Here is a 115,343-nt window from a genome sequence, read left to right as displayed (position 1 = left end):
TGATTCAAATTTATTGTAACATTCTTCCACAAATGTAGCTTTGCTTTTATCACTTTGCTATTATTAAAGACTAATAAATCCCCTTCTTTTAAGTAATCTATTATGTTATAGAATTTAGTTTTAATAGGCGGCATAGCCGCAATTAGTAAATCTGAGTTATCACGTTCACTAGATGGATACTGTGCTATAAGCTCGCTTGGTAAATTAAAGTCAAAATCAGATAGTTTCATTATAGAATATTAGCAGTTAAAGAAGTGATTATAACAGTATATTACAATATTTAATATAAGATTCTAGTTTATTAAGTATTTTTTAATAAATCAATTATTTATTAACTAAATGATTTTTTTCTGTATGACACAAAAACATTATTAATTGATTAACAAAGGGGAAATGATGAAGAAACAAGCAGAAAAAATAGCAATAACCGATGATATAATTAGGAATAAATTTGATGAGATATTCAGCGGTAAAGATATAGAAGAACAACAAATTATGGGATTTAATAATATAGATGATTATTTTAAAGCTAAAGTTGTAATAAATGATAGTTTAATATCTGAAGAAGAAAAAAGTGTATTAAGTGCTAAAATAAAAAGACATGAATTTTTGAGAGAAGACTTTATCAAAGAATCCAAAACTTTTATTGAAGATCCAAATATAAATATTCGTTACGCGTATAAGGAGGCATACACCAATACATGTAGTATAGCAGTAATGTCTGGCGAGTTTATAGTTAAAGCAATTAGTCAAGGTAATTATGATTTAGTTGATAATATATTAACAGCTCTAAAAAATGTTGATCCGAATACTTATGCAAGTACACTAGAACATGATTTTGGCAGTCTTTTATATTTTGCGTGTAAGAATAATCAGAAAAAGATAGCCAAGCTTTTACTTGAAAAAGGAGCGGATATAAACTTTAGTAAGCAGCATTATTACCCGCCTTTATATAGTGTATCTATCTATAGAAGCCGGACATTTGGATATGGTAGCATTTCTACTTGAAAATGGGGCTGATCCTAATTTACAGGGAAGAGAAAATTTTCTCTTGTTTAGAAACAGCTGTTTTAAACAGAAATGTAGCCATGGTAGCTAAATTGCTTGCTTATGGTGCTAATATGGAAGATACCGTATTTGAAAGGTTAACGTATTTAAGTAAAGATCATTGGATTCAGACTCTGCAGGATAAGCAACATAAAATAGATATGATAAAAGTATTTTTACAATACGGTGCTAATCCAGATGTGGTGTATTCTAACAGTCAAATGATCAAGGATATGGAAGCAGTTTATGAACCTCTGAGAGCGCTTTTAATGTTTGAATCTGCATTTCGTCGGAATGATTACAAGGGAATTAAGGCTATTGACAAGAAAGATTTAGCAGCATTTATTCAATGGAAATCAGAAATATGGCCGGTTATAAAAGATGTTTCTAAGGATGAGTATATTAAAAGTTTATTAGAGATGACTACATTTTCAAAACAAGTGAAATTGGATTTGGATGATTCTATAGAACAACCGCTAATAAAATTAAGAGAAAAGATAGCTAAATTGGCACTGTCTTTGAAGTTTCAATGCCTTGTAAAAATTGCAAATATTATTAAAGGTAATGTTGAATGTTAGATAACATTTGATGATGAGTGAACGTATAATACTGTACTGGATTTACTGAAAAAACGGGTTTCAAGTTCAAGTAACAGGAGAAGCAGAGGAACTACTTACTTAGTTTAAAGGTTGAGGCCAGTATTATGTCACGTAAGGTTTGCTTGCGTGTATACTAAAGGTCGTCATTGCGAGGAAAAATTGTAAGTTTTGGCACAGCAATCTCAGGATGTTTGACAAGATTGCCACGTCGCTTCGCTCCTCGCAATGACGATTTGGCGTCTATGCCACAACGCTGGCGGGGCCACGGTATGACAATAATTGTTTCACACTATCAACCCTTTAACTTGGGAGTTCCATAATTTTTGATATAGCTTACTATTTTTTAGTAATTCTGCGTGACTACCGTCATCGATTATGCTACCTTTTTCAAACACTAGAATTCTATCCATATTGAGTAAAGTAGACAATCTGTGAGCAATGACTATTACGGTTTTATTTTGCATCAAATAATCCATTGACTCTTGAATCAGGCTTTCCGTCTCGCTATCTAAGCTACTTGTTGCTTCATCAAGAATTAGAATAGGAGCATTTTTTAAGATGGCTCTTGCTATGATCATTCTTTGACGCTGACCGCCTGATAAGTTATTCCCCCGCTCGCCGCACATAGTATCGTAACCGTCCTGTAGATTATCGATAACATCATGAATATGCGCAGCTTTTGCAGCAATTATAACCTCCTCAAGAGTAGCTTCTTTTTTTCCGTATCTGATATTTTCCAAAATGGTACGATGAAAAAGTACTGGTTCTTGAGGTATAAGGCTAATGGCTTGTCTTAAAGACTCTTGAGTTACGTTTTTAATATTTTGATTATCTATTAAAATCATTCCTTCTTCTATATCATGTAACCTGGTCAGCAAACTAATAAAAGTGGTTTTCCCTGAACCGGAAAATCCGACTAGCCCTACTTTTTGTTTACTCGGTATTAATACCGATTTATTATAAAATAGATTGTTATTATGATGATAATTAAATGTAACATTTCTAAATTCGATCATCCCTTCTTTGATATCTAAAGGAGTAGCGTTTTCAATATCCGTTATAATATGCGGTGCCATTAAAGATAAGCCTTGATTAAATGCCCCGACCTGCTCGAACATATCACCGATTTCTTGCGTTAAATCCCAAATATCGTCTGCTACATTTATACATAATGTTAGCACTAATACGCAATCACCTATGCTTATAGATAATTCGCTACGAAGTTTAGATAAATAATAAATCATTATAAAAATCATTATTGAACAAGAAGTTCCAAGAGCATAACGCAATTTGAACATAAAGAATTGCATAGTCTGCTCATCAGCCACGGCATTTTCTACCCTTGTTTCTAGATGTTGACGTTCAAATTTATGGGCTGTAAACATTCTAACAGCATTAATATTGCTAATTGCATCTACGATACTACCGGCCACAAAAGATTGACTTCTAGCATAATTTAATGAGTATTTATTAATTCTATCCGAGAAAAGAACACTAAGCCCTAAAAAAACCGTAATCCATAAAATAAATATCGTAGCAAAAACGTAATGTACGGAATATAAAGCAATTAATGCAAATACGATAATAGCAAGTTTATGCAGAATTTTTTCACCGAATATTGAAATAATCATCTCAAATGATCTTGCGGTTTCGGTAATACGATTGCTAATATGTCCGGCTAAATTATCCTGAAAGAATTTATGGCTATGATATTGAGTATAATTATAAAGCTCATTTAGTATTTTGCCTTTTATTACGGGCATAGTCTTGAGATACAAATAATCATATGAACGATATGCTATATTAATACTTTCCCACCAAAGAGCATAAAATACTGCCCAGTAAATCATGGAAGATAAAAGGTTATTAGCATTCTCATCGCTGAAAGATTCTATTAAATCAATGATTTTCTGAAGTAGGATACTATCAATTGCCGGAATCATACCGAGTAAAATACAAATTACAGTCAATAAAGTAATTTTAACGTTATCGAATTTTAAAAAATAAATACCTAAGCTAAATGTTGATTTAGATAAAGTAGGGTATTTTATCACGATAATGTACCTCAATTTTAAAATAATATATTAATTCGTGTTATTGCAGAGCATATTTTAATTTAATTATTTTGCAAAAATATACCTAAAAATATTAAATCTATGGAAAAATAATAAACAAGCCTTGCTTCTTACCTTAAATAATGCTACAAAATTCAGAAAATAACTTTAAAATCATTAGAAATGCAAGAAAAAGAAGTCTCTAATAATTTTTTAGAAGAACGAGAAAAGTCTAAGGAAGATGATTCTCCGTTCTTTGATGTAAAATATATTTGTCAAGCAAGTTTATTAATTACGGATTCTGTCCGAAAAGGGTATGATGTAACTCAATTGCCCAATGGTGATATTAATGTTACAGAAGTAAGAATAGTAAATGTTCATTATAATTGGAACTCCAAAAAAGGAAAATTTGTTAAAACTAATCAGATAGAATTTAATAATAGCAAAGGTGGATGATTAAATCAAATACTGTATAATGTTATTGTGTACTTCGGTTTTTTTGTCATTGCAAGCGGGCATTGCCCGTGTGATACCAAATCGTCGTTGCGAGCATCCGTAGGCCGCGTGGCAATCTCATGAATAATAAGAAACTCCTGAGATTGCTTCGTCAAAATTTTCAATTTCTTCTCGCAATGACGTTGAATCTTAAAACAGCAGCTTAAATATGGAATTTGATCAAGTATTATTATCGAGGATTCAGTTTGCTTTTACCATAAGTTTTCATATAATATTTCCTGCTTTTACTATAGGGCTTGCAAGCTTTTTAGCGGTAATTGAAGGGTTATGGTTAAAAACAAAAAAGCTGGTTTATCAAGAAATATACAAATTTTGGGTGAAGATTTTTGCCGTTACTTTCGGTATGGGAGTAGTTTCGGGTGTTGTAATGTCTTATCAATTCGGTACTAATTGGTCGAGTTTTTCAGATAAGGTTGGAAATGTCCTTGGTCCACTTCTCGGTTTTGAAGTATTTACTGCCTTTTTCCTCGAATCTTCTTTTTTAGGTATAATGTTATTCGGCTTTAATAAAGTCAGTAAAAAAGTACATTTTATTTCTACGTTAATAGTTGCCGTTGGTACTGTAATCTCAGCTTTTTGGATACTTGCAGCTAGTAGTTGGATGCATACGCCTGCTGGTTTTGAACTGCGAGGTGATGGTTTTTTTTTTCCTTTAAATTGGCTAGAAATTATCTTTAACCCTTCTTTCCCATATCGTTTTTTCCATATGATTACGGCGGCTTATTTAACTACTTCTTTTGTTATCGGTGGCGTAGCTAGCTTTTATTTACTAAATAATCGTTATAAAGAGCATGCTAAAATTATGCTTTTTATGGCGGTGTTAATGGCGTTAATCGTTGCACCTATTCAAATATTGATCGGTGATTTGCATGGTTTAAATACTCTTAAATATCAGCCGGTTAAAGTTTCGGCTATGGAAGGGATTTGGAATACGGAAAAAGGAGCAGCTTTTAATCTTATCGGTTTTCCTGACGGGGCAGAAGAAAAAACAAAATATGCTGTAGAAATACCTTATGCTAGTAGTTTAATTTTAACGCATAGCTTAGACGGTGAAGTGAAAGGATTAAAAGAATGGACAAAAGAAGAGCGTCCGCCAGTTGCAGTAGTATTTTTGAGCTTCCGTATTATGATAGGAATCGGTTTCTTAATGGTATTTACAGGTATTGCAGGGTTATGTCTTTACTTGAAGAAAAGATTATATACTACGCATTGGTTTCAATATTGGTATATATTAATGTCGCCTTCAGGTTTTATTGCAGTACTTGCTGGTTGGTTTGTAACCGAGGTAGGTAGACAACCTTATATAGTATATAATATTTTAAAAACTGTGGATACGGTATCACCGGTACTCGGCAAATATGTGTTTATTTCTCTAATTGCTTTTGTAGTGGTGTATGTGATTATTTTCGGAGCGGGTATATATTATATAATGCATTTAATAAAGCAAGGTATAGAAGCGATAGATAATAAAGAAACGTACGGAGGTATGGATAATCGGTTGTGATTTATGTCATACCGCGGCTTGATCGCGGTATCTACCAAAAATGTAATTCAAAAGATACCGCGATCAAGTCGCGGTATGACAATGTAGGCAATTTATGTTAAACTTTACACCTTATATAGATTTACCGCTTGTTTGGGGTGGTCTTATAGCTACCGCTATTTGTTTATATATTTTATTAGACGGTTTTGATTTAGGAGTAGGAATCTTATTTCCGTTTGCACCTACCGATGATTGCCGTCATAAAATGATCAATTCTATTGCTCCTTTTTGGGACGGTAATGAAACTTGGTTAGTACTTGGCGGCGGTGGTTTATTTGCAGCTTTCCCGTTGGCATATTCGCTATTAATGCCGGCTTTATATATTCCTATTACATTAATGTTACTTGGTCTAATATTTCGTGGTGTAGCGTTTGAATTCCGTTTTAAGGCTCATATAGGTCATCGTTATATTTGGGATTATGCTTTTCATTTTGGTTCTATGCTTGCTGTTTTTTGTCAAGGCTTAATGCTTGGTACGTTTGTCCAAGGAATAAAGATAGAAGGACGAGAATTTGCAGGAGGGAGCTTTGATTTTCTTACTCCCTTTTCTGTTATGACGGGGATAGCATTAATATTCGGTTATGCACTCTTGGGTGCTACTTGGCTTATTTTGAAAACAGAAAAGAAAACACAAGATTGGGCTTATAAATCTGCTTTATATATTTTATTTTACGTTGCACTTTTTATGGGGCTTGTAAGCTTATGGGTTCCTTTCTTAAATAACCACATAAATCATCGTTGGTTTAGTGTACCTAATATTTACTATTTATCGATTGTACCTATTGTAACGGCTTTAATATTTATCAAGTTCATTAAAGCCGTTAAACAAAAAAAAGAAGTAAAGCCGTTTATTTATACGATCTTGTTATTCTTATTAGGATATTTAGGCCTTGCAATAAGTATATGGCCATATATCGTGCCTTATAAAGTTACGCTCGAAACCGCAGCAGCAGCACCGGAATCACAGTCTTTACTGTTGGTAGGGGCGGGGATATTCCTACCTGTCATACTTGGCTATACTTTCTATTGTTATTATATATTCCGTGGCAAATCATCTTATCATCCGATATATTAGGCTCTGTGAACATTTCTAAAAAATTTAAAAAAATAACTGCTTGTCTAAAAGGGTGGCAATGGTTTATTATCCTATGGCTTAGCGGATTATTATCCACGCTACTTTTAACTTATATAGTTAAGTTGGTGTTTAGGGTGATAGGGTAAAATTATTGTTATTACAAGCGTAATAATGTCATGTCTAGCTAAAAGAGGTCTTGTTGCATGGTTTGAGAAAAGTGTTCAATGTGTCATTCCTGCGAAAGCAGGAATCCATCATAAAGCGAGATAGAACGAGCTTTTAATTTCAAAAAATTGCTGTATTTATATTTTGTTTGGATTCCTGCTTTCGCAGGAATGACATTGAATATATGCAATGACATTTAAAGTATAGATATATGGAAAAAATCTCAGCATTTATTATTACCAAAAATGAAGCAGCAAGGATAGCACGAGCTATAAACAGCGTAAAAAATATTACTGATGAGGTGATAGTAGTCGATAATGAAAGTACTGATGATACGGTTAATATAGCTAAAAAATTAGGAGCAAAGGTAATAGTAAAGCTGTGGCTTGGCTATGTAGGGCAGAAATCTTTTGCTGAAAGCCTTTGCGTAAATGATTGGGTGCTTAATATTGATGCCGATGAGGAGTTGTCTAAAGAGTTACAAGACGAAATAGAGTATATTTTTGCCTCTCATAATCAAGATCGTTATTTGGCTTATCAACTAAAGCTGTTAATAATGCATCGTAATGACCAAAAGCCACGAATGTTTGCTCCATTTAATAAATGTACTCGGTTGTATCATAAAAAATTTGCAAGCTTTGCAAATACCATAAATAGTACTACTCATGATTCGGTGGTATTTAACAAAGATGTTGATTTTGTAGGTAAAATTTATCTATTAAATGAAGCTGCTTATCATTATTCTGGTACTTCAATTGAGCAGTTGGTAACTAAAGCAAATTTTTATTCTAGTGAGCAAGCAAAAGATTTAGTTAAGCAAGGAAAAAAGCTTTCAAATTTTCGTTTAACAACTGAAATGATATGGTGGTTTTTTAAAGCGTTTTTTATCAGACGCTATTTTGTATTCGGTTTTGACGGTTTTGTAGATTCAATAATTTTTGCTTTTGCAAGATTTCTAAGGCTTGCTAAGTTAAGAGAGTCATCGCTTAAATCAAACAACATCATTGCAAGCGACTATAGGCATGATTGCATGGATACCAAGTCGTCATTGCGAGGAGCGAAGCGACGCGGTAATCCAAAAAAATAATTAAAAAAATTTTGATTTACAGAATTTTTTACTAGATTGCTTCGTCGCATTACTACGTAATGCTTCTCCCAATGACGGAAAACCGATCCACGTAATAACGCCTACTCGCAATGATGATTTAGAAAATAAAAGTAACTTATGAAAGAAAATTTTAACGTTAGTAAATTAAAAAATGGTTTAACAATTTTAACCTATAATATGCCTTATGTTAATTCGGTAGCAATAAATTTAATTGCTAAAGTTGGAGCACGTTATGAGAATGCAGAAGAGGAAGGCATATCTCACTTTCTTGAGCATATGGCTTTTAAAGGTACAAAAACTAGAACGGCAAAACAGATAGCAGAAGAGTTTGACTCTATAGGCGGACATTTTAATGCCTATACCGGTCATGAGAATACGGTATATTATGCACGAGTCTTGTCTGAAAATTGTGATAAAGCACTTAATATACTTGCTGATATAATTCAAAATTCTATTTTTGCTGACGAAGAAATAGCTAAGGAGTATCAGGTGATAATGCAGGAAATTGCTCATCATCAGGATAATCCGGATGACCTAGTATATGAAAAATTTTATAATAAAGTTTATAGAGATCAACCGTTAGGTAAGTTGATCTTAGGTACTGCTAAAACCCTTGCAACTTTTACGAAAGAGCATTTTTTTAACTTTATAGGTAAACATTATAATGCTGAAAATCTTTATTTATCAATTGCCGGTAATATTGATCATGATAAAATAGTAATTATAGCGGAACAGTTATTTTCTTCTTTGAAGCAAGGAGTAAAGAGTAGCTTTATCCCGGCAAAATATATAGGCGGCAACGGCTTTATTAATAAGGAGTTAGAGCAAACTAGTTTAGTGCTAGGGTTTGAAGGTACATCATATATTAATTTAGAAAAGCTTTACCAAACCCATCTACTTTCTATAATATTCGGCGGCGGTATGTCATCGCGTTTATTTCAAACTATTCGTGAGAAATTAGGTTTAGCATATGCAGTAGGTAGTTATAATAGTGCTTACTTTGATAGTGGATTGTTTACAATTTATGCGTCTACTGCACATGATAAATTAGAATTATTATATAGAGAGATTAAAAACGAAATAATAAAAATGACTGAAAAAGTAAGTGCAGAAGAGATTATTAGAGCTAAAACACAACTTCGTAGTAATTTACAAATGGCTCAAGAGAAAAATGCTTATCAGTCAGAAGAAATAGGTAAAAATTATTCTGTTTTCGGTAAATATATTTCTCCTGAGGAGATTATGGAAATTATTACAAATATAAAAGCCGATGACATTATTAATACTGCAAATAAAATATTTAGCGGTACTACTACGTCGGCAATTATTGGTCCGAATGGTTTGAGAGAGGTTTAATGTCATTCCTGCTTTCGCAGGAATGACATAGGCATTCACGCAGGCAATGACGTGGAAAATGAATTTTGAGAAAATAACAAATGAAAACACAAATTTACAAAGGTTCAAGTAAAATTTTATATTCCGCCGAAGAAGATTTTTTACTTATAATGGCCTTTTCTGATAATGTGACCTTAGAAAGTGGTAAAATTATTGAGGTCTCAGGCAAGGGGGTACTTAATAATAATATTTCTTCCTTTCTAATGGAGAAACTGGAAATGATCGGCATTGAAAATCATTTTATCGAAAAAATAAATATGAGGGAGCAATTAATTCAATATGTTGAGGTTTTTCCGGTACAAGTAATAATATCATCAGTAGCGTGTGATAGATTTGTAAAAGAATTTGGAATGGACGAAGGGTATGTATTTGATAAACCTATAATCGATTTTAAGGTCCGAAGCCGTGAATTTAAATATCCGATAGTTAATGAGTATCAAATATTAAATTTCGGCTGGTTAACTAGGGATGAAATTAAAGCAGTAAAAGAGCAGGCTTTGCGTATATATGATTTTCTAAGCGGCTTATTTATCGGTGTCGGGATTCGGCTTGTTGAGTGTAAATTAGAATTTGGGCGTGTGTTGAACGGTGAAGAATCTATAATTATGTTAACTGATGAAATTAGTCCGGATAATTGTAGATTATGGCATATTAACAGTAATGAAAAATTAGGGTTTGAATTGCTTGAAAACGAGCCGAATAAAGCTTTTGAATCATATCAGCTAATAGCTGATCGTTTAAAAGAAAAATAAATATATTTTTAAAGCGGTATATGCTATTTTAGACTTGAAAAACACTCCGATGTCATACCGGTTTTGTTGTATGGTTAGTTTCCATCGTTATTGCGAGCAGGCTTTGCCCGCATGGGTCAATTTCACCGCTGTCATCCCGTGGCTTGACCACGGGATCCAGTTAAAAATACTAAAATTATTAGTATTTTTTATTGTTTTTATGTACCTAGTTAGCAAGCCACGAGGTGACAGTGTGGTTTAATTATCCACGCGGGAATGACATAAGAGCATTCTTGATTTTTAATAATTTTTTACAGTAAAAAAGATGAAAATACGATTTATTATAATAAGTTTTATAGCTCTAATCTTAGTGGGATGGGGATATGCTACCTATAAATTTGAACATCAAAGTAAAGAGAATATTATCGCTATTCTTGATGAATACAGGGAATATATAGCCTATGATTCAATAAAAGTTAATAAATATAGATTTAGCGTTACTTTAAATAAGGTAATGTTAAACCCTATAGATTTTTATTTTGATGAAATAGTTATTAGGCATATACCATTTTTAAATATTACAAAAATTGATTCTTACGGTAATAATGTAAAAATTACCACCGCTCAAGATGAAAAAAATATTTTTTACTCACCTGATCATCATACAACAATTTGGTTTAAAAAATCTTTATTTAATAGAGAACCGGGTTATTGGAAATTAAGCTTGAGTGATAATAAATCAGCTCTTTATAGTTCTTTAGATGCAGAAAAATTAGCAGAAAGTGATATTAGCAATTCTGTAATTACTAATACTATAAAACATCGAATAACCTGAATTTGTTAATTTTGGATGGAAAAAATACTGTTGCTTTTATTTCTGAAAATTACAGAAGAAGTTTATATGATAAAATTTTTGAGAGATAAAAATAGCTAATGACTCTGATACTGCTTCCTTTGAGTATGGTTTGACAAAGTTAGATATATTGAATTTACCTATTTCTTATAATTCCAAATTAAAACTAAAATATAGTGATGAGTTAGTAGCTCTTGGGAAATTATTAATTCAAAACTTTTTTCTAAATCAAAAGCAAGATGACAATATGCATGCTGTTATTTTTATGTAGATGTTAGGAGAATTAGTAAAAGGTAAACCGTTTTTATTCTCTTGCGACATTGAAAGAAAAGGAAAAGTAGAAAGTAATTCATATAAATTAAATATAGAAAAAAATAAAGTTTTTGATTTTGCTTTAAATATTAAATATACTATAGAACCTTCTGAAACATACCAAAAAACGGCAGTTGAAGTTTTAGGAAGCTACTTTAGTAATGGTTTAAACAAAAGAGCTGAGTTAGATAAAATTTTTAACCTGACTAGCCATATTACTCAAGAAGACGGGGAAAAAGGAATGGGTGTTTTTGCAAAAATAAATAATTCCGAATTTAATTTAAAAGGTGAGTTTGATCCTGAAGCAAAAAAATTATCCGGTAAAACTAATCTTGTAATGGATGATTTTAATTTTGCTATTGATATTGATATGCCTAATTTAGATAATCCTCTGAATCTAGTAAAGTGTAATAAAATTATCGGATCCAAATGTGTTTATAAATAATTTTGTGAATTATACCGATAATGCCGTAATACCTGTGCTTAATAAAATAGAAGATTCTAAGGAATTTGCTTTAAATCTAGGAAAACAATCTTCAGTAATAAAGCAATACGGTTTTAGAGCTATAGAAGCTTTTAGTAAAAATTCTGAATTAAAAGACGGTGAATCTTTAGTAGTTGATGTAAAAAGTAAAGACGCCGTGCTAACCTTTAACGATAAAGCTATTGATCAGATCCTTAGTGATGCAAGAGTATTAGAATTTATGAATGCCATGGCTATGATAGATCAAGAAAGAAAACAAGTGGTCGGTAAATAATTTAAAGTATTGTTCAGTTAAAGAAATTGTCATCCCGTGGTCAAGACACGGGATGACAGCAGATTTTTCAAGAATCATATCGACAACGTCTAAAAGAGAAACCTAGAAAAAATCAGTGAGAATAAAAATGATAAATATTTCTTTCCCCGACGGTAGTGTAAGACAATTTGAAAAAGATATTACAGCCTATGAAGTAGCAAATGCAATTTCAATGTCGCTTGCTAAAGCAGCAATGGTTGCTGAAATAAATGGTGAGCTTAAAGATTTAAGTACCGTAATTGAAAATGATTGCAAGCTTCGTATTTTAACTGCAAAAGATTCTGAATGTCTTGAGCTCATAAGGCACGATGCGGCTCATATTATAGCTGAAGCTGCTAAAGAATTATTTCCTGATATTCAGGTAACTATCGGTCCTGCAATTGAAAACGGTTTCTTTTACGATTTTGCTAAGGATAAGCCATTTACACCGGATGATGTGGCAATGATAGAAGCAAGAATGCATGAAATAGTCAAGCGAAACGAACAAATTACTAGAGAATTATGGGATCGTGATAAAGCCGTTGAGTTTTTTAAATCGATAGGGGAGCACTATAAAGCTGAAATTATTGCTTCAATTCCGGCAGGTGAGCAGATTACTTTATACAGGCAAGGTAATTTTATTGATTTATGTCGAGGCCCGCATGCCCCTTCCACAGGTTTCGTTAAGCATTTTAAGTTGATGAAAGTTGCAGGAGCTTATTGGCGAGGCGATAGTCGTAATGAGATGTTGCAGCGTATATACGGTACGGCGTGGGCTACGAAAGAGCAGCTCGATAATTACCTCTTTATGCTTGAAGAAGCCGAGAAACGTGATCATAGAAAGCTAGGGAAAGAGCTTGATTTATTCCACTTCCAAGAAGAAGCTCAAGGGATGGTGTTTTGGCATGATAAAGGTTGGAGTATATATAATACCATTGAGCAGTATATTAGGAAAAAGATTCGTAAAAACGGTTATACTGAGGTTAAAACACCTGTTTTAGTCGATAAAAGTCTTTGGGAAGCTTCAGGACACTGGGACAAGTTTCGTGACGATATGTTTGCGTTAGAAACAGATGACAAGACGCTTGCTTTAAAGCCGATGAATTGCCCTTGCCACGTGCAGATATTTAAACAAGGTATCAAGAGCTATCGTGATTTACCGCTACGTATGTCGGAGTTTGGTTTATGTCATCGTAATGAGGCGTCCGGTGCATTGCACGGTTTAATGAGAGTGCGAAGTTTAGTGCAAGATGATGCACATATATTTTGTGCAGAGGAACAAATTACCGATGAAACGGTTAGTTTTTGTAAATTACTGACGGAAGTTTATAAAGATTTTGGTTTTACCAATATAAGGGTAAAATTCTCTGATCGTCCTGAGGTTAGAGCTGGTAGCAATGAGACGTGGGATAAGGCAGAGAATGCTTTAAAAGAAGCAGTGGCAAAAGCAGGGTTTACTTATACGCTCAACCCGGGCGAAGGTGCATTTTACGGTCCGAAGCTTGAGTTTGTTTTAACCGATGCGATAGGACGGCAGTGGCAATGCGGTACACTTCAGATGGATTTTGTTTTGCCGGAGCGACTCGATGCTAGCTATATTGCAGCAAGCGGTGAGAAAAAAAGACCGATAATGCTCCATAGGGCAATACTAGGCTCACTTGAGCGTTTTATTGGTATATTGATTGAAGAATATGCCGGGCGTTTCCCTCTTTGGCTTGCTCCTATACAAGTCGCTATTGCAACAATCACAAGCGATTTAAACGATTACGCTTTAGAAGTGCAAAAAGCTTTAATTGATAATGGTGTAAGAACGGATATTAATATCTCACCTGATAAAATTAACTATAAGATTCGTGAGTTTTCTAATCAAAAAATACCGATGATTGCTGTCATCGGTAAACAAGAGCAAGAAAATAAACAAGTAACGATAAGAAGACTCAGAACTACCGAGCAGGAAGTATTATCGCTCGAACAGTTGATAACATTAATTAAGGAAGAGAATGAGAAGTATTTGTAGTATATATGAAATTTAGAATTGTTTAAGACAACCTAATGTTGCGATGTCATTCCTGCGCAAGCAGGAATCCAGTTACCATTAATGTCATACCGCGACTTGATCGCGGTATCTTAGGACTCAGCCTGTAATAACAAGATCCCATGGTCAAGCCACGGGATAACATTTTTGTTTTTTTTGATTACCGCTTTCGCGAGAATGACATAAAACGCGCCATGCAGCAATGCCTTTCTACTTTTAGCTAAGAATAACATATATTTCTCAACGTATGAAAATCAAAACTCATCCTGTTTCTTTTTTATGGTCGGTTATAAAGCCGTATAAATATTTCTATCTTGTTATGATGATTGCACTGTTTGCGAGTGCTCTGTGTATCCTATTTTATATAACGATGCCATAAAGCTTTTGCTTGATTTGTTTACCCAAAACGAAAAGATTACATTTACACAAAGTTATAAACCGGTAATGGTTTTTATAGCGGCGCAAGCTATTCTTGATGTAGCTTGACGTGCTCACGATTTTGTACAGCTTAAAGCCATAATCTGTGAGCCGTCGCATAATCATTTTGCCAAGAAGTAATTGTTTCTCCGAGATATCGGTCTTTATCATTTATTATATATAAAGGTGGATATCTCCCCTAATCTGTACGTAATACAAGCTGCTCTTCATAAGATTTTGACCATGAAATAGGATATAAATAGAGAAATTTTGCATTCTCAATATTTTCTTCAATATAAATAAGGGATTTCGCTAATATAGTCTGCTGTTATTTTATAACTAATTATTACGCCCAATTGCTCTAATTCATCTTTATCTTTCAATGCATGATAGCTTAAATGTGAAGCATACAAAGCATCTTTATTAGGAATTACTGCATAAAAAACCAGTTTATTTTTTGTGGGACTAAAAAATTCTCCATTATTTAATATATTACCGTTTTGATATAAAGAACCGATAAAACTACAAAGTAAATGCCAAGTCTTGCCATAATCCTTTAGTAAGAATTGCTTACTTTTAGTAAACGATATAGTAACAAGATATATGTTAGACATAGTTTAAATACAATTTACCTATTTAGCTAAGAATACTGCCTTTGATAATCTAACTTAATCGAAGTTTATTCCTAAAAAAGCTTCCTATTTAGGAATAAGTTCCTAAATAGCTATATTAGTATATAAGTATTGATTTTAAACCTGCTTTAAAAAGAAGTATAAAATACTATTTTTCAAAGAAAAAAGTTATACCCCTAAGGTTTTTTTACCTTTAGATTGTTCTTGTTCAACTGCTTGAGTATGAGATTTAACTTGAGGAATTACAAGATCGACTACATGTTCATATCTAACGCCGTTTTCAAATAAAACTTGACCGCATTTATTCACTTGAATAACATCTTCTTTAGAGAACTTATTTAAAATAACTTCCGTAATGTCGTAAAGGAATTTCCAAGATAATTCTATTCTTTCTTGTAATGTCAGCTTTTTATTTTCTGGTTTTTGACTATTAAGGGCAACGTTTGGTGAATCATCAATATTACCTCCTTCAGCAGGTAATATATTTTTTTTACGTGCTGCTATTTTCTGATACATTAAAAATAATAATAATAATACTAAGCAACCTATGGCAATTAAAATATGAGTATTAGAATTAGACACTATTTTGCTCTTCCTTGTTGTTGAGTGAAGTTTTGTGTTTTAGAAAGCATCGTAACCGCTGCTTTACCTATATTAACTAAGTTAGCTATATCAGGAGCTAGCCTTGCAACTGCTAAGACCGGAGGCGGTAATAAGTTAGTTTTTATTGCTAGACTTATAACATTTCCGAGTTCTTTACTTCCAGGTATTACTCCTACTATTTTTTTTATGTTGCTTGCAATTTCCGTAGCTTTTGCTGCTGCTTTACATAAGGATTCTATTTTTTTTTTACCAAAAGAAGCTTCTGGATTTAATACTTTTAATAATTCTGTTTTAGTTTCATTTAGATTATCCGAAATAGTATTCTTTACAGAGTTTAATTTGTCAATATTTATATCTTGTGAAATTGCAATTTCAATATTACTTTTTAGTTCTGCTATTTTTTCTTCTACTTCATCTTTGCTTTTTGGTATAGCTTTAGCAGCTTTTGCAACATTCTCTAGTAAAGCTCTGTTATTAGGGTTTTGATGTGCTATTTCAATAATTTTTCGAGGCGATTCCTTTGAGATTTCTGAAATTGCGGCCCCACTTTCTTAGCTTTTTCATAAAGGCTTTCAATCTGGTCATTAGATTTAACCTATCCCCTTATTTCTTTTATATCATTAATGCAATTTTATTATTTTTAGCAATAATTTTTGCGAATCCATGAGGTTATTTACTTTTTCAAGTATACCGCTTGTTTGTATAAATATTCCAAGCATCGGCATTTGAGTCGATATAACCCCCGACTAATATATTTTCTAATAATTCTATAATTTTTTTAGAAGCTCCAGGATAGAGTTTATCTAATTCTTGCTGAAATTTTAAAACTTGTTCTAAAACGTTTAAACATTTTTCTACAATAATTCCGTCAAATAAAAAGATATCTTTTGTTTTTAACTGTTCTTGATATGCTTTCTCAAGTGCTTCAGATAAAGTAGTTAGAGATTCTTGGATTGTCTTATTAAAAAGTTTTTCTATTTTCTCTACATCGATATTTTTAGTGTGAGATAATTCATTGAAAGAATTTTGTAAAATATAAAATAAATGATCTTCTAAATCTTTGACATTCATTTTCAAAGATTTTGTAAAACCGTTTAATTTTATTAAAAGTCTTTGTAGTTCTTCTTGTTATTCTTTATTTAATCCACTAAAACTAGAAAAATCAATTTATAGACATAAAATTTATTATTTTGTTACCAAATATTAATTAATCTTAAAGCTTTATAACCGTAAAATAAAATGTAAAATAGTTATCATTGCCCTTGAGATTAATTTTTGTTATATTACGTGCTAACATTGCTACAATAGATTTATATATTGTTTTATTGGGATATAGGTATATTCTTGAAAGATTAAACTAATCTAACTAACATATTATCAATTATTCAAAAAGTTTATGCGTAAATTAACTACATTTATTATCACATTATTACTAACCGTTTCGGCTGCTGCTGTTGATTTGCAGGAAGCTTTAACTGAAGGATATAAGAATAATGAGGAGCTGAAAGCTGCTAGAATTAAGTTTTTGAATGCGATTGAGCAATTTCCTCAAGCTTTCTCAGGATTTATGCCTAGTGCCGGATTGCAGATTAATAGACAAAATAGTAAGACTAAATATAATAAAAAATATACTGATAGGCTTGGTTTTACTCCAAGAGCGACCGATAGCAATCAAGGTGCATTAACAATAGAGCAATCATTATTTAGCGGTGGTTCTAGTGTTGCAGCTCTTAAAGCTGCTCAATCAGGGTTTAGAGCATCACGAGGCGAATATTATGCTGGCGAACAAAAAATATTATTAAATTTAATAACTGCTTATCTTGATTGTTTTGAGAGCAAAGAGAAATATGATATTTCTGAAAGTAGGGTTCGTACTAACATACAACAAGTTAACACTGTTGAAGAGAAATTAAGACTAGGGGAAGCAACAGCAATAGATATAGCAACTGCAAGAGCAGGGCTTGCAGCGGCAGAAACGAATAAACTAGCTGCCTATGCCGATTTTCAAGGCAAAAAAGCAAATTTTATTAGAGTATTTGGAATAGAGGCTACTGATCTAACTATGCCTAATTTACCTGATAGATTACCTGCTTCATTGGATGAGTTAACAAGAAAAGCTGCTAAGTTAAATCCTGATATTGATTCGGCAAGGCATAATGTAACTTCGGCGAAAGCTTTGGAAATGGTGCAGAAAGGAAAATTATTGCCGCAAGTAAGTGTAAAGTTGCAATCAGGTAGAATTAACTATAATCCACAAGATCCAGCTGTGCAAAATATAAACAATAAAAGCTATACTACTATTCTTTCGGTCAATATACCTATTTATCCAGATGGAGGAGCTCAATATTCAAGAATCAGATCGGCTAAAAACCAAACAAGAAGTAGTGCAGTTCAGCTTGATAGTGTGATAAAGCAGACACAAGCGGGTGTTGTAAGCGTGTGGGAAGGATTTGAAGCAGCAAAATCTCGTATTGTTGCAGCTAGTCAAGGTGTGGAAGCTGCACAAATATCATACGACGGTACAGTGCAAGAGGAAATAGTCGGCTCCAAAACTATACTCGATGTTTTAGATGCTGAGCAAAAATTGTATGAAGCAAAAATAACTCGTGTGGATGCGTATAAGAATTCAGTACTTGCGGCATATCAAATGAAATTGTTAACCGGCGAGCTAACGGCTCAAAGTTTAAAACTTAAAGTAAAATATTTTAGTCCTGAAGAAGAGTTTAAGACTATTAAAAAGAAAATGTTTATAGGTTTCTAACGTGAGTAAGGAAAATAAAAAGAACCAAGATATGTCTGTAGAAGACATATTAAAATCGATTAAAGGAGTAATTAACAAGCGTAAAAATCCTATTTATGAAAATGATAGTGAAGATGAAGATATATTAGAGCTAACGGAAATAGTAAATCAAGATGAAGAAGAAAAGTTAATATCAACTAAATCTGCTGAAGCGGTAGGTGATATTTTTAAAAATTTTACCGATACTATTAAAGATAAAAATCTGGATAATAATGTCTCATCTAAAAATGCACTTGAAGAATTAGTCACCCAGATGTTAAAACCAGAACTTAAAGCTTGGCTTGATAAAAATCTACCTGTACTTGTTAAAGAGTTAGTAGAAATTGAAATAAAGAAATTGGTGCAGAATAGTAAGAGATAGAGGAGTGAATTATTGTCACCCCGTGGCTTGACCACGGAGTCCATGCAAACAACTTGTAGTAGTCAATTTTACTGGATACCGTGGTCAAGCCACGGGGTGACAGGATAAATAAGGAATTATATGTTAAATAAATTATGTAAGATATTGTTTTTTATCAATCTGTTATTGGTTGTAGTGCAAAGTTATGCTTCCCCTCCGCCCTTACCGCCATCATTACCGGCTGCCGAAGTAGATACTAAAGACAAGGATGTTAGCTCTAATTCTGATATTTCTTTTTTTGATAAATTTAAGCAATTTTTTAGTAAATCAAAAAAGAAAAATATCCCCCCTAAACAGCCAAATGAACAAACTAAAGCAGCTCCTCAAGAAGAGCCAAAGCTAGCTTCACAAGAGCATACTGAAGCTGATGCATCTGAACCTTTTATAGATGTTGGTAATACAGCATTGCCTAGTGCCACCGCAAGTAATGATGTTCATACAAATATCGAGCATGAAAATAGTACAAATTTAGCTTCTAATATTATCACTCCTAACGTACCGAGACCGATAGTATCTATGCCTCCGGCTCAAGCAGGAAGTTATGTAGTGCCTCCGCAGCGACCGGTGCAAATATATAAACCGACCAATTTGCTGCCTGTGCATAAGCCTATTCCACTTAATCCCCCTCCTGATGCTAATAAAGAGGAAGAAAGCGTAGCACCGCAATCTATACCTCATATGCCTGCGGTTTCTCCACCTGTGGTTCCACCGGTGACCCAAGATATTACTACCCCTAGTACTATGCCGACAACGGTACCTCCTGCAGAAACTCCGGCAGTACCTAGTAATGTACCTGCACCTCCAGTAATGCCTACAAATCAACCTTCTACACAGCCTATAACACCGACTGGCCCAAATACACCCGTTACTACTCCGTCTAAAGTAGTTCCTACAACTGATTCTTCGGCGGAAATAAATAACTCGCAAGAGACATTTGTTGCTGTTTCAGATGTCCCAAAAACACAAGATTGGAATACTCCGCTTATACCAGTTGTTGTAGTGAAGCCGAATCAACCTCAGACTTTAGAGAAGCAAGTCAATAATCAAACTACACATAATCAAGAGAAATCACCTCCGGTAAGCTCTCCAAATGTCACGATTCAAAAACAAGATAATAAGGTGAATCATGAAACCTCGGAATCGACAACAAAATTCGTTAAAGATGAAACACAAATGTTATTTTTACCTGATGATGATATAGTTCTTGGTAAACTAACAGAGCAAGCGACTTTAGAGCAGATGGATATGTATGCATATATAGAGCTGTTCCAAAAGAAAGCAGAATGGATAGCAAGTGCCAAAAGAAGAAAAGTTGTAGAGAGTTTTATTAAATATGATAGTGATATAAATAAAAAGAAAGATATTTATGCCAATCTATCTTATTGTAAGGCAGTAGATAATGCTTTTAGAGCAGTTGATAGAAATAATCTTTTTGGGCTGCGTGCATTACTTGACGTTTATCCAATATTGCAAGAAAAAAGTAGAAGCGGTGAAACATTACTAACTGCTGCTATTTATAACGATAATTACTATTTAGCAAAATTTTTAGTCATACGAGGTGTTAAAATTTCTACTCTAAATGATGAATGCCAATATCCGTTAGATATTGCATTAGCTCAAGGAAACGCTAACATAGCTTGCATGTTAATCAAAGCTAAGGGATATAATTAATTATGTCATTCCCGCCTACGCGAGAATGATTTAGAAGTATTAGGCTATCCCAAGTGATTCTTTTTAGGTAATGCCAAACAATTTCTTTAAAGCTTCATTGCCTTCTTGAGTTAAATAGTTTATATTTAGGAAAGCAAACAATTAATTCCTCCCCTATATATATGAATGATTTATTCAGCTTTAACAAAGAAAAGAAAAATCAGCTAGTCGATAATAACTATAGTGCAAAAGATATTGAAGTATTAGAAGGGCTTGAGCCTGTTCGTAAAAGACCGGGGATGTATATCGGTGGTACTGATTCAAATGCTATGCATCATTTAGTATCTGAGGTGCTGGATAATGCTATGGATGAAGCAGTCGCCGGCTTTGCAAGTATCATCACGATAAAAATGCATCAAGATCATAGTATTACTATATTTGATAACGGTCGTGGTATTCCTATTGATAATCATCCTAAATTTCCTGACAAATCAGCTTTAGAAGTAATTTTAACTACTCTTCATTCAGGCGGTAAATTCTCAAATAATGTTTATCATACTGCAGGCGGATTGCATGGCGTTGGAATATCGGTAGTAAATGCTTTATCTAAACATTTAGAAATAAAGGTTTATAAACAAGGTAAATTATATAGCCAAAGTTATTCTAAAGGAGAAAAATTAACTGATTTAATATGTGAAGAAGCATATAAAAGGCTAAGAGGTACATCAATACATTTCACTCCAGATCCGGAAATTTTTAGTGAAAAATTACATTTTAATCCTAAAAAGATTTATGAGCTTGCAAGGTCAAAAGCTTATTTATATCGCGGTGTTACTATAGAATGGGAATGCGAAGTAGAAGTACTGTCAGATATACCTAAAAAGGCATTAATAAATTTCCCGAATGGTTTAAAAGATTATTTAAGTTCAAAAATAACTTTAGATAATTTAATTATTCCGGAAATTTTTTCAGGTAATATAGAGTCTACGCCGGACGGGATAAAACTTGAATGGGCGATTTGTTGGCAAAATAATGATAATGCGGCATTTATTCAATCATATTGTAATACTGTTCCGACTCCTCAAGGAGGAACACATGAGCAAGGACTTAAGTCGGCTATTTTACGTGGGCTTAAAGCGTATGGTGAAATGATAGGGAATAAAAAAGCTGCTAATCTAACTATCGAGGATATTTTAGAAACCGCAAGTGTCGTACTTTCTATTTTTATAGCTGAGCCGTCTTTTCAAGGACAAACTAAGGAAAAATTAGTGTCAAACGGTGTAAGTAAACCGGTTGAGAATATAATAAAAGATCATTTTGATCACTTCCTTAGTAGCGATAAAGCTTTAGCTACTAATTTACTTGAGAATGTAATTGCTATTGCCGAGTTTAGAATAAGTAAGAAAAACGAAAAAAATATTTCCCGTAAAAATGCTACTCAAAAATTACGTTTACCCGGTAAACTTGCCGATTGTACACGAACTTCACCTGCAGGGACGGAATTATTTATTGTAGAAGGTGATTCGGCAGGAGGCTCTGCAAAACAAGCACGTAATAGAGAAACGCAAGCAGTATTACCGCTATGGGGTAAAGTGCTAAATGTTGCGAGTTCTACGCTTGAGAAAATCGTTAATAATCAAGCAATACAAGATTTAGAAATAGCACTTGCCTGCGGTAGTTTAAAGAATTATAGAAAAGAAAATTTGCGTTACGAAAAAATAATTATTATGACTGATGCAGATGTTGACGGTGCTCATATAGCTTCGTTGTTAATGACTTTCTTTTTTTTACGAATGCCGAAATTGGTAGAAGAGGGGCATTTATACCTAGCTAAGCCTCCGCTTTATCGTTTAACGCAGTCTAATAAAACTTATTATGCAGGCGATGAAGAGGAAAAAGCTAAATTAACGGATAAATTATCGAAAGCTAGTAAAGCTAAAATTGAAATAGGTAGGTTTAAAGGTCTCGGTGAAATGATGCCTGCACAATTAAAGGAAACTACTATGAATCCGGAAAAAAGATCGCTTTTAAAGGTAACTTTAGAAGATTTCCAAAATGTCGATAAAATAGTAGATGATTTAATGGGTAAAAAGCCGGAAAAAAGATTTCAATTTATTTATGAACAGGCGTTAGTTAAAATGGATAAAATTATTAACGAGTTGGATATTTAAGACAAGGCGTCATTGCGAGGCATTGTCAACGTTGCCCGCATAACATCTTAACTTTTATTGGAGTATTATGTTATTACGTTTAATTATAACACTATTTTTTATTATAAATTCTATTTGTACATTTGCAGAAGAAGAAAAAGAAACTGAAAATAAAATATCAAATCAGGAAGCTTATAAGCAATTTCAAGACGTATTTGAACGTATCGAAAAGGATTATGTACAGGTACCCGATAGGCAAAAAATGATAGATGAAGCAATTAACGGTATGTTAAGCTCTCTTGATCCTCATTCAAGCTATTATACCGATGAGGATTTAGAGGATATTTTTACTTTTACAAAAGGTGAATTCGGTGGAATCGGTGTTGAAATAATGTATGATAGCGGAGCAATTAAGATAATATCGCCTATTGACGATTTACCGGCTTTTAAAGCAGGGCTTAAAGGCGGGGATTATATAGTAGGCGTGAATGACGAGTTAGTCTCTACGCTTGGTCCTAATAAAGCTATAAAAGAGATGCGTGGGACGCCTGGTACTAAGGTTAAATTGTTGATAATTAAGGAAGAAGAGACAAAACCACAAGAGCTAGAGCTTACTCGCGAAATAGTAAAAATCAAGCCGATAAAAGCACATTTAGAAAAAAATAATATTGCATATATACGTATAACTACTTTTAATGAGTCAACAATTTCTGAGCTGAAAGCAGTAGTAAAGAAGTTAAAAACTGAAAGTAAAGATGATCTTAAAGGTATAATTCTAGATTTACGTAATAATGCCGGTGGTATACTCGATCAAGCTATTGCCGTTAGTGATTACTTTATTGATTCCGGTGTAATTGTAACAACAAAAGGTAGAACTACATCAAGTAATAGCGAGACTAAAGCAAATGAGTTTTCGTTAAAAGCTCCCAAAGTACCTATGATAGTTTTAATAAATGGTCATTCTGCCTCTGCCTCGGAAATAGTTGCTGGAGCTTTGCAAGATCATAAAAGAGCAATAATACTTGGCACTAAGTCTTTTGGTAAAGGATCAGTTCAGGCTTTAACGCAAATCAATTCTAGGGCTGCTGTAAAACTCACTATATCTAAATATTACACCCCAAGCGGTCGTTCTATTCAGGCAGAAGGAATAGAGCCTGATATTTTAATTGAGCCGGCAAAAGTTGAATATCCTGAGGTAAAAAAAATAAATCAGCGTTTTTCAGAAAGTTCTTTAAAAAATTACTTAAAGAATGATAATGAAAAAAATAAAGATAGAAAAAAAGAAACAAAAGCTAAAAATAATAAACAAGAAGAGAATGAATTATCGGAATTATACAAAAAAGATTATCAATTTGCTCGTGCTTATGATGTAATTACAGGGTTGATTATTAATAAGAAGCTTGCAACAAAAGAGACAGTTAAACAAGAAGATAAGTAGAGAGAATAATGTCATTCCTAGCTACAAGCGGCCTTGTTGCATAGTGCGTTTATGTCATTCCCGCGTAGGCGAGAATCTAGGGTAAAGCGAGATAAATCAAGCTTTTCAAATAAACTTTTTAAAAAATTTTAAAGTACTGGCTTTCCGCATACGCGGGAATGACATCATGAGCATTCGTACAGTAAGGAGGCAAGCTATAGGGTGACTTGAGCTAAAATAACTACTAGGTCTCGTAATGAACCATAATAAGTATATAGTAAGATTGTCATTTATTATATTATTTCTTAATATTGTCATAAATATGATGTTTTATCGTTATTTTATGATAAAAGAAATGATAGTAAAACAAGTGGCTTTGGAACATACTAAAATTGTAGAACTTTACACTGATAATATTTGGAATACTCATCAAAACGTAATAAGTAAATTACATGAATTCGATTATTTAAAATTATTACAAGATCAAGATTTTATTAATTTTGCAAAGATTACTGCTCAATGGTTCACCAATCTTAATATTAATATTTCTCTATACGATCTCAAAGGTAATAAATTCATCACTAGTAATATGTTACATATGTATAGTGTAGACAATTATAAAGATGATAGTTTGGTTGAGATATTTACCGCAAAAATCGATAAATTTTTTTTGAAATCCTTTACTTCAAAAGCTCCGCTTCGAGATGCTTTTGAGGGTATTACAAGTCATATATTATTACCAAGGGTAGTAATAGAAAATGAAAGTGATTTAACAGTGGAAGAAGCTGCTTTTGTTACTAGCTATATCCCTGTTATAGATAATAATTTAGATTTTCCCGTAGATGCAGTATTTGAGATTAACACTAATATTACCAGCCAGTGGCAAAATATAACCTCTCTTGAGCAAAAGGTTTTTATAACTTTTATCATTATTTTTATAATATTCTGCACTATAATTATTAGTAATACTAATTATGCTAGACAAATTATTGAGGAACAGCTTGAAACAAATAGAAATTTAAAAGCTCAAATAGTAAAAGTAGAAAAAACCAGCTCTTCAAATACAAGGTTTTTTGCTAATATTAGTCATGAATTGCGTACACCGCTTAATGCTATAATAGGCTTTTCGGAAATTCTTATGTCGGAAAGAGATGCAGAAAAAAGTAAAAATTATATTAAAGATATAAATGATGCCGGTAAACATTTGCTGAGTATGATTAATGATATTTTAGATCTTTCTAAAGCTTCTGCCGATAAATTAAAAGTAGATAGTATAGATCTCGATTTAAATAAATTAATTAGTTCTTCGCTGATACTTGTTAAGCCTCGTGCCAATCAAGCCGCAGTGGCTTTAATTAGTAGATTACCGAAAGAGCATGTGGTTATAAAGGCTGATCCAAAAAGGCTAAAACAAGTATTCTTAAATCTTTTATCAAATGCCGTGAAATTTACAAATTCCGGAGGAAGTGTTACTATTGCACTTGAAAAAGATGAGTTAGCAAAATTAGTATATATAAAAGTTATAGATACCGGTATCGGTATTGAGGAAAAAGATATTCCAAAAACTTTATCGGCGTTTGGTCAAATTGATAGTGAGCTTAGTCGAAAATATGAAGGTACTGGTCTTGGGTTGCCGCTTACTAAAAAGCTGGTTGAACTTATGAACGGTAAATTTGATTTGCAAAGTAAGATAAATGAAGGTACCACCATAACAATAACTTTTACATATGATGGTAGTATTGAAATATGATATTGTTGCGTGGTTCGGTTCTTTCCATTGTTACCCCGTGACTTGATCCTGGGTCCAGCCACGGTATGACATCGAGTGTGTTTTTTAAGCTATGCAACAACACCTACGGCTGCGTAGCTCATGACGATTTATTCTACATTATGGCAATATAAAAAAATTGTGTGGAATATTAAAAAATTTTCGGTATTATGAAAAATTATAAATTTTTAAAAAATATATGAAGCTTATTGTCTTATTATTTACTTTTTTATTTTCTATGTTTTCTTTCGGAGAAAGCGAAACTATTAAAGGAAAACCTTTAAAATATGTAGCAAATAATGATTTTGAAAATAGACTCGATGAACAGGAACAAGAAATCAGAAGGCTAATCGGTAAAGTTGAGGTTTTACAGCATAAAATTGATCTGCTAACGCAAAACTCAAATATTCCAAATCAAGAAGAAAATACTGGAGTTTTAGAAGCCGGTGATTCAAAAAAACAAGATGTTTTTGATATAGCTTTGCTTAAAGATATACCGGATAATGCTCCTAAAAAACCTATTGCGGTTAATAAGGATATAGCTCCTGATAAGCAAGCTTACGATTTGGCTCTTGCTGCCTATAAAGATAATAAACTTACTGAAGCAAAAGATAAGTTTAAAAATTTTATCCAAAAATATCCTAACAGTTTGCTAATTAGTAATGCTTATTTTTGGTATGGGGAATGCTTTTTTAAACAAAAAGACTATAACGGAGCAGCGGTTAACTATTTAAAAGGTTATAAAGAGTCGCCGAAAGGGGCAAAATCTTCCGATGGGTTATTGAAGTTAGCACTTTCCTTAGGCGAACTAACAAAAACTCAGGAAGCATGTAATATGCTTACTAAGCTTGATAAGGAATTTCCAACTAATAGAACTGCCGCATCCAAGAAAATGGCAGAAGATGCTAAGATCAAATTTGGTTGTAAAAATAAATAAGAATAATAAAATATGACTGATATTTTGGATGAAGTACTGAGTGATCACAATGAAGAAAAAAGGTTAATTTTTTTCAAAAAGCTTTTACCTATAATAATAATCATTTCTATAATAGCTATTACTATAATGGTTGTTATTAATAATAATAAAGATAAAAGAATTAAAAATAACCAAAAAAACGGAGATATTCTTGTTAAGACTGTTGGTTTGGAAACAACAAAAGATAATGAAGAATTAGCTTTTAATACTTTAGAGAATTTAGTGACTACTAGTAATACTAAAATAAAAGAAATAGCTGCATTAGAACAAGTAGCTATAAAGATTTCGGAAAAAAAATATTCAGAAGCGAAAGACCTGCTTAATAAAATTATTGAAAATAAAGAATATTCTGAAATTTCTACTGCTTATGCACGTATTTCATGGTGTGGTCTTGTTATTGATGATCAGAATCTAGATATTCAAGATAAAGAAAAATTAACAAAATATTTAAATTATTTTGATGACGAGAAAAAACCTTTTTGGGCTACGGCAACTATCATAAAAGCTATGTGGGATATTAAGAATAATATGAAACCACAAGCAGTAAAAAATCTAAAAAATTTATTAATTTCAAATAATGTATCTGATCTAATAAAAGATCAGGCTAAAGCATTGCTTGTAAATTTAAATAAATAATAATTTGTACTTAAGGAAAAATATGACAAAAAAAATAGCACTTCTGTTATTACCTTTTATTTTAATTGCATGTAACGGGCTTGGACCAAAAAGGGTAAAAAATATTGTTGAGTTGACTCCTAAATTAGCAATTCAGACTAATGAGACTATATATTTAGATTCTAATGCAAATATATATACATTTAATGCAAATATGCTTAAGAATAAACAGTATAGTTTTGCTAGAAGCAAAACAATTACTGAGCCTATTTTTATAGGCGATATGATTTATGCATTAGATATTAGATCGAATGTTTCTGCATTTTCTATAGAGAAAAATAAGATTATTTGGTCTTATAATTTAAGTAGATATAAAAAAGATAATTATATAGGCGGCGGAATTTTACACTATAACAGAAAATTATACGTAACATACGGTTCAAGGATGTTAGTAGTACTAGATGCAAAATCAGGTTATGAAATAATTAGAAAAGAACTTCCGGATATTATTAGAATTAAGCCTATTGTGCTTGATGATAATACTATCTTAGTGCAAACTATCAGTAACCAAACTATTGCTTTAAATGCAGAAACTTTAAAAACTGTATGGGAACATGAAAGCCTAGCGGAAGTTTTATCGGCTAGTTATTTTATGACGCCGATAGTACAGCATGATAATGTAATAGTAACTTATAATTCCGGTCAAGTACTTGCCTTAAGTATAAAAAATGGTGAAGTAAGATGGAATTTTGAGTTTGCAAATCTTAATGATCATACAGCTATACCGAATTTTGACGAATCAAGTATTTTATGTACCCCCGTTCATGATAATATGAATCTGTATATAGCGACCGGTCTTGGTAAGCTTATTAAGCTTAATATAGCAACTGGTAGCGTGATTTGGCAGGTCAATGCTGAGGATATTCAATCAATGTCTTTAATTGGTAATAGCCTGTTTGTAACAAATAATGCTAGACAAATAGCAGCATTTAATCCTGAAACAGGGAAAGTAAAGTTTGTAGCTGATTTAAATGATGGAAAAGATCCTAAGAAACTAAAATCTGCTACTTTTTTAGTACCTTTTGTTGGAGTTGATAATAACAATAAACGAAGTTTAAATGTTATTTCTGTTAACGGTGTATTATATAGTTTTGATGTTGGTAATAATGGATTAAATATGATACCTCATATTGTCAAAATTATAAAAAATATTCGTTATTATGGGCTAATGGCAGATAATAATTTATATTTTTCTACCGATAGAAAAATAATATTCTGAAGTAAATAGATTATATTTAGCTTGACAGATAGCGGGTATTAATGCTATTAAATATGTTGCTTGATTCTTTAATTTTAAATTCTAATTAAAATAGATACTATTGTGAAAACTTACTCGGCAAAGCCATCGGAAATTGAAAAGAAATGGTGGGTCGTAGACGCAAAAAATATTGTACTAGGACGACTCGCTAGCAGAGTTGCTAATATGCTACGCGGTAAGCATAAGCCTAGCTTTACGCCTCATTTAGATTGTGGTGATAATATAATCATAATAAATGCAGAGCATGTAAAATTGACAGGTAAAAAAGCGAATCCCAAAGACGGAAAAATATATTACAGACATACAGGATTTCCAGGTGGGATAAAAGATACTACGGCAGGTAAAATCTTAAGAGGTAAACACCCTGAGAGAGTGATTAAAATGGCTGTAAAAAGAATGATTACAAGAAATGCTTTAGGTACTAAGCAAATGAGTAATTTGTATGTTTATGCAAATGGTGATCATCCTCATATGGCACAGCAACCTACTGTTTATGATTTTGCAAGCCAAAATCCAAAAAATAAAAAGTAATAGAATATGACTGAGTTAAAAATTAAAACAGCAAAAGTAGAAAAGCAGTTAACTAAAGAGCCTTTAAAACCGGTATTAAAAGCTCCTAAAGAAAAAAAAATAGATAGTGCAGGTAAGTTTTATGCTACAGGTAAAAGAAAAAATGCTGTAGCACGAGTATGGCTTAAAGTAGGAAAAGGAAAAATAGTTGTTAATAAAAAAACAATAGACCAGTATTTTTCTTCTGAAACTTATGTGAAAACTATCTTACAGCCGCTTGTCTTAACAAACACTATTGATCAGTATGATGTAATTTGTACTGTTAGAGGTGGAGGCATTTCAGGACAAAAAGGTGCTATTTTACATGGAATTTCTAAAGCTTTAGATCAATCTGTACCGGATTTTCATGCTATTTTGCGTAAATGCGGTCTTTTAACACGTGATTCTAGGGTAGTAGAGCGTAAGAAATACGGACGACGTAAAGCACGTAAGAAAACACAATTCTCTAAACGTTAAGATTTGGCTATTGTCATTGTTGCATGGTTTGAGAGATCTATTCAATGTCATTCCCGCGTAGGCGGGGAGCCAGAAAAAAACTAAACAAAGACTGGATCCTGCGATCAAGTTGTGGGATGACATAAACAAGCCTATACGACAATGCCTACGATCTTAACAAATTATATAAACACTTCTCCCCTGGCGGGGTAGCTCAGCTGGTTAGAGCAACGGAATCATAATCCGTGTGTCGTGGGTTCAAATCCCTCCCTCGCTACCATTCATTCATCTTTTTGAAAATTCTATATTAAACTGATTTGAACTTTGTGCTTTGTTGTTCATCATCTAGTCTATTAATATATGAGTTCTACCTTCATGTCTGTCACAAAATTAATAAGATTTTTGAAGGAATAGTTATTCATATTTCAAAAAAATCTGATAATTTGCAGCTAAAAATATCTCATAATTATGATCATTAATCAAAAGTGCACAGAACCTAGTATTTTATGAAATTGACTTTAACAAGTTTGATTTTTATATTTATGAGCTTTTTCCAATATATGCTAAATCCTTACCTAAAGGATTCGTGTATCTGAAAGATATCGACCCTACAATTATTCAAAATATGCGTTATTATTTAGATAAAAATTTTGTTGGTAAAAAGGTAGATGGTTATAAAGCACCAGAAGCAATTTTAACCATAGAAGCTGCTAAGGCTCTTAAAGCAGTACAAGCTGAGATAAAAAAAGATGGTTATTCACTTATTATATATGATGCATCTAGACCGCAAAAGCTGTGCAACATTTTTTAAGATGGAGCAAATGGATAATATTGATCAAAAAAAATAAGGAAAGCTTTTACCCATATATAGATAAGTCTAAATGTTTTACACTAGGTTATATAGCTGAAAGATCCAGTCATAGTAGAGGTAGTACTGTAGATTTATCAATAATAAAGCTTCAGAAGGAAGTTAATAATAATCCTGAAGTCATTAAGAGAAAATTGAAAGATGAACGTGTTATATCCTATTTAGATGATCATACGGTAGATATGTATACTTCTTTTGACTTATTTGATGAAGCTTCATATCATGACAGTAAATTAATTGATAAGCAATATTTAGAAAAACGTAATTATTTACGTTCTAAGATGCAAAAACATAATTTTAAAGCATGTCAGATTGAGTGGTGGCATTGTACACTTGAAGCTGAGTCTTGTAAAGATCAATATTTTAATTTTGATATAGAATAGACTTCCTGCATAAGTAACTTCTAAAGGTAATTTGTACGTCGATCCGGTACTCGAATCCTCACGTACGCTGCGGTTCTACGTTCCGTATCTCCTTCAAAGTCCTCTTTATAATAAGTTACTAGTGCAGTTACAAAGCAATTGGCAAGTGAATGGAGTAGGGCATCTTTATAAAAAATATAAATTACCTAATCTTGTAAAAGCTATGGAATTTGCAAATAAGATAACTGAAATTGCAGAGCAGGAAGCACATCATCCCGATTTCACTATATCTTGGGGAGCATGTAATGTTGAAATATGGACTCATGAAATCGACGGCCTTACTGCAAACGACTTTATATTGGCTGCAAAGATAGCAAGTATTAATTTACTTAGGCGGAACGAATAATAGCAAAAATCATACAAGTATCAATGGCTAAATGATGGTTTCTTATTAAATTAATTGAATTATAACAATAATCTTAATAATAAGGCATGTTTATAGTAAACATAAGGTAACGTTATGCCAAATTATCATATTAAATTTTACCAAATATAGTTAATTTAATCGGTTATTTTTGTAGACTTATTTTATTACCAAATTTAATACCAGCTGATTCTAGTGAAAATATTTATGACCAAAGCCTTGATAGAAATAAGGTATATTCTGTACATTGAAAACCTTTTTCTAATAGTTCTACATATTTTTTAGATGAGTATCCTGTGATCATACCTTTGTACATATTGCTAATAAAAAATATATTTTATGTGGATTGGTTAGAGAGCTAAAATTTGCGTTTGAAGATATAAAATCATGGTTTTTAATGCCGGAAGCTCAAATTGATACGGTTAATTGGGAAACTGTAACAACAAATCACTGTCTAAGTAATTTTATTATAAACTGATTGCATATAAGAGAAGTAAAAGATTTTATTGCTAATATAACTATATCTAACCTAGCAAATGCATTTATTGCACATATAATCGGTGATAATAATTATAACTTAATAAAGAATTATAGTATATATTATATGATTGAATCTAGTTGCGATATATTAGTTTATTGTCTAGCGGAACAAATGAATGTGCTGTATTTACTTTAGGCCATGATACGGATACTTCATTATTTAGTGCTATAAATGAATTAATTGAAGGCGATAGAGAGGTAAATAGTGCTGCTACAAGTACTATTTATCTGTATTACAACAGCAGTAACATTAAGTTATATTAGGTATAAGATACATAGCTAATAAAATTAAGATACATATAAATTCTGATTACTATGATGATAGCGATCAACATAATATATGTTTAGGTCAAATAGAGGATCAAGAGGGTCTAAATAGTTAAGTATACTTGTTTAATTTGAAAAATTGGCTACGTTATCTTGTGCTGATAGTCCTCACATACTAATATGTACTCTGCGTTTATCAGTTTCAAGATGCCTCTCTCTTTTCCAAATTCAACTTCGTCTACCAACTCTTCATTTATGAGAGGTAAAATTTTACTGAATTAATAATTCAAATTCTTTTACGACGGCTTGATAAAGTTTCCGTTTGAAAGGAATTATAATGGATAATAGTTCGTCAAGTGATGCCCAACGCCATTGGTCAAATTCCGGATTAGAGGTATTTATATTAATATCTTCGTTATTTCCGGTAAACCTAATTAAAAACCAGCGTTGTTTTTGTCCACGAAAATTACCGTTCCACAATTTAGGTATTAAAAAGCTTGGTACATCATAACTATACCAGCATTTGCTTTCGGCAATAATATATCCTTTATCGCTTCCTATTTCTTCTAACATCTCACGCATTGCTGCAATACTTGGAGTTTCACCCGGGACTATCCCACCTTGAGGCATTTGCCATGCAGATATTTTTGTATCTATTCTTTTACCGACGAATATATGGTTATCGGCATTTAATATCATCATGCCGACTCCTAGTCTATATGGTAAATCAAGATGTTTTTTGGAAAAATTGCTCATTATTTTTTTACTTTAAAAAATCAATTATAATTTTACTACTTTATTTTTACCCGTTGTTTTAGCTTCATACATAGCTTTGTCAGCACGTTCAATGAAAGATTCTATTGATTCTGCTTTTTTATATTCCGTAATTCCGATTGAAATAGTTTTTTGTAAAGGTTCAATTTGATCTTCAATGTGAAAATCCATATATTCTATTTTAACTCTAATTCTCTCCGCAGTTTCAATTGCTTTAGAAATATCTATATCCGTTAAAAGTATAGTAAATTCTTCACCACCGAATCTTGCTATTAAGTCTGTTACTCTGAGCGTATTCTTCAAAATACGGGATACAATCGTTAAAACCTTATCGCCTGCTTGATGACCGTAAGTATCGTTTACGTGTTTAAAATTGTCGATATCGCACATAAGTAAATATAATTTGATACTTTCGTTATTAGCTTTCTCAATCATTTGTTTGAGGTGTATATCGAAATAGCGACGATTAAATAAGCCAGTTAAGCCATCTTTAGCTGCTAAATTAACACTTTGTTCAAGATCATTACGTAAATTATCTTGATATTGCTTACGCCTTAATTGTGTTCTAATTCTGGCAAGTAGTTCGCTTTCCTCTATAGGATAAACGAAATAATCATTAATACCGAGTTCAATACCTTTCACAACTAAAGGCATACCGTCTTCATCAATTTGTAAAATTATTACCACGCCGCTTATTTCTGCTTTACCTCTTAAAATAACACTGATTCTCAAAGGATCTTCATTTTCGAGCGTACTACTGATAATTACTAAATCTGGTGTATATTCATTTATAATATCTAATTCATCGGAATTACTTATTACCTTTACGTTTTGGGTAATCTTAAGTAACATTTGTTTTATATTTTTAACTTGTACCACATCATCATTAATTAGTAATATTTTTTTATCTGCAAAAGTGTCATGCATTTCGATATTTGTTATGCCTAATAATGCATTAGTGCTATTGCGAAGCTTTAATTCATCAATTAAGCTTTTCATTCTAGATAGCGCTTTAAGTCTTACAAATAGAGCAGTATCGTTAATCGGCTTTGTTAAAAACTCATCAGCCCCTGCCTCAAGACCTTTAACTCGGTCATCAATATCAGAAAGTGCAGTTACCATTACGACCGGTATATGAGTAGTTTCCGGATCGGTTTTTATCGTTTTACATACCTCAAATCCATCCATTTCCGGCATCATAACATCAAGTAGTATAGTATCGATTTTCGCCTTTTTAAGAATTGCTAATGCTTCTTTGCCGCTATTTGCAGTAAGAACCGTATAATACTCTTTTAAAAGTTTAGCTGTCAGTAACTTAATATTGGTGTCTATATCATCTACTACTAATATTGTGGTCATAAGATTAAATTCTTGTTTTTAAAGGAAATAATTTGTATATTTATACTTTAATTTTAAGTCTTAAATGTATAATATATGAAAATTTCAGCAAATTCAATTAGAACAGGTAACATATTAGTTTGTAATAATGATTTATGGGTTGTAAGCAAAACACCGGAACATACGCAACCTGGAAAAGGTGGAGCTTATGTACAAGTTGAGATGAAAAATTTAAAAACAGGTACAAAGCGTAACGATAGATTCAGTTCTTCCGATTATTTAGAAAAAGCCGAACTTGAACAAAAAGACTATCAATTTTTATATTTTGAAGGTGATGATTTAATATTGATGGATACAAAACATTTTGATCAAATAAATGTCCCCAAGGAAATTTTAGAAGAAAAATTACCTTTCTTAACTGAAAATATGATTGTTAAAGTCGAATTTTATAATGAAAAGCCTTTAAATATTGAGCTTCCTCCAACTGTTATACTTGAAATTAGTGAAACTGATCCGGTAATAAAAGGAGCAACCGCTACCGCTTCTTATAAACCGGCAGTTTTAGAAAACGGTATTAAAGTTAAGGTACCGCAATATTTAGAAATAGGAGAAAAAATTGTGGTTAAAACTGATGATATAACATATGTCGAGCGAGCTAAATAAATTTCCATTATGCAACCTATAACTAATTTATTAATTAATGCCCTGCGTAAAGCAGTTAAGTTTTTGCATAGAGATTTTTTAGAACTTGAAATGCTGCAAAGAAATTCTGTAAGAAACGAAGAATTTTGTAAGCGATCTTATTTAAGATTAAAAACTTTATTATGTGAAGAATTGCAAAAACATACACAATATTTATTTTTTCCAGAGGATCAATTTGATTTAAATAATAATTATGAGAGTGTTTTTTTCATTAATCCTATAGATAGCCCAAATAATTTCGCTAGAAGCCTATCTTTTTTTGCGATATCTGTAACTTATTTAAAAAGGAATCAAGAAGTTTTAACTCCTACTTCTGCAGTAATATATTTTCCTGCTCTTAATGAAATTTATTATGCTGAAAAAGGCAAAGGAGCTTGGATAGAAAAAAATAATTTAAACTCTAATTATCAAGGATTAAGACTTAGAGTTTCCGATAATGCCGATTTAAAAAACTGTTTAGCAATTATTGAAGATGTAAATCATAATGATTTGGAGACGATAGAGATAGATAATATTAGATCTTTTGCTTCTCCTTGCTACGGGGTTACGCTTGTAGCTTCAGGTAAAGCGGATTTAATATGTTTGTCAGTATTAAATTTTACATTATATTATGCATTTGAGCTTCTTATTAAGGAAGCAGGCGGGATAATTATAGATTCTAGCGATAAATTTATATATTCAAATCGTTATATTGCTAAGAAACTTAAAAAATATTAGAGGTTATCTGTATCAGTTATTTTAATTGATAATTAAAGAAATTTTATAGCAAAAATTAATAAGATTTTGGAAGGAATAGTAGTTCCTATTTCAAGAAAATCTTATAATTTGTAGAAAGAAAGCATTTAATTAGCTTTAAAGTAACTGATTCAGTAACCTCTTGGAAAGAAATTATTTTCAATTTGCATTTTTATTGTTAGAATATAATAATATTAATATAATTATTAATTCATATAAGTTATGGCACATTACAAAGAGTTTGAATTTGACTGCAATTTTGGTGGACAAAACGCCAAGTTTAAGTTTTATATAGGGACACCTCAAGAAGGGCATCATCCACTACAATTTCAAGCAAAATGGTTATCTGACGAAAGAGGCGGTACTATTCCTGATGAGGTTATGAAAGCAATATCACAGCTAAATGATCTTGCTAAAAAAAACGGTGTTCCACTTCCAGATTTATGCGTATATGCTCTTGGTTCTGCTCAAGAAGCCCAGGCTACCCCTCAAGCAGAAGATGAAGATGAGAGTGAAAACCACGAAGATAAAGCAGAGCAGGCATAGTTAAAAATAATAAGAATCGCGAATAGCAAATTACTTATGTAATTCGCTATGCGCGTTAAGAAGATGCATAGGGATTAAAATGAAACAATATAATGATTTATTTAAAATTATTCATCGCGAAGGATATATATTTATTGCTAGCTTTGCATTAGTAAGTTTTTTATTAGCATCATTTAATGAAAAACTTGGCGGTATTGGATTTATCGCTACTGCTTGGTGTATTTATTTTTTCCGTAATCCTGATCGCTTTGTGCCTATAAGTGATGATCTGGTAATAAGTCCTGCAGACGGAATAATTCAAGAAATTAAGGAAGCACTGCCACCCCCAGAATTAGGTCTTGGTGATGTGGAAATGATGAGAGTTAGTATTTTTCTAAATATTTTTAATATCCATGTTAATAGAATCCCGGCAAATGGAAAAATTTTAGCACTTCATTATAATCCCGGAAAGTTTTTAAATGCTTCACTTGATAAAGCTAGTATTTATAATGAGCGTCAATCAGTATTAATGGAAACTGATAAAGGGCAGAAAATCGTTTTTGTTCAAATAGCAGGGCTTATAGCAAGGCGTATAGTTTGTGATTTAGAAGAGGGGAATGAAGTTAAAACGGGTGAGCGATACGGTATAATTCGTTTTGGTAGCAGAGTAGATGTTTATCTACCGTTGAAAACAGCTTTATTAGTGAGTAAAGGGCAGACTGCTATAGGTGGTGAAACTATCATTGCTGATTTTGGACGTAAAAAGACAGCAGAATTTAAGTTTGAGAGAAGATAGTTAAATATCATACCGTGGGCTTGACCAGCGTCGTTGTGTGGATCGATGCCACCACCTTTGTCATCCCCGGCGACTTAATCGTGGGATCCAGTAAAATACTAGTATTTTTATTGTTTTTATGGATACCGTGGTCAAGCAGTGGTATGACACTTGGGAGTAGAAAAATTGTTAAAAATTCGTAAATCTATAATAACTAAACCTGTGCCTCTAATAAAATTAATTCCCAACTTTATTACGTTGCTTGGATTAGTAACCGGTATGAGTTCTTTAAAATTTGCTTTGGATAGCAGATGGGAACTTGCGGTATATTGCATTATAGTAGCGACAATTGTTGATGGTATCGACGGTAGAATAGCAAGGATGCTAAATGCAGCTAGCCCATTTGGTGCAGAGCTTGATTCATTATGCGATTTTGCTAATTTTGGTATAGCTCCTGCGTATTTAATATATTTATGGTCTTTTCAGCAATATGAATATAAGGTATTTTCATCAGCAGTAATGCTATTATTTATAGTGTGTATGGCATTACGTTTAGCTCGCTTTAACGTTGGTATTTATCAACCGAAACAAGATAAAAAAACTGAATATTTTTTTACTGGTGTACCTGCCCCATGCGGTGCTTTACTTGCTTTAACGCCTGTAATGATAGATTTTGAAATCGGTACGTTATTAAATATTAATATCCGTACTCACACTATAACAATTAATATATATTTGGCTATTATAGCTTTTCTACTTGCTAGTAGGCTTCCTACAATCTCAACAAAAAATTTGAGTATTAAACCTGAATATTTATCGCTTGCAATGATTTTAATTGCTATTGTTATTATAAATCTTATCATATATCCATGGTATTCACTGCCGTTAATTGCAGTTATATATATTCTTTCTATACCAATTTGTTATTTTTTTAAACATAGAGGGTATTGGTAAAGTGAATTATGCCGAGTATATTACAACAAGCCATCAACAAATATAAACATCATCCATTTACTAAATATGTAATTATTATAGCCTTAATAATATTTATTTGGGATATAGAATTTATGTTTAGGCAAATACACAATCCACGGATAATGCTTACATAGATGCAGATATTTCAAATGTTAGTGCTGAAGTTAGTGGTGTTTTAACAAAGTTATTTGTTACCGATAATACTAAAGTTAATAAAGGTGATCTGATAGGTGAAATTGACGATAGAGATTATAAGGCAAAGCTTGCAGCACTTGAAGCATCTATTGAAGCTTGCATAAAAAATATAGAAATTATAGAGCAAAAAACCTCAATAGGGCAGATTAGCCTAGAACAAGCGGCTGAAAAATTAAAGCTTACTAAAATAAGCTTTGATATTGTTTCAACAGATTTTACTAGAGTGCAGGAATTAAATAAGGCAAAATTTGCTAGTTCTAAAACATTAGATGATTATAAAAACGCATATCAAAAAGCCAAAACGGATTATAAACAAGCACAGTTAGATTTAGATATATCTAAGCAAAATTTACAACTTCTTGAGCTTGAAAAAGCAGCAGAACAGGCAAAACTTAAAGAGCTAACGGACAATGGCAAAGTAACGTTAAGGAGCTTACAAAATACTAAACTTATTGCTATGGTACCCGGTATATTCGGTAATAGTAGTTTAGAAGTCGGAAATTACATAGTACCAGGTAGGGTGTTGTTTTCTATAGTTCAAGATAATACTATGTATATTCAGGCTAATTTTAAAGAAACGCAAATTAAGAAATTTAAGTCCGGCATGAAAGTCAAAATTGCATTTGATGCTTTGCCTAAAAAAATAATTTACGGGAAGATTCGTAATATTGCTCCTGCTACCGGCTCTAAATTTAGTTTAATCCCACCCGATAATGCTACAGGTAATTTTACTAAAATCGTACAACGTGTACCTGTTTTAATAGATTTTGACTCCCCAAATGCTAATCTAGTCCCTGGTATGTCAGCAATAGTATCAATCAGAAGCGATCAAAAGACATAATTTTCGTCAAAAAAATAGCAATAATTATTCTATTAAAAGTACATATTCTAGTATTATTTACTTATTACTTAAAAAGCTATATAATATCAGTAATACCAAAAGTAATAATTAATATGCAAAGATATTTAGATCCCACTAATGATAGTTTATTTAAAAAATCTTTCGTGATTTAGAAAGGTTAAAGGAATTTCTCAATGCAGTTCTTGAATTACCTGAGGGGTTTAGAATTAAAGAAATAGACTTTATACATGTAGAGCAAGTACCTATTATTGATAAAGGGCAAAAAAGCATATTTGATTTAAAGGTTAAAGATGAAGCAGGTAGCTGGTATATAATCGAAATGCAAAAAAGCAATGAAATCAATTACCTAATAAAGAGTGCAATATTATTCGGCTCATTCATACGTACAGCAACTTATCCGAGGAATAAAGCATAAAGATTTACTACCGGTAATAGTTATTTCGCTTAGTAAGACTAAAATTTTTGATGATGAAGTACCTTGTATAAGTCTTCATAAAATGCTTGAAACTAAAACAAATGAGCAATATTTATTTGATTTTTCCTATGTATTTTAGAGCTTAAAAAGTTTGATAAAGATAAGTTTGATAATACTATCGATGAATGGCTACATTGATTTAAGTGTGCAGAAAACGAAACTAGTCCGCCTGCAAATATAAAGAGCGAGAAAGTATTAGATGCGTATTCTGTAATAGAAATACATAACCTAACCCCCGAAGAGTATAATTAATAGAAGATGCCGGGGCAATAGCTTTATCTGAAAATTTTGAAAAAGGTAAAGCCGAAGGGAAAGCAGAGCTGATACAAATGATGCTAGAACAAGGTAAAACTGTTCAGCAATAATAGATCACAGGATTATCTAAAGCAGAAATAGAAGAGCTAGAAGCAAAAATAGAAAATTCTAAAGCTAGTTGATTAATTATTTACCGCTTAACTCTGTTAATTCTTTTTTTAATTTTATTACTAAAATTTGTAATTTTTCAAATTCTTCGCGAGTGACGTAATTGCCTTTAATTATTTTATCCTCAATTATGCCACAGCTTTTATCCGATATACTATTTAAGGCTTTTTGTGCTACGCTGCTAGCTCCAACGGCTACTTTTAAAATATTATTTGTTTTCATCTCACCTCTATAGATAAAGCATGTAAGCCGCTATTAAATTCATCGGCAAGTAAGTTATTAATAGTGCGGTGACTTACAATTAAGCTTTTGCCCTGTAATGTTTCTGCAGCAATTCTTATTTTTATATGGCTGTGAATTCCGTCATAATGACTAGCATGTTTATAGCTTTCATCTATTATTTCTTGAAAATGTGGTTTTAATACACTTAATTTTTCTTGTATCCTTTCTATGCGGCTCATATTTTTATTTCATTTACAGTAAAAATGTCCTAGTATCCGTAAGTATATAATTTTATGATAAAAATGGCAATGTCAGAATTAATAACGGATTATAAAGATTTACAAGCTGAGATAGATAAATTGGAAAAAGGCGTATGTTTTGCTTGTAGATTAGTTAATTATGATGAAATAGAATTGATAGAGCAGGATAAGCATTTTATAATTGAAGATTTAGATCAAATCATTGAGGATGTAAGCAAAGAACTTAATATTTTTTCAAAGTTTAAGCAAATAAAGAAAGATAGAATATTATTTATCCTAAATACTACTGATTCTGACTTAATTAAAAATTTTGCTAGAAAATTATATTTATTTTCGCAGCTTTATATTAATGAACAGAAGCCGGCAATTTATATGCATTGTTATATTGCTAGTATTAAATTGCCAAAAGTAAGTAATAATGCTAAAGAAATTGAAAAAACATTAAATATATTACTTTCACAAAATAATAATTATTATTACCGTGAATATAGCAGTACAGAATATGATTTGGAAAATATAAGACAATCTAATCTTCAGCTTAACTTATTACGACAAGCCTTAGCAAAAAATACTATGCGATTTGCTTATCAGCCTATAATAGATCGCAATACCATGAAAGTTCATTATTATGAATGTCTACTTCGTATACCTGACAAGAACGGTATTTATATTTCCGTAGGTCCTATAATCCCTATTGCTGAAAATAAAGGATTAATTTTTATAATTGATCAAATTGTTTTGGAAATGACTGTTAACGAACTTGCAAGCAACCCAAACTTAATGTTAGCCGTTAATATTTCAAATATAGGAACAGGCGATGAAGCTTTATGGGAAATAGCAGAAAACTTATTAAAAGCTCATAATGTTCGGGATCGTTTAATTATTGAAATTACAGAAACTTCTTTCAATGAGAATTATGATAAAATAACTTTATTTATTAATAAACTACATAAGTACGGATGTAAATTTGCATTAGACGATTTTGGCTCGGGTTTTACTTCTTTTAAACAACTTCAAAGCTTACCAATTGATATTGTCAAAATTGACGGTAAATATGTGCGTAGTATTACAAGTGATGTACAAAGTAGGTATTTCGTAGAAAGATTAATTAAAATTTCAGAAGATTTAGGTATTGAAACAGTAGCTGAATTTGTAGAAAACGGAGAAATAGCCAAATTTTTAATTGATCTAAAAGTCGGTGGGCTACAAGGGAACTTCTATTCCGAAGCAAAATTTGATAGGGCGGAGTAGTGTAAAGCTGTCTCGTATGTCATTCCCGCGTAGGTGGGAATGACATACGAAGTATAATACTTGACAATCTACATAAAAACCTCTATGCAGAACTCAACTTTAAATAATGAAACAATTAAACTTATATGCTGTTACTTGAATTAAAAAAAACTAATCAAACTTTAGAAACTATACATTTTCTAGGTATCGGCGGCGTTGGAATGAGCGGTATTGCCGAGGTATTACATAATCTAGGTTATAAAGTACAAGGTTCCGATTTAGTAGAAAATTATAATACTAAAAGACTTGAGTCATACGGCATTAAAATATTTTTAGGACATGCTGAGCAGCACATTACCAATGTTTCGTATGTTGTTATTTCATCGGCAATTAATTCAAATAATCCTGAAATAAAAGAGGCATTAGAGCGTAAAATTCCGATTATTAGGCGTGCGGAAATGCTCGCTGAACTTATGAGGTTAAAATGTTCTGTAGCAGTGTCGGGATCGCACGGTAAAACCACTACTACTTCTTTAATTGCTTGTTTATTTGAGGCAGCCGGTTTATGTCCTACAGTTATTAACGGCGGGATTATAAATAATAAATCGACTAATGCATATCTTGGTTCAAGTAATTATTTAATTGCGGAGGCCGATGAATCGGATGCAACGTTTATTCATATTCCATCAACTATTGCGATAATAACTAACATTGATCCTGAACATTTAGATTATTATAAAGATTTTGAAACATTAATTGGTGCGTTTAAAAGCTTTATTACTAATTTACCGTTTTACGGTTTTGCCGTTTGTTGTATCGATCATAAAATAGTTCGTAAGTTAGTAGATGATATTACTGAAAGGAAGATTGTTACTTATGGAATCGATTCAGAAGATGCTCATATTATAGCGTTTAATATTAACACTGATATTGCTTCCTCTACTTTTGACGTAAAAATTAGTCTACCAAATGTATTAGGTACAACGATTATTGAAAAAATTACTATTCCAACGCCCGGAAGACATAATATTTTAAATAGTCTTGCTGCAATTTCCGTTGGGATAGAATTAGATTTCGGTATTAAAGCTATTAAAAACGGTTTTAATAATTTTAAAGGAGTGAAGAGGAGATTTACTAAAGTAGCTGAATATAATAAGGCGGTGGTTATCGATGATTACGCTCATCATCCTGAGGAAATCAAGGCGACGCTTGCTACGGCTCGCAATATAGCCGATAAGCAAAACGGTAAAGTTATTGCTATTTTTCAGCCTCATAAATATTCAAGGATGCAGCATTTATTTGATGATTTTATGCGTTGTTTTAATGATGCGGATATGATTTATATTACCGATATATATGCTGCAGGAGAAGAGCCTATAGAAGGGATTACAGGTCAAAATTTAGTTAATAAGATTACTAAAAATAAGCATCATGACCAAGCACATTTTTTAGCTGAATTAGAGGATGTAGTTGGAGTTATTATAGATAATGCAGCTTCCGGTGATATGATAATTATGATGGGAGCAGGTAATATTTCAAGTTTTGCTAATGAATTAGATGAGAGATTGTCATCCCGCACTTGATATCCATGCAACAACGTCATACAAGAAAAAAGATGAAAGTAAAAATATGTTAATTTTACCGACAGTAAAGGGCGAGTATACAAAAGATTATAATTTAAAACATCTGACATGGTTTAAAGTAGGCGGTGATGCCGAAATTTTCTTTAAACCTTTAGATAGCGAAGATTTAGCAAGTTTCTTAATACAAAATAAACAAAAATTACCTATCACTACTTTCGGTGCAGGCTCAAATATTATTATAAGAGACGGCGGCGTAGAAGGGGTCGTTATAAAACTTGGTCAGAATTTTAGCAATATTGAGTTTATAGATAATCATTTAATAGTAGGTAGCAGCTGCCTTAATTATAATTTAGCAAAATTCTGTCAAGCAAATGCTATTTCCGGTTTTGAGTTTTTAGTAGGTATCCCTGGTACTATCGGTGGCGGTGTTGCTATGAATGCCGGAGCTTACGGCTCTGAATTTAAAGATATTATAGTTAGAATAGAAGCGATTGACTTTGCAGGAAATTTTCGAACATTTACTAATGAAGACAGCGGTTTTAAATATCGCGGCAACAATTTACCAAAGGATTTAATTATTCTCAAAGCAGTTTTTAAAGTAAATAAAGGCGATAGTGAGAATATATTATTACGGATGAATGAAATAAATAACGTAAGATCATCGACGCAGCCTATTAAGCGTACGTGCGGTAGTACTTTTGCAAATCCTGAAGGGCTTAAATCTTGGGAACTTATTGACAAAGCAGGGCTGAGGGGCTATAGAATAGGCGGTGCTTCGATGTCAGAACTTCACTGTAATTTTATGATAAATAATGGTGATGCTACCGCTAAGGATTTAGAAGATTTAGGTGATTTTGTCCGGCAGAAAGTATTTGAAGATAGCGGCGTTGAATTAAAGTGGGAAATTAAGAGAATAGGGAAGTATGTTTAAACACCGTCATTGCGAGCAGTCGTAGACTGCGTGGCAATCCAGTAAAAAATGCTAATCTATAGCATGTTTTACTGGATTGCTTCGTCAAAACTTACAGTTTTTCCTCGCAATGACGAAAAATAAGTCACAGGATGACAATATAGAATAAAAGCAAATAATATGAAATATCAAACACATTGGATAGAACATTCTGTAGTCAAGAGATTAAGTACTACCGGTAAAAAACATATAGCGTTAGTAGCTGGCGGTATGTCTGCTGAGCGTGAAGTATCCTTAGTATCAAGCGAAGGGGTTCATAAAGCCTTAATTGAATTAGGATATAAAGTTACCTTTATTGATATGGGAGCGGATATTGCGGTTAAATTACAAGAAATAAAACCTGATATTGTTTTTAATTGTTTACATGGTACATATGGTGAAGATGGTTACTTGCCTGGATTACTTAATATAATGCGGATTCCTTATACTCATAGCGGCGTGTTATCTTCAGCTTTAGCATTCGATAAAATACATTCTAGAAGTTGGTTTTTAACGAATAATCTTAATATGGCAGAAAGTATTGTTGTAAGTAAAAGCGATAATATAAAAACTGATCCTATGAAACGACCATATGTAATCAAACCTCTTACGCAAGGATCAAGTATTGGTGTTGAAGTGATATTTGAAGAAGATGACTTTAACTTTGCCGATTATGATTTTCCTTACGGTGATCAGGTAGTAATAGAGCGATATATAAAAGGACGTGAATTACAAGTAGCGGTATTAAACAGTAAAGCTTTAGGAGCTTTAGAGATTAAATTACTAAAAAATCGTTTCTATGATTATGAAACTAAATATACCGAAGGATTTGCTAAACATCTTTGTCCTGCTCCGCTACCTGCTAATTTATATGAAAAATTACTTATAGAATCAGAAAAAATTTATAAAACAATGAATTGTAAAGGTCCTGCTAGAGCAGAGTTTGTTTTAGAAGAGCAGACAAACAAATTATATGCTTTGGAGATAAATACTCACCCAGGTATGACTCCTTTATCAATAGTGCCGGAAATTGCAGCTTATGCAGGGATAAATTTTACTAACTTAATTGAAGAAATTATAAAGACGGCAAGCTTTGAATCATGAAAAAAAAACAAGTTCCAATAACAAAAACAAAAAAAAAACTAATAATATCTCATTACGCCGAAAATTAGGACTAATTTACAAAAAAGCAATATTAGGGCTTAAGATTGCTTTAATTATCTTTGTATGTCTATTTGGTTTTACAAAATATTTTGCCGGCATAAAAACCTACTTAACAACAAATATATATCAAACAACAACGAAACTTGGGTTTAAACTTGAGAATGTTATCATCGAAGGACAGCAAAATGTCGATGAGCCTACAATATTAAAGGTTTTAAATGCAAATAATGGCAGTCCTATTTTTGCTCTTAAATTAGATGAAATGAGAAATAATTTAAAGCAAAATAAATGGATCAAGGAAGTATATGTCAGTAGAAGATTACCAAATACGGTATATATAAAATTATTTGAAAGAGAACCTATTGCTATTTGGCAAATTAATAATCAGCTTTTCTTAGTCGATGAAGAAGGTTACGAAATTAGTAAAAATATTCGACCTTTTCCTCATTTATTACATGTTGTAGGGGAAGGGGCAAATATCTATGCAGGTAAATTAGTACTAGAGCTACAGCAATATCCGGCATTAATGAATAAAGCTTTAGTTGCTATAAGGGTTGGAGATAGAAGGTGGGATTTAAATCTTAAAGGTAATATAAGTATTAAGTTACCTGAAAAAGAGTTTGAAGAAGCATTAAAGTATGTCGATGCACTAAATAAAGCTAACAAGCTATTTAACCAAAATTATAAGGCTTTGGATTTAAGGGATAAGAACAAGTATTATATTGAGAAGTATTGAGAATCGTCATTGCGAGGAGAATTACGTAGTAATTAGACGAAGCAATCTAGTTAAAAATTCTGATTTACAGAATTTTTTTCTAGATTGTCACGTTGCTTCGCTCCGCGCAATGACGTTTTTGGAATAACAAACATAAAAAAATGAAAGAGAAAATATCAAATTTTGTAACGCTTGATTTCGGCAGTAGTAAGATTGCCGTAATTGCTGCCTATATTAGTAAAAAGGGTGAGATTAAAGTAGCTAGCCAAAATTTGCATCATTCTAAAGGTATTAAATCAGGAGTGATATCAGATTTAAAAAACGCTGAAACTAGCATTGTTTCGGCAATTTATGCACTTGAAAAAGATTGCGGTAAAAATATAAAAAAAGTTATATTATCGTTATCAGGTGCCGATACTAAATCTTATTATATTAATTATACCATTAAAGTTAACGGGCAAACCGTAACGCAGCAGGATATGAAAAAGTTATTACAAAAAGCATTACTTGAGTTTAAAGTTAAAAACCAAGAAATTATTCATTATTTTCCTCTTGAATTTACTCTTGATAATAATTCAGTCGAGAATCCTATAGGTATGTACGGTAGAGAGCTTAGTTGTGAATTACATATTATTGCAGCTAGTTCAAATATGTTATCAAATATTGTACAATGCTTCGCTAAATGTCATGTTGAAGTCACAAATATTACTCTAGCAATTTATGCTTCTGCTATTAGCTGTCTTACGAATGATGAAAAAAATCTAGGCTCGCTTATTATAGATATGGGCGATAAAACTACCTCTTTCGGCATTTTTTTTGTTGGTAAATTAATATATACAGGGCATGTAAATATAGGTAGTTTTCATATTAGCTCAGATATTGCTAAAGTTTTCGGTATTGATCTTGTTACGGCAGAGAAATTAAAAATTTTATACGGTAATGCAATGATACCTTTATTTGAGAAAGATAGTATTATAAATATGGATGATTTTCAGGTTGATACTCATCATAATTTAAATACTTCCATAACAATTTATAAATTAGCCGAGGTAATAAGAGCAAGAGTCGAAGAAATATTATCAATGGTAAAAGCCGAATATGATAAAGCAACAAAAGGGCAGGTTGAAGTTTTTAGAGTTGTAATTACCGGCGGCGGGTCTCAGCTTAGAGGGCTTAAAGAGCTTTCAAATAAAATTTTTGAAAAACAGAGTAGAATCGGTAAACCGGAGATTATTGCCGGTTTTACAGAAGACTATAATCCGGCTATGTATTCAGCAACTATAGGAATGCTAAAAATTCATGCTCTAAAACAGCAAAAAGAATTCGCTCATATTAGACTTGATGAAAATAGTAGCTTCTTTAAAAAAGCTTTTGATTGGTTTAAAGAGAATGTTTGAATTCGATTATTATTTTTTCTTGCTACTATTGTCAGAAAAATACCTTGAGAATCATATATAATTTCAAGGATTTGGAAGCCTGCTTTTTTAGCTGTATACGTGTTTCGGCTTCTGTACGAAAAACTTGCCATGCAGCATTAATAATATTGCTAAAAATAGCCTTTTGTTTTAAAGCACATTCACAGTATTAACATTTGTCCATGTAGATTCTTTTATAATGTTGGAGGAGGTGTTAAAAAGCTTGCAATTAGTATACCACTAGGTTTAAGCACTTTACTAAATTGTTTATATAGATCAGTAACTTTATCATCATCAAATTCATAGATATTAAGACCATTACTCGTAAGGATATTATATTCCTCGTGAATATCAAGATTCCAAACATCTTGTTACAAAAAGTTAACATGCATAAGATGATGCTTTTTAGCGTTTTCTTGTGCTAGTTCTAAAGAACCAGCATCTAGATCAATCCCTGTCAGATGAATTTCTTTTATTTTGCTGTAATCCAATGTAAGCAAATCATCCATAGTACCGCAAGGAACAGAAATAAATTTCATTCTGTCTTCTAACTTATCCTGTAAAATTTTTAAAATATTTTAAAGCGTTCTTGGGTAGCTTTAACAGAAGGAGCATGGTACAAAATCCATCTTTCTAAAGGGTGGAGCTTTTCTTTTTAAAGACCATGAATTATTATATAAGATGTCCAATAACCATTGAGTCCTTTATTTGCCAACAAAAAACGACCTAACTCAAATTTGTGTAATTGATCAAGTAAGGAAAGCTGTCCATCTAATGGTAAAGCAAGTCATATGCTTGTTTTCTAACTCTTTTTTGAGTTGTGAAGCATATCAAAAGTAGATTTTATTTAATCCATGATGTGTTATTAATATTGGCATAAATTATATAGGGTTTGATTCTATGTTTTAGGTCTATGCTTAGAACAAATTAGTACATTCCCTTTGACTGCGGTGATGAAGAGTTGCTCGCCTGTTTTTGCATCGATTTCATTTGGAGCAAGGTAAGCATTCATAATAGCACCGGACCATCTTACTTGTCCTATAGTATCAGCAGAAACGGTAGAACTATAAACCTCTACCGTTTTGCCTATCATATCTGAGTAATTTTCTGTTCTATCAGTTTTATTATAAACATATTTTTTAAGAGGATAATATAATATGCAAAACCAAATAAGCGATAATATACCAAAAAATGTTATTTGATTTGTTAAGCTAACTAGAGGACAGTTATATACCACAAGAGTGTTTGATAATGCTCCAAACCCAAAGAATAAAAATCCAATATTTGGAACTGCAAAAAATTCAACAACTACACAAATTATGCCGATTATTAACCATATTTCGGTGAGGTAATTATTTATCATGAACATAAGTTTTTAAAAATAATATGACGTCAGCTATGTCTTGTGGTCTTGAGATACCGACAAAGGACATTTTAGTTCCTGGTGCATAGCTACTTGGTTTATGTAAGAAAGCAAATAAACTATCATCATCCCATACGCCGCCGAGTTTTGATAGAGCAGGGGAATATTTATAGTTTGCTATGCTTGCTTTTGATCTGCCTGCTACATCCCAGAGATGCGGTCCTAGTTTATTTGGACCGTCTTTATCAAGAGCATGACACATGAAACATTTCTTGGCTATTTCACGACCGTTATTGGCATTCGCTGTTTTCATCAATTCTGGTATATTGATTGGTGCCTGCTCTAGTGCGGTAGTATCTTGATTTTCTGATGATTCTTGAACCGCAACGCTGTAGCCGCGATGCTGTAACTCTAGAGTGGGTTTATATAATATATTTGCAACAAATCCAACCATCATAGCAATTAAACTAGCAAATAAGATGGCTGCAACAATTTTATTTAATTCTTTTCCAGACATTTATTTTGTTTTTTTATTAGAATTTATACTATAATTTAAGTTGTAAGAGAAGTTAATTAAATAAATAAAAGAAAAATTTATAAAAATATTTATTCTTTGGAGAGCAAAATAAATGTCTGATTCAAAAAAATCAATGGTTAGAACAATATTTAATCAGTTAAAATCTTATTGGACTAGTCTTAGACAAAGTAAAATCGGTAAAATATTATTTAGCAATAGTTTAAGTTATGCAGTTTCCGTAGCTTCTATAGCAATTGCAGTTTCCGGGCTTTTTACTCCTATATCACCGATAATTATAGCTGTAGCTGTTGTTTCAGGAGTGAGCGTAGGAATTCAAGCTATAAATGAGACTTTGAAAGTGCATGGTTTGCGTAAACTTCATAAAGAGAATAATTTATTAGTACATAACAGAAATGCTAAAAGTCAGCAAGATTATATATTATCATTAGAACCAAGCTTAAAAGATATTTTGAAAAATGAATTATATACGCCGCAAACGGCAGGTAAGGATGCTACTCAAGATAAGTATGAGTTAAATGTAAATAAATTGAAAAGTACAGGACGAATATTTGGAAATAATTTGGGTGGAGCCGCAAATTTGGCTGCCTCTATTATTAAAGGTGCTAGCGGTAATGTGCTTGATATATTAAAAGCTATGGGTTACGGTGTAGTTACGACCGCATCATTAATTATCGACGGTCTTACTGAAAAGGAAAAAATAGAAATAAAAGCAATATTTAAATTAAATATAAATGAAGAATATAAAAAACAAGACACTCCTATATATGAAAATTTAGAACAATTAGAGAATTATACTAAAAATCAAGTATTGCAAACGTTGGCTTTAAAAAAATTAATAACGGATAAGCATTATTGGAGTATGAATAAAGACCAAAAAATACAAAAATTTCGAGAAATAAGAGGTAATTTTAATTTTGAAATAAAAAGAAACGGTTTAGAAGAATTTTTTAAAGAAAATAAAATAACAATGGATAATAGAAAAGAGAGTTATGTTAAAGATATTAAAAATGTAATGAATCCATTTTATGAAAATCCTAGTAAAGCCGAAGGATATAGTCCGTTAACTAAAGCTATGGATAAAGATAAAGTTAATAATTCTGAAATAAAAAGGACAAAACGTGAAAATTTAAAAAGGATGCAAAAAAGAAAGCGAAATTTAACAATATGAAATGATTATTATAACTCGTTGCTAGTTACAAATTTGTAAGAGGTAGTATCGCTAAATATTCTATGCAATAATTCATTATTAAGAGTGTGGCTGGTTTTGTAGCCTTTAATTGAACTTACAACGCTAGTGCCGCTGGTATATAAATCACCGAATAAATCTAATAATTTATGGCGAACAAATTCATCTTCATAACGTAAGCCGTTTGGGTTTAAGATTTTATCCTGCTCATCTATTCCTATAGCATTCTCAAATGAGGCACCTTGGGCAAGTCCTTTGCTTTTTAAATAATCAACATCTCTTATAAATCCAAAAGTTCTAGCATCCGCAATATTTTTAGTAAAAGATTCTTGATCTCTAAAACTTAGATTTTGTCTACCTATAGCTTTAGTGCTAAAATCAATAGTTAAATCTACAGTCATGTGATCAGAAGGAGTACAATATAATTCACAATCTTTATGAACTACTTTTATATCTTTTAAAATTTTTAGATATTTTTTAGGAGCATTTTGTAATTTTTTTCCTGTACATTCAATCATAAACACAAAAGGTTTACTACTGCCGTCCATAATTGGCACTTCAGGACCGTCAATTTTAATAATTGCATTATCAATACTGCATCCCCAAAGTGCTGCCATTAAATGTTCAATTGTTGAAATTTGAACTTTATGCTCATTACTTATAGTGGTAGATAACAAGGTATCAGAAACATTGAAATAGCTAGCTTCAATATAATTATTTTCAGAAGATATATCGGTTCTAATGAATATAATTCCGGTATTTTCTTTAGCGGGTTCTATAGTTAACTGGGTGCGTTTTCCTGAGTGAACCCCAATCCCGTAACAACTAACCGGTTTTAATAATGTACTTTGCTGCATGCGAGGCTATAAAAATATACTTCAATACTAATCTTTAATGCCAAATTATACAAGTTATATTATGTTACAAAATATTACATAATCGTCATTGCGAGCAGTCATAGGCTTTGTTGTACGGCTCATTTGATGGCATTCCTGCGAAATAAGGAATCCAAAAAAGTATAAATACAACAAAATTTTGAAATTAAAAGCTCGACTTATCTCGCTTGATGCTGGATTCCTGCGTTTGCAGGAATGACATAGAGTTAAATTTAAAATCTATACAATTTATACTTAATAAAATACCACAAATGATAGGCTACAAAACTACCGACTACGGCAAAAACGGAAAATAAGAAATCACTGCCGTTAATAGTGCCGTAAGGTACATGAGATGATAAAGCTCCGGCATATATACCTATGCTGCACATTGAAAAATACGAAAATAAAGCTGTTCTGAGTTCGTAATCTCTAAATTTATCAATTAGTATTAAAATATTACAAATATAAATGGATCCTAAACAACTACCGATTAGTATTATATATAATATATTAAGGTTTTGACTAGTTCCATGCAGCGGTAGTAAAATAAAGCAGACGAGCAGAATTATAGTTAGTGATAAATTAGCCAAATATTTATTTACTTTGCTTAATATGTAGCATATAGGAATTATAGAAAAACATATTGCTAGGAAAATATATTTTAATATGAGTCTTAAATTAATTAATGCTAATTCTTTCTTTAATGCAAAAGCTTCATAATACCATAATATATCCAAGGCGACATAAGCAACTACGAAGCCTGTCAATAATTGTAATTCGACATTTTTGATTAAGGATGAGAATTTTGAATTTAGATTTAATTTATGAGATGTAGGATTATAATGCAGAAATTCAGTTAGTATATTGATACAATATAACAATGCACAAATTACTATAGTATTATTTGTCGGTTTTATAAATGGATTTAATAAATCTACCATTAAGTTTCCACCCGCCCATAACAACATTATACAAGCTAAAAAAAAATATTTCTTTTCTTTGGTACTCTCAATCATGTCTAATGTTATAGAAGTGAAATATGAAAATGTTCCAAAATTAATTAAAATAAAATTAATTTTAATTAGAGTATAATTATTTAATACAATGAGGTTTATTGTACAAATAATTAATAAAGATAAGCTAAGTAAAATAATTTTTTTATTACTTAACTTATTAATTAACTGTGTTAAGGCAAAGCCTGCTATTATCGAACCTATAAATTTAGTTTGATTTATATGATTTATTTGTTCTCCGCCTAGATTTTTATTTATCAGTAAAAAGATTTTAAAATTATAAAAATTTATAGCATTGATACAGGAAAAAATAAATATTCCCACAAGCAAGAAAAAAATAGTTTTATAATCGTTTTTTAAAGTCATAAATTAAGTGTTTGCTAAACATCAATACATGGTATATAACTCATAATTATAATGATTAAGATTATTATCTTAAAAATTAAAGAGATTTGTAATTCCATTATTTAAGTATATATGGATAGTTATTAGATTATCAGCTTTTAATCAAGTATGGTAGTCTTATTTATAATTTGTATATAATTATTGTTTCATTTTAAAAAAAATTAATGAATTAAATAATATGAAAATATTTTAATGTAAGAAAAATAATAATATATTTTTTAGTATTTTAAAGAGGTGTTATTTGAAGTTTATCTAGAATTTACATTTTTGCTCTTTAATCATAGATAAATTATCCATTTCAATAAATTAATACAAGATAAACAATGATTGTTCTTAAGATACAGGCATTATATTAATTATTTGTTCTTCAAGTTAGTGAGCAAGATAAATGAATAAGAAGATTATAATTGATGCTAATTTTCCAAGTGAAACAAGAGTAGTTTTATTAGGACAAAGCAACAATATAGAAGATATTGAATTTCAAACAACCGTAAGACAACAAAACAAAGGTAACATTTATTTAGCAAAAGTTACAAGAATAGAACCGTCGTTACAAGCTGTTTTTATAGAGTATGGAATGGATAAAAGCGGTTTTTTACCGTTTAGTGAAATCCATCCTAACTATTACAATTTGCCTACCTCGGAGAGCAATTTTCTGGTTAATGCTTTTCCTGAAATAGCTCTTTCAAATATTACGGTTGAGGATGATAAAGAGAAACCGGCTGTTATATATGATTCTTTGGTTGATAGTGAAGAAATTGACCTAAAAACTATAGAAGATTTAGTAGAGAGTAAATTCCAGTCAGCACTTAATTTAGAAGCGGCTGATGATATTGAAATTATTCAAAGCGGTACCACTGAGTCAAATATTCCGCAATATAAACAATATAAAGTTCAAGAAGTAATAAGAAAAAACCAAATATTATTAGTACAGGTTACTAAGGAAGAACGAGGAAGTAAGTGTGCTGCTTTTACTACGTATATATCTTTAGCCGGCAAATATTGTGTTTTAATGCCTAATAAAGGGTCGCAAAACGGCATATCACGTAAAATATCACACGGGGAAGAAAGAAAAAGACTGAAAGATATTTTAAATAAAATAGTAAGTGGTGACAAAAATACTTATAGCGTAATTGTTAGAACTGCAGGTAGAGGAAGTAGTACCTTAGATTTGAAGAAAGACTATAATTATTTAGTAAGGTTATGGAATAAAATTCGTAAAAGTACTATTAAATTTCCAGCTCCGTGTTTTATCCATGAAGAAGATAGTATAATACGTAAAACCATACGTGATATGTGTGATCACAATGTTAAAGAAGTAGTGATTCAAGGACAGGAAGCCTATGAAGATGCTTCAAGATTTATGCAGGATTTATTACCTTCAGAGCTTGCAAAGCTGAAAGAGCATAAAAATAAAACTCCTATATTTACTAAGTTTCAAGTAGAAGAGCAATTAGTTAAATTATATCAGCCTGTCGTGACACTACCTTCAGGGGGATATATCGTTATTAATCCTACGGAAGCTCTTATTGCAATTGATGTAAATTCCGGTAAATCAACTTCTGAAAAAAATATCGAAGAAACGGCACTAAAAACTAATTTAGAAGCAGTAAAAGAAGTAGCAAGGCAAGTAAAGCTTAGAAATCTATCAGGTTTGATAGTTGTTGATTTTATAGACATGAGCGAAGCTAAGAATCGTAAAATTATTGAACGATCCTTTAAAGAGTTTTTAAGTCGTGATCGTGCTCGTATACAAACCGGTAATATTAGTCAGTTTGGACTCCTTGAATTCTCAAGGCAGCGATTACGTTCTTCTTTCTTAGAAACTAATGCGGCTATTTGTTCTCATTGTAACGGTAAAGGAGTCATTAGGGCGAGTGATGCTAATGCTATGTTAATTTTACGTACTATAGAGAATGAAATTTTTGAAGAAAGAATTGATGTAATAAATGTTTTTACCAATATCGTTTCAGTTATTTATCTACTTAATAATAAACGTGCTGAGATAAAATTTATTGAAGAAAAATATAATATAAAGCTTAATTTTTATTCCGATCCTAATGCTACATCAGATAGTTATTCAATTGAAAAAGTGAAGCTGTTGAAGAAAAACAACAATAATGTTAATCCTGTTAAGCCGGTAATTCAGAATCATAGTGCTGATTATACTGAAGAAGAGCCGCAAAAAGAACAGTTACGCAAAAATAAACATAAATGGAAGACAGCTAATAATAGTAATAATATTGCTAATGAAGTAAAAGATAAGAGTTTAGAGGCAAAAGAACCGGTAGAGCAAACTGTAAGTGCTGTGGAAGAGGTGAAAGTTGTAGAAAGTAATGCTGGTTTAGAAGAAGCACAAGCTGCTCCAAAAAAGACAAAACGTAGATATCATAATAAAAAACGTCCTGCTAATACCGCCGAAGATACGGAAAAGAATGTAGAGTCTTGATTAGGAAGGGCTGAATCGTCATTGCGAGGAGGTCTTGTTGCGTAGACCAGCTTTTCTTTCTTGCTTCGTCAAAACTTATAGTTTTTCCTTGCAATGCCGACTTTCAGTATCCATGCGACAAGATCTTTGCAGGAATGACGAGATAAAAAACATAAACTTAAAATAAAAGTGCAGAAAAGCTTAATTACAAAATGGTTGTTTATAAGCTGTATAATGGTCATAGCAATGATTGTTATAGGGGGTATAACAAGGCTTACAGGTGCTGGTTTATCTATAGTTGAGTGGCGTCCGGTAACCGGTATTTTGCCACCTTTTAGTTTTGAAAGCTGGCAAGCGGAATTTGCGAAATATAAAGCTTTTCCTGAATATAATTCCGTTAATTACGGAATGACTTTATCAGAGTTTAAGTTTATTTATCTGTTAGAGTTTATACATCGATTACTTGGTAGAATTACAGCTTTAATATATATTGTACCTTTAATATATTTTTATTTTAAAGATGTTATAAAAAATTGTGACATGCTACCTTATATAATTGCTTTGTTATTATTTTGTGTACAAGGTTTTATGGGGTGGTATATGGTTAAAAGCGGCTTGTTGAATAGCCCGTCTGTTAGTCATTTTCGACTTGCTTTGCATTTAATTATCGCCGTAATTATTTATCACATACTTTTTTATCAATTAATAAAAAATCGTTGTGATATTTTGTTAATCCCATCACAAACAGATTTAAAATTACCACTAATATTTTCCGGTATTGCTATTACTGTAATATATGTGCAAATTTTTTTAGGGGCGATGGTTGCAGGGCTTGATGCAGGGCTGATATATAATAGTTTTCCACTAATGGGGGATAATTTTATCCCGATGGAGATAAAAGATAATTTCTTTAATCTTGCAAATTTACATGATCCGGTTTTTATACAATTTATACATCGTTTAGGCAGCTATAGCGTAGTTTTGGTCGTTGTGATTTTAGTAATTTGCTTGTTAAAAATAGAACATCCGAAATTAAATAAGATAGTGTATTTTCTAATGATTGCATTATTGATGCAGATATCTACCGGAATAATTACTCTTTTATACTCTGTACCTATAATAATTGCCTCTATACATCAGCTTTTTGCTATAATCCTTTTATCTATAATAATTTGGTGCTATTTTTTAATAAAAAGTAGTTAAAATATTACTGTGGTTAAGTCGGCATTGTTGCGTGGATACCAAGTTGTCATTGCAAGGAGCGAAGCGACGCAGCAATCCAGAAAAAGATTAAAAAATTCTGTAAATCAGAATTTGTATAACTGGATTGTTTCGTCAAAATTTTCAATTTTTCCTTGCGCAATGACGAAAAAATTAATACATACAACAACACAATAAAAAGCTCTAAATGAACATTGATGTCAATACTCCTATTTCTTCTAGATTAGATAAATATTTAAAACGTCTATATCCGTTATTGACTCAAGGAGTAATAGAGAAAGCATTACGTCAAAAACAAATTACCGTTAATTCTCAGAAAGCAGAAGCGAGTTTAAGAGTAAAGGGCGGCGATAAAATTTTTATTAACGATAAGTTTAATTTACCTGTTAAGCAACCCAAAAAATTCGTTTTTACTGATGCTGAAATTAAACTAGCGCAGAAAATTACTATCGATTATCTGATATATGAAGATGATAATTTAATAGCTATAAATAAACCTGCAGGTCTTGCTACTCAAGGTGGCAGTAAAATAAATTTATCTATTGACTCTGCATTAAAATATTTGAATTATAAAGGTGCTGATTTTAAGCTAGTACATAGGTTAGATAAAGAAACAAGCGGTTTGCTCTTAATAGCCAAAAATTATTTAAGTAGTGTAAAACTTCATGATGCTTTTAAAAAAAAATTAATTGTAAAAACATATTTTGCTGTCACCTATGGAAAGCCAATTAAAAATGTAGGAGAAGTTAGAAGTAATATAGAGAAGAGTAAAGGAAGTACACCTAAAATTACTGATATTGATAGTGAAAATGGTAAACTTGCCATTACTGATTATAAATTACTTAAATCACTTGATAATAACTTATTTTTAATTGAGTTTACGCCGGTTACAGGTAGAATGCATCAATTAAGGTTGCATTCTAAATTATTAGGTTGTCCGATAGTTGGAGATGATAAATATGGTAATAAAGAAATAATGCCGTATAGTAAATATATGTTCTTGCATGCTAATAATATATGTTTATCTGAAAAGATTTTTGGTCAAGAGATTAAGTTAGAAGCAAAATTACCGTTTTATTTTACTAGACGTCTTACATAGCTTGCTGCTAAAGGTAATTAGTACGTCGAGCCTAGACTTCAATCCTCATGTATGCTTGTGTACGCTGCGGTTCGAAGTGCAGTGTCTCTTTCAAATTCCTCTTTATTAGCGAACGTTTGTAAGACGTCTACTGATCAGTTTGTGGAGTATTGAAGTTATGATTCGTAGATATTTTGTATTGCTGCTTTTTTTAATTACTAATAGTATTGATTGTTTTGCAGATATACAGCAAAGAATCAATGAAGCAGAAAAAGAATATATAAGTAATAGATTTTTAAATGCTGTTTTTATGTTTGCCGATGATTATAAACCTTTATTAACCGGTGCTAAAGGAATTTTTACTTTAAACGGTGAGCAATTAAAAGCAAATGAAATGATGCCTATTGCTTCTGCTACAAAACCTTTTACAGCAGCAGGAATTTTAAAATTACAAGAACAGGAATTATTAAATATTAATGATAAAATCTATAAATATCTTGATCCGGAAATGTGGGGTGGAAAAGTACCGGATTGGGCATATAAAATATCTATTCATAATTTATTAACGCATAGTAGCGGTATTGCTGAATATTTTAGTTTTGTTAAACTTGATTTAAATACGCCTAAGGAAGAGATTCACAAGAAAATATTACAATTTGTTTCTTCTAAACCTTTAGAAATATCTATAGGGAAAAAATTTAAATATAGTAATACTAATTTTGTTATACTCGGTATGATTATCGAAAAAGTAGCTAAAAAAGATTTAGGTAACTTTTTTTATGATGAATTTTTTAAACCTCTTAACATGAAATCTACTAGTTTTGCTTCATATAGTGAAGCTGCTAGAATTCAGAAAAATGTTGTTAGTTCTAATTATCCGGTAAGATATTTTTTAACGCCTAATAATAGTAATAAACCTATATTTACTCCTGTAACTGCCGATTTTTTAGCAGTGCCTTGTGCAGATGGAGGGATAATATCAACACCAAACGATCTAGTTAAATGGTATAGGGCATTAAATGAGGGGACAATTCTTTCTAAGAAGTCATATAAACTTATGACTACTAAATATTTTTTAGCAAAAGATATAGAAGGGCGTAAGTCTTATATGGGGTACGGTATTTTCCTTACGGATCTTGATTCTAAGCATTTAATGATTCATTATACGGGAAAAGCCCTTGGAATACAAAGTGAAGCAGGATATGTTTTGCCTGATAATCTTTATTTTGCTATACTTAGTAATACTATGATTAAAATTCCTGAAGAAGAAAAAGATAAAATTGACATGAAAAATCCTTTAAATCAACTTGGAATAATTTATTTCAGAGATGCAATAATAGGGGCAGCTATAAAAAAGGATTAAATAAAAAACATTAAATGAAGATAGTTACTTGGAATATTAATTCATTGCGTCTACGGATTGATTTATTAAGAAAATTAGTATATGAACATCAGCCAGATATTATTTTACTTCAAGAAACAAAGGTATCGGACTCATTATTTCCTCTTGAAGTTATTAAAAATATAGGCTATGAACATGTAATATATTCAGGGCAGAAATCATATAACGGTGTTGCTATTATTTCAAAATTTCCTTTGAATAATGTTTTTTCATTAGAGTTATATAATAGTGATAAAAGGCATATAGCAGCTATAGTTAATGATATAGAAATACATAATTTTTATGTTCCTGCTGGTGGTGATATACCTGATATAGAGGTAAACTTAAAATTTAAGCATAAGCTCGAATATGTAAGGTTAATGCAGGAATGGCTAACTACTAACCGTACTAGGAACGATAAAATTATCATTGTTGGTGACTTGAACATTGCTCCGCATGAACATGATGTGTGGTCTAGTAAGCAGTTGAGAAATGTTATCAGCCATACTGATATTGAACGCTCGTTATTGGTAGAGCTACAAAATGCGTTAAGTTTTATCGATAGTAGCAGGCATTTTGTTCCACTCGACGAAAAGTTTTATACTTGGTGGAGCTATAGAAATATAGATTGGAAAAAATCTAACAGAGGTAGAAGGCTTGATCATATTTGGGTTAGCGATAATTTAAAAGATGCATTATTTTCTATGCATTTACTATCAGAAGCACGTGATTGGTTGCCGCCTTCGGACCATGTGCCGTATTTTGTGACTTTTGATGTCATTCCCGTGGAGGCGGGAATCCAAAAACAGATGTCACCCCGTGGCTCTTGACCACGGGATGACAATATACTAGAGGAGTCATTAGTGGATATTAAGTTAGGAAAATATAAACCGGTAAAAGAGGAATATTTAAGAGCTTTTAAGGAAGTGCTATTAGTGCGTCGTTTTGAAGAAAAATGCGGGCAGTTATACGGGGTGGGAGAAATAGGCGGTTTTTGTCATTTATATATAGGTCAGGAAGCAGGGATTGCTGCCATAAATATGGTTAGGCACAAAGGTGATAGTATGATTACTAGCTATCGTGACCATGCTCATATTATTTTAGCCGGAACTGAGCCTAAATACGTTCTTGCTGAGCTTATGGGGCGCGCTACAGGCTGCTCAAAAGGCAAGGGCGGTTCGATGCATTTATTTGACGTACCGAACAAATTCTACGGTGGACATGGTATAGTTGGAGCTCAAGTACCTATAGGCACAGGGCTTGCTTTTGCCGAGAAATATAACGGTACGAATAATATCTGTTTTACTTTTTTAGGTGATGGTGCGGTTAATCAAGGTCAGGTATATGAAGCTTTGAATATGGCTGCTTTATGGGGTTTACCTGTAGTTTATATTATTGAAAATAATGAATATTCGATGGGAACGTCTGTAGCACGTTCTACCTTTATGTGTGATTTATATAAGAAAGGGGAATCGTTTGGGATTAAAGGATTTCAGTTAGACGGTATGGATTTTGAAGAAATGTATAACAGCTCTAAGCAAGCAGCCGAGTATGTTAGAGAAAATAGCTTCCCGTTGATATTAGAGGTAAAAACTTATCGTTATCGTGGGCATTCGATGTCTGACCCGGCAAAATATCGCAGTAAAGAAGAAGTTGAGCAATATAAAGAGCGTGACCCATTAGTAATAATAAGAAAAACGATACTTGACAATAAATATGCAACCGAAGCGGATTTAAAAGAGATAGAACAGTCAGTTAAGGCAATTGTGAAAGAAGCAGTAGAGTTTTCAGAAAATTCACCGTTGCCTGATGAGGGGGCATTGTATACAAATATATACGTTTAGTATTTTATATGTCATTTCTACGAAAGCAGGAATGACATAGGTATCCACGCAACAATACCATAGGCACTATAGGAATGACACAAACTTTAATCAAATAAAAAAGAAAAATGCAAATAACGGTACGTGAAGCGTTGCGTGATGCGATGCAAGAAGAGATGATAAGAGACGATAAAGTTTTTGTCATGGGTGAGGAAGTTGCAGAGTATCAAGGAGCTTACAAGGTAACTCAAGGATTACTAGAGCAATTTGGTCCTAAGAGAGTAATTGATACGCCAATAACGGAATATGGTTTTGCAGGGCTTGCAGTCGGAGCAGCTTTTGCAGGACTGCGCCCGATCGTGGAGTTTATGACCTTTAACTTTGCTATGCAAGCATTCGATCATATAGTTAATTCAGCTGCAAAAACGCATTACATGTCAGGCGGGCAGGTCAAATGTCCGATAGTATTTAGAGGACCAAACGGAGCAGCAAGTAGAGTAGCCGCACAACATAGCCAAAATTATACAGCTTGTTATTCTCATATTCCAGGGTTAAAAGTAGTAGCTCCTTATAGTGCAGAAGATCATAAAGGGCTTATGCTTACAGCTATTAGGGACAATAATCCCGTTGTTTTTTTAGAAAATGAAATTTTATACGGTCATAGTTTTGACGTACCGGAAACAATCGAGCCTATACCCTTTGGTCAGGCAAAAATTTTAAAAGAAGGTAGTAGCGTCACTATAGTAACTTTCTCGATTCAAGTAAAACTTGCCTTAGATGCCGCAAATGTTTTACATGGTGATAATATTGATTGTGAAGTTATTGATCTTCGCACTATTAAACCGCTTGATACGGATACAATAATAGAATCGGTGAAAAAAACTAATCGTTTAGTTGTAGTAGAAGAAGGGTGGTTTTTTGCCGGTGTTGGAGCAAGTATTGCTGCTATTGTTATGAAAGAAGCATTCGATTATTTAGATGCTCCGATAGAGATTGTCAGCGGTAAAGACGTGCTACTTCCTTATGCCGTTAATTTAGAAAAATTAGCTCTGCCGAGCGAGAGCGATGTAATAGAAGCAGTAAAGCAAGTTTGTTATTATAGTGTTTAGGGTTATTTAGGTTATTCCTAAGACATTGTTGTATGACCTGATGTCATTCCCGCGTAGGCGGGAATCCAGAAAAACCTATAAAAAACTAGGTTTTTAGGTTTATTTTATCAAATATATAATGTTTGTATCAATATTAAGGCTATTTTTTCTAGATGCCTGCTTTCGCAGGAATGACAGTGGGATCGCTGCAACAAGGTTACATTTTTAACTAGTAATATCTTGCTACTTCGCAGCTCTTTTACGGTCGTTAGGGTCAAGTAGAGCTTTACGTAAACGAATAGATTTCGGTGTTACTTCAACCCTTTCATCATCTTGTATATAGCTGATTGCCTGCTCTAGAGTTAAAAGTATCGGTGGCGTTAGTCTTATGGCTTCGTCTTTTCCGGAAGCTCTAACGTTGCTTAGTTGTTTTGCTTTGAGTGGGTTTACCTCTAAATCATTATCACGGTTATGTTCCCCGATAATCATACCTCTATATACTTTATCGCTAGGGTTTATAAACATTTTCCCCCTTTCTTCTAGATTCCATAGAGCATATGCTACCGCTGCCCCGTCACTGTTAGAGATCAGCACGCCGTTACGTCTTCCCTCGATAGATCCTTTATAATCAGCGTATCCGTGGAAAATACGGTTCATAATTCCCGTGCCTCGTGTTTCGGTTAAAAATTGGCTGTGATAACCGATTAACCCTCTAGACGGTCCGATAAACGTAACACGGCTTTTACCGCCGCCTGATGGTCTCATATCAGTCATTTCAGCTTTTCTAAGTGCTAAAGATTTTACGACCACTCCAACATAATCGTCATTAACGTCAACCTGGATTGCTTCCATAGGTTCTTGCTTATTACCTTTCCCATCGGTTTGGAATAATACTTCGGGTCTACTGACAGATAACTCAAACCCTTCGCGACGCATAGTTTCGATTAAGATACCAAGCTGTAATTCTCCTCGTCCTGCAACTTGGAAAGCATTTTTTTCAGCTGCTTCGGTAACTTTTAGTGCCACGTTACTCTCAAGCTCACGCATTAACCTAGCGCCAATCAAGCTTGATGTAACTTTTGTCCCTTCACTGCCTGCAAGCGGTGAGTCATTAACGCTAAAAGTCATGGATAAAGTTGGGGGGTCAATAGGTAGAGATGGTACAGCTTCGGTTACTTCAGGTGAGCAGATAGTATCGGCAACGTTGGCGTTTTCAACGCCTGCTACGGCAATAATATCACCAGCTATAGCCTCATCTATCGCGATTCTCTCTAAGCCTCTAAAGGCTAATATTTTAGTGATACGTCCGGTTTCAAGTACTTTATTCTCACGATTTAATACTTTTACGTTTTGGTTGATTTTGACAGTGCCGTTTTGTACACGACCTGTTAGAACTCTTCCAAAGAAAGAATTATATTCTCTAGTAGTAATCAGCATAGCAAACGGTGCTTTATCATCGGCTGCAGGCGTAGGTACATGTGTTACTATTAGGTCGAAAAGCGGAGCTAAATCATCTGCTAAATTATCTAAAGGATTTATTTTATCATCAAAGTTTAAAGATGCTCTGCCTGCTCTACCTGATGCATAGACTATAGGGAAATCAAGCTGATCGTTATTTGCCTCGAGTGCCACAAATAGCTCGAATACTTCTTCGATAACTTCTTTAATTCTTTGGTCGTCTCTATCAATTTTATTAATAACAACGATAGGTTTTAAGCCGAGATTTAAAGCTTTAGAAAGCACGAATTTTGTTTGCGGCATTGGTCCTTCAGAAGCGTCGACAAGTAGCACAACACCGTCAACCATGCTTAATATGCGTTCTACTTCACCGCCAAAATCAGCATGCCCAGGTGTATCAACGATATTAATACGGATATCGTTCCACATAAGAGCAGTGCATTTGGCTAGTATTGTTATTCCACGCTCACGCTCAAGATCATTAGAGTCCATAGCACGCTCAGCTACTGCTTGGTTAGCTCTAAATGTCCCGCTTTGTTTAAGCATATTATCAACAAGTGTAGTTTTTCCATGATCAACGTGGGCAATAATTGCTATATTACGAATAGGTGTCATCTTTAAAAATTCTCACAAGTTTACAATAGTTTTCCGTATTATACACTAAAATACCAAAAATTGGAATAAAGTTCTTGAACAAGACATTGGTTTAACTGCAGAATAAAAATTACTAAGAATATTTAAACTTTATAAAATAAGAGAAATTAATGAACGATAATATAGAACTATTTATATTTGATTTTGACGGTACTTTAGTTAAGGGGCATTCGCATAATTATATAGGGGAGAGGTTAGGATGCTTAATAGCACGTAATATACAAAATCGCTTTTTTAGCTCATACTCATATGAGGAACGTGCTGAAGAAATAGCTAGGCTTGAACAAAAATTCATTATAGAGCTGATGGAGAAATTTCTAGATAGTGATCATTTAGGTTGGAAAAATGAAGAGCAATTAGTACGTTTTTTTAAGAATATTATATTATCTGGTCATAAAATAGCTATAGCATCATTTAATGATTATCCTCATGCTGTAAAATATGCATTAGAAAGCTTACTGGGAAAGGAAGATGCAGCAAAAATTTATATAAAATCAGCTTGACCTTCTAATAATTTTCAAGAAATACAAATATTGTACTAAAAAGAATATATTAAGAGAAATAACTAATAATACCGGAGTAACTAATAAAAAAAACGTATTTTTCATGGATGATGATATTAAACATGTCAATGCTGCAAAAGACTATGGTATTACAGCAGTTTTGGTTGAGAACAAAGGAAAAGAGCATATTCATAAAGCTGTTAATTTTTTATATGAATTTAATGAACAGAATGAAATTTATGTTGAGTTAAATTATCTTGATACTGCATCTCTTCTTAGTGAAAAAGATTTAAAGCAAAAAATAATAGAAAGTATTGGATTTTAACCTTATTCAAGTGATTATTATGCGGAACATACACCACATGGAAATGATAAGGTACTAACGTTAGGTGACGATTAAGTTTTTAATTATAGACAAATAACCTGATGTGATTTATTCTAGGATTAATAGAGGGGGTTGCTCCAATGTTATTCCCGTGTAGACCGAAAAAACTATTCGATGTTATTCCCGCGTAGGCGGGGATCCAGAAACAAGGTATCAATGCAGCAAATTTTTGAAATTAAAAGCTCGCTTTATGCTGGATTCCCGCCTACGCGGGAATGATATCATTCAATATAACGCTTAAGTCTAAATTATAGGACCAAAGATGATATACCGAATATTATGTTTATGCATATTCATAATAAATTTCTCAATGATTACGGAGGCACAAAATGTGCCGATTAAAGAAGATAATTTTAAAGTTAGAGTAGCTGTTGCTGATGTACAATCTATATTGGAAGGTTCGATAGCTATAAAAGATTTACGTAATAAAATTGAAAAGCTGAATCATAAAATTCAAGAGGATATTGCGGCAAAAGAAGCAGAATTTAAACCGCTGGAAGAGAAGTTGCTAAATGAGCGTTCTAATTTAAGTGAAACCGAATTTGAGCATAAAGTAAACGAATTTAATGCAAAAGTTAGCCACGTTAGAAAAGAAATTCAGATTAAGAAAACAAAGCTTGAACAAGCACACGCTGAGGGTATGAGTAGAGTCCATGAAACAACTATCACAATAATTAGTGAACTTGCCGAGAAATATAACCTGAATTTGGTAATTCCAAGTGCTCAAGTCTTATATGCTAAAAATAATTTGAATATAACTTCCGAAGTAACTTTTATGTTGAATGAAAGGTTAAAAGAAGTAACGATAAACTATTGATTGTGTTGTATATGTCATTCTCGCCTATGCTGGAATGACATAGGACATAAAACGCTATTATTGACAAGAGTATTTAATATGGCAGAATTTACACTGATTACAATTGCATACGGGGACGGTATAGGTCCTGAAATAATGGAGGCAGTGCTTTATATATTACGTAAAGCTGAGGCTCGTATTCGCTTAGAAACCATTGAAGTAGGTGAAAAGCTTTACAAGAAGCATTATACTTCAGGCATAAGCGAAGAAAGTTGGGAATCAATACAACGTACCGGTATTATACTTAAAGCCCCGATTACTACCCCGCAAGGTGGAGGATATAAAAGTTTAAACGTCACGATTCGTAAAACATTACAGCTTTTTGCTAATATTCGTCCTTCTGTTTCATTTCATCCTTTTACTAGAACTCTGCATCCCAATTTAAATTTAACTATTATACGTGAGAATGAGGAAGATTTATACGCAGGTATAGAATACCACCAAACGCATAATATTTATGAATCAATAAAGTTGATAAGTCATACTGGTTGTGAAAAAATTATTAGATATGCTTTTGAATATGCAGTAAAAAATAACCGTAAAAAAGTCACGTGCTTAAGCAAAGATAATATTATGAAATTTTCCGATGGGATCTTTCATAAAGTATTTAATGAGATTGCAAAAGAATATCCGCAAATTAATAACGAGCATTATATTATCGATATCGGCACTGCAAGGCTTTCTACCAAACCGGAAATATTTGACGTTATCGTGACTTCTAATTTATACGGTGATATCATATCCGATGTAGCTGCTGAAATTTCAGGCTCGGTAGGTTTAGCCGGTTCTGCAAATATTGGGCAGCGTTATGCGATGTTTGAAGCAGTACATGGAAGTGCTCCCAATATTGCCGGTCAAGATATTGCAAATCCGTCAGGGCTGTTAAATGCTGCTATAATGATGCTAGTACATATAGGGCAGGGTGATATCGCTACATTAATCGAAAATGCTTGGAAAAAAACTATAGAGGATGGAGTTCATACAGCCGATATATATAATCAGCAGAATTCTAGTAAAAAAGTTGGTACAAAAGAATTTGCTGAAGAAGTAACGAAAAGATTAGGACAGATACCGACAAAGCTACCTCAAGCAGATTATCCGTTAATTGCCGAGAAACAAGAAAGTAATATAGACTATAAGATTGATACTAAAGAGGTTAAGAAATTGGTTGGTACGGATATATTTGTGAATATGAATGTATCTTCCGCTCACGATATAGCAGATACAGTTAATAAGCTTGAGCTTGGTAATGTTGAGTTAAAAACAATCTCGTCAAAAGGATTAAAATTGTGGCCCCGTGATACAAGGTTTGAAACTGTTTCCGATCATTGGTGTTGTCGTTTTATGAATAAAGACGGCACGGAAATAAAGCATTTAGATATAACAAGATTGCTTGAAGCTTTAAGCAAAGCAAATATCGATTTTATCAAAGTAGAGAATTTATTTGAGTTTGACGGGGTGGCAGGGTATAGCTTGGCTCAGGGTGAGTGATATCTCGATCAACTTCAAAAATTGGCTACGTCATCCTACAAGTACTGCGGTGCTCACGTATTAAGTATACGCTCTGCTCCTCGTCTTGTGGATTTCTTACTATTTTTAAAGTTGATCGAGTATATAATGCTAAATAATTAATAAGATTAACAAAAATGATATTATATTATATCGGAATTTTATTAGTAATTATTGGATTATTTGCTATATTTTCAGGGATAATCGGTTTTTTTAGATTTCCTGATTTTTATACTAAATTACATGCAGCAAGTGTTATTGAGAGTTTTGGAGTGCCTGTTTGCTTAATAGGTTTTGCGTGCATTGAATCAGATATTGTTAACTCTGGTAAATTAATTTTAGCGGCTTTATTGATTTTTTTACTAAATCCAGTAGCAACCCATGCACTCGGTAAAGCATCGCTACTTTCGATGTCATTTCTGCGAAAGCAGGAATCCAGAAAAAAATTTAAAAAGACTGGATGCCCGCTTGCACGGGAATGACATTAGACTATACAGTAAAACTAATGAAAACAGCTTTAAATTTTGATCTCGGCAATTACCTACTTAACTTAATTGCTTTTTTATTGATTTTAATATCCATAAAAATAATTTTTACTAAAGATTTACTAAACGCAGTGATTGCTACTTCTATATTTAGCTTATTAATCGGTGTATCTTATCTTATGATGGATGCTCCTGATGTCGCTATGACTGAAGCTGCACTAGGAAGCTGCTTATCAACATGCGTATATTTGAATTTGTTACGTAAATTACCTTCTGATTTAAAGAATATAGAGAGAACTAATATTATTTCCACAAGTTTAATATGTTTATTATTTGTAGTAATTCTTACTTATATGGGGTTAGAATTACCGAGTTACGGTGATGATCATGCTCCTATTCATATATATTCAAGTAAATATTATATAGAAAATACCTCTAGAGATATAGGAGTACCTTCCCTTATTGCGGCTATTCTTGCAAGCTATCGTGGATATGATACTTTAGGTGAAACTAGCGTAATTTTAATTGCAGGAATTGCTGTGCTGTTAGTATTTTCACAGGAGGGTGTCATACCGTGGCTTGACCACGGTATCTCAGGACACGGAATGAAATACAAGAACCCGCGATCAAGTCGCGTGATGACAAATCCGATAATAAAATATATAACTAGTTTTATAATACCTTATATAATTTTATATAGTATATATATTCAGCTTAACGGTGAGTCTTCGCCTGGTGGTGGGTTTCAAGCAGGTGTTATATTTGCATCTAGCCTTATTGCTTATGATTTAGTTTACGGTAATCGAAAATTAAGCAGATATTTTCCTCCTAACGTGCTAATTTGTATTGCTGTTTTAGGTATAGCAATATATGCAATTGTAGGAACAATATCGCTATTTTTTAACGATAATTATTTAAATTATTATTCACTAACAAATTTTATCAATGATAAGCTACTTGCTCAGCATATCGCTATAGTTATTGTTGAAATTGGTATAGGTTTAACTGTCGCAGCTATTATGTATTTAATTTACAACGTATTTAACTGTATACTCGATGAACTTTAAAAATTGGCTACGTCGTTTATAAGCATCATTGATGCTCTTATAAACTCCTTGCTCTTTTTACAGTTGATCTGCGTCTACTAAAATAGAGAGTAGAATATGTTTTTATTAATTAAGCGTGAATTTATAGTGCAGAATCGTATTAATAATATAATTAAATATATAGTTATATTTTTTTTATTTTGCATAATTAGTACTGTTTTAATTAACAGCGAGAAAGATATTAACAAATTCGGTTTAATTTTTTCGGTAATTTGTTTATTAATTTCATTAATCGGTTTTTCTGCGGTTATATTTAAATCTGATTTGGAAGACGGAAACTTAGAGTTATTATTATCAATTGTTAGTTATGAAAAAATTATATTAGCTAAATTTTTTGCTATATTTATCAGTAGTACGGTAGGGTTAGTTTTTGTTTTACCCATTATTTATGTTTTTTTTGATCAAACTTTGCTTGAGATAATATTTTTCTTTATTAGCGTATGGATGATGTTAGTTTTATCAAGTAGTTTAGTGGTTTTATCCGGTAGCGTGCAATGTTATTTTAAGAAGAATGCTAACTTTGTCGGTACGTTTGTCATGCCGTTATTGATGCCGAATATTATAATGACGGGCTTAATATTACAAGATAATAACTTACAATTAATTTTTATTATGATAGGAATTAATTTAGTATTTTTACCGATTTCATTCTTCTTGAGTGCCGATTTAATTAAAAATATTTATAATATTACGTGATTTTGCTTTATTTTTACTAATGTAGTGATATAAAATAAAGATGAATATTATTAATTTTGTTGAGCAAAATATATGTGGCAGGCTTTACGAAGGTTAATTGCAGCAAATCCTATGGGATTTTTGCTGTGGTCTATTATTACTAAATGGTATTTAATTATAGCAGTTGCTTCCTTAATTACTTTATATTATACAGTATTGGGATTAAAAAAAATTGGGTTTATAGATTATTTTACTGAAACTACAGTCGAGATATTAGATACAACTAAAGCAGTTGCTCAAAATTGTACTACAAAACTCGGTCCTAATTGGGATCATTTAGTTAGTTTTTGGAATTGCTTAAGTAACCCTGGAGAATATAAGCATGAAGAAGGGACAGGAGCAAAAGTGCTAGAAGATGAAATAAATAAGCTTACACCAAAACAAGCAGGTAGTGCTGCAGACGCTGAACGTCCTATAATAAATCCTTATGAAGAACTAGCAAATCCAAATAATCTTAATAATACCCAAAGCGGTAGTAATAATAATCGTTAATTTATATCACTTTAATATTATATGTCGGATACTGAAGATAAGACAAACAAACAAACAACACGTCGTGATTTTATGGTTCTAACGGCTAGTAGTGTTGCAGCAGTTGGGGCTGTGTGTACGCTTTGGCCTCTCGTTGATTCCTTAAACCCTTCTGCAGACGTGCTTGCTTCATCATCAATTGAGGTTAATCTATCAAATATTGCGGTAGGGCAAACAGTTACGGTTAAATGGCAAGGTAAACCTGTTTTTATCACTAACCGTACTCCTGATAAAATAGCTTCAGCAAGAGCTGTAAAGATGTCGGAGTTGATTGATCCTGAAACAGATGAAGCACGTGTGAAAGCAGGTCATGATAATTGGCTTGTAACGATCGGGATCTGTACTCATCTAGGTTGTGTGCCGCTTGCGGATCAAGGTGAATATGATGGATGGTTCTGTCCGTGCCATGGTTCACAATATGATTCTTCAGGTAGGGTTAGAAGAGGTCCTGCTCCTTTAAATTTAGCAGTGCCGCCTTATAGTTTTATTAGCGACAAAAAAATTAGAATCGGGTAGTTATTTATGAATGAAGATATTAACCCTAAAAAGCCTAATGCTACTAGAGTTCTTGCCAAATTAGCTTATAGAGGAGAATTTGCAGGAAACACGGAACACAGCACCGCAGCGTACAAAAGCGTACGTGAGGATGCGAGTACTGGATTGATGCACACATTACCTCTAGCATTAGAGTTTGGGAAGAACTCTATTATTGAGTGGATAGATTATCGCCTACCGATTTTCTCTTTTCTAAAGCATTTTAGTCATTATCAAACTCCAAAAAATCTTAGCTATTTGTGGAATTTAGGCTCTATTACCGGTATTGCGTTAGTAATTCAGATCATTACTGGTGTAGTGCTTGCTATGCACTATACGCCGCATGTTGATCATGCTTTCGATAGTGTTGAGAGAATCATGCGTAATGTTAATTACGGCTGGTTACTGCGTTATACTCATGCGGTAGGTGCATCGATGTTTTTTGCTGCTGTATACTTACACATAGCAAGAGGTTTGTATTACGGCTCTTATAAAGCTCCTAGGGAACTGCTTTGGCATATCGGTATTATTATTTTTCTCACCATGATGGCTACTGCCTTTATGGGTTATGTGCTTCCTTGGGGGCAGATGAGCTACTGGGGTGCTACGGTAATTACTAATTTATTCTCGGCTATTCCGCTAATAGGGGAATCCATAGTTACGTGGTTATGGGGTGGTTTTTCCGTTGATAATCCAACACTAAATAGATTCTTCTCGCTGCATTATTTATTGCCGTTTATTATTGTTGCTCTTGTGATACTGCATTTAATAGCTCTGCATCAGCATGGTTCAAATAACCCAAAAGGTATAGATGTTAAAAGCCCTAAAGATACTATTCCGTTCCACCCTTATTATACCGTAAAGGATTTTGTCGGTTTCGGAGTTTATTTCATAATATTTACCTATTTTATTTTTTACGAACCGAATTATTTAGGACATCCCGATAATTACGTTCCGGCAAATCCGTTAGTTACGCCTGCCCATATTGTCCCTGAATGGTATTTTCTACCGTTTTATGCGATCCTTAGAGCCGTACCGTCTAAGCTTGGTGGAGTGTTATTAATGTTCGGCAGTATATTCGTGTTATTCTTACTACCGTGGCTTGATACTTCAAAAGTCAGAAGTAGCAATTATAGACCGATATATAGAATTGCTTTTTGGGTCTTTATGGCAGATTGTTTATTGCTTGGTTATTTAGGCGGGCAGCCGGCAGAAGAGCCGTATATTACAATTAGCCGCTTTGCTGCTTGTTATTACTTTTTCCATTTCTTAGTAGCCTTGCCGCTGATAGGTAGATATGAGAAGCCACTGCCGCTACCGGAGGAGTTGTAATACTGTTATGCTAATTGTCATTGCGAGGAGCGAAGCGACGCGGCAATCCAGAAAAATAATAAAAAATGCTATAAATTAGCATTTTTTACTGGATTGCTTCGTCAATTATTTCGTAATTTTGCTTGCAATGACGGCTTGGATATCCACGCAGATAATGCTATGCAGTAATGACATCATCACTAAGATATAAAAAAAATTTATGAAAACAAAACTACTTATCTCTATCATCATACTACTAACTTCGTGCTTAAGTTTAGCCAACGAAGAAGCATTACATCCAAAAAAGATGAAATGGTCGTTTGACGGCGTATTTGGCACAGTTAATCGTGAAGCAGCACAAAGAGGTTTTCAGGTCTATAAAGAAGTTTGTAGTGTTTGCCACGGTTTAAACAATCTATATTACCGTAATCTTAAAGATCTCGGCTTTTCAGATGATGAAATAAAAGAGATTGCCAAGGGCTATACGATAAAAGACGGACCTAATGATGAGGGTGAGATGTTTGACCGTCCCGCTCTTCCATCTGATCGTTTTGTACCTCCTTACCCTAATGAGCAAGCAGCAAGGGCAGCTAATAACGGAGCACATCCGCCTGATTTATCGCTGATAATAAAAGCACGTCATGACGGAGCTAATTATATATATTCGCTGCTTACTGGTTATACCGAACCGCCGGCAGATTTTAAGCTAATGCAAGGGGCTCATTATAATCCGTATTTCCCTAGCGAGCAAATAGCAATGCCGCCGCCGCTTACAGATGGGCAGGTAACCTATATAGACGGTACTAACGCAAGCGTAGAGCAGATGTCGCATGATGTTGCAGTATTTCTACAATGGGCAGCTGAGCCGGAAATGGAACATCGTAAATCTATGGGTCTTAAAGTTATGATGTTTTTGGTAGTGTTTACTATCTTTTTCTATATTGCTAAAAATCGCATTTGGTCTAATCTGAAGTAGTTATTTAGTGGATCAATTTTCCTATTATTGGCGTTATTGCATGGATCATTAAAAACATGTTCGATGTCATTCCTGTGAAAGCAGGAATCCAGTAATAATGGTCATACCGCGACTTGTGAGCTAGATCCAGTCGTTGTTAGTTTTTTCTGGACCCCGTGGTCAAGCTATGGGGTGACACCTAATGTGCTTTTGTCTGGATTCCTGCTTTTAGCTAAGAATGACATAGCCCATGCTGCCCTTTTCTTTCCTCTGTCTTAGTGCGGTAATTAATTTTTGCTATACTTATACTAAAATTTATAAAGATAGGTATTTATGATTACTTTACTTGCAGTAATAACAGGATTTATTAGTTCAATAATTCCTGAAATTTTAAAAATATACAGAGATATTAACGACAAAAAACACGAGATAAATATTTTAGATCGTCAAATTGCTAACAATAAACTAATTACAGATCTTACCATATCGCAAGAAATGTCAGAGCAATATTCTCTTTATTCAACATATAGATCGGGTGTAAGTTGGGTTGATGCTTTAAACGGTTCGGTAAGACCCGTGGAGGAGTTAACTATGTTCAATATAAATCGTTAAAAATTCTGCCCTGCTAGTTGAGTATTTAGATATATTATGGAGTATTGAAGACCAAACTATTTTTGCAGGGATTATTATCTTTTATTTTGGGCAGCGTACTTTTAGTAAATTATGGAGGTATAAGACTTGAATTTTAAATAGATAATGTTATATATTGGAATATATAACTAATAAATATAGAGATAGTACTATGTTAAAATATATTCCGGCTATAGGAGCTGTTATTTTATCTAGTAATATTGCAATAGCTAATAAGAATTATGATTCCAGTAGTGCAACGCCGCTGCGTCAGGTAGCAGATTTAATAGATAATCAAATTACAAATATTGATAATTTATTTAACAATAGGTTACCGCCTTATGAGTCTAATAGCATAAAAAGCAATTTTATTACTAAAGATAAGCAGTATATTATTATTATGGAAGTACCTGGCTTTGATACAAGTCAAATTAAGGTTAAAGTGAACGGCAATAAATTATTTATTACAGGGAATATAGAAGAAAAAAATAAAGCTGATTATTCAGATAATTATATGAATAAAAATTTTAATTATGTAATATCATTATATGAAGATGTAGATCAGACAAATATCTCTTCAAACCTTAAGAATGGAATACTTACTATTATTCTACCTCGTACTGAGATTAAAGAACAAGAAGCAAGAGAGATACCGATTAATTAATTAGCATTTAATTTTTCTGAAACAAAACCTTTCTCTATATAGTTAGGTAATTTGAGCAATTCTTGTTTTAAGTCGTTATAAGTGCAGGGAGTTTCAAATTTCCGGTCAACTAAAAAGATTATAGTTTGGTGTTATGAATAAAGAAGAAGTCAAAATTCGGTTTGTTATCAAAATACCTGTTAACACGCGGAAAATGATAAGTATGGGTAACAATTGCAATTTCGGTGTTATTTAAATCGATATTACCGTTTTCATGCTCTTTATATAGAGTTTTAAATTCTCCGCCTGTATTAACCTGCCCCTCAGGTAAAGTGAATATATAAAAATTTTCTTTTAGGTAATCGGTGATAATATTTTTATCAATAGATTCTTTTAGTAAGCGATTATCATAAGCTCCGCAATTAAATAAAATTATCGGTCCGCATTTTTGTAATTTTTCATATGTTAAGTTAGATATTTGCTTATCAAGCTTTTTGGCAGCCACCGCTCTTGCAATGTCAATGCCCAGCCTCATCCTATTATATCCATCCTCTTTATCTACCGCTCCAATATTTTGAGCATCGGAATTGATAGGTAGTTTTGTATAAGAATGTCTTGCAGATAAAACCCACACATAGTTTATATTCTTATCTATTTCAGGATTTCCGGTTGCATAAATATTTTGTATTTCAGAGATAAAATTCTTACGGATTTTTTCATTAGTGGGATCAAATTCTAGATTATTACGATCGCTTACTATTTATTATACGTGTCTTTTATAATTGATCTTGCTAAATCACAGACTGTAATTCAGGTAAAGTATTAGAAAAGTTATTTATACCTTGCTCTGCCATTTCATGTAAATTACTTTTAATTTGCAAAGATAATACATTCCTTGACCAACCATTTTCAATGGTTTGTTGTGCATACTAAAATATTTTTTAGTTTTGAAAAAATAACAATATTATGCCCCTAAGGAAATTCTCCAACAGCCTGTTGGAGAATTTGTTCATCGTTATATTCTTCAGCAAATTGCCTCATATAAGAAATATTTTGATATGATAATCCTTTCATTTTAGAAAATTCTTTACACAAATCATCAGAAATATTTTGAATAACTTTTACCCCCCATTTCTCTTTATTCTGATGTTCTAAAATTAGTTTTCCTATATTCCAATAAAGAACTATTAATTCTTTATTAACTTGCTAAATGGGCTCTAATACTAGCCTTACTGATTTCTTGTTTTAAATTTTTAATTAAGTCAGTATATGATTCATTAATTGAAATATTGCTCATTGATTGTAACTACCTCTTACCACCCGCATTCATAGCGAGGTTTGCTGAGACGAATTCTTCAAGGTCACCGTCAAGCACTCCTTTAGTGTCAGAAGTTTCGTAATTGGTGCGTAAATCTTTCACCATTTGGTAAGGCTGTAGGACGTATGATCTAATTTGATATCCCCAGCTATTATCGGTTTTAGCAGCATTCTGCTCGTTAACACTGTCTGTACGTTTTTGCATTTCAAGCTCATAGAGTTTTGCTTGAAGCATCTTCATAGCTTGAGCTTTATTTTTATGTTGCGATCTATCGCTTTGACATTGTGTTACCGTACCAGTCGGTATATGGGTGATACGTACGGCAGAATCGGTAGTATTAACGTGCTGTCCGCCTGCTCCCGATGCTCTAAAAGTATCGATTCTTAAATCTTTATCCTCGATAGTAATTGCTATATTATTGTCAATTTCAGGGTATACCCAGCTACTTGCAAAGCTAGTCATTCTTTTACCTGCAGCATTAAACGGGGAAATACGTACCAGCCTATGAACGCCTGCTTCGGTTTTAAACCAGCCGTAAGCCCGCTTGCCTATTATCCTAATCGTGCATGATTTAATGCCTACTTCTTCGCCATTAATCACATTGATTATTTCGGTTTTAAAGCCGAGTCTTTCTGCAAAACGCAAATACATACGCATCATAATAGATGCCCAGTCGTGGCTTTCAGTTCCTCCTGCACCGGCATTAATCTCTAAAAAGCAGTTATTACCGTCCGCTTCACCTGAAAATAAACATTCGGTTTCAAATTTGGCAGCAATGATGCTTAAATTTTTTAAGTCCTGTTCAATTTGTGACAGTGTTTCTAAATCGTTTTCGGCTTCAGCCATTGCTTCAAGTTCTAAAGCATCTTTTAAATTGGATTTGAGTTTATTAAAAGCATTTAGCTTTTCTTCTAGATTACTTTTTTCTTGCAGTAATGTTTGTGCGTTAGCCTGATCGTTCCATAAACTTGGATCGGCTGTTAATTCTTCTAGTTCTCTTAGTCTTTCAGTTGATGCTTCAACGTCAAAGTGACCTCCAAAGTAGTGCTAAAGATTGCTCAATTTTTTTTACGTCATTTTCTATTTCGGCTCTCATTATTTTTTCCTGTTATAAATTTCGATTTTGCTATATATTATCGTGGTTTAGTGTTATACCGTGGCTTGATCACGGTATCTTGTATCACAGCTTGTGTCCTGAGATCCCGCGATCAAGTCGTGGGATGACACCGCTCCAATAAACAAACGCAAATTATATCACAATAATTATGAATAATCAAAAATATATACGGAACTTTGCAATAATTGCCCATATCGATCATGGTAAATCTACGTTAGCTGATAGGTTAATTGAGCGTTGCGGCGGGCTTCAGGCTAGAGAAATGAGCCAGCAAGTGCTAGATTCGATGGATATCGAAAAAGAGCGAGGTATAACTATTAAAGCACAAACCGTGCGGCTTATATATAAAGCTAAAGACGGTAATACCTATTATTTGAATCTAATGGACACTCCTGGGCATGTCGATTTTGCTTATGAGGTCAGTAGGTCGCTTGCTGCTTGCGAAGGCTCGTTGTTGGTAGTTGATAGTACGCAAGGAGTAGAAGCCCAAACGCTTGCTAATGTTTATCAAGCAATTGAGCATGATCATGAAATTGTACCGGTGCTTAACAAGATTGATTTGCCAGCGTCAGAACCTGAGCAGGTTAAGCAGCAAATAGAGGATATAATCGGAATTGATGCAAGTGAAGCTGTGCTAATCTCTGCCAAAAGCGGTATAGGAATTGATTTAGTTCTAGAAGCAATAGTCAATAAATTACCTCAACCAAAAGAAAGTAGCACGGATATCTTAAAAGCGTTACTTGTCGATAGTTGGTACGATCCTTATCTCGGGGTGGTTATTTTAGTACGTATTATTGATGGGACTTTACGTAAAAACATGCAGATTAAAATGATGGCGACAAATTCTGTTTATACCGTTGAGAATGTCGGCTTTTTTACTCCGAAAAAACATATTTCAGATGTTTTATATGCAGGTGAAATCGGTTTTTTTACTGCTTCTATAAAGCAAGTAGCGGATTGTAAAGTCGGGGATACTATCACTGACGAGAAGAAACCTTGTGAGCAAGCACTTCCCGGCTTTAAGCCGAACCTACCTGTAGTGTTTTGCGGGCTTTATCCGACAGATAGTTCAGAGTTTGAACATCTAAAGGATTCGCTAGCTAAATTACGTCTTAATGATGCTAGTTTTGAGTATGAAATGGAAAACTCTTCAGCTCTTGGAGTAGGTTTTAGGTGCGGTTTTTTAGGGCTATTACATTTAGAGATAATCCAAGAACGTTTAAGTAGGGAATTCGATTTAGATTTAATCACTACTGCTCCAAGCGTGGTATATAAAATTCATATGAGGTATAGTGAGAGCTTGGAGATTCATAACCCCGCAGATTTGCCTGATTTGCAAAAAATCGAATCGATGGAAGAACCATGGATTAAGGCAACTATAATGGTGCCTGATGAGTTTTTAGGTACAGTATTATCGCTTTGTACGGAAAAAAGAGGGGTGCAACTTGATCATAGCTATATAGCGAATAGAGCTAAAATAGTTTATAAATTACCGCTAAATGAGATAGTTTACGATTTTTACGATCGTTTAAAAAGCTGCTCTAAAGGTTATGCAAGTTTTGAATGGCAAATAGATGTTTATAAACCTTCTGAGCTTGTTAAGCTTGGTATCCTGGTTAACGGCGAGGTAGTTGATGCATTATCGACAATCGTACACCGCTCACGTGCCGAGCAAAGGGGTAGGATGCTATGCGTAAGGTTAAAGGATTTAATACCAAGACAGCAGATCGATATAGCCATTCAGGCAAGTATTGGTAGCCGTATTATTGCTCGTGAGACTATTAAAGCCCTACGTAAAGATGTTTTATCAAAATGTTACGGCGGTGATATAAGCCGTAAACGTAAACTACTTGAGAAGCAAAAAGCAGGTAAAAAGAGAATGAGACAGTACGGTAATATAGAAATTCCGCAATCTGCATTTATCGCCGCTTTAAAAATAGGTGATGAATAGACGAAAACTCTATTTTTATAGGTAATTTGTACGTCGCTCTGTACTCGAATGCTCATGTACATTTGAGTACTTTGCAGTTCGAGGTGACGTGTCTCTGGAGGAATTCCTCTCTAAATCCTCGTTTTTGAAGAGGTAATAAACTTTTTTATTTTGTATAAAGAAAACGCTAGACGTTATAGAAAAGATTTGTTATAAGAAGTTATCTAAAATTTTTTAGATATTTTCACTTATTCCTCGGTAGCTCAGTGGTAGAGCAAACGGCTGTTAACCGTTCGGTCGCTGGTTCGAGTCCGGCCCGGGGAGCCATTCCTCGATTTTCGACAAATTTACGAATGAATCAAACGGCAAATGCAGCATAAAGTTAAGCTTTGCGCCTGTTAATTTAATTGTCGAAAACACAGTTGGTACAGCACAATTTATTTGGGAGAGCTATAGTAAAGAGTCAGGGTCCAGCTATTTAAACGGCTACAAAGTCGGTATAACTAACCAAATGCCGGTGGATACGTTGTTATTCGGTAATTTTGCTGATTTAATTATCGGACAATGGGGCGTATTAGACGTACTAGTTGACCCTTATGCTCTTGGCACAAGTGGCGGCATAAGAATAAAACTTATGCAAGATATCGACATTGCCATCAGACACCATGAATCCTTTGCGGTTGCTAAGAAATAACTAACTTGCTATTCTAGTTACTTCCATTGTACGAATATGATTTTTAATATGAGGCCATTCGTTACGCTGGGTTAATTTTACATCATATCTTGCTTGTAAATTGATCCATAACTGAGCTGAAGTTTGAAAATATTGCCCGAGTCTCAGTGCCATATCAGCCGTAAGGGTTCGTTTGCCATGCACTATAGCGTGAATACGGCTAGGCAGTATCAATATCACGAGCTAAATTTAAATTTGTTTGTGCTTTCTCATAGCCGAGCATAAATTCTTTATAAAAAATTAAATTGTAAAGAAATATATACTGTTTAAAATAAAAGTCAATAGGAATTTTCGCTTTATACGATAAATAAGAAAGTGAAGTGCAACTTATTATTAATTTATGTTATCAATTTTATCAATATAATTGAACTAGTTTAAAGTGGTATGTCCGTGTACCTGAGCATTCATAACAAGTCCAAAGCCTATTAGCATGGATGCGATCATTGTTCCGCCGTAAGAAATAAACGGTAAAGGTACACCTACTACAGGAAGCAAGCCCATAACCATAGCTATATTAATAAATACGTGACTAAATAAAATCGAAGTAATACCTATTACAATTAATTTACTAAAAATCTCTCGGCAATTTGCGGCAATGAATAAAGAAATAGTTATAAGTGCAAAATATAATATTAATAAAAATATTCCTCCTATAAAGCCGCACTCTTCGGCAAAGGTAGCAAAGATAAAGTCTGTTTGATGTGCGGGAAGAAAATCTAAATGACTTTGACTGCCCTGATTTAAACCTCGTCCAAATAGGCTACCTGAACCTATAGCGATTTTAGACTGAATAATATTATAACTAGCACCGAGCGGATCATGTTCTGGATCTAAGAAAACCATCACTCGTTTTTTTTGATAATCATACATCATATTCCAAGCAATAGGCAGGCTAATAAGAGCAGTAAGAGCTATTATTATAAAATATTTTATTCTAAAACCTGCAGCAAAAAATATCATTGCCGAAACAATTAAAACAATCATTCCCGTACCTAAATCAGGTTCTCTAATTATTAGAAAAGCCGGTATTAAAACTCCTATAATTGGTATGATAACTTTATGGAATTTTGTTAGATCATCAATTGTTAGTGAATGGAAATACCTCGCAAGCATTAGTACAACGGCAATTTTTATCGGTTCGGAAGGCTGAAGCTTAACGATACCGATATCGATCCATCTTTTTCCGCCCATGGCAGTTGAGCCAAAAAGCTCCACGGCTACTAGTAAAGCGAGTACACAAAAATAAAAGATATACGATAACCTAAATATTATTCGCAAATCAATTAATGCAATAATAATGGCTAAAGGCAAGAATATACAAAAATTTATAATTTGTTTGTAAGCCCAAGGCTGCAAATTGCTATTCGCTGCAGAATAAAGTACAATGAAACCAATACAGCAAATTAAGCTGATTAGTAAAATTAAAGTGAGTGGTAATTTTTGTAATTGTTCTAGATAATTTTTATTCATTGTTTTTTATATTTATTCTGTCATACCGTGGCTTGACCACGGTATCCAGTCTTGTTTAATTTTTTTTTGGATCCCGCGATCAAGTCGCAGGATGACAATAAAATCTTTAAACCTCCACATCAAAGATCTTAAAAATAAATACTAATTCGTCAGTTATCTCTTTCAAATAATCAAAGCGACCGGCGGAACCTTTATGCCCTGTATCCATATTTATTTTTAATAATAAAGGATTATTGTCCGTTTTTAGATCTCGTAATTTTGCTACCCATTTAGCCGGTTCCCAGTAACCGACTCGAGGATCTGATATACCGCAAGTAATGAATAGAGCAGGGTAGTTTTGTACTTTTACATTATCATAAGGGGAATATGATTTAATATATTCAAAATATTCTTGCTCTTTCGGATTACCCCATTCATTATATTCCAAGAGAGTTAGTGGTAAGCTTTCATCAAGCATGGTACTCAAAACATCAACAAATGGTACATGAGCGACTGCCGCTCTATAAATTTCCGGTTTTTCGTTTAGTACGTAACCGATTAACATACCGCCGGCACTACCGCCCATTATTACTATATTGTTGTTACGTGTATATTTTTCTTTAATTAAAGCTCTACTACAAGCTATAAAATCTTCAAAGGTTCTTTTTTTAGTTAAAAACTTAGCTGCTTCATACCAATCATGACCTAAATCGTCGCCGCCTCTAATATGCACAACCGCATAAATAAAACCACGATTTGCAAGCGTTACTGCCATGTTGCTAAAATTAACAGGCATGCTAATCCCGTAAGCTCCGTAACCCATTAAATATAAAGGATTTGAGCCATCTTTTTTAAATAAAGATTTTTTATAAAACAAGGTGATAGGTACTTTTACATCTTCATTATCTGCAAATATTCTCTCTACTTTATATCCTTTCGGATTAAATCCTGAAGGTATTTCTTGGGTCTTTAATATCACTAATGTATTGTTATCAAAATCGTAGCTATAAGTGGTATTTGGTATTGCTAGAGAAGAGTAGTCTACTCTGATATCGTCTTCCTCAAAGTTTGTAGAAAAACTATTTGCTTGGAAACTTTCGTCATGAAAGTGAATTGTTTTTTCTTGTAAATCGTTAAATTGCTTTATTTTAATTAGCGGTAAACCTTGGTCACGATAATTTAAGATTAAATAATTATTTGTAATATCAAAGCTTTTTAAATATTTGTCCTGTTCTTCTTGAATATAAATATCATCCCAGCTAGTATTTTCAAAATTATTTATCGGCAGTTTTACAGCATGGAAATTTTTAGCTTTATAATTAGTTTTAATATAAAAATAACCGCCATTATGTTCTATGTCATAGAATATTTTATTTTCTGCGGCTCGTACTAATTTAGGCGTAAAACTATCATCCTGCATAGAAATTACGTAAATTTCATTTTCATTATGATCGCCTGAATTTATAAAAATATATTCATGACTTGCTGATTTCTTGCAGCTGATAAAATGAAGAGGGTTTTTTACCTCGAATATTAATTTGTCCTGAGTAACATCTGCCCCTAAACGATGGAACATTACCTTATCCCAGCGTTGATTCTCATTAATAGTAATATAGAAAAAGCCGTTTAGTTGTTCATGCCAAATCACAGTAGGAGCAACATCCTGTACTTCATCAGGTAAGTATTTTTGCTCTTTAAGATTGTATATTTTGATATTGTATTGCTCATTACCCGTAAAATCAACGCTATAAGACATTAAATTTTGATCAGGTGACATTGCAAGCTTAGCAACATCGGTAAAACCACCGTTTGAAGCAAGAAGGTTAACATCTAATATTACTTCTTCTTCTGCTTCCATACTATTATGCTTCCGGCAATATATAGGATAATTTTTGTTCCATTCTACTCTATGGTAATAGAAATAATCTTTTTTCTTAACATATACCGATTCATCGTCTAATTTGACTCGTCCTCTTAATTCTTCAAAAATCTTTTCCTTATCCTTTTGTAGATCGGCAAAGAAATTTTCGGTATATTTATTCTCGGCTTTTAAGTAATTTAAAATTTTAGAGTCTGCTACATTTGGCCATTTAGGATCACGCAGCCATTGATAATCATCGTTTATTGTTTGTCCGTGGGCTTCAAAGCTGTAATTTTGTTTATTTGCGATGGGTGGTTTCATATTTTTTATTTTTTTGAGTGTCATACCGTGTGGTCAAGCCATAGTATGACAGAGTGTTAAAATCAAACTAATTAATAGAAATAATACAATAAATATAGCAGTTTGCTGATTATGCCAAGCAGATATTTTGCTTGAAATATTATTCCAAATAACCTTAAAATTAAGATATTCTTCTCCATCTTCGTTACTGTCTGTTGTGTCTTTATATTTATCGATACTGAAATAGATAAGTTTTTCGATATATTGGTATAAGTCAAGATTGATATTTTCTGTTGAAATGCGTGGTATTTTTCTAAATATTAAAGCCAATAATATTGAGATTGCAAGGATAACTAGTTTAAAATTAGCAGTATGTGATATTTGAACAGGGTAGAATAAACATACAGATAAAGTTATGATGCACGAGGAGAGGTAGGTTATTGGTATCATACCGCGACTTGATCGCGATATCCATAAATATTTATTATTATTGTTTATTTTTTTGCTGGATACCACGACTTGATCACGGTATGACAAATTGTATAAACTCTCCATCAACAACCCAAATAACACGGTACAAGTTGCTATCTTGGAAAATATAATAATATTATTTGTATCTAAAAGATTGGCAATCCCGTCTTTGATATAAGAAGAATTAATAGGCAGTATAGATGTATATATTAATATGCTAACTACAAACCCGCCTAATAAAATAAAATTAATTTGAGTATTCTGAAGATCTTGGTAATTTTTAATACTGTATTCATCTTCTATATAAGTAAAATATAAAGCAAATAACCCATTATATAGTATATGTATGAATATAAAACTTGTAATAAGATAAGCTGTGTTTGGAGAATTTATACTAATAGCTGCTAATATAAAACCAAGCTGTGAAACTGTCAGATAGCATATTAATCGTTTAAGGTTTTTCTCAATTAGAGACAATACTAACCCGTAAATAATCATTAATATTCCAAAAAACTTAAGTATCTCAAGACCGCTAAATAATTTTAAAATGATAATTAAAGTAACTTTAGTAGTAAAACTAATTAAATATACAACACCGCTACTTGAAGCTGCAGGATAGCAATTAACCACCCAACCGTTTACAAAGATAATCGAAGCATTGATCAAACAACCTGCAAGTATAAATACCGCCGGTAACTCAAAATTATTTACTGATCCCGTTAAAGAAGTAAAAGCAATATTACCTGTTGTTTGGATTAGAAGAGTCATACCGATTAAGATTAGCCCACTGCTGAATAAATGAGTGAGAAAATATTGACGAGCCGGTTTTATCTTGAATTGGTCACAAAAAACAATTATGCAGGCAAAAACCGTCATGAATTCAAGCGAGATTATCATAGAAATAAAATCAGCCGCAAATACGCATATAATAGAGGATAAACAGTATAAACTACCTATTAGCGTCTCAAATTTTCTATTTTGGGAAATTGTATAAAGATTTAAGATAGCAGTGACAATTAGAAATGCTAAGGCTATTAGCTGATTTTGTTGGTTAAAATCAAACGTAAGCTCAAAATTAGTAAGCGGAAATGTAAATCTGGTATTTTGAATAAACATTTTAATCTTTAAAAGAAACTGTTAAAACCTCTATTCCTTGAATCCTTTAAAGTCTTTTACATTTAGAGTTAATAAAGGATAACCATGCGTTATTGCCGTTGTAGCAATTAGCATGTCATTAGTATCGATAGTTATCTTTGCTTTACGTAAATTGTCTATAATTTTTTCATATATACGGGCTTCTTCAGTCTTAAAATGTAATATTATCAGTGAATTGATTATATATTCGATAAAAACTAAACGTTTAATACGTCTATTTTCATTATCGGCTCTATCTGCACCTATTAATAATTCCGTTAAAGTAATAGGACTAATATAGCATTGTTCATATTCTTCTAGTACCTTATAGGCTAATCTACCTCTCTCTAAATCCACTAATATAGAGGTATCAATCACTACTTCCATGTATCATTTCTTTTAAAATCATATTTTTGACGTGCTTCATACACGACTTTTTTAAATTGTGCGGCATCATCAGGGTCTAATATAGGTGCATGCTTAAAAAACTCTTTTAACGTTTTGTGTGGTTTGTCAGCTGTATGTACAGGCGTAATTCTTGCTACGATATGGTTCCCTTTTTGAACATCAAAAATCTCACCTTTATAGTAAACTCTGTTCATAATATCTGAAAAAGATCGTACAAATTCTGTTGCTCTAATAATTTGTGCCATATTTATCCTCAAAAAATTGCATATTATATGATTATATGTAAATACATAAATTATGTAAATACATATTTATGTAATGTAAGCTAAAAATTCTCTAATTAAGATTTGAATAAAATAGAAAAGAGTTACAACACAGCAGCAAATTATTATACTGATTTGCATAGAGTAGGGGAGTGGTTTTGTTACACTAGATTCTACCAAAGAAGGTTTATAAATAGAGCTTAATATTTTGAGAAGGTAAAGGCTTGAGAATATACTACTAGATATTACGACAATCATAACGATAATTTGATTTTGTTCGCTTGCGGCAAGTAAGATTGAGAATTTGCTAATAAATCCGCTAAAGATAGGCATACCGATTAACGATAATGAAGAGATAAATATAACAAAAGAAATTAAAGGCAATTCTTTGGATGTACCATGTAAATTCTGTATTTGATTGGTTTTCTTTAAACTGTAAATACTTCCCATACTATAAAATAAGCAGATTTTGGTAAAAGAATGTGAAACTAAATGTAGTATTGCGGCTCCAAGTGCCTTAGGTGTGAGCATGAAAGCACTAAGTAAGGCAAGGCTTAATTGATTCATAGTGGAGTAGGCGAGTATTTTTTTAATATTATCCGTGCCTAGTGCTTTGAGTGAGCTGTAAAATATGCTGACTATCGGTATGAAAATTAACCAGTTAAACTCGGCAAATATCATTTGTAAATACGATAAACCGAATATATATAATAGGATTTTGTAAATACAAAATAATCCGGTTTTTACCACTATTACAGCATGCAGTAAGCTACTAACGGGGTAATGTGCAACCATTGCGGCAGGAAGCCATGAATGCACCGGAAAAATTGCAGTTTTGGCAATACCGAAAATAAACATTAATAATAAAATAATTGACTGGTTTTTGGAAAAATAATTTTCTATTAAGCTGCCGCTTGCAAAATCCCCATTACCGGTTTTAGTATAAATAATTATCACTGCCGGTAAAAATAATATTGTGGCAGAAATCATTAGAATTTTTATATATTTATATAACCCGCTAAGTATTATGTTATTTCTAGTGTGTCCTATTAAAAAAGCTGTAGAAATAGTTAAAAGCTCGTAGCAAATAAACATTGTGAATAAATTGCTAGATAAAGTAATTAAAACACCGATTAGAATAGTTAAGTTAAAGAAAAATAAGAATCTCGAAGAGTGTTCTATATTATTAACAGCAAGATATTTTGGAGTATAAAGTAAAGCACAAATCCATAAAAAGCCTATTAAGCTCAAGAATATAAGCCCTGAGGGTTCAAGATGAAATCCTATAGAGTAATTACTGAATATATTAAATTCAAAGCCTGCTCTAATACCTTTTAAAAACAACCAGTCTATAATTAAAATATTACCGAAGAAAAAAATAGCGATAGTAATAAGCAAAAAATTACGTATAAAACTATCTTTTTTAGTGGCATACGGACTGGTTAAGTTTAATGCACCAACTAGCAAAGTTGATAGAATCAAAAGACTCGGAGTAGTAAATTGTGTAATCATGTTTTTCCTTGTTACCTAGTTTGCTTGACCTTATAGTATCGGACAGTTTTAAAAAGCCCCGTCATTGCGAGGAAAAACTGTAAGTTTTGACAAAGCAATCCAGTAAAAAATTCTGTAAATCAGAATTTTTATTGTTGTTCTGGATTGCCGCAGCCACTTTGTGGTGTCGCAATGACGGCCTCTAGTATCCACTCAACAACGTCTCCTCGCAATGACGAGTGATTTTTCATAATGTCAAAGGTTAATTAATTCTTCCAAAAAGTAACTTTCACCATTTTATAATGATAAAATAGTGATCCTACGGAGCTGAGTAAGATTATAACAAAATCTAATAATAGTTTTTGTCTAAATAATAATTCGAGAATATTTATTTTGATAAAAAATAATGGGCTGATAGGTAAGCCGCAGCTGCAAATAATAATAATGATGGTTAAAACTTTGTTAGAATTCTTTTTATAGCTTTCATTATAAGCATCTATCAAGAAAAGAGCTATTTTATTTATACTGTCTGCAAGTAATAAACTTGGTAAAATTATTATACCGCCCTCAGTAACATATAATAGAAATACATAACCTATTTGAGTGAAACATGAATAAATTATAATATTCTTGAAGTCTTCTGCTTGGTAAGCAAAATACGGAGCTATAATAAGAGTAGCGAAAGCAATAGGTTTTATAAAATTTGTAATAGAAGTTTTAATCGTCTCATAGCCTATAATAATATAAGTAAATTTGTATATTATATATATTCCTATTATAGTAGAAATCCCTGCTAAATACACTAAAATAACTGAAGACGTGTTATTATAAGCTCTCATCATCCAAAAGTGCATAGGGAAAAAAGCAGTTTTTAAAATAGCTCCTGTTAAGAAAAAACCAATAGCTATAGTGATTATGCGGGCATTAGTATGTTCCTGTAAATAAGCTGCAACATCATACATATTTAAGCTACCCGTAATGCTTAGTAAGAATCCTATGGCTATAAGAATAAGAGTTGCACTAATACTACCCATTATCAAGTAGTCAAAAGCTCCGATTAAAGATTTTGGATTATTACCTGAGGCTATCAATATATAGCTACTAAGTGCCGAAATTTCTATAAACACATATAAATTAAAGAAATCATTAGTAGCAATCATTCCTAAATAGCCCGTATGAGCGAATAATAATATACCGTAAAATAAAGATTTTCTATTATTGTTGATATATTTTAAGATTGTTCTATTAGTAATCTTATAACAAAAAACTAAAAAGAATAATAAAACCAAGTTAAGATAAATAATAATCGCTTGGTTTAGTGAATTTAGCCGATATTCTATTCCTATTTTTGAAGTCCATTCTCCCATAGTGTAAGATAGTTCCGTATTTTGTACAGTACTATATCCATAAACACTGACCACAAGGCTAGATAAAATGCAAATCGTAGTAATTACTCGTGCAAAGGTCATAAAGCGAAAAGATATTATTGAGAGTAAAGCCCCAAATAAAGGGAATAATATTTGTATGATAGGGAAATGGTTAGCTAGGATCATTTATCAAAATTAATTTCATTTTCTGATATTGTACCAAAATGTTTATAAATTTGATATATTAAACTTAAAGCTACGCTAAGAGTAGCAAACCCAACTACTATAGCAGTTAGCATTAATACATGAGGCAAAGGGCTAGTATAGGTAGTCAGCCCATCTTGTAAAATAGGTACACCGCCTGTTTTAATTTTTCCGATACTTAAATAAAATACTAATACCGAACTTTGAAAAATTCCAAGCCCGATAATTTTATGAATATAATTACGGCTTGTAAGCATTATAAATAAGCCGCTAGTTAGTAAAATCAAAGTAAGAAAGTATATTAAATGTGACATAATTATATTGTTATTGTATAAGAAAAGCATTGTTACATGAATCAGTTTCATCATCATTGAAAGAAGAAATTGTAAGTTTCGACGAAGCAATCCAGTAAAAAATTTTTTAATTATTTTCTGGATTGCCACGTCGCTTCGCTCCTCGCAATGACGTTGGTAGACATTAATATACTTTGAAAGACTGATTAAATACACATGTGACTTTTTTACCCTTACGTATAGCGAGCTTAGGAAAGACTTGTTCAAGTATCACCATATTAGGATTATCTTGAGCAAGGCGATAATTTACTAAAGATTCTCGAAGTGAATCATCTACAGCAAAAATACCAGAAATTTCAGCGTTTTTATCTCTAAATTGTAGATAAGTAAATTCGCCGTCGTCAAAAATTTTAATAGGAGCTATTTCTTCGCTGCCGCTAATATAGTAATTAAAGTTATATTTTTCAGGATGAGTAAGATCGGGACTGGCTAGGGAAGCAGAAAAAGTTTGCATATGACCGCTCATATTGTCATTTTCGTCATCCGGATAAAGAAATTTTACGTTAAAGACCATTTCAGGATCACGCATATCAAGAGTTTCGGCGGCATATAGTTCAAAGAAATAAGTCCGTTTATTAGTAATTAAAGTCATATTAGTAGTAGCATCCGGTTCCATCGGTTTAATAAAAATCCTATGACCGGCAGGTACTATTTGCCATGAAGTAGTATCTCCCATAGAAATACTGACTATTTCCTCGTCTCTTGCTAGTTCTATACTTGCTTGATAGCCGTAATATCCTGTGAATTTGAAAACATCGTCAGGGTTATAAGTCATAACTCTTAGACGCGGGTCTCGACCTAGAGGTCGTGATATAGTAAGAGCAAATACATCTAATGTCAGTATTATAAAAGTACAAAATATTATTAGTTGCTTCATATTATTTCTGATTTTTATTCCTTAATAACTTTAGCTTGTAACTAGTAACGGTAAAATTGAAGGGCATATCAGGTGATGTACTTGTACTGATAGAACCCATTATAAATCCGATTCTTGCTTCCCATACCATATTTTCTAAAATTTCACCTGTACTATTTTGGGCTAATGATTCAAAAGTAACAACTGCCTCGGTATCGTTTATATTGTTAATTGATAATATATTAATTGAGCGTCTATATAGTTTTTGATATCTTATGACCGGTGATAATGAGTTATCAATATTCATAAAATTAGCAAATTGCATATAAACAATACTCGTAGAAGCATTTTTGATAAAGGTAAATTGTTCTTTTAATATATCGTAATTGTATTTTTCTCGTTGTTTTACATAATTCTGAAGCATAATATTTGCAACAGAGATATAAGGATTGGCGAGTGTTGAATGTTTAGTATTAGTAACGGTAGCTTGTTTTTCGGCATCATTTTTTATTAAATAACTTATTTTTTCGTTTATTGGTAACAATATGTTGATATTTATACAAATTAAGGTTAATAATAAGGTAAAAATCGTGCATATTAAAAGCAGAAGACTTCTATGACTTAATGGTGAGATATACTTAAAATTATACCATTTTCTTGCATCAATAAAATATTCGCCAGATTTTATATATTCTTGTATTGCGTTGGTTAATGGGTCCATAATTACTAGATTAATATCTAATTTATTCTGTTTTAACTCTATCATAATGATTATAATATGATTTGTTAATTTAATGTTATTTAAGCTATAAAATAAGTTTATATTGTTGCTACAATACCAAAGATTGTTTAACTTTAAAATTAAAATAAATAAATTATAAATTAAAATTATACAATAACAATTATTGATGGTAGTTATTATGCTATACTCGTCCCACTTGAAAAATTGGCGACAATGTCTTTATTAATAAGTCCGTAGGTAGCCACGTATTAAGATACGCTCTGCTCCCAAGTTGAACTTCGTATAACTACTCTTTATTTACTTCAGAGTATAATAGTTTACAATCTTTTTAATATTTTTTATATTTATAAATAGATTTTTTCAAAAAATGCTTGTGAACTATTGTATAGTAAGGTAATTTTAAAATAGTAACAAGAGAATTTAATAATGTATAATTAGAATGTTAAAATCATTAAAGTTTCTATTAGTATTAACTATGCTTGCTCAACTGCTGTCATGTACCCCTTCAGCTCCTTATGAAATTAAAAGCCCGTGCGTTTCTGCTGATATAGATGATGGATCGAGTTTAAGCGTAAATCCTTGTATAAGAAGACCAGTTAATTCAGTAAATATAGCATAAAAGTAATAGTTTTATACAATAACAATGTAATAATAAAAATACCTTTGATATGAATAATATATTTGGCTTCTTTAAATCAAGTAACAACTCGAAAAGCGCTTCAGGAGATACACAAAATCAAGCAAGTATTAAATCGGCTAATCCTTTAAAAATTACTCAGAATTGGTATGAAGAGCGATCTGATAAGTTAATTGTTCAACGTAACTTACTTATCATATTAGTAATACTACTAACCATTTTTATGGTTGTATCGACTTTAGTAATAGCATTTGTAGTAAAATCTAAACAGTTTGACCCTTTTGTTATTCAGCTTAATAGTAATACGGGGCGTGCTTCGGTGGTAGAACCTATTTCATCACCGGTATTAATGGCGGATGAGTCTCTTACAAGGTATTTTATAAAGAAATACATAACGGCACGGGAAACATATAATCCGGTTGATTTTACGACGATAGCTCGTACGATAATAAGATTATTTTCAACAAGTGGTGTTTATTATAATTATCTTGGCTATATAAGAAATAAAGATTTTGATCCTACGATAAAATATAAAGAAGATAATACTACATTTTTAGTAATAAAATCATGGTCAAAAATCGCAGCAGATAAATATATAGTTAGATTTTCCGTAAATGAAACATCAGGAAGCCAATTAGTTTATAATAAAATAGCGGTAGTAAGTTATGCTTATGTGCCTATGCAATTAACAGATTCAGAACTTGACATAAATCCGGTAGGGTTCCAAGTGAACGGATATAGGGTAGACGATGACAATAGTTAGATTTTATTTTTTAGTTTTTGTATTATTAAGCGGTTTTACAGTACAACGAGAATGTCCGCTTGTAGATGATCTATGTAATAATAGTAGCAATAATTATATAGATGATTTATCTATAACTAAAGATAATAGGATAAAAACTTATATATATAATCCAAATGAAGTTTATTTATTAGTGTTGCATTTTGGCTTTCAATCGCATATAGAATTTGCTAAAAATGAAGAAATCCAAAATATAATTCTTGGGGATGCTTATGCTTGGAAAATAACTCCTTTGGCAAATAGATTATTTATTAAGCCTCTTGAAAAAGATATTCGTACAAATATGACTATTATAACTAATAAAAGAACATATGAATTTGATATCGCGTCTACGGAACTTATGATGGGTAACGAAAGGGATTTAGTATATGTAATTAAATTTTACTATCCTAAGAAAAATAGTAATTACATGGTAAGGTTTTAATCGATGTTATGGCTGTGTGGGTGGGACTTGTCCGCACTGCTCGTTTTATGTCATTCCCGCCTACGCGGGTAATGACAATAAAAACACTTTAACTAATATAATTTAGATATGGCTGAAGAGCAAAATAATAATGATAATAATAATACCGGTTCTTTATCAGGAGCAGATGCTCCTGAAGTACAAAGAGAATTATCAAAAGTTTCGGTTAGCTTTAATAAGAGTGTTGCGATAGTAGTCGTAATTTGCGGTATTTTTATATATATTTTTTATACTCTTTTTTTCGCTACTAAAAAAGAAGAAATACCAGAGACTCAAGTGCCGACTAATATTGTAAAACCTGTTACTGATGTTGATGATAATATTCCGGAGATTCCAAAGTTACCTGATCCGCCTAAGCTTGAGACGCCTACTGCTCCTCCACCACCTCCTCCTCCGGTAGTAGAAGTTCCGCCGGTCTTACCTTCTACTACTTCTGTAGAAGAGAATAAAGACAAAACGCTTCCATTGCCACCGGTTTCGTTGCCTTCCACTTCAGGAACGTTAGTTGAGAGTGATGCAGAGAAGCAACGTCGTGAAGCAAAAAGAAAATCAGCTATAGTGTTAGTTGGTGGTGTAGAGCCTAAAAAAACACCGGAACAGATTACGGCAGAAGCGACCTTTAAAGATCGTGGTGATATGTCTTTGATTCTCGGACGCGGTAAATTAATTGATGCAGTACTTGAGACGGCCATAAATAGTGATCTCGGCGGTGAAATAAGAGCCATTATTAGTAGAGACGTATTTTCTGAGAAAGATAAAGTTATATTGATACCAAAAGGGTCAAAAATATTCGGTAAATATGCAACCTCAACTGCGTCAGACAGTTACGGTAGAGTTTCTATAATATGGGATAGAATCGATTTAACTAACGGTTATACTATAGAATTCGACTCACCTGCAGTTGATCATTTAGGTAGACCAGGACTACAAGGGAGAGTTGATAATAAATATAAAGAACAATTTGCAAATGCCGTATTACAATCCGGCTTTAATATAGGTCTTGCTAAAGTTCTTGATAAGTTAGTGCCGCCTCCTATAAAGTCGCAGGCAGCAGCTACCAATAGTGCTACGGCAACGCAATTGTTAAATACTGCTCAAACTATTGCGTCTAATACCGCTATGGATGCAAATACTAGGATAGTTACAATTTGTACTAATATACTTGCTGCTATTACCGATAAAACTTCGACTGCTTATACTACTATGACTCAAGCATGTACAACAGCACAGACTGCTTCTTCAGCGAGTACTGCTGAGCAGAGACTTCAAACCTTAGTACAGGCAGTTAATACGGCGGCTTCAAGTTTGCTTACTACTACCTCTATAGCATCAACTCCGACGCAAGCACAACAAGCTTCCACTCAAGCTTTTACGAATGTGACGAATGTTGTACAAAATATGATAACTCAGCAGCAGTTTAAGCCGACGACAACGGTTAATCAAGGTACGCCGGTTAGAATATACGTTAATAAGGATTATAAATTCCCAAAAGCCGTTTTATTAAAATCGCAGGTAATGAAATGAATGAAGAATTTGCAGCCTTAGAGACGTTTTTACTTCCTTTTAAAAATTTATTTGCTGAAGATGGTATTAACGAGATTATGGTTAATAAGCCTGGAGAAGCATGGGTTGAAAAAAAAGGCGATATATATTCTAAGCAAATACCGGAATTGGATAGTGAGCATCTACTTTCATTAGGGCGTTTAGTCGCTCAATCTACCGAACAGATGATTTCGGAAGAAAAGCCTTTACTTTCTGCAACTTTGCCGAACGGTTACCGTATTCAAATAGTATTCCCTCCTGCTTGTGAGATAGGACAAATCATTTATTCTATAAGAAAGCCTAGCGGTATGAATCTAACTTTAGATGAGTACGCTAAAATGGGGGTATTTGATGATACTGCAACAGAGAGTTTAGTAGATGAAGATGCAGTAATTTTAAATAACTTCTTAGCTGCAAAAAAGATTAAAGAATTTATTAGACATGCAGTTGTTTCAAAGAAAAATATCATAATTAGTGGTGGTACTTCAACCGGTAAAACTACTTTTACTAATGCGGCACTTACTGCAATACCTGCAAGAGAAAGATTAATTACTGTAGAAGATGCTCGTGAGGTTGTGCTATCAAGCCATCCTAACAGAGTGCATTTACTTGCTTCCAAAGGAGGACAGGGGCGTGCAAATGTTACTACTCAAGATTTAATAGAGGCGTGTTTGCGTTTAAGACCGGATAGAATTATAGTAGGTGAACTTCGAGGTAAGGAAGCTTTTAGTTTTTTGCGTGCTATTAATACAGGTCACCCCGGTTCAATATCAACACTGCATGCCGATAGCCCTGCTATGGCTATTGAGCAGTTAAAGCTTATGGTGATGCAAGCAGATCTTGGTATGCCGCCTGAAGAAGTAAAGAAGTATATTTTAACCGTTGTAGATATCGTGGTGCAGTTAAAACGCGGTAGCGGTGGGAAAAGATATGTTTCGGAAGTGTATTATAAGAAGAATAAGAACGCTGAAGGTATGGTGTAGCGTACTTACTGTCATCCTGTGGTCAAGCCACGTGATCCATAAAAAATAAAAAAAAAAAGCTGGATTCCGCGATCAAGTTGTGGGATGACACTGGAAAAATTACTTCACGCAAAAACTAACATATAAGTAAAAACTAGGAATATCAATTCATGGAATGGCATAAGATACTTAAAGTTACTAGGAATATATTTGGTCATGCTATAATTCATCCGGTTGTGATTTTTTGTACCATTTGGATAAGCGGTGCATTTGTTGCAATTTTTACTCATGAGGTTGGAGCTTTAGGTGGAGATATAAATGCTATAAATATTGCTTATAAGTGGGCTTACTGGCTTATTAACGTTTGGGGGCAGTTAAAAATTGTCGACTATAATTATTTAAAATTGAAGCTACTTGCATCTCTTCTTGGTCCCGCTATTGTTGTCACAATACTTTACATTAAAAATTTTGCAAGAATAAAATCATTACAATTTTTTAAGCAACCGGAAAAAGTATATGGAGATGCTAGCTGGGCTAATCCGTCAGATATAGAGGCTGCTGGTCTTAGATCCAAAAAAGGTATGTTAATAGGTGTTGATGCCGGTGGATATTTTGTTGCAGATGGGTTCCAGCATGCTTTATTATTTGCTCCTACAGGTTCAGGTAAAGGTGTGGGTTTTGTGATACCTAACCTGTTATTTTGGAGTGATTCAGTAGTAGTACATGACATAAAACTCGAAAATCACGGTTTGACGAGCGGTTGGCGTGAGAAACAAGGTCAGAAAGTTTTTGTTTGGGAACCTTCTAATCCCGACGGTATTACGCATTGTTACAATCCGATTGATTGGGTTAGTACTAAGCCCGGGCAGATGGTTGATGACGTTCAAAAAATTTCAAATCTTATAATGCCGGAAAAGGATTTTTGGAACAATGAAGCACGAAGTTTATTCTTAGGTGTAACTTTATATTTAATAGCTGATCCTACTAAAACTAAATCTTTCGGTGAAGTAGTGCGTACCATGAGAAGTGACGATGTAGTTTATAATCTAGCGGTCGTACTCGATACGCTTGGCGGTGTAATACATCCTGTTGCATATATGAATATTGCTGCGTTTTTACAAAAAGCCGATAAAGAGCGTTCGGGCGTAATATCTACAATGAACTCATCGCTTGAATTATGGGCAAACCCGCTTATTGATTCGGCTACTGCATCTTCTGATTTCAACATACAAGAATTTAAAAAAGTAAAAACAACCGTATATGTAGGATTAACACCCGATAATATACAGCGTTTGCAAAAATTAATGCAGGTGTTTTATCAGCAGGCGACAGAATTTTTAAGCCGTAAAATGCCGGATTTAAAGGAAGAGCCGCATGGTGTAATGTTCTTACTTGATGAGTTCCCGACGCTTGGAAAGATGGATACTTTTAAAGCCGGTATAGCTTATTTTAGAGGTTATAGAGTTCGGTTATTCTTGATTATTCAAGATACACAGCAGTTAAAAGGAACATATGAAGATGCAGGGATGAATTCTTTCTTATCTAATGCAACATACCGTATTACTTTTGCTGCTAATAACTATGAAACGGCAAATTTAATATCGCAGCTTGTCGGTAATAAGACGGTAGAACAAAGATCATTTAGTAAACCTTTATTTTTTGACCTTAATATTTCTACTAGAACCCAAAACGTTTCTCAAGTTCAAAGAGCTTTACTTTTACCTCAAGAAGTAATACAGTTACCGAGAGATGAGCAAATTGTTTTAATAGAATCCTTTCCACCTATAAAATCTCGTAAAATTAAGTATTACGAAGATAAATTTTTTACTAGTAGATTATTACCGCCGACTTTTGTGCCTACTCAAGTACCTTTTGATCCTAGGGCAAATAATAATGAGGCTTCTGAAGAGACTGAAATAACAACTGCTCCGGAAAATAATGAGTAAGATCCAAAAATGCGTTCAGCTATTATTGATATCGGTTCAAATGCTTTAAGAGCTGTAGTTTATGAAAGTGATGAGTTTGGAGCTCCAGAAATTTTTAATTATAAATTTAGAAATTATCTTACAAATTTACTTAATTTAGATAATTTAGACGTAAAACATCAAACATATTTATCTCTACAATATCTTATCCATGTTTTTACCAAACTGTCCGTTACTAATATTAGATGTGTTGCAACAGCTATACTTAGGGGGCATCCTAAAGCAGATGAATTCAAAGCTATAATTAGAAAGAGATTCAATATTGATATTGACATTATCTCAGGTGAACGTGAAGCTTATTTAACAGCTGCCGGATTAATTTCCGGTATTAGTGATGCTTTCGGTATTGTAGCCGATCTTGGCGGTGGAAGTCTTGAGCTTGCACAGATTGGAAATAAAAAAGTCGGTAAATTAAAATCATTGCCGCTCGGTACAAAAATTATTACTAGTAGCAATTTTGGTGATGTTGGACTGATTACTAAAATGCTAGAGGAAGAATTTGGAGCTGCACATTATCCTAATTTATATTTAATTGGCGGTGCATTACGTCTAATGAGCCGTATATATATGGAGTCTATAAATTATCCCCTTAAGAATTTACATAATTTTGAAATAAATCGTGTAGAATTTGAGTTATATTTAGAGAAATTATCACAAATCGATAAATTAAAGCTAAGTTATTATGAGCAGAAAGCCATAAATTATAATGCAGTTCTAGTAATAAAAGCAATGATTAAGGTATTTTCACCGGAAAAGATTATTATCTCAAATTATGGTTTAAAAGAAGGAGTAAGATTTGACTCATTGCCGTCTCATGAAACAGAAAAAGATATTATTTATGAGAGGGTGAAGAGATTAGTAAAATTTGATAGCAATATATGTAAAATTGAAAAATATATTGAAGCAGTACAATATCTTTTAATTAATTCCGATGCCACGACTCTTATTATTATTGAACTCGCTATAATGCTAGCACAATATAATAAAAATATTGATAAAACGCTCAGAGCAAATTTTGTTTCAGAATTTATATTATCTTCAGACATTCCTTTCAGTCATAGACAGCGTCTAATGCTCGGCATTGCTCTTACGGTTACTTATACTGCTAAAACTGATATGCAGATTAATAAAATAGCTAAGAAAATGATTAGTAAAAGTGATTATTACAACAGTCATATAATCGGTTATTATATAAAAATTGCTAGAGAAATTGATGGACCAGAATTCCAAGAACCTTCTTTTTCGATTAAATTAAAAGACGATAAATTTTTACAAATTAATGCTTCAAATATCTTGCCTAAACAAGTTTTTGAAAAAGTTTGTGAACGTTTAAAAGATATAAGTGCTGCTAGAAAAAATATTAGTTATAATTTTAGTGATTAATTGTTTTTTGGATCCCGTGGTCAAGCCACAGGATGACATCGAGCGCGTTTGCCGGTCTACACAACAAGACATTCCTGCTTTTGCAGGAATGTCATCAAAGTCTTTTTAAAAAACTGTTCGGTACTTATTTTAAGCTCTCTTAGTCTATCTCCCAAATCATTATATAATCATGAAAACAATAAATATATTAGGATATATGATCAAAAATTATTGGAAAAAGTTTTGGAAGAATAGTACTACCAAATCACAAAATTTTATTGAACTAAACGACATTGCATACGGGCACTTAAAAAGAGTTAAGGTAGGCATAGAAGCTTATCGTGAAAATGTTCTAGTATATAGATGTATTAATTTAATTGCTCAATTCCTAAAGAGATTTATTTATTACCGGCACTTGCTACGGAACTTGTTATAGCACATAACAATTTAGTTGCTTATAAATATAAAAGTAACAAAGGCTATAGGATTTATAAGATTGATCCTATAGCTAAGATGAGTAGAGTCTTGCATTTAAAAGACTATCATCCTTTAGATCAGCATTACGGGTTATCGTATTTAGAAGCTTCCTCTCTTCCTATAGATTTACATCAGTAATCTTCTTATTGTAATCATTCATTATTACAAAACGGGGCAAGATCTTCCGAGGCATTAATAGTAAAGGATAGTCACTGTTATCTTAGCGATGAACAGTTTGAAAGATTGCAAGCGCAATTATCAGAGAAATTTAGCGGTAATAGTAATGCCGGTAAGCCTCTACTGCTTGAAGGAGGGCAAGGAAGATATTATTATTGCTTTTGATCGTGATTCTATATCTGAATTAACTGAAAAGCGTGAAAATTTGTGGGTTAAAATCTCTACTTTAAATGAAAAAAGAGCTTTTGTCGGACTTCCACCGATTATAAACGGTGATAAATTATGACTAAAGATATTAGCGATACTTTAAATAATTTGTATGATCTTATAGTGAGACTCATTATTCTGCTCGAAGATGAGTTAGTACGTATTACATTGCATAACAATGAAAATAATATAATAGATAATAAAAAACGTTACTGAAACCTTAAATAAGCTAGTTAACTTAATAGTACAGTTAAATAAATTATCTAATAGCTGTACAAGCTCAGAAAATTCAAAAATAGATGAACAAGATAAAATGATAATAGATAATTTTTTAGAAAATTATAATTTAAAAATCTTTGTTAAAATATTAAATCAATTAGAAATGTTCACAGAACCTAATATCTTATCTAATTCTCACCTCCGCCTGATTAATATATTAATAGCCTAAAAACTAATGTTGTAAAAACACCTCATCAATTCAATAAATATATCATTACTTTATATAAAAATTAATAAACCAAAGGGTTTTAATATAAAGTTATAGTCAAAAAATCAACTATAAGGTTAAGAGTTATGAGGAAAAAATCTAGAATATTAAAAAGTTTTCTAGCAACCGCGTCAATATTAGGTCTGTCATTGACCATACCGGTAAATGAAATATATGCAGCAGCTGTTAGTCAAATGGTTAGGGATGTTAATCTTAATAATCCGAATACTAATTTTAATCCACTATTTGTTGACGGTAATACTATTGAAGTGATTAATTCCGGTAATATAATTGTATCAAATAGCGGTACTTACAATATAGGTGCTATACGAGCTAATCAAGAAGTAAATGCAATATCGGTCGGTAGCGGGTAGCACGGATCTAGCTATAAATCTTACAATTGGTTCAATGTCCGGTGTTGTAAAGGGTTTGAATATTACAATATTTAATAATGCTACTAATATAAATATTACTGTAAATGGTAGTGCAGGGGGCGGCAATATTCCCCCAGTAAATGATTATAGTGCATTACAACAGGTATCATTTACACAGATGGGTGGCGGGGATAGTGCAAATAGTATTAATTTGAATATTAATCCCCCAATGACTCTAAATAGCACCTTTTACACTAGTGCATTCTCAGAAACAATAAATGTAAATGACGATGTTATAATAACTCAGCCTACTAAAGCCAGTGATGCCGGAAATATGAATTTTAATATTGCCGGAGATAAATCGCTTACTTTATCTGCTCCCAATTCGATTCAAGATGGCACAGGTGCAGGGAGAGTAAGATTTACTTTTACAGGTGCAAATTCTGTAGCCCGGTACATTAAATGTTAGCGGTGATAATCCTATTATAGGAAAGGTTAACTTTCAAAATGTTGATGATATTCTAGGTAAGTATAGGTTCTAATCAAGTTTGCGCAGCTAATATAGATAATATAAATAATGCAAATGAATATAGTTTTAATATTGTATTAAACGGGGAGGTTAAAGCATCTAAGATTCAAGTAAATCGTACTAGTGGTAGTAACCCAAATATGCGGATGACTATAAATAATGATGTTACTGCTGATATAGAAGGCGTTAGTAATGGTAGTAATAATTTTGTACTAACCATTAATCAAGGAAATACAATCACCGGTGCAATAAATTCTATAAATACCGCTTCAACAACTATAAATTTGAGAGGTAGCGTTACGGGTCCAATAACCAATGCCACTACTATTAATTTCGATGGTACAGGAGATACAAAATTAGGTGCTACTGCAAATACTATAGATTTATAGTAGCTAATGCTAAAGCTAATGTAGCTGCAGATGGTAGTATAACCGGTAATTTAAGTTATAACGCAGCAGGTACGGTAGCAGCTACTAAAGGGATAACAGGAGATATTAACTTTAAAGGTAATGATGGAGTATTTAATTTAGTAGACGGTTCTACGATTGATGGGGCAGTGACCAGTACCGGCTCCGTTGCCGGTAGCTTGTATTTTATAGGTGATAGAGAAGTTACCGGTGGAGTAGAGGCAAAAAAAGTAGTGTTTAACGAGCGGATATTACCGGAAAGATGGTAGGAAATATAGAATATACTGTTGCAGGTGCTTTACTTGCAAATGGATGGCTAACAGGAAATGTTAACTTTAATAATAGAGGAGGTACATTTTATTTAGGAGATGATACTAAAATTATCGGTAGTGTTACTAGTACAGCGGTATAGCAGGTACTTTAGTGTTTATAGGTGATGGAGAGGCTACGGGAGAATAGGTACGGATGACGAAAATAAGCCTGATATTATAGAGATTGCGGGTGATAATACAAAACAAGTAACGTTAAGAGGAAAGTACTTGTAAATGATTTAGTTTTTGTTCAAGGTGTTGATACTTCAGGGAAGGTAAATATTGAGAGCGGTTTCATTGTAATAAGAGTAGTTTTCAATAATGAGAATGCAGATGGAGGTACATTAGTAATATAAATGCACCATCTGCAGTTAATGCTATAGTCAATCCTAATAACGGTATGATAGTTCTGAATGCTGATTTTACAATTAGTGACCCAAGTGCCGGAGGGAGATATAAGAGAGATAAAAATAGCTGATAACATAAAATATACGATTGATGCTAAAAACGGCAATGTAGATTTATTAAAAAATGGAGTGAAGATAATATTTGAAGTGGTAGGTTCGGAATTAAATTTAATAAATACCGGTAATACGGATAAGCAGTTTACGTTATATTTTAACTTAAATCCATCAAATGCAGAAGATGAATATGGGATAGTACGAGTAGAGGCCACTACTAACAATCTTACTATAGCAAATAATGGAGGACCTTATACAATATGACAGGACAATACGCATCGTCTTAAAGAGTTTAAAGTTAAGGGAGCAGGTAATATCGTAATTGATAATACGGTATTTACAAAGCGATTTAACCTGAATAGTACTGGACAGGTAACTCTTAATCAGCTCTTAGATTTAGGAGCAGACAGTGGGGTAGTGTTTGCAGCAGATGGAAAGTTAACGGCAAATAACGGGATTAGCGGAGCGGTTACAACGGCTACAAATGATACAGGAACATTGACGATAGGAGCAGGGAATGTAACAGGTGCGATAGGCACGAGTAGCGGTAATAAATTAAAAGAAGTAAATTTTAACGGAGTAAGTAATGTAATAAGCATTGATGCAACAACGGTGAGGATTAGTAATGTAGCAGCAAACGTAACGGCAACGGGGGTAATCAGTGAAGCAGTAAGTTATACGGCAGATGGAAAGTTAACGGCAAATAATGGAATTAGCTGAGCGGTTACAACGGCTACAAATGATACAGGTACACTGACGATAGGAGCAGGGAACGTAACTGGAGCGATAGGCACGAATAGCGGTAATGTATCATTCATTGCCGGCGGTGATTACTCTAGCGGTGAGATTCAAGGTAACGGTAATAATAATTTAACTTTTGGTCCTAATTCCAGATTAACGACAACTTATATTAATAAGATCGGCGGGCAGGCTGTAAATTTAATCTTTACCGACGGTGGTAGTGTTCATAATGCCGTTGGTTCAAATGCGGCAGTCGGTAATATTATCGTAAAAGCAGGCAAGGTAAACTTTGGCAGTACCGTTAAAAGCGGTAATATTATAATGTCAAACGGTGGAGCAATAGAGGTTCATGATAATATCACCGTTACCGATATTGCAGGTGAAAATGAGAATGACGGTACTTTAAAATTAAACAACAAAGTTCCTATTAATATAACCGGTACCATAGGGAATAATAATAGTTTAGGTATAGTAGAAGTAGCCGGTAAAGACGTTACTATTACAGGTGAGTTAAAAGCCCAAGCTATTAACTTCTAAAATGCAGGACAAGAAGCGATATTAACGCTACAAGCAAGCGTCAGGTGGAGTGACTAATATTACTACAGCAGGAAATAATCTTTACACTTTAGCAATAACAGATTTTGACACCGGTAACGGTGCTATTGGGACTGAAGCTCACAGATTAAAAGCAATAGAATTAACAGGAAACGGTTTAGTTACGGTAAATACTAAGAATTTTTATTCAGATGTAACTACTGCGAATAACGGGCAAGGTAACATAAAACTTAAGATAGAGAGTGGTACCTACTTATAATTTAGGAAGTAAAATAATAGTTTAGCAAGTGTACAAGTTAGTAAGAATAGTACTATTAAAGGTGATGTATATTCTAAAGAGATTAACATTGATGCAGGTAAGAATATAGATTTTGAACGAGGTAATAATAGAAATGCTAAAAATATAATTATACAGGATGTTTTAGTAGAGAGAGATCTCCTTCCTCGTTCGCTTCAGTTATTTGGTTATTTAACTGATATTAAAGTAGATAAGCTGAATTTTGCAGATGCTGCTGCTTCTGTACATTTTAACGATGCGGTTTTAGTAAATGCTGAAATTGACGGCGGGCGGTGCTATAAAATTTAATGAAAATATTTGGTTAAAAGAAGAAATCCAAAATGTAGAGCGTTTAGAGTTTGGTCCTGAGAAATTTGCTATTCTTGAGAAAAATATTAAAGCAGCTAATTTAGTAGCAAATAAAGAACATATATTATTGGATAATTTAGGAATAGATGCTCATTCACAATTTACGGATAGTGCTTTAGATTTAGCTACTTACGAATTAAAGCATACAGGAAATGTTACATATAACGGTACTCTTGAGATTATTACGTATTTTGATGTGACTGCGAAATCGGGATGGCATATATTAGTCGGTAACGGGGCTAATGTTTATATGTTGGCTTTAGATAGTTTAGTAATTAAAGTCACATCATGCTCTGAGATTACTAAAATTACTCCTGATACTAAACATGAAGTAATACTAAAAGAAGCAGGTGGAAATTTTATTCCAGTTACTCAAAATAAAGTGACTGTTGATACAGGTGGAGAATTAAACAGGTTAATAAGATGGGTAAGCGATGAGAATGGAGTTGTATTACTGCATAATAATGATAATGGTGGCGGTAATCCCGAAAACCCTGATCTAGGAGGCAGTGATCCAGAGAACCAAGGTGACAGTGATAACGGTGGAGGAAATCCTGGAGACGGAGAAGGTGGTGTAATAGTGCCTATTTTAATATTGTCATATTCTATCGGTTCGTGATTTAATGGATCTAAATACTCACCAAGCATTTTACCGGCAAATCTGCCTACGCTTGAAAATATACCACCGCCAAATGCATTTCCTATGCCGCCGCCAAGCGAACTAAAAAAACTTCCGAACATATTTACCGTATTATAGTTTAATATGGATTGATATTAGCGCTATGATGTGGTAACACTAATATATACTCGTTTAATTTGAAAAATTGGCTACGTCGTCTTATAAGTTCTGCGGTGCTCACGTATTAAGTATACACTCCGCGCCTCGCCTTATAGACTCATTGCTCTTTTCCAAATTAAACTTCGTCTATCCTATACAATAATAAAATTTTAAAAATGATGATGATATTCAAAAAATCTTTATTTATCTTGCTATTATTTATTACTTCCTTAGTTAAAGCAGAGATTATCGAAGTAGATAACTTAGATAAAATAAAACAAGATTTTAAAGAAAATTATAATAAAAATTATGTACCTCAGGATTTATTAGTAGTAACGGTTTTAGATGAATTTTTGTTTAAGTCTTTAGTGCCTATAGATGAACAAATTGACAAAGATATTTATCTTACACTAACTCCTCTTTTGCGTAATATTAATAAAAACCCAAAAGCTATTTATATAGACCAATTAATTTTAACTAATGATAGTTATAAGAAAGAACTACAAGAATCTGATTTTCCAAATTTTGTAAATGAAATGAGTAATAGTAAAATCCCTATAATAGCAGTAAATGATGGATTTACCGGTAATTTTAATAGTATTCCTAAATTTGAAATATGGTTTGCCGATTATTTAAAGAAAAATTTCGATATTGATTTTTCAAATAGTTTTCCAAACAATAATTATATTATTTTTAACAATTTAGACAGTTTTGCTAATACTTATCCGGTATTTTATAAGGGTATATTGACGAGTAATAATATATCGGAAGCGGAAATGATGCTCAATTTCCTTATTCACATGGGATTTATGCCTAAAGCTTTTATAATAATTAGCAGTAACATAGAATTATTAAAATCAATGGAGTTTCAACTTAATAGTTATAGTTCTAATATATTATTTATTGGTTATTATTATAATAATAACAATACCCCGGAACATAAAGATGCTGCATATTATACTAAAATCATTAATGATTTAATACCTCAAATAAATAAGATAAAAAGAAATAATCCGCCTCTAAAAACTAACAAGATAAAAGATAAAAATCCTTATGATAAAAATCAATAAAGTGTTATTGAGCTTACTTTGCTTAGTTATTTCGTGTGTAAGTTATGGTCAAATTATTCCTACTTACTCTGTAGATTCGGTAACAATGAAAAATTTATTACCGAAGATAGATGCAGATACGCTGGTACTTATAAATATAGATAATACTATCATAACACCGAAATCCAAATTATTTCGATATCAAGATAATTCTTATATAAATTTTACTAAATATTTATATAGTCTTGCAGCGGATAATGCATCAGTTAATAAAACTATTGCAAAATTGATAGTGCAGCGTCAAATGATTCTTGTTGAATCTAAATGGGTAGATTTAATTAATAAGATGAAACAGCAAGGTGCAACAGTTTTAGGCCTTCAAGAAATAACTGCTCCATGTAATTTAATTGAAAATTATGAAGGATGGTTATATACATTACTTTACGGACTCAATATTAATTTTACTAATAAAGTTAATGATAAAGATGTATTTAGATTTAACCCAAGTGATGCTGGTGCCCCTATTTTTTATTTAGGTATAATATTTACCGGTAATATAAATAAAGTAAAAACTCTTATAGAGTTCTTAAAAATTATACTGAAACAACCTACAAAAATAGTAATTTTTGCGAATAATAAAAAAGATTTAGAAAATATGGACTCTTATTTAAGCATGGTTGATATAGGATATTATGGCATTGAATATTTGGGGTGGCAAATGTTACCGGGATCACCTGATAATCGAATCGCTGAGTTGCAGCAATCTACGTTTTTAAATACCGGTCAGTGGTTAGAAGATGATGTAGCGAGCGAGATGTTAAACATTCCCGATAGCAAATTACATAAGTAATATTTTATTGAGAAATCGCCATTGCGAGGCAAAACTGTAAGTTTGGACGAAGCAATCCAGTAAAAATTCTGATTTACAGAATTTTTTTGATTATTTTTCTGGGTTGCCATGCAGTCTACGACTGCTCGTAATGACGTGATGGTATCCACGCAACAACTCCGCGACTGTAAGAAGCGTGGCAATCTCATGAAATTAAAACTAGATTGCAGTAAAGCTTCGCGCCTTGCAATGACAATTTTCAGTATCCATGAGGGCAAAATGCTTATGCAGGAATGACATAATCCGCATTTAATAAATAATATGAATAATAACTTAATAGCCGCTTTAAAAGATTTAATTATTAATACCGGCAAGGTTGCACTAGATATAAAAAAGACAGGAATATTGACTGATATTAAATCAGATGGGTCAGTAGTCACTAATGCCGATAAGGAAATTAGTAAAATAATTTATCAAACTTTACGAAGCTTAACCTCTCAAATAGCTATAGTATGTGAAGAGCAGCCGCTACCTATATTAAGCACTGATACTTTTTGGTTAATCGATCCTATTGATGGGACACGGAGCTATGTAAACGGTAAAAGTACATATACGGTAAATATAGGGCTTATTGCAAACGGTTTTCCAACCATCGGCTTGATATATCACCCTGAAACGGTAAAGCTATATTATACCGATTTAAACGGTCGGTTAAAAATCGAACAGAATTCTAAAGAAATATTTGTTAATCATGAACCTAAACATGAAGAGCTTAATGCGGTAATAGGTTTTTATAATTCAAATAAAGCTACTAAAGAATTTTTAAGTAAGTATTCATTCGGTCAAATAAATGAAATAGGCAGTTCAATTAAATTATGCTTCATTGCTGAAGGGGCAGCTGATATATATCCAAAATTCGGTCAAACTATGGAATGGGACATAGCGGCAGGTCATGCTTTAATTAAAGCCGGCGGCGGTAATATTTTAGATACACATGGAAAAGAAATTACTTACGGTAAAGAAAATTTCGCTAATCCTAATTTTTTCGCCTGCAGTAAATATTGGTTGGAAAAGTGTCCAGTCTGTCATGCCGTGGCTTGACCACGGTATCCATTAGAAATATTTGTAGTAGTTAAATATTACTGGATACCGCGATCAAGTCGGACAATACAGACTACTGAATCCATGCTTTCGCAGGAATGACATCTTAACCCAACTTCTTCAACTCATAAATCAACTCAAGTGCTTCTTTAGGAGATAGTTTATCAGGGTCGATAGTTCTAAATTGTTCATCTAATTTACTTCTTATAGTAGTTTTATTAGGTTCAAGATTGAACAAGCTCAAATTATTTGATTCCGTTGATAAAATGTTTTTTCCTGTACCGGTAGAAGTTTTCTCAAATTTACGCAGAATCTGCTCAGCTCTATTTATAACGCTAGCAGGGAGTCCTGCTAAAGCTGCAACATGAATACCGTAAGATCTATCGGCAGCACCTGATATAATATTATGTAAAAATAGAATATCTTGACCTAACTCCTCAATAGCAATAGTATAATTTTGCAAAGCCGGCAGGAAATTATTCATAACAGTAAGTTCATGATAGTGCGTAGCAAACAAGCAGCGACATTTTAGCTTATCATGGATATATTCAAGCACCGACCACGCTATAGATACACCGTCATAAGTGGATGTGCCTCTACCTACCTCATCCAGTATTATTAGTGAGTTTTTTGTAGATTGAGCAAGAATTGCCGAGGTTTCAAGCATCTCTGCCATAAAGGTTGATTGTCCCTTAATTAAGTCATCAGCAGCACCTATGCGGCTAAATATTTTATCGACTACCCCTATTTTGGCACTTTTAGCAGGCACAAACGAACCTATTTGAGCAATGATTGCAATAATGGCGTTTTGACGTAAAAAAGTACTTTTACCTGCCATATTAGGACCGGTAATTAACCAAATACGCTTAAGTTCCGATAAATGACAGTCATTATATACAAAGCTTTTGCTTTCTCGTTGTAGTACTTTCTCTACTACAGGATGCCGTCCTTTAACGATATCAAAGCTTAAATCATCGGTAAATTCAGGCTTAACATAATCATATTCATCAGCGATGTAAGCAAAATTACAAAATACGTCAAGCACGCTTAAAGAGCTTGCAAGCATTCGTAAATAGGCAGCTTGTTCGATTACTTGGCTACAAATAGCGGCATATAATTCTTTTTCCAAGTTTATTACTAAGGTTTTAGCGTTAACTAACTCGCTTTCAAGTTTTTGTAGTTCAGTAGTAGTGTAACGGACATTATTAACCGTTGTTTGACGATGAATAAATTTGGGATCAAGGATTTTATTAACATTTTTAGCGGTAATATCGATAAAAAGCCCTATAACATTATTATGAGATATTTTTAAACTGTCTATGCCCGTTTCTTTGCGATATTGATCTTTTAGCTTTTCAATATGTAATTTCCCGTTATTAATTAAATCATGTAATTGAGCTACTTTCGGATGGTATTCATGTTTTATTATACCTCCGTCATTTAAATTATTCGGTACATCTTCTCTTATGCTATCGTCTATTAAATTATATAATTCTGCATCGCCTGAGAGAGGTTTAATAATTTTTTCGATAAAATCAGGTAAATTAAAACCGTAAGCGTCAAAAAATACTCCTTTAATAATCGTTGCAGCTTCCAAGGTATATTTAATACTAAGTAAATCACGACCTGAACTTCTGTTCATTGTAATACGTGTTAGGCAGCGTTCTATATCACTAGTTTTTTTTAGAAGTTCTCTAATTCTTTGTACTATTTCTAAGTTGGAATAAAAGAACTCGGTAATATTTAAACGATGATTTATTTTCGCAATGTTGGTTAAAGGACTGGAAAGAAAATTATATAGTAAACGTCCGCCTTGTTTAGTAACCGTATGATTGATGGTGCTTAGTAAACTTCTGTTCGAGCCGCCTTGTGAGTTTGTTACAATTTCAAGGTTGTGTCTAGTAGAGAAATCAATAGTCATATAGTTATGAAAATTGATAATTCTAGGGATTGGTAAATGAGGGATGTTTTGTTTTTGCGTTAACGATAAATATTCTAAAATGCTGCCTATGACACACATTTGACTGCTAGATATCTCACCGATTCCTTTAATATCTTTCATTTTATAAAAGTCTAAAATGATTTTTTCGCATTTATTAATCGCAAAAAAACTATCAACCTGATAGGTAATACGAAAATTTAATTGTTTGCAAATACTATCCGCAAGCTTAGAAGATCTTAGATTTTCGCTAAGTAGCATTTCACGAGGCTTTAAACGAGCCAACTCATTCAGAATTTCCGCTTCCGGTACATTAACTACAAAAATTTCGGAAGTAGAAAGATCAACATAACAGAGGCTAGCTGTTTCTTTATTTTTCGGTATTATGAGACTTGCTAAATAATTAGGTTCGGCTGAAGCAATTAAATTTTCTTCAATTATAGTTCCCGGAGTTATAATACGTGTAACGTCTCTAGTAACTACCGCTTTATAGCCGCCTCTATTTTTTGCCTCTTCAGGGGTTTCAAGCTGGTCACAAATAGCAACCTTATAATTTTCTTCGATTAGTTTAGTTAAGTAATGCTCAAGAGCATGATAAGGCACTCCGCACATTGCAATTTCTTCTTCACCGTTTTTACCTCTTTTTGTTAAGGCAATACCTAAAACATTGCTGGCTAAGATTGCATCATCATAGAACATCTCATAAAAATCACCCATTCTAAATAGTAGTAAACAATCTAAATGAGCAAATTTAATGTCTAGATATTGTTGCATCATTTTCGTTGCAACATCGTAATTATATTTTTGTTTAAACTCTTGAAGATTCATATTAAGCAGTATTATTCATATTATGGTTTATCGAATATATAATAATGTTTCATCAAGTGAAATATATATTTTATAGGAAATTTAATTATAATGCTGCATTATTAAATTATTTCTGTTATTATTAATTTATACTGAAAATATTTACAATTAGATCATTATGAAAGCACAACTTGTATTTCTCACTAATAGAGGGCAAATGACAATTCCGAGTTATATTAGAGAGCAATTAAATTTATCTACAGGAAGTAAGTTAGAGCTAATAGTGCAAGATAATGCTTTTATGGTAATATCTATAAATAAATCAGTTGAAAACTTGAAACATATTTTACCAAAACCTAAAAATACTCTAACTATAGATGAAATGAATGAAATTATTAAAGGTTCTTATGATAAGAATTGATACAAATATTCTCATTCGTTACTTAATCGGGGACGATAAAGTCCAAAGCATCACAGCTATAGAATTAATAGAAAGATATTTCGGTCAAAAAAATTCAATATTTATAAACAATATAGTTATATGTTAATTAGTGTGGGTATTAGAAAAAGGCTATAAATATTCAAAAGGGCAAATAATTTCGGTATTAAAGGAAATATTTAGTATAGTTGAATTTAGGTTTGAGAATCAACAAGTCTTATGGTTATCTGTTTTAGAATATGAAAATGATAAAACAGATTTTTCTGATTAATAGGTAAGCTGAATATATTTAATGATTGTAATTATACTGTTACTTTTGATAAAGCTGCAAGCGAATTAACAATGTTTAGGCTTGTGCCCACTATTTGTTCTTAGAGGCTATTTAGAAATCGTACGCAGAACCTAGCCGCAAAGAACTACATTATCGGTTAAAATTTGTTTACTAGAATAGCCTCTTAATATCGTCAATATTAATAAGCTTATAATGTGTAGCTTTTCCTTGTCCAAGACGCTCTAAACGTTTTAAATTAGATAATTTTTTTATTATAGACTCAACAGCTCGTTCAGAAAAACCAAGTGCATTTACAGCGTCTTTACAACTAAATTCGTTAATTTCTTTTGTATTAATCCAATGCCACATCATTAGTTATCTTGCAGATAACAAATTCTCGATATTATCATTTTTAATTATTTGTAATGCCCTAGTACTTTGTGATTGAACCACATTTAAAAAAAATCAACCAAGCGGTAATATCTTCTGATGTTGTCTTCCATGTAGCTTGAGTTTTATTAAGTGCCATATAATAATCAATTTTATTCGCTTCAATAATGTGCTCATGAGAAATAAATAACCATGCTTTAAAAGCAATAAATTAGTTAGTAATCTACTTGTTCTGCCATTTCCGTCTTGCAATGAGTGAATTGCTAAATACTCAAAAATAAAATTAGCAATAATGATTAAAGGGTGCTTAGTTTTACTATCAACCGTCCAATTGTACCAATCTATTAACTCCTGCATTTCGTTTTTTACTAAATAAGGTGGAGTTGGATCAAATATTGTACCGACTACATTGCTATTATGATCTTTTGCTTCTACACGATTTGATCCAAATTTATAATTTCCTTTATGTCTTGCGTCTTTTTCACCATGAACCAACATATAATTATGTAACTTTAATATAAATGATTCCGTAATACTAATTTCTGCATAATTATTAAAGATAAATTCAAGACACTTTAAATATCCAACCATTTTTTACTCCTTCAATTTCAGAAATTTTTGTATAAATTTCTTCAATTACTGAAGGATTAAGATTTAGTCTTTTATGTATACGAAAATCTTGTAGATTCATTTCACTATTTTTACATGAGTACTATGTGAAACAATGTTAGATAATGTGAGTAAAGTCAATATATTTTTAACAATCTAACGTTATGTCTACCGCCTTCAAATTTAGTGGTTAAAAACTTATCTATAATATCAAACACTATTTTGTGATCTATGGTTTTTGCTCCGAGTATTAAGATATTAGCGTCATTATGAGCTTTAGCGTTTTCAGCGGTTAACATATTATTGCACAAAGCTGCTCTTATTTCCGAGCTACGATTAGCGGCTATAGACATACCAATTCCTGTATCACTAATTAAAATACCGATAGGAGCTGATTTTTCAATAATAATATCTACTACTTTCTTAGCATAATCAGGATAATCGCCGGTTTGCATATTATTAGTTCTGCAGTCATAAACCTTTAAAGATTTCTGTTCTAAATAATTGATAATTTCAGACTTAAGCTCATAACCTGAGTGATCACTAGCTATGACAATATTATAAGTTTTCATAGTTAATTTTTTGATGGAAAATAATAATAAAAATTATATAATATGCAAGATTTGTGTTCTAATGTAAATAATAGTTTTGTTCAATATATGAAATATCCTGTTGTACTTAGTATCGTTATATGTGTTTGTTTAGTTGCTTGTGTTGAACAGCCGCCTGCTCCAATTGAGTATAAAGTAGGAGATGTTACTGCAAATAATAATTCTACCGAATTAGAACACGATGAGGGGTTGATAGTTCAAAGCACTATGGAAGACGATGCCGTATCAGAAAGAGTTAGCGGTAGACTCGAAGAACCAAAGGCGAAAATTATAGAAGATGATAATGATGATATTGAGATTCCTATATCTCGGAATGAATATGAAGAAGAGATAGAGCAGTCAAACTTTGTAAAACCGTTAAACGGGGTAATTATTACCGAGTTTAAAGCCGGTAAAAGTAAAGGGATAGATATTGCCGTTAAAGAATATAGCGACGTTAAATCGATAGCCGCAGGGACGGTAATATATTCAGGTTTTAATAAACAATTCGGTAATTTAGTAATAGTTAAGTTAGATAAAGACGATTTAGAAGTAGCATATGCGAGTTTAAATGATTTGTTACTTAAAAAAGGTGATAAAATTACTCAAAATAGTGTTATCGGACATGTAGAACATAAGTTATATTTTGCGATGCGTAAAAACAAAATAGCGGTTGATCCGAGTAAATATATAGAATTTTAAATGGAAGATTTTATTATTCTTACTAAATACGGTGAACCTCAAAATGTTATAGTAAGGAGGAGTGGTAAAGCTAAAAATATAGCCATACGAATTACGCCTAAAGGTGCAGAGCTTGTATTGCCTCTTAAGGCAAAATTAGAGAAAGGTCATAATTTTCTGTTAAGTAAAGAATATTGGGTTAGGCAAAAATTACGTCGTAATGTAACTGTGATACCAAAGGATGAAGATAAGATTTCTATTTTGGGCAAATCTTATGAAATAATACATATTGATTCGTCTAAAAATCAGATAAAACTAAATGATTCTACGTTAGAAGTATATTGTAGTACGGTACTAAAAAAACTTAGTATAGAAGTATTCCTTAAAAAGACATTATTAGCAGAAATAAAAATAATAGTAGAGAATATATCTCAAAAACATAATTTAACTTATTCCAATATTAGAATAATGGAAAATGTTACTCGCTGGGGAAGCTGTTGTAGCAAAGGGAATCTTGCTTTTAATTGGCGAGTAGTTTTTGTTCCCTTTGCAGTACTGAAATATTTAGTAGCTCATGAAATAGCACATTTAAAAGAAATGAATCATAGCGAAAATTTTTGGGAGCTAGTTGAGGATATATATCCTGAATACCAACCGGCAAAATTATGGCTAAAAAGAAACGGTAAAAATTTATATAGTTATTTGTCTTAGAGTTTATCAATTAAAATAAAAAGATAAAATATATGAATCATTTAGTTACAAATGAAGAATCTAAATATATAAATAAGCTAATTGATGAAGTTACGCTATATCATCGACCAACTTTAATAAAAGGAAAAAGAAATAATGCTATATTAATTTCTGAAGAAGATTGGGAAGATATACAAGAAACTTTACGAGTATCGTCAAATAAAAAATTAAGTGAGTCTTTACTTAAAGGCAAAAATACTCCTTACTCTGAGTGTAGTACAAAATTAGATTAGTTATAGTGTATACATTATATTATACGCATGATGCGAAAAAAGATTTTAAGAAAATTATAAAATCAAATCATAAAGAGATTTACTTACAGTGTTTAGATTTAATAGCTCAAAATCCTTTTCAAACTCCACCTCCATATAAAAAGCTTTTAGGAAGCATTAATATAAAACATAGATTATTTTATGAAGTTGATGAAAAAAATAAAAGAATAAAAATATTAAAAATGTGGAATCATTATGATGATAATTAAAGAATACAGAGGATAGAATGCACAACACCACAAAAAGAGTAACAGTTCCAGCGCTTGAAGAAATCTTATACGATCCTATAAAAGTCTTAGATCACGGCTTTATTAGAGTGATCGACTATATGGGGGATGATAGTGCTATAGTACAAGCGGCTCGTGTTTCTTACGGTAAGGGTACGAAGCAGTTGAACCAAGATAAAGGGCTGATAAACTATTTGCTTCGGCATTATCATACCACTCCTTTTGAGATGTGTGATATCAAGTTCCATATTAAACTACCGATATTTATTGCAAGACAATGGATTAGGCATAGAACAGCTAGTGTTAACGAATATTCGGCAAGGTACTCTATTTTAGGCAACGAATTTTATTTACCAGAACCGGCAAATATTGCTTCCCAATCTGCCATAAATAAACAATGTAGGGAAGGGGATAGCTTACCGAAAGAAGTGGCCGAAAAGGTCCTTGCAATCTTAGAGGAAGATGCTAGACAGTGCTACGTGCATTATAAGGAGCTGATGAATGCCGATGAAGATGGTAATATTATAGATGAGAATACCACAGGAATAGCAAGAGAGCTTGCTCGTATGAATTTAACTTTAAATTATTATACGGAATGGTATTGGAAAATTAATTTACATAATTTGCTTCATTTCTTAAGATTGCGTGCCAACCCTCACGCACAATATGAAATTAGAGTTTATGCCGAAAAAATACTTGAGATAGTCAAAGTTTGGGTTCCTTTTACTTACGAAGCTTTTGAGGAATATCGTTTGCAGGGAGCAAATATTTCATGTAAAGGTTTAGGCGTAATTAAAAGAATGATAAACGGTAAAAAAGTTACCCATGAGAGTAGTGGTATGACTAAAAGAGAGTGGGAAGAATTAATGCAGATTTTTGGTTAGTTCTATGTCATTCCCACGTAGGCGGGAATCCAGTTCTTTTCTTCATACGCGTCAAGTTAAGGAAAGTAAGTAAGCAATTTGCAAGGAATTTGCTAATTGCAACTCTGTTAGCTAGAAAAAATGATATTTAAAAAGGGAAGTGAAGAGTATAAGTATTAGCACTGTAACGC

The 115,343-nt window shown here is 32.6% G+C and carries 118 protein-coding genes, 2 tRNA genes and 12 pseudogenes (1 of these 132 running past the window's edge); 96 read left to right on the top strand and 36 right to left on the bottom strand.

All coding sequences use genetic code 11. The features are described from left to right. Positions 1–230, bottom strand: partial view of a tRNA preQ1(34) S-adenosylmethionine ribosyltransferase-isomerase QueA gene (gene queA / locus ACKTSD_RS06655; protein WP_412708539.1) — the 5' portion only. Its footprint begins 886 nt before the window's first position; 230 of the gene's 1,116 nt are visible here — the first part of the coding sequence; its start codon is at positions 228–230; its stop codon lies beyond the left edge, outside the window. A gap of 163 nt (positions 231–393) precedes the next feature. Between queA and ACKTSD_RS06650 the strand changes: the two genes are divergently transcribed. The 3 genes from ACKTSD_RS06650 to ACKTSD_RS06640 are packed head-to-tail and all read left to right on the top strand — an operon-like array spanning position 394 to position 1,625. Continuing rightward, positions 394–1,008 carry an ankyrin repeat domain-containing protein gene (locus ACKTSD_RS06650; RefSeq protein ID WP_412708538.1) on the top strand — a complete coding sequence of 205 codons (615 nt, stop codon included), beginning with the start codon at positions 394–396 and terminating at the stop codon, positions 1,006–1,008. Beyond that, the gene (locus ACKTSD_RS06645; protein ID WP_412708537.1) at positions 989–1,099 is read left to right on the top strand and encodes a hypothetical protein; all 111 of its coding nucleotides are present in this window, start codon (positions 989–991) and stop codon (positions 1,097–1,099) included. The genes ACKTSD_RS06650 and ACKTSD_RS06645 overlap by 20 nt, the downstream gene beginning before the upstream one ends. Further along, positions 1,089–1,625, top strand: coding sequence for a hypothetical protein (locus tag ACKTSD_RS06640; RefSeq protein ID WP_412708536.1), 537 nt, complete (start codon positions 1,089–1,091; stop codon positions 1,623–1,625). Before ACKTSD_RS06645 ends, ACKTSD_RS06640 begins: the two co-directional genes overlap by 11 nt. 305 nt (positions 1,626–1,930) lie before the next feature. Here ACKTSD_RS06640 and ACKTSD_RS06635 read toward each other — a convergent pair whose 3' ends face one another. Next, the gene (locus tag ACKTSD_RS06635) at positions 1,931–3,700 is read right to left on the bottom strand and encodes an ABC transporter ATP-binding protein (RefSeq protein WP_412708535.1); all 1,770 of its coding nucleotides are present in this window, start codon (positions 3,698–3,700) and stop codon (positions 1,931–1,933) included. A gap of 183 nt (positions 3,701–3,883) precedes the next feature. Here ACKTSD_RS06635 and ACKTSD_RS06630 point away from each other — a divergent pair, with 183 nt between their 5' ends. The 9 genes and pseudogenes from ACKTSD_RS06630 to thrS all read left to right on the top strand — a co-directional run bounded on the left by ACKTSD_RS06630 (position 3,884) and on the right by thrS (position 14,191). Next, on the top strand, positions 3,884–4,156 hold the full coding sequence (locus ACKTSD_RS06630) for a DUF2671 domain-containing protein (protein WP_412708534.1): 273 nt from the start codon (positions 3,884–3,886) through the stop codon (positions 4,154–4,156). A gap of 208 nt (positions 4,157–4,364) precedes the next feature. Then, positions 4,365–5,720, top strand: a complete 1,356-nt coding sequence (locus ACKTSD_RS06625) for a cytochrome ubiquinol oxidase subunit I (RefSeq protein ID WP_412708533.1) — start codon at positions 4,365–4,367, stop codon at positions 5,718–5,720. Between the two features lie 94 nt (positions 5,721–5,814). After that, positions 5,815–6,834, top strand: a complete 1,020-nt coding sequence (gene cydB / locus ACKTSD_RS06620; protein WP_412708532.1) for a cytochrome d ubiquinol oxidase subunit II — start codon at positions 5,815–5,817, stop codon at positions 6,832–6,834. 376 nt (positions 6,835–7,210) lie between these two features. Continuing rightward, positions 7,211–8,086 carry a glycosyltransferase family 2 protein gene (locus tag ACKTSD_RS06615; RefSeq protein ID WP_412708531.1) on the top strand — a complete coding sequence of 292 codons (876 nt, stop codon included), beginning with the start codon at positions 7,211–7,213 and terminating at the stop codon, positions 8,084–8,086. Positions 8,087–8,224: 138 nt separating this feature from the next. Then, on the top strand, positions 8,225–9,463 hold the full coding sequence (locus ACKTSD_RS06610; RefSeq protein WP_412708530.1) for a M16 family metallopeptidase: 1,239 nt from the start codon (positions 8,225–8,227) through the stop codon (positions 9,461–9,463). Positions 9,464–9,543: 80 nt separating this feature from the next. Further along, a complete protein-coding gene (locus ACKTSD_RS06605) occupies positions 9,544–10,254 on the top strand; it encodes a phosphoribosylaminoimidazolesuccinocarboxamide synthase (protein ID WP_412708529.1) in 711 nt (236 codons plus the stop codon). Between the two features lie 70 nt (positions 10,255–10,324). Next, positions 10,325–10,495, top strand: a complete 171-nt coding sequence (locus tag ACKTSD_RS06600; RefSeq protein ID WP_412708528.1) for a hypothetical protein — start codon at positions 10,325–10,327, stop codon at positions 10,493–10,495. Positions 10,496–10,558: 63 nt separating this feature from the next. Continuing rightward, positions 10,559–12,156, top strand: a pseudogene (locus tag ACKTSD_RS06595) (phosphoribosylaminoimidazolesuccinocarboxamide synthase). 127 nt (positions 12,157–12,283) lie between these two features. Further along, positions 12,284–14,191, top strand: coding sequence for a threonine--tRNA ligase (thrS, locus tag ACKTSD_RS06590; RefSeq protein ID WP_412708527.1), 1,908 nt, complete (start codon positions 12,284–12,286; stop codon positions 14,189–14,191). A gap of 725 nt (positions 14,192–14,916) precedes the next feature. Here the strand turns inward: thrS and ACKTSD_RS06585 are convergent. The 3 genes and pseudogenes from ACKTSD_RS06585 to ACKTSD_RS06575 form a co-directional block, all read right to left on the bottom strand. Then, the gene (locus ACKTSD_RS06585) at positions 14,917–15,240 is read right to left on the bottom strand and encodes a hypothetical protein (protein ID WP_412708526.1); all 324 of its coding nucleotides are present in this window, start codon (positions 15,238–15,240) and stop codon (positions 14,917–14,919) included. A gap of 186 nt (positions 15,241–15,426) precedes the next feature. Continuing rightward, positions 15,427–15,840: a DUF2660 domain-containing protein gene (locus ACKTSD_RS06580; RefSeq protein ID WP_412708525.1), complete on the bottom strand. Its 414-nt coding sequence runs from the start codon at positions 15,838–15,840 to the stop codon at positions 15,427–15,429. Next, positions 15,840–17,028: pseudogene (locus tag ACKTSD_RS06575) on the bottom strand (hypothetical protein). Before ACKTSD_RS06575 ends, ACKTSD_RS06580 begins: the two are co-directional and overlap by 1 nt. A gap of 229 nt (positions 17,029–17,257) precedes the next feature. Between ACKTSD_RS06575 and ACKTSD_RS06570 the strand changes: the two are divergent. From ACKTSD_RS06570 to ACKTSD_RS06505, 14 genes and pseudogenes are all read left to right on the top strand, one after another. Continuing rightward, positions 17,258–18,622 (top strand): TolC family protein, encoded by a 1,365-nt coding sequence (locus ACKTSD_RS06570; RefSeq protein ID WP_412708524.1) that lies wholly within the window; start codon positions 17,258–17,260, stop codon positions 18,620–18,622. A 1-nt stretch (position 18,623) separates the two neighbouring features. Continuing rightward, complete coding sequence (locus ACKTSD_RS06565) at positions 18,624–19,022, top strand: DUF2497 domain-containing protein (RefSeq protein ID WP_412708523.1); 399 nt, start codon at positions 18,624–18,626, stop codon at positions 19,020–19,022. A gap of 120 nt (positions 19,023–19,142) precedes the next feature. Further along, positions 19,143–20,732 carry an ankyrin repeat domain-containing protein gene (locus tag ACKTSD_RS06560; RefSeq protein ID WP_412708522.1) on the top strand — a complete coding sequence of 530 codons (1,590 nt, stop codon included), beginning with the start codon at positions 19,143–19,145 and terminating at the stop codon, positions 20,730–20,732. A 161-nt stretch (positions 20,733–20,893) separates the two neighbouring features. After that, entirely contained in the window at positions 20,894–22,882 is a 1,989-nt protein-coding gene (gene parE, locus ACKTSD_RS06555) for a DNA topoisomerase IV subunit B (RefSeq protein WP_412708521.1), read from the top strand. A gap of 67 nt (positions 22,883–22,949) precedes the next feature. Continuing rightward, positions 22,950–24,299 carry a S41 family peptidase gene (locus ACKTSD_RS06550; protein ID WP_412708520.1) on the top strand — a complete coding sequence of 450 codons (1,350 nt, stop codon included), beginning with the start codon at positions 22,950–22,952 and terminating at the stop codon, positions 24,297–24,299. A gap of 235 nt (positions 24,300–24,534) precedes the next feature. Next, positions 24,535–26,028, top strand: coding sequence for a sensor histidine kinase (locus ACKTSD_RS06545; RefSeq protein ID WP_412708519.1), 1,494 nt, complete (start codon positions 24,535–24,537; stop codon positions 26,026–26,028). A 217-nt stretch (positions 26,029–26,245) separates the two neighbouring features. After that, the gene (gene ybgF / locus ACKTSD_RS06540; protein WP_412708518.1) at positions 26,246–26,983 is read left to right on the top strand and encodes a tol-pal system protein YbgF; all 738 of its coding nucleotides are present in this window, start codon (positions 26,246–26,248) and stop codon (positions 26,981–26,983) included. A 12-nt stretch (positions 26,984–26,995) separates the two neighbouring features. Beyond that, positions 26,996–27,658, top strand: a complete 663-nt coding sequence (locus ACKTSD_RS06535) for a DUF2659 family protein (RefSeq protein WP_412708517.1) — start codon at positions 26,996–26,998, stop codon at positions 27,656–27,658. Between the two features lie 22 nt (positions 27,659–27,680). Beyond that, entirely contained in the window at positions 27,681–28,916 is a 1,236-nt protein-coding gene (locus tag ACKTSD_RS06530) for an outer membrane protein assembly factor BamB (protein WP_412708516.1), read from the top strand. A 102-nt stretch (positions 28,917–29,018) separates the two neighbouring features. Then, positions 29,019–29,486, top strand: coding sequence for a 50S ribosomal protein L13 (rplM, locus tag ACKTSD_RS06525; protein WP_412708515.1), 468 nt, complete (start codon positions 29,019–29,021; stop codon positions 29,484–29,486). 6 nt (positions 29,487–29,492) lie between these two features. Continuing rightward, positions 29,493–29,981 carry a 30S ribosomal protein S9 gene (gene rpsI, locus ACKTSD_RS06520; RefSeq protein ID WP_412708514.1) on the top strand — a complete coding sequence of 163 codons (489 nt, stop codon included), beginning with the start codon at positions 29,493–29,495 and terminating at the stop codon, positions 29,979–29,981. Between the two features lie 182 nt (positions 29,982–30,163). Beyond that, positions 30,164–30,240, top strand: a tRNA-Met gene (locus ACKTSD_RS06515). A 226-nt stretch (positions 30,241–30,466) separates the two neighbouring features. Continuing rightward, positions 30,467–30,771, top strand: a pseudogene (locus ACKTSD_RS06510) (M15 family metallopeptidase). A 239-nt stretch (positions 30,772–31,010) separates the two neighbouring features. After that, positions 31,011–31,160, top strand: a pseudogene (locus ACKTSD_RS06505) (M15 family metallopeptidase); the annotation flags it as partial. A 60-nt stretch (positions 31,161–31,220) separates the two neighbouring features. On the opposite strand, the pseudogene ACKTSD_RS06500 reads toward ACKTSD_RS06505, so the two are convergent. Next, positions 31,221–31,393, bottom strand: a pseudogene (locus ACKTSD_RS06500) (palindromic element RPE1 domain-containing protein); the annotation flags it as partial. Between ACKTSD_RS06500 and ACKTSD_RS06495 the strand changes: the two are divergent. The 3 genes and pseudogenes from ACKTSD_RS06495 to ACKTSD_RS06485 all read left to right on the top strand — a co-directional run. Then, positions 31,321–31,596, top strand: a pseudogene (locus ACKTSD_RS06495) (4a-hydroxytetrahydrobiopterin dehydratase); the annotation flags it as partial. The pseudogenes ACKTSD_RS06500 and ACKTSD_RS06495 overlap by 73 nt on opposite strands. Positions 31,597–31,710: 114 nt before the next feature. After that, positions 31,711–32,002, top strand: a pseudogene (locus ACKTSD_RS06490) (hypothetical protein); the annotation flags it as partial. A gap of 248 nt (positions 32,003–32,250) precedes the next feature. Beyond that, positions 32,251–32,418 carry a hypothetical protein gene (locus ACKTSD_RS06485; RefSeq protein ID WP_412708513.1) on the top strand — a complete coding sequence of 56 codons (168 nt, stop codon included), beginning with the start codon at positions 32,251–32,253 and terminating at the stop codon, positions 32,416–32,418. Between the two features lie 273 nt (positions 32,419–32,691). Here ACKTSD_RS06485 and ACKTSD_RS06480 read toward each other — a convergent pair whose 3' ends face one another. Together ACKTSD_RS06480 and ACKTSD_RS06475 are read right to left on the bottom strand one after the other, a co-directional pair. Further along, on the bottom strand, positions 32,692–33,177 hold the full coding sequence (locus tag ACKTSD_RS06480; protein ID WP_412708512.1) for an RNA pyrophosphohydrolase: 486 nt from the start codon (positions 33,175–33,177) through the stop codon (positions 32,692–32,694). Positions 33,178–33,201: 24 nt separating this feature from the next. Next, a complete protein-coding gene (locus ACKTSD_RS06475; protein ID WP_412708511.1) occupies positions 33,202–34,554 on the bottom strand; it encodes a PleD family two-component system response regulator in 1,353 nt (450 codons plus the stop codon). Between the two features lie 75 nt (positions 34,555–34,629). Between ACKTSD_RS06475 and efp the strand changes: the two genes are divergently transcribed. The 8 genes and pseudogenes from efp to ACKTSD_RS06435 all read left to right on the top strand — a co-directional run bounded on the left by efp (position 34,630) and on the right by ACKTSD_RS06435 (position 39,856). Beyond that, complete coding sequence (efp, locus tag ACKTSD_RS06470) at positions 34,630–35,196, top strand: elongation factor P (protein WP_412708510.1); 567 nt, start codon at positions 34,630–34,632, stop codon at positions 35,194–35,196. Between the two features lie 9 nt (positions 35,197–35,205). Continuing rightward, on the top strand, positions 35,206–35,952 hold the full coding sequence (locus ACKTSD_RS06465) for an inositol monophosphatase family protein (RefSeq protein ID WP_412708509.1): 747 nt from the start codon (positions 35,206–35,208) through the stop codon (positions 35,950–35,952). A 240-nt stretch (positions 35,953–36,192) separates the two neighbouring features. After that, complete coding sequence (locus tag ACKTSD_RS06460; RefSeq protein WP_412708508.1) at positions 36,193–36,516, top strand: DUF2610 domain-containing protein; 324 nt, start codon at positions 36,193–36,195, stop codon at positions 36,514–36,516. Positions 36,517–36,595: 79 nt separating this feature from the next. Next, positions 36,596–37,291: a phosphatidylserine decarboxylase gene (locus ACKTSD_RS06455; RefSeq protein WP_412708507.1), complete on the top strand. Its 696-nt coding sequence runs from the start codon at positions 36,596–36,598 to the stop codon at positions 37,289–37,291. Positions 37,292–37,456: 165 nt separating this feature from the next. Further along, the gene (locus tag ACKTSD_RS06450; protein WP_412708506.1) at positions 37,457–38,224 is read left to right on the top strand and encodes a CDP-alcohol phosphatidyltransferase family protein; all 768 of its coding nucleotides are present in this window, start codon (positions 37,457–37,459) and stop codon (positions 38,222–38,224) included. 8 nt (positions 38,225–38,232) lie between these two features. Further along, positions 38,233–39,281: pseudogene (locus ACKTSD_RS06445) on the top strand (HlyD family secretion protein). 157 nt (positions 39,282–39,438) lie between these two features. Further along, entirely contained in the window at positions 39,439–39,717 is a 279-nt protein-coding gene (locus tag ACKTSD_RS06440) for a PD-(D/E)XK nuclease family transposase (protein WP_412708571.1), read from the top strand. Then, positions 39,659–39,856 carry a hypothetical protein gene (locus ACKTSD_RS06435; protein ID WP_412708505.1) on the top strand — a complete coding sequence of 66 codons (198 nt, stop codon included), beginning with the start codon at positions 39,659–39,661 and terminating at the stop codon, positions 39,854–39,856. The genes ACKTSD_RS06440 and ACKTSD_RS06435 overlap by 59 nt, the downstream gene beginning before the upstream one ends. A 362-nt stretch (positions 39,857–40,218) precedes the next feature. Here the strand turns inward: ACKTSD_RS06435 and ACKTSD_RS06430 are convergent, their stop codons facing one another. Continuing rightward, entirely contained in the window at positions 40,219–40,422 is a 204-nt protein-coding gene (locus ACKTSD_RS06430; protein ID WP_412708504.1) for a hypothetical protein, read from the bottom strand. Continuing rightward, positions 40,419–40,661, bottom strand: a complete 243-nt coding sequence (locus ACKTSD_RS06425) for a BolA family protein (RefSeq protein WP_412708503.1) — start codon at positions 40,659–40,661, stop codon at positions 40,419–40,421. Before ACKTSD_RS06425 ends, ACKTSD_RS06430 begins: the two co-directional genes overlap by 4 nt. Positions 40,662–40,715: 54 nt before the next feature. On the opposite strand from ACKTSD_RS06425, the gene ACKTSD_RS06420 reads away from it, so the two are divergent. The 6 genes from ACKTSD_RS06420 (at position 40,716) to ftsA (ending at position 47,720) form a co-directional block, all read left to right on the top strand. Next, the gene (locus tag ACKTSD_RS06420) at positions 40,716–41,933 is read left to right on the top strand and encodes an EAL domain-containing protein (protein WP_412708502.1); all 1,218 of its coding nucleotides are present in this window, start codon (positions 40,716–40,718) and stop codon (positions 41,931–41,933) included. Positions 41,934–42,058: 125 nt separating this feature from the next. After that, positions 42,059–43,495: a UDP-N-acetylmuramate--L-alanine ligase gene (gene murC / locus ACKTSD_RS06415; RefSeq protein ID WP_412708501.1), complete on the top strand. Its 1,437-nt coding sequence runs from the start codon at positions 42,059–42,061 to the stop codon at positions 43,493–43,495. A 46-nt stretch (positions 43,496–43,541) separates the two neighbouring features. After that, positions 43,542–44,426, top strand: a complete 885-nt coding sequence (gene murB / locus ACKTSD_RS06410) for a UDP-N-acetylmuramate dehydrogenase (protein WP_412708570.1) — start codon at positions 43,542–43,544, stop codon at positions 44,424–44,426. 159 nt (positions 44,427–44,585) lie between these two features. Then, a complete protein-coding gene (locus tag ACKTSD_RS06405; RefSeq protein ID WP_412708500.1) occupies positions 44,586–45,548 on the top strand; it encodes a D-alanine--D-alanine ligase in 963 nt (320 codons plus the stop codon). Continuing rightward, positions 45,538–46,344: a cell division protein FtsQ/DivIB gene (locus tag ACKTSD_RS06400; protein WP_412708499.1), complete on the top strand. Its 807-nt coding sequence runs from the start codon at positions 45,538–45,540 to the stop codon at positions 46,342–46,344. The genes ACKTSD_RS06405 and ACKTSD_RS06400 overlap by 11 nt, the downstream gene beginning before the upstream one ends. Before the next feature lie 140 nt (positions 46,345–46,484). Continuing rightward, positions 46,485–47,720, top strand: coding sequence for a cell division protein FtsA (ftsA, locus tag ACKTSD_RS06395; RefSeq protein ID WP_412708498.1), 1,236 nt, complete (start codon positions 46,485–46,487; stop codon positions 47,718–47,720). Between the two features lie 389 nt (positions 47,721–48,109). Here ftsA and ACKTSD_RS06390 read toward each other — a convergent pair whose 3' ends face one another. From ACKTSD_RS06390 to ACKTSD_RS06380, 3 genes are all read right to left on the bottom strand, one after another. Continuing rightward, complete coding sequence (locus ACKTSD_RS06390; RefSeq protein WP_412708497.1) at positions 48,110–48,277, bottom strand: hypothetical protein; 168 nt, start codon at positions 48,275–48,277, stop codon at positions 48,110–48,112. A gap of 359 nt (positions 48,278–48,636) precedes the next feature. After that, a complete protein-coding gene (locus ACKTSD_RS06385) occupies positions 48,637–49,107 on the bottom strand; it encodes an NfeD family protein (protein ID WP_412708496.1) in 471 nt (156 codons plus the stop codon). Continuing rightward, positions 49,091–49,618: a c-type cytochrome gene (locus ACKTSD_RS06380; protein WP_412708495.1), complete on the bottom strand. Its 528-nt coding sequence runs from the start codon at positions 49,616–49,618 to the stop codon at positions 49,091–49,093. The genes ACKTSD_RS06385 and ACKTSD_RS06380 overlap by 17 nt, the downstream gene beginning before the upstream one ends. 112 nt (positions 49,619–49,730) lie before the next feature. On the opposite strand from ACKTSD_RS06380, the gene ACKTSD_RS06375 reads away from it, so the two are divergent. Beyond that, the gene (locus ACKTSD_RS06375) at positions 49,731–50,807 is read left to right on the top strand and encodes a hypothetical protein (RefSeq protein ID WP_412708494.1); all 1,077 of its coding nucleotides are present in this window, start codon (positions 49,731–49,733) and stop codon (positions 50,805–50,807) included. Between the two features lie 8 nt (positions 50,808–50,815). Here the strand turns inward: ACKTSD_RS06375 and lpxC are convergent, their stop codons facing one another. After that, positions 50,816–51,682 carry a UDP-3-O-acyl-N-acetylglucosamine deacetylase gene (gene lpxC, locus ACKTSD_RS06370; RefSeq protein ID WP_412708493.1) on the bottom strand — a complete coding sequence of 289 codons (867 nt, stop codon included), beginning with the start codon at positions 51,680–51,682 and terminating at the stop codon, positions 50,816–50,818. Between the two features lie 251 nt (positions 51,683–51,933). Then, entirely contained in the window at positions 51,934–53,082 is a 1,149-nt protein-coding gene (locus ACKTSD_RS06365; protein ID WP_412708492.1) for a hypothetical protein, read from the bottom strand. Positions 53,083–53,509: 427 nt separating this feature from the next. Between ACKTSD_RS06365 and ACKTSD_RS06360 the strand changes: the two genes are divergently transcribed. The 7 genes from ACKTSD_RS06360 to ACKTSD_RS06325 all read left to right on the top strand — a co-directional run bounded on the left by ACKTSD_RS06360 (position 53,510) and on the right by ACKTSD_RS06325 (position 62,161). Then, positions 53,510–55,570 carry an Rne/Rng family ribonuclease gene (locus ACKTSD_RS06360; protein WP_412708491.1) on the top strand — a complete coding sequence of 687 codons (2,061 nt, stop codon included), beginning with the start codon at positions 53,510–53,512 and terminating at the stop codon, positions 55,568–55,570. A gap of 168 nt (positions 55,571–55,738) precedes the next feature. Further along, positions 55,739–56,752, top strand: coding sequence for a COX15/CtaA family protein (locus tag ACKTSD_RS06355; protein ID WP_412708490.1), 1,014 nt, complete (start codon positions 55,739–55,741; stop codon positions 56,750–56,752). A 205-nt stretch (positions 56,753–56,957) separates the two neighbouring features. Beyond that, positions 56,958–57,869, top strand: coding sequence for an RluA family pseudouridine synthase (locus tag ACKTSD_RS06350; RefSeq protein WP_412708489.1), 912 nt, complete (start codon positions 56,958–56,960; stop codon positions 57,867–57,869). A gap of 157 nt (positions 57,870–58,026) precedes the next feature. After that, positions 58,027–59,211, top strand: coding sequence for a serine hydrolase domain-containing protein (locus ACKTSD_RS06340; RefSeq protein WP_412708569.1), 1,185 nt, complete (start codon positions 58,027–58,029; stop codon positions 59,209–59,211). Positions 59,212–59,225: 14 nt separating this feature from the next. Continuing rightward, a complete protein-coding gene (xth, locus tag ACKTSD_RS06335) occupies positions 59,226–60,059 on the top strand; it encodes an exodeoxyribonuclease III (RefSeq protein WP_412708488.1) in 834 nt (277 codons plus the stop codon). Between the two features lie 33 nt (positions 60,060–60,092). After that, complete coding sequence (gene pdhA / locus ACKTSD_RS06330; protein WP_412708487.1) at positions 60,093–61,073, top strand: pyruvate dehydrogenase (acetyl-transferring) E1 component subunit alpha; 981 nt, start codon at positions 60,093–60,095, stop codon at positions 61,071–61,073. Positions 61,074–61,180: 107 nt separating this feature from the next. Continuing rightward, complete coding sequence (locus ACKTSD_RS06325; protein WP_412708486.1) at positions 61,181–62,161, top strand: pyruvate dehydrogenase complex E1 component subunit beta; 981 nt, start codon at positions 61,181–61,183, stop codon at positions 62,159–62,161. A gap of 222 nt (positions 62,162–62,383) precedes the next feature. On the opposite strand, the gene typA is transcribed toward ACKTSD_RS06325, so the two are convergent. Continuing rightward, positions 62,384–64,213: a translational GTPase TypA gene (typA, locus tag ACKTSD_RS06320; RefSeq protein ID WP_412708485.1), complete on the bottom strand. Its 1,830-nt coding sequence runs from the start codon at positions 64,211–64,213 to the stop codon at positions 62,384–62,386. Between the two features lie 149 nt (positions 64,214–64,362). Here typA and ACKTSD_RS06315 point away from each other — a divergent pair, with 149 nt between their 5' ends. The 13 genes from ACKTSD_RS06315 to ACKTSD_RS06255 all read left to right on the top strand — a co-directional run bounded on the left by ACKTSD_RS06315 (position 64,363) and on the right by ACKTSD_RS06255 (position 74,456). Beyond that, complete coding sequence (locus ACKTSD_RS06315; protein ID WP_412708484.1) at positions 64,363–64,755, top strand: HAD family hydrolase; 393 nt, start codon at positions 64,363–64,365, stop codon at positions 64,753–64,755. Between the two features lie 103 nt (positions 64,756–64,858). Beyond that, positions 64,859–65,080, top strand: a complete 222-nt coding sequence (locus ACKTSD_RS06310; RefSeq protein ID WP_412708483.1) for a hypothetical protein — start codon at positions 64,859–64,861, stop codon at positions 65,078–65,080. Positions 65,081–65,402: 322 nt separating this feature from the next. After that, entirely contained in the window at positions 65,403–65,957 is a 555-nt protein-coding gene (locus ACKTSD_RS06305; protein ID WP_412708482.1) for an OmpH family outer membrane protein, read from the top strand. A 78-nt stretch (positions 65,958–66,035) separates the two neighbouring features. After that, positions 66,036–67,487 (top strand): NADP-dependent isocitrate dehydrogenase, encoded by a 1,452-nt coding sequence (locus tag ACKTSD_RS06300; protein WP_412708481.1) that lies wholly within the window; start codon positions 66,036–66,038, stop codon positions 67,485–67,487. Between the two features lie 155 nt (positions 67,488–67,642). Continuing rightward, entirely contained in the window at positions 67,643–67,987 is a 345-nt protein-coding gene (locus ACKTSD_RS06295) for a Na+/H+ antiporter subunit G (RefSeq protein WP_412708480.1), read from the top strand. Positions 67,988–68,010: 23 nt separating this feature from the next. Next, positions 68,011–69,057, top strand: coding sequence for a DUF4040 domain-containing protein (locus tag ACKTSD_RS06290; RefSeq protein ID WP_412708568.1), 1,047 nt, complete (start codon positions 68,011–68,013; stop codon positions 69,055–69,057). 96 nt (positions 69,058–69,153) lie between these two features. Then, positions 69,154–69,792 carry a heme exporter protein CcmB gene (locus ACKTSD_RS06285; RefSeq protein WP_412708479.1) on the top strand — a complete coding sequence of 213 codons (639 nt, stop codon included), beginning with the start codon at positions 69,154–69,156 and terminating at the stop codon, positions 69,790–69,792. A gap of 72 nt (positions 69,793–69,864) precedes the next feature. Then, positions 69,865–70,323 (top strand): DUF2670 domain-containing protein, encoded by a 459-nt coding sequence (locus ACKTSD_RS06280; RefSeq protein ID WP_412708478.1) that lies wholly within the window; start codon positions 69,865–69,867, stop codon positions 70,321–70,323. A gap of 21 nt (positions 70,324–70,344) precedes the next feature. Then, the gene (gene petA / locus ACKTSD_RS06275) at positions 70,345–70,878 is read left to right on the top strand and encodes a ubiquinol-cytochrome c reductase iron-sulfur subunit (RefSeq protein WP_412708477.1); all 534 of its coding nucleotides are present in this window, start codon (positions 70,345–70,347) and stop codon (positions 70,876–70,878) included. Between the two features lie 147 nt (positions 70,879–71,025). After that, positions 71,026–72,228 carry a cytochrome b gene (locus ACKTSD_RS06270; RefSeq protein WP_456237202.1) on the top strand — a complete coding sequence of 401 codons (1,203 nt, stop codon included), beginning with the start codon at positions 71,026–71,028 and terminating at the stop codon, positions 72,226–72,228. Positions 72,229–72,427: 199 nt separating this feature from the next. Next, the gene (locus ACKTSD_RS06265; RefSeq protein ID WP_412708475.1) at positions 72,428–73,183 is read left to right on the top strand and encodes a cytochrome c1; all 756 of its coding nucleotides are present in this window, start codon (positions 72,428–72,430) and stop codon (positions 73,181–73,183) included. 312 nt (positions 73,184–73,495) lie between these two features. Further along, entirely contained in the window at positions 73,496–73,774 is a 279-nt protein-coding gene (locus ACKTSD_RS06260; protein WP_412708474.1) for a hypothetical protein, read from the top strand. Between the two features lie 190 nt (positions 73,775–73,964). Next, positions 73,965–74,456: an Hsp20/alpha crystallin family protein gene (locus ACKTSD_RS06255; RefSeq protein WP_412708473.1), complete on the top strand. Its 492-nt coding sequence runs from the start codon at positions 73,965–73,967 to the stop codon at positions 74,454–74,456. A gap of 231 nt (positions 74,457–74,687) precedes the next feature. On the opposite strand, the pseudogene ACKTSD_RS06250 reads toward ACKTSD_RS06255, so the two are convergent. From ACKTSD_RS06250 to prfB, 4 genes and pseudogenes are all read right to left on the bottom strand, one after another. Continuing rightward, positions 74,688–74,871: pseudogene (locus tag ACKTSD_RS06250) on the bottom strand (hypothetical protein). 326 nt (positions 74,872–75,197) lie between these two features. After that, positions 75,198–75,349 (bottom strand): annotated as a pseudogene (locus ACKTSD_RS06245) (PDDEXK nuclease domain-containing protein); the annotation flags it as partial. Positions 75,350–75,407: 58 nt separating this feature from the next. Continuing rightward, the gene (locus ACKTSD_RS06240; protein WP_412708567.1) at positions 75,408–75,593 is read right to left on the bottom strand and encodes a DUF1016 N-terminal domain-containing protein; all 186 of its coding nucleotides are present in this window, start codon (positions 75,591–75,593) and stop codon (positions 75,408–75,410) included. 148 nt (positions 75,594–75,741) lie between these two features. Then, positions 75,742–76,849, bottom strand: a protein-coding gene (prfB, locus tag ACKTSD_RS06235; RefSeq protein ID WP_412708472.1) for a peptide chain release factor 2 whose coding sequence is annotated in 2 segments (ribosomal slippage) — positions 75,742–76,779 and positions 76,781–76,849 — 1,107 coding nt in all. Because the reading frame shifts where the segments join, the coding sequence is not laid out codon by codon here. 169 nt (positions 76,850–77,018) lie between these two features. On the opposite strand from prfB, the gene lepA reads away from it, so the two are divergent. The 3 genes from lepA (at position 77,019) to ACKTSD_RS06220 (ending at position 79,494) form a co-directional block, all read left to right on the top strand. Continuing rightward, a complete protein-coding gene (gene lepA / locus ACKTSD_RS06230) occupies positions 77,019–78,821 on the top strand; it encodes a translation elongation factor 4 (protein WP_412708471.1) in 1,803 nt (600 codons plus the stop codon). Positions 78,822–79,052: 231 nt separating this feature from the next. Next, a tRNA-Asn gene (locus tag ACKTSD_RS06225) sits at positions 79,053–79,127 on the top strand. A gap of 7 nt (positions 79,128–79,134) precedes the next feature. Further along, a complete protein-coding gene (locus ACKTSD_RS06220) occupies positions 79,135–79,494 on the top strand; it encodes a phage major capsid family protein (RefSeq protein WP_412708566.1) in 360 nt (119 codons plus the stop codon). On the opposite strand, the gene ACKTSD_RS06215 is transcribed toward ACKTSD_RS06220, so the two are convergent. The 11 genes from ACKTSD_RS06215 to ACKTSD_RS06165 all read right to left on the bottom strand — a co-directional run bounded on the left by ACKTSD_RS06215 (position 79,495) and on the right by ACKTSD_RS06165 (position 90,411). Next, entirely contained in the window at positions 79,495–79,647 is a 153-nt protein-coding gene (locus ACKTSD_RS06215) for a helix-turn-helix transcriptional regulator (RefSeq protein ID WP_412708470.1), read from the bottom strand. A gap of 255 nt (positions 79,648–79,902) precedes the next feature. Beyond that, a complete protein-coding gene (gene rodA / locus ACKTSD_RS06210; RefSeq protein WP_412708469.1) occupies positions 79,903–81,003 on the bottom strand; it encodes a rod shape-determining protein RodA in 1,101 nt (366 codons plus the stop codon). A 106-nt stretch (positions 81,004–81,109) separates the two neighbouring features. Further along, positions 81,110–83,164: a S9 family peptidase gene (locus ACKTSD_RS06205; RefSeq protein WP_412708468.1), complete on the bottom strand. Its 2,055-nt coding sequence runs from the start codon at positions 83,162–83,164 to the stop codon at positions 81,110–81,112. A 33-nt stretch (positions 83,165–83,197) separates the two neighbouring features. Continuing rightward, positions 83,198–84,730, bottom strand: a complete 1,533-nt coding sequence (locus ACKTSD_RS06200) for a proton-conducting transporter transmembrane domain-containing protein (protein WP_412708467.1) — start codon at positions 84,728–84,730, stop codon at positions 83,198–83,200. Positions 84,731–84,760: 30 nt separating this feature from the next. Continuing rightward, complete coding sequence (locus ACKTSD_RS06195; RefSeq protein WP_412708466.1) at positions 84,761–85,135, bottom strand: PIN domain-containing protein; 375 nt, start codon at positions 85,133–85,135, stop codon at positions 84,761–84,763. Continuing rightward, the gene (locus ACKTSD_RS06190; protein ID WP_412708465.1) at positions 85,126–85,401 is read right to left on the bottom strand and encodes an antitoxin; all 276 of its coding nucleotides are present in this window, start codon (positions 85,399–85,401) and stop codon (positions 85,126–85,128) included. Before ACKTSD_RS06190 ends, ACKTSD_RS06195 begins: the two co-directional genes overlap by 10 nt. A gap of 66 nt (positions 85,402–85,467) precedes the next feature. Further along, positions 85,468–86,931, bottom strand: a complete 1,464-nt coding sequence (locus ACKTSD_RS06185) for a proton-conducting transporter transmembrane domain-containing protein (protein WP_412708464.1) — start codon at positions 86,929–86,931, stop codon at positions 85,468–85,470. A 245-nt stretch (positions 86,932–87,176) separates the two neighbouring features. Continuing rightward, complete coding sequence (locus tag ACKTSD_RS06180; protein WP_412708463.1) at positions 87,177–88,463, bottom strand: proton-conducting transporter transmembrane domain-containing protein; 1,287 nt, start codon at positions 88,461–88,463, stop codon at positions 87,177–87,179. Further along, positions 88,460–88,795, bottom strand: a complete 336-nt coding sequence (locus ACKTSD_RS06175) for a Na+/H+ antiporter subunit C (RefSeq protein WP_039594911.1) — start codon at positions 88,793–88,795, stop codon at positions 88,460–88,462. The genes ACKTSD_RS06180 and ACKTSD_RS06175 overlap by 4 nt, the downstream gene beginning before the upstream one ends. A 163-nt stretch (positions 88,796–88,958) precedes the next feature. Then, entirely contained in the window at positions 88,959–89,711 is a 753-nt protein-coding gene (gene virB9 / locus ACKTSD_RS06170) for a P-type conjugative transfer protein VirB9 (RefSeq protein WP_412708462.1), read from the bottom strand. A 1-nt stretch (position 89,712) separates the two neighbouring features. Further along, the gene (locus ACKTSD_RS06165) at positions 89,713–90,411 is read right to left on the bottom strand and encodes a VirB8 family type IV secretion system protein (RefSeq protein ID WP_412708565.1); all 699 of its coding nucleotides are present in this window, start codon (positions 90,409–90,411) and stop codon (positions 89,713–89,715) included. A gap of 460 nt (positions 90,412–90,871) precedes the next feature. Here ACKTSD_RS06165 and ACKTSD_RS06160 point away from each other — a divergent pair, with 460 nt between their 5' ends. From ACKTSD_RS06160 to ACKTSD_RS06070, 19 genes and pseudogenes are all read left to right on the top strand, one after another. After that, positions 90,872–91,051, top strand: a complete 180-nt coding sequence (locus ACKTSD_RS06160) for a DUF2706 domain-containing protein (protein WP_412708461.1) — start codon at positions 90,872–90,874, stop codon at positions 91,049–91,051. A gap of 49 nt (positions 91,052–91,100) precedes the next feature. Beyond that, a complete protein-coding gene (locus tag ACKTSD_RS06155; RefSeq protein WP_412708460.1) occupies positions 91,101–91,832 on the top strand; it encodes a VirB8 family type IV secretion system protein in 732 nt (243 codons plus the stop codon). Next, positions 91,819–92,295 carry a TrbG/VirB9 family P-type conjugative transfer protein gene (locus ACKTSD_RS06150; protein ID WP_412708459.1) on the top strand — a complete coding sequence of 159 codons (477 nt, stop codon included), beginning with the start codon at positions 91,819–91,821 and terminating at the stop codon, positions 92,293–92,295. The genes ACKTSD_RS06155 and ACKTSD_RS06150 overlap by 14 nt, the downstream gene beginning before the upstream one ends. 108 nt (positions 92,296–92,403) lie before the next feature. Then, on the top strand, positions 92,404–93,858 hold the full coding sequence (locus tag ACKTSD_RS06145; protein WP_412708458.1) for a TraB/TrbI/VirB10 family type IV secretion system protein: 1,455 nt from the start codon (positions 92,404–92,406) through the stop codon (positions 93,856–93,858). Further along, positions 93,855–94,859, top strand: coding sequence for a P-type DNA transfer ATPase VirB11 (gene virB11 / locus ACKTSD_RS06140; RefSeq protein WP_412708457.1), 1,005 nt, complete (start codon positions 93,855–93,857; stop codon positions 94,857–94,859). Before ACKTSD_RS06145 ends, virB11 begins: the two co-directional genes overlap by 4 nt. Positions 94,860–95,008: 149 nt before the next feature. Next, positions 95,009–96,784 carry a type IV secretory system conjugative DNA transfer family protein gene (locus ACKTSD_RS06135; protein WP_412708456.1) on the top strand — a complete coding sequence of 592 codons (1,776 nt, stop codon included), beginning with the start codon at positions 95,009–95,011 and terminating at the stop codon, positions 96,782–96,784. Between the two features lie 9 nt (positions 96,785–96,793). Beyond that, positions 96,794–98,206 (top strand): Ppx/GppA phosphatase family protein, encoded by a 1,413-nt coding sequence (locus ACKTSD_RS06130; protein WP_412708455.1) that lies wholly within the window; start codon positions 96,794–96,796, stop codon positions 98,204–98,206. 196 nt (positions 98,207–98,402) lie between these two features. Then, a pseudogene (locus ACKTSD_RS06120) lies at positions 98,403–98,983 on the top strand (phage portal protein); the annotation flags it as partial. After that, positions 98,946–99,125, top strand: a complete 180-nt coding sequence (locus tag ACKTSD_RS07870) for a hypothetical protein (RefSeq protein WP_456237203.1) — start codon at positions 98,946–98,948, stop codon at positions 99,123–99,125. The pseudogene ACKTSD_RS06120 and the gene ACKTSD_RS07870, both read left to right, overlap by 38 nt. After that, complete coding sequence (locus ACKTSD_RS06115; protein ID WP_412708453.1) at positions 99,122–99,262, top strand: hypothetical protein; 141 nt, start codon at positions 99,122–99,124, stop codon at positions 99,260–99,262. The genes ACKTSD_RS07870 and ACKTSD_RS06115 overlap by 4 nt, the downstream gene beginning before the upstream one ends. A 357-nt stretch (positions 99,263–99,619) precedes the next feature. After that, positions 99,620–99,907 (top strand): hypothetical protein, encoded by a 288-nt coding sequence (locus ACKTSD_RS06110; RefSeq protein WP_412708452.1) that lies wholly within the window; start codon positions 99,620–99,622, stop codon positions 99,905–99,907. Next, a complete protein-coding gene (locus tag ACKTSD_RS06105; protein WP_412708451.1) occupies positions 99,882–100,376 on the top strand; it encodes a hypothetical protein in 495 nt (164 codons plus the stop codon). Before ACKTSD_RS06110 ends, ACKTSD_RS06105 begins: the two co-directional genes overlap by 26 nt. A gap of 206 nt (positions 100,377–100,582) precedes the next feature. Then, positions 100,583–100,825, top strand: coding sequence for a hypothetical protein (locus ACKTSD_RS06100; protein WP_412708450.1), 243 nt, complete (start codon positions 100,583–100,585; stop codon positions 100,823–100,825). A 280-nt stretch (positions 100,826–101,105) separates the two neighbouring features. Then, positions 101,106–101,255, top strand: coding sequence for a hypothetical protein (locus ACKTSD_RS06095; protein ID WP_412708449.1), 150 nt, complete (start codon positions 101,106–101,108; stop codon positions 101,253–101,255). Between the two features lie 312 nt (positions 101,256–101,567). Further along, the gene (locus ACKTSD_RS06090; protein ID WP_412708448.1) at positions 101,568–101,879 is read left to right on the top strand and encodes a hypothetical protein; all 312 of its coding nucleotides are present in this window, start codon (positions 101,568–101,570) and stop codon (positions 101,877–101,879) included. A gap of 153 nt (positions 101,880–102,032) precedes the next feature. Beyond that, positions 102,033–102,335 (top strand): hypothetical protein, encoded by a 303-nt coding sequence (locus tag ACKTSD_RS06085; RefSeq protein ID WP_412708447.1) that lies wholly within the window; start codon positions 102,033–102,035, stop codon positions 102,333–102,335. Between the two features lie 342 nt (positions 102,336–102,677). Continuing rightward, on the top strand, positions 102,678–102,893 hold the full coding sequence (locus ACKTSD_RS06080) for a hypothetical protein (protein ID WP_412708446.1): 216 nt from the start codon (positions 102,678–102,680) through the stop codon (positions 102,891–102,893). Between the two features lie 49 nt (positions 102,894–102,942). After that, positions 102,943–103,170 carry a hypothetical protein gene (locus tag ACKTSD_RS06075; RefSeq protein ID WP_412708445.1) on the top strand — a complete coding sequence of 76 codons (228 nt, stop codon included), beginning with the start codon at positions 102,943–102,945 and terminating at the stop codon, positions 103,168–103,170. Between the two features lie 289 nt (positions 103,171–103,459). Continuing rightward, positions 103,460–104,176 (top strand): hypothetical protein, encoded by a 717-nt coding sequence (locus ACKTSD_RS06070; protein ID WP_412708574.1) that lies wholly within the window; start codon positions 103,460–103,462, stop codon positions 104,174–104,176. Here ACKTSD_RS06070 and ACKTSD_RS06065 read toward each other — a convergent pair. Next, positions 104,146–104,298, bottom strand: a pseudogene (locus ACKTSD_RS06065) (host specificity protein); the annotation flags it as partial. The gene ACKTSD_RS06070 and the pseudogene ACKTSD_RS06065 sit on opposite strands and share 31 nt — an antisense overlap. A 222-nt stretch (positions 104,299–104,520) precedes the next feature. On the opposite strand from ACKTSD_RS06065, the gene ACKTSD_RS06060 reads away from it, so the two are divergent. From ACKTSD_RS06060 to ACKTSD_RS06050, 3 genes are all read left to right on the top strand, one after another. Further along, on the top strand, positions 104,521–105,405 hold the full coding sequence (locus ACKTSD_RS06060; RefSeq protein WP_412708564.1) for a DUF2608 domain-containing protein: 885 nt from the start codon (positions 104,521–104,523) through the stop codon (positions 105,403–105,405). Then, positions 105,389–106,234 (top strand): DUF2608 domain-containing protein, encoded by an 846-nt coding sequence (locus ACKTSD_RS06055; protein WP_412708444.1) that lies wholly within the window; start codon positions 105,389–105,391, stop codon positions 106,232–106,234. The genes ACKTSD_RS06060 and ACKTSD_RS06055 overlap by 17 nt, the downstream gene beginning before the upstream one ends. 300 nt (positions 106,235–106,534) lie before the next feature. Beyond that, complete coding sequence (locus ACKTSD_RS06050) at positions 106,535–107,314, top strand: 3'(2'),5'-bisphosphate nucleotidase CysQ family protein (RefSeq protein ID WP_412708443.1); 780 nt, start codon at positions 106,535–106,537, stop codon at positions 107,312–107,314. 106 nt (positions 107,315–107,420) lie between these two features. On the opposite strand, the gene mutS is transcribed toward ACKTSD_RS06050, so the two are convergent. After that, positions 107,421–110,081: a DNA mismatch repair protein MutS gene (mutS, locus tag ACKTSD_RS06045; protein ID WP_412708442.1), complete on the bottom strand. Its 2,661-nt coding sequence runs from the start codon at positions 110,079–110,081 to the stop codon at positions 107,421–107,423. A gap of 157 nt (positions 110,082–110,238) precedes the next feature. On the opposite strand from mutS, the gene ACKTSD_RS06040 reads away from it, so the two are divergent. Next, a complete protein-coding gene (locus tag ACKTSD_RS06040) occupies positions 110,239–110,481 on the top strand; it encodes an AbrB/MazE/SpoVT family DNA-binding domain-containing protein (protein WP_412708441.1) in 243 nt (80 codons plus the stop codon). Between the two features lie 130 nt (positions 110,482–110,611). After that, on the top strand, positions 110,612–110,770 hold the full coding sequence (locus tag ACKTSD_RS06035) for a hypothetical protein (protein ID WP_412708440.1): 159 nt from the start codon (positions 110,612–110,614) through the stop codon (positions 110,768–110,770). Between the two features lie 171 nt (positions 110,771–110,941). Here the strand turns inward: ACKTSD_RS06035 and ACKTSD_RS06030 are convergent, their stop codons facing one another. From ACKTSD_RS06030 to rpiB, 3 genes are all read right to left on the bottom strand, one after another. Then, the gene (locus tag ACKTSD_RS06030) at positions 110,942–111,142 is read right to left on the bottom strand and encodes a hypothetical protein (RefSeq protein ID WP_412708439.1); all 201 of its coding nucleotides are present in this window, start codon (positions 111,140–111,142) and stop codon (positions 110,942–110,944) included. Positions 111,143–111,235: 93 nt separating this feature from the next. Next, a complete protein-coding gene (locus ACKTSD_RS06025) occupies positions 111,236–111,751 on the bottom strand; it encodes a Fic family protein (RefSeq protein ID WP_412708438.1) in 516 nt (171 codons plus the stop codon). A gap of 155 nt (positions 111,752–111,906) precedes the next feature. Continuing rightward, the gene (gene rpiB, locus ACKTSD_RS06020; protein WP_412708437.1) at positions 111,907–112,341 is read right to left on the bottom strand and encodes a ribose 5-phosphate isomerase B; all 435 of its coding nucleotides are present in this window, start codon (positions 112,339–112,341) and stop codon (positions 111,907–111,909) included. 51 nt (positions 112,342–112,392) lie between these two features. Between rpiB and ACKTSD_RS06015 the strand changes: the two genes are divergently transcribed. From ACKTSD_RS06015 to thyX, 5 genes are read left to right on the top strand one after another with little or no spacing between them, the layout of a single operon-like run. Beyond that, positions 112,393–113,061, top strand: coding sequence for a murein hydrolase activator EnvC family protein (locus ACKTSD_RS06015; protein WP_412708563.1), 669 nt, complete (start codon positions 112,393–112,395; stop codon positions 113,059–113,061). Next, complete coding sequence (locus ACKTSD_RS06010) at positions 113,062–113,751, top strand: M48 family metallopeptidase (RefSeq protein ID WP_412708436.1); 690 nt, start codon at positions 113,062–113,064, stop codon at positions 113,749–113,751. It abuts the gene before it with no gap. Between the two features lie 32 nt (positions 113,752–113,783). After that, positions 113,784–114,023, top strand: a complete 240-nt coding sequence (locus tag ACKTSD_RS06005) for a type II toxin-antitoxin system Phd/YefM family antitoxin (protein WP_412708435.1) — start codon at positions 113,784–113,786, stop codon at positions 114,021–114,023. Between the two features lie 5 nt (positions 114,024–114,028). Next, positions 114,029–114,271: a type II toxin-antitoxin system RelE/ParE family toxin gene (locus ACKTSD_RS06000; RefSeq protein ID WP_412708434.1), complete on the top strand. Its 243-nt coding sequence runs from the start codon at positions 114,029–114,031 to the stop codon at positions 114,269–114,271. A gap of 17 nt (positions 114,272–114,288) precedes the next feature. Further along, a complete protein-coding gene (thyX, locus tag ACKTSD_RS05995; RefSeq protein WP_412708433.1) occupies positions 114,289–115,173 on the top strand; it encodes an FAD-dependent thymidylate synthase in 885 nt (294 codons plus the stop codon). The last annotated feature ends 170 nt before the right edge of the window (positions 115,174–115,343 follow it).

This window comes from Candidatus Rickettsia kedanie (assembly GCF_045865205.1).
In the GTDB taxonomy this organism is placed as follows: domain Bacteria; phylum Pseudomonadota; class Alphaproteobacteria; order Rickettsiales; family Rickettsiaceae; genus Rickettsia; species Rickettsia australis.
The sequence above is the reverse complement of the archived record's forward strand: the minus strand, read 5'-3'. Positions and strand labels throughout refer to the sequence as shown.

What these genes read in the sequence shown, in the direction of transcription:
- ACKTSD_RS06650 (WP_412708538.1), top strand. Translation starts at nt 394, where the DNA reads ATGATGAAGAAACAAGCAGAAAAAATAGCAATAACCGATGATATAATT.
- ACKTSD_RS06645 (WP_412708537.1), top strand. Translation starts at nt 989, where the DNA reads ATGGTAGCATTTCTACTTGAAAATGGGGCTGATCCTAATTTACAGGGA.
- ACKTSD_RS06640 (WP_412708536.1), top strand. Translation starts at nt 1,089, where the DNA reads ATGGTAGCTAAATTGCTTGCTTATGGTGCTAATATGGAAGATACCGTA.
- ACKTSD_RS06630 (WP_412708534.1), top strand. Translation starts at nt 3,884, where the DNA reads ATGCAAGAAAAAGAAGTCTCTAATAATTTTTTAGAAGAACGAGAAAAG.
- ACKTSD_RS06625 (WP_412708533.1), top strand. Translation starts at nt 4,365, where the DNA reads ATGGAATTTGATCAAGTATTATTATCGAGGATTCAGTTTGCTTTTACC.
- cydB (WP_412708532.1), top strand. Translation starts at nt 5,815, where the DNA reads ATGTTAAACTTTACACCTTATATAGATTTACCGCTTGTTTGGGGTGGT.
- ACKTSD_RS06615 (WP_412708531.1), top strand. Translation starts at nt 7,211, where the DNA reads ATGGAAAAAATCTCAGCATTTATTATTACCAAAAATGAAGCAGCAAGG.
- ACKTSD_RS06610 (WP_412708530.1), top strand. Translation starts at nt 8,225, where the DNA reads ATGAAAGAAAATTTTAACGTTAGTAAATTAAAAAATGGTTTAACAATT.
- ACKTSD_RS06605 (WP_412708529.1), top strand. Translation starts at nt 9,544, where the DNA reads ATGAAAACACAAATTTACAAAGGTTCAAGTAAAATTTTATATTCCGCC.
- ACKTSD_RS06600 (WP_412708528.1), top strand. Translation starts at nt 10,325, where the DNA reads ATGGTTAGTTTCCATCGTTATTGCGAGCAGGCTTTGCCCGCATGGGTC.
- thrS (WP_412708527.1), top strand. Translation starts at nt 12,284, where the DNA reads ATGATAAATATTTCTTTCCCCGACGGTAGTGTAAGACAATTTGAAAAA.
- ACKTSD_RS06585 (WP_412708526.1), bottom strand. Translation starts at nt 15,240, where the DNA reads ATGTCTAACATATATCTTGTTACTATATCGTTTACTAAAAGTAAGCAA.
- ACKTSD_RS06570 (WP_412708524.1), top strand. Translation starts at nt 17,258, where the DNA reads ATGCGTAAATTAACTACATTTATTATCACATTATTACTAACCGTTTCG.
- ACKTSD_RS06560 (WP_412708522.1), top strand. Translation starts at nt 19,143, where the DNA reads ATGTTAAATAAATTATGTAAGATATTGTTTTTTATCAATCTGTTATTG.
- parE (WP_412708521.1), top strand. Translation starts at nt 20,894, where the DNA reads ATGAATGATTTATTCAGCTTTAACAAAGAAAAGAAAAATCAGCTAGTC.
- ACKTSD_RS06550 (WP_412708520.1), top strand. Translation starts at nt 22,950, where the DNA reads ATGTTATTACGTTTAATTATAACACTATTTTTTATTATAAATTCTATT.
- ACKTSD_RS06545 (WP_412708519.1), top strand. Translation starts at nt 24,535, where the DNA reads ATGAACCATAATAAGTATATAGTAAGATTGTCATTTATTATATTATTT.
- ybgF (WP_412708518.1), top strand. Translation starts at nt 26,246, where the DNA reads ATGAAGCTTATTGTCTTATTATTTACTTTTTTATTTTCTATGTTTTCT.
- ACKTSD_RS06535 (WP_412708517.1), top strand. Translation starts at nt 26,996, where the DNA reads ATGACTGATATTTTGGATGAAGTACTGAGTGATCACAATGAAGAAAAA.
- ACKTSD_RS06530 (WP_412708516.1), top strand. Translation starts at nt 27,681, where the DNA reads ATGACAAAAAAAATAGCACTTCTGTTATTACCTTTTATTTTAATTGCA.
- rpsI (WP_412708514.1), top strand. Translation starts at nt 29,493, where the DNA reads ATGACTGAGTTAAAAATTAAAACAGCAAAAGTAGAAAAGCAGTTAACT.
- ACKTSD_RS06480 (WP_412708512.1), bottom strand. Translation starts at nt 33,177, where the DNA reads ATGAGCAATTTTTCCAAAAAACATCTTGATTTACCATATAGACTAGGA.
- ACKTSD_RS06475 (WP_412708511.1), bottom strand. Translation starts at nt 34,554, where the DNA reads ATGACCACAATATTAGTAGTAGATGATATAGACACCAATATTAAGTTA.
- efp (WP_412708510.1), top strand. Translation starts at nt 34,630, where the DNA reads ATGAAAATTTCAGCAAATTCAATTAGAACAGGTAACATATTAGTTTGT.
- ACKTSD_RS06465 (WP_412708509.1), top strand. Translation starts at nt 35,206, where the DNA reads ATGCAACCTATAACTAATTTATTAATTAATGCCCTGCGTAAAGCAGTT.
- ACKTSD_RS06460 (WP_412708508.1), top strand. Translation starts at nt 36,193, where the DNA reads ATGGCACATTACAAAGAGTTTGAATTTGACTGCAATTTTGGTGGACAA.
- ACKTSD_RS06455 (WP_412708507.1), top strand. Translation starts at nt 36,596, where the DNA reads ATGAAACAATATAATGATTTATTTAAAATTATTCATCGCGAAGGATAT.
- ACKTSD_RS06430 (WP_412708504.1), bottom strand. Translation starts at nt 40,422, where the DNA reads ATGAAAACAAATAATATTTTAAAAGTAGCCGTTGGAGCTAGCAGCGTA.
- ACKTSD_RS06425 (WP_412708503.1), bottom strand. Translation starts at nt 40,661, where the DNA reads ATGAGCCGCATAGAAAGGATACAAGAAAAATTAAGTGTATTAAAACCA.
- ACKTSD_RS06420 (WP_412708502.1), top strand. Translation starts at nt 40,716, where the DNA reads ATGATAAAAATGGCAATGTCAGAATTAATAACGGATTATAAAGATTTA.
- murC (WP_412708501.1), top strand. Translation starts at nt 42,059, where the DNA reads ATGCTGTTACTTGAATTAAAAAAAACTAATCAAACTTTAGAAACTATA.
- murB (WP_412708570.1), top strand. Translation starts at nt 43,542, where the DNA reads ATGTTAATTTTACCGACAGTAAAGGGCGAGTATACAAAAGATTATAAT.
- ACKTSD_RS06405 (WP_412708500.1), top strand. Translation starts at nt 44,586, where the DNA reads ATGAAATATCAAACACATTGGATAGAACATTCTGTAGTCAAGAGATTA.
- ftsA (WP_412708498.1), top strand. Translation starts at nt 46,485, where the DNA reads ATGAAAGAGAAAATATCAAATTTTGTAACGCTTGATTTCGGCAGTAGT.
- ACKTSD_RS06390 (WP_412708497.1), bottom strand. Translation starts at nt 48,277, where the DNA reads ATGAAATTTATTTCTGTTCCTTGCGGTACTATGGATGATTTGCTTACA.
- ACKTSD_RS06385 (WP_412708496.1), bottom strand. Translation starts at nt 49,107, where the DNA reads ATGTTCATGATAAATAATTACCTCACCGAAATATGGTTAATAATCGGC.
- ACKTSD_RS06380 (WP_412708495.1), bottom strand. Translation starts at nt 49,618, where the DNA reads ATGTCTGGAAAAGAATTAAATAAAATTGTTGCAGCCATCTTATTTGCT.
- ACKTSD_RS06375 (WP_412708494.1), top strand. Translation starts at nt 49,731, where the DNA reads ATGTCTGATTCAAAAAAATCAATGGTTAGAACAATATTTAATCAGTTA.
- lpxC (WP_412708493.1), bottom strand. Translation starts at nt 51,682, where the DNA reads ATGCAGCAAAGTACATTATTAAAACCGGTTAGTTGTTACGGGATTGGG.
- ACKTSD_RS06365 (WP_412708492.1), bottom strand. Translation starts at nt 53,082, where the DNA reads ATGACTTTAAAAAACGATTATAAAACTATTTTTTTCTTGCTTGTGGGA.
- ACKTSD_RS06360 (WP_412708491.1), top strand. Translation starts at nt 53,510, where the DNA reads ATGAATAAGAAGATTATAATTGATGCTAATTTTCCAAGTGAAACAAGA.
- ACKTSD_RS06350 (WP_412708489.1), top strand. Translation starts at nt 56,958, where the DNA reads ATGAACATTGATGTCAATACTCCTATTTCTTCTAGATTAGATAAATAT.
- ACKTSD_RS06340 (WP_412708569.1), top strand. Translation starts at nt 58,027, where the DNA reads ATGATTCGTAGATATTTTGTATTGCTGCTTTTTTTAATTACTAATAGT.
- xth (WP_412708488.1), top strand. Translation starts at nt 59,226, where the DNA reads ATGAAGATAGTTACTTGGAATATTAATTCATTGCGTCTACGGATTGAT.
- ACKTSD_RS06325 (WP_412708486.1), top strand. Translation starts at nt 61,181, where the DNA reads ATGCAAATAACGGTACGTGAAGCGTTGCGTGATGCGATGCAAGAAGAG.
- typA (WP_412708485.1), bottom strand. Translation starts at nt 64,213, where the DNA reads ATGACACCTATTCGTAATATAGCAATTATTGCCCACGTTGATCATGGA.
- ACKTSD_RS06315 (WP_412708484.1), top strand. Translation starts at nt 64,363, where the DNA reads ATGAACGATAATATAGAACTATTTATATTTGATTTTGACGGTACTTTA.
- ACKTSD_RS06310 (WP_412708483.1), top strand. Translation starts at nt 64,859, where the DNA reads ATGGATGATGATATTAAACATGTCAATGCTGCAAAAGACTATGGTATT.
- ACKTSD_RS06305 (WP_412708482.1), top strand. Translation starts at nt 65,403, where the DNA reads ATGATATACCGAATATTATGTTTATGCATATTCATAATAAATTTCTCA.
- ACKTSD_RS06300 (WP_412708481.1), top strand. Translation starts at nt 66,036, where the DNA reads ATGGCAGAATTTACACTGATTACAATTGCATACGGGGACGGTATAGGT.
- ACKTSD_RS06295 (WP_412708480.1), top strand. Translation starts at nt 67,643, where the DNA reads ATGATATTATATTATATCGGAATTTTATTAGTAATTATTGGATTATTT.
- ACKTSD_RS06290 (WP_412708568.1), top strand. Translation starts at nt 68,011, where the DNA reads ATGAAAACAGCTTTAAATTTTGATCTCGGCAATTACCTACTTAACTTA.
- ACKTSD_RS06285 (WP_412708479.1), top strand. Translation starts at nt 69,154, where the DNA reads ATGTTTTTATTAATTAAGCGTGAATTTATAGTGCAGAATCGTATTAAT.
- ACKTSD_RS06280 (WP_412708478.1), top strand. Translation starts at nt 69,865, where the DNA reads ATGTGGCAGGCTTTACGAAGGTTAATTGCAGCAAATCCTATGGGATTT.
- petA (WP_412708477.1), top strand. Translation starts at nt 70,345, where the DNA reads ATGTCGGATACTGAAGATAAGACAAACAAACAAACAACACGTCGTGAT.
- ACKTSD_RS06270 (WP_456237202.1), top strand. Translation starts at nt 71,026, where the DNA reads ATGCACACATTACCTCTAGCATTAGAGTTTGGGAAGAACTCTATTATT.
- ACKTSD_RS06265 (WP_412708475.1), top strand. Translation starts at nt 72,428, where the DNA reads ATGAAAACAAAACTACTTATCTCTATCATCATACTACTAACTTCGTGC.
- ACKTSD_RS06260 (WP_412708474.1), top strand. Translation starts at nt 73,496, where the DNA reads ATGATTACTTTACTTGCAGTAATAACAGGATTTATTAGTTCAATAATT.
- ACKTSD_RS06255 (WP_412708473.1), top strand. Translation starts at nt 73,965, where the DNA reads ATGTTAAAATATATTCCGGCTATAGGAGCTGTTATTTTATCTAGTAAT.
- lepA (WP_412708471.1), top strand. Translation starts at nt 77,019, where the DNA reads ATGAATAATCAAAAATATATACGGAACTTTGCAATAATTGCCCATATC.
- ACKTSD_RS06215 (WP_412708470.1), bottom strand. Translation starts at nt 79,647, where the DNA reads ATGGCACTGAGACTCGGGCAATATTTTCAAACTTCAGCTCAGTTATGG.
- rodA (WP_412708469.1), bottom strand. Translation starts at nt 81,003, where the DNA reads ATGAATAAAAATTATCTAGAACAATTACAAAAATTACCACTCACTTTA.
- ACKTSD_RS06205 (WP_412708468.1), bottom strand. Translation starts at nt 83,164, where the DNA reads ATGAAACCACCCATCGCAAATAAACAAAATTACAGCTTTGAAGCCCAC.
- ACKTSD_RS06200 (WP_412708467.1), bottom strand. Translation starts at nt 84,730, where the DNA reads ATGTTTATTCAAAATACCAGATTTACATTTCCGCTTACTAATTTTGAG.
- ACKTSD_RS06195 (WP_412708466.1), bottom strand. Translation starts at nt 85,135, where the DNA reads ATGGAAGTAGTGATTGATACCTCTATATTAGTGGATTTAGAGAGAGGT.
- ACKTSD_RS06190 (WP_412708465.1), bottom strand. Translation starts at nt 85,401, where the DNA reads ATGGCACAAATTATTAGAGCAACAGAATTTGTACGATCTTTTTCAGAT.
- ACKTSD_RS06185 (WP_412708464.1), bottom strand. Translation starts at nt 86,931, where the DNA reads ATGATTACACAATTTACTACTCCGAGTCTTTTGATTCTATCAACTTTG.
- ACKTSD_RS06180 (WP_412708463.1), bottom strand. Translation starts at nt 88,463, where the DNA reads ATGATCCTAGCTAACCATTTCCCTATCATACAAATATTATTCCCTTTA.
- ACKTSD_RS06175 (WP_039594911.1), bottom strand. Translation starts at nt 88,795, where the DNA reads ATGTCACATTTAATATACTTTCTTACTTTGATTTTACTAACTAGCGGC.
- virB9 (WP_412708462.1), bottom strand. Translation starts at nt 89,711, where the DNA reads ATGAAGCAACTAATAATATTTTGTACTTTTATAATACTGACATTAGAT.
- ACKTSD_RS06165 (WP_412708565.1), bottom strand. Translation starts at nt 90,411, where the DNA reads ATGGACCCATTAACCAACGCAATACAAGAATATATAAAATCTGGCGAA.
- ACKTSD_RS06160 (WP_412708461.1), top strand. Translation starts at nt 90,872, where the DNA reads ATGTTAAAATCATTAAAGTTTCTATTAGTATTAACTATGCTTGCTCAA.
- ACKTSD_RS06155 (WP_412708460.1), top strand. Translation starts at nt 91,101, where the DNA reads ATGAATAATATATTTGGCTTCTTTAAATCAAGTAACAACTCGAAAAGC.
- ACKTSD_RS06150 (WP_412708459.1), top strand. Translation starts at nt 91,819, where the DNA reads ATGACAATAGTTAGATTTTATTTTTTAGTTTTTGTATTATTAAGCGGT.
- ACKTSD_RS06145 (WP_412708458.1), top strand. Translation starts at nt 92,404, where the DNA reads ATGGCTGAAGAGCAAAATAATAATGATAATAATAATACCGGTTCTTTA.
- virB11 (WP_412708457.1), top strand. Translation starts at nt 93,855, where the DNA reads ATGAATGAAGAATTTGCAGCCTTAGAGACGTTTTTACTTCCTTTTAAA.
- ACKTSD_RS06135 (WP_412708456.1), top strand. Translation starts at nt 95,009, where the DNA reads ATGGAATGGCATAAGATACTTAAAGTTACTAGGAATATATTTGGTCAT.
- ACKTSD_RS06130 (WP_412708455.1), top strand. Translation starts at nt 96,794, where the DNA reads ATGCGTTCAGCTATTATTGATATCGGTTCAAATGCTTTAAGAGCTGTA.
- ACKTSD_RS07870 (WP_456237203.1), top strand. Translation starts at nt 98,946, where the DNA reads ATGCCGGTAAGCCTCTACTGCTTGAAGGAGGGCAAGGAAGATATTATT.
- ACKTSD_RS06115 (WP_412708453.1), top strand. Translation starts at nt 99,122, where the DNA reads ATGACTAAAGATATTAGCGATACTTTAAATAATTTGTATGATCTTATA.
- ACKTSD_RS06110 (WP_412708452.1), top strand. Translation starts at nt 99,620, where the DNA reads ATGAGGAAAAAATCTAGAATATTAAAAAGTTTTCTAGCAACCGCGTCA.
- ACKTSD_RS06105 (WP_412708451.1), top strand. Translation starts at nt 99,882, where the DNA reads ATGCAATATCGGTCGGTAGCGGGTAGCACGGATCTAGCTATAAATCTT.
- ACKTSD_RS06100 (WP_412708450.1), top strand. Translation starts at nt 100,583, where the DNA reads ATGACTATAAATAATGATGTTACTGCTGATATAGAAGGCGTTAGTAAT.
- ACKTSD_RS06095 (WP_412708449.1), top strand. Translation starts at nt 101,106, where the DNA reads ATGGTAGGAAATATAGAATATACTGTTGCAGGTGCTTTACTTGCAAAT.
- ACKTSD_RS06090 (WP_412708448.1), top strand. Translation starts at nt 101,568, where the DNA reads ATGCTGATTTTACAATTAGTGACCCAAGTGCCGGAGGGAGATATAAGA.
- ACKTSD_RS06080 (WP_412708446.1), top strand. Translation starts at nt 102,678, where the DNA reads ATGTCAAACGGTGGAGCAATAGAGGTTCATGATAATATCACCGTTACC.
- ACKTSD_RS06070 (WP_412708574.1), top strand. Translation starts at nt 103,460, where the DNA reads ATGCTGAAATTGACGGCGGGCGGTGCTATAAAATTTAATGAAAATATT.
- ACKTSD_RS06055 (WP_412708444.1), top strand. Translation starts at nt 105,389, where the DNA reads ATGATAAAAATCAATAAAGTGTTATTGAGCTTACTTTGCTTAGTTATT.
- ACKTSD_RS06050 (WP_412708443.1), top strand. Translation starts at nt 106,535, where the DNA reads ATGAATAATAACTTAATAGCCGCTTTAAAAGATTTAATTATTAATACC.
- mutS (WP_412708442.1), bottom strand. Translation starts at nt 110,081, where the DNA reads ATGAATCTTCAAGAGTTTAAACAAAAATATAATTACGATGTTGCAACG.
- ACKTSD_RS06040 (WP_412708441.1), top strand. Translation starts at nt 110,239, where the DNA reads ATGAAAGCACAACTTGTATTTCTCACTAATAGAGGGCAAATGACAATT.
- ACKTSD_RS06030 (WP_412708439.1), bottom strand. Translation starts at nt 111,142, where the DNA reads ATGATGTGGCATTGGATTAATACAAAAGAAATTAACGAATTTAGTTGT.
- ACKTSD_RS06025 (WP_412708438.1), bottom strand. Translation starts at nt 111,751, where the DNA reads ATGGTTGGATATTTAAAGTGTCTTGAATTTATCTTTAATAATTATGCA.
- rpiB (WP_412708437.1), bottom strand. Translation starts at nt 112,341, where the DNA reads ATGAAAACTTATAATATTGTCATAGCTAGTGATCACTCAGGTTATGAG.
- ACKTSD_RS06010 (WP_412708436.1), top strand. Translation starts at nt 113,062, where the DNA reads ATGGAAGATTTTATTATTCTTACTAAATACGGTGAACCTCAAAATGTT.
- ACKTSD_RS06005 (WP_412708435.1), top strand. Translation starts at nt 113,784, where the DNA reads ATGAATCATTTAGTTACAAATGAAGAATCTAAATATATAAATAAGCTA.
- thyX (WP_412708433.1), top strand. Translation starts at nt 114,289, where the DNA reads ATGCACAACACCACAAAAAGAGTAACAGTTCCAGCGCTTGAAGAAATC.